Consider the following 115343-nt stretch of genomic DNA (forward strand, 5'->3'; position numbering starts at 1 on the left):
GGAGGCTTCTTCGTTTTCGAAAGAAAAGTCAAAAACGAACGGAAAGCCTCCCAAACGGGAGGCTTTTTTATAAGGACTATTTGATGACCGACACCAACTATTCACTAGATGACATTCGCCTGAGACTGAATGAACTTGATGACCAGCTACTGCAACTTCTATCTGAGCGCCGTAAGCTCAGCATTGAAGTAGCAAAAAGCAAAGTAGAGACATCTAAACCCGTTCGTGATGCTGCTCGTGAACAGCAACTGCTTGTTAAGTTAATCAATAACGGTAAAGACAAGTACGAACTCGATGCCCCGTACATCACTAAGATCTTTCATACCATCATTGAAGACTCAGTGTTGCTGCAGCAGGTTTACTTGCAGAATCTAGCGAATCCAGATCAAAGCCGAAAGCCCGTCGCTCGAGTAGCGTTTCTTGGCGCAAAGGGCTCTTATTCCCACCTAGCAAGCCGAGACTACTTCTCTCGCAAGAACACAGAACTGGTAGAACTTAACTGCGACCAATTCAAAGAAGTCATCAAAACGGTTGAATCTGGCCATGCAGATTATGGTGTGCTGCCAATCGAGAACACCAGTTCAGGTTCTATCAATGAAGTATTTGATCTGCTTCAGCACACGACTTTGCATATCGTCGGCGAGATCACTCAGCCTATCGAACACTGCCTAGTGGCGACGAAAGAGATCCGTCTTGAGAACATCAAGACACTATACTCACACCCTCAGCCGCACCAGCAATGCAGTGAGTTCTTGAGCCGTCTGAAAGGCGTGACTCTTGAGTCCTGTGCAAGCACGGCTGATGCGATGCAAAAAGTACAAGAGCTAAATCGCGATGACGTTGCGGCTATCGGTCACGCAGCAAGCGGTAAGCTCTATGGTTTACAGTCGATTCAAGGCAACATTGCCAATCAAACAGAGAACCACACTCGCTTTATTATCGTGGCGAGAAAGCCAGTGGAAGTGTCGGCTCAGATCCCAGCGAAGACAACTTTCATCATGGCAACCTCACAAGAGGCTGGCTCACTGGTTGAAACCTTGCTGGTCCTTCAGCGCTATGGCATCAATATGACCAAGCTTGAATCTCGTCCAATCATGGGCAACCCTTGGGAAGAGATGTTTTATGTCGATGTCGAAGGACATAGAGATTCTGAGGCGATGAAGAACGCAGTCGATGAGTTAGTGAAGATAACGAAGCACTTAAAAGTATTGGGCTGTTACCCTATCGACAACGTCAAACCTGTTATTCCAGATCTCGCTGACAACAAAGAATAAAACCAAAAATCCCTAGGTATGACCTAGGGATTTTTTTATCTATGTTCGATACACGGCTTACGTCAGCGGTAGAATCTTAATCTCTACACGTCGGTTGCATTGACGCCCTTCTGTCGTTGAGTTGCTACAGATAGGGAAACGCTCACCCATTCCTCGAGCGACAGCACGACCTGGGGCAACATTTTGGCTTACCAAGAATGCGCGTACCTGCTCAGCACGCTTTTCAGATAACTGCTGATTGTAATCGGCGCTACCCGTACTGTCGGTATAACCATCGATGACAAGGCTTGTATCTGGGTATTCAACTAAGATGCGCGCTACACCTTTAAGCGTGTTGTGAATGTTACTATCTAAAGCGTGCGAGTTACTCGCAAAACCAATGCCATTTTCTAGACGAAGAACCAATTGATTGTCGCCTGTGCGCTCCACTTGCACCCCAGAGTTTAGTAGCTCTTGGCGTAGCGCTTTTTCTTGCTGATCAAAGTAGTAACCAGCACCGCCACCGATTGCCGCACCACTCGCTGCGCCCAAAAGAATACCCTTGCTATCGCCACCAGAGGCAATACCCACAGCGGTTCCCGCAATCGCACCGATCACGGCACCTTTGGTCGCTGAGTTCGTCTCATACTCACCCGTTGTGGCATTTTGACGCTGCGTCGCTTGGCATCCTGCCAGCGTCATAATTCCTAAAGCCACCACTACTTGTTTTAATTTCATATCCATTGTCTCTTGTTGAAGTTTCTGACTATAAAAAACAGAACATCATACTATAAAAATTATATTGATTCCTAGTTGGACCCTGAATCGGTCACAACCAAGGTTAGGGATATTGAAGATTTAAATGACATGAATAGGGAAGATTTACGTTAGAATTAGGTTCTTACGTTTTATACATGGATAAGTCAGTCATGAAAAAGGTCGTTATTGCCTCATTAAACCCAGCCAAAATCAATGCTGTTAAAAGCGCGTTTGAATCGGCTTTCCCAAACCAAACATTTGAATTTGAGGGTGTTAGCGTACCAAGTGGTGTGGCCGACCAGCCTATGGATAACGAAGAAACCCATCGCGGTGCTGTGAACCGGGTTAACAATGCCAAACAGGCTAAGCAAGGTGGTGACTTTTATGTGGGGATTGAAGCTGGTTTGGACGGTGGCTGTACCTTTGCGTGGATGGTGATTGAATCACAAGGACTGGTTGGTGAGTCCAGAAGCGCGAGCTTGATGCTGCCACCGGCTGTTGTTGAGCAGCTATCGCCTACGGTAGAACTTGGCGATGTTATGGATAAAACGTTTGGCACCGACAACATCAAACAAAAAGGCGGCGCCATTGCGCTATTAACTCAACACCAGCTCACTCGCAGTTCGGTATACCATCAAGCCTTGATATTGGCACTGATCCCTTTCGTGAATCCAGACCATTTCTAGCCGCACGTTACGCTAGTGCCAGTGAGCGAGACCTAATAGGTCTCGCTATTTTAACAGCAAGTCACTCAATGCGTTCTTTTCTGCATCTTCAAGGCGCTTCACCTCTGCACTGCCTCGAGTAATGGTCGCAACACCCACCCCTAACATCTGGCTAATTTGACGCTGAGATAAGTCCCCTTTTAGTAGCTCACATAAGATGTTAACGCGAGCAGTGACCGCTTCACGCTCATCTGGCGTTAACAGCATCGTCATGAGCTGCGCTTGTTGCTCTGTGCTTTGCGAACGTTGAATCAGGTCGAGAACTTGTTGCCAATCTTGATATTGAGGTTCCATGAATCATTCCATTAGAGACTTCCAATACTCCATTCTAACCCCAAGCCCACGCCAATTCCTAGTGGTCGGTAACTAGTACCGCTTATTCGCCTCTGCATCGGTGAGGAAACTTCCTTGAACACCCATCAAATCACGATAATAGACCTGAAACATCAGAATGTTCTGGACGTAGCCACGGGTCTCTCGGAATGGTATAGCCTCAATAAATGCGATGGCATCTAGGTTGCCATCAGAAGCTGCTCGCCAACGCTTCACGCGGTTGGGTCCGGCATTATAAGCAGCGAGCGCAAAGATACGGTTATTGTCATAGTTACCCAACAGCTCGTTGAGGTAATGTGAACCTATCTCAATGTTTTTATTTACTTGATACAGTTCACTGGTTCGCTTATAAGCAATTTTATGCTTTTTCGCGGTGTATTTCGCAGTGGCGGGCATGATTTGCATCACTCCACGAGCGCCTACAGGAGAGCGGGCTTCCACATCCATCGCACTTTCTTGTCTTGCCAAAGACATCAGAAGATCAGTATCTAAGTCCAACTTCTCCCCATAGAAGTTAAACCACCATTGGTGCGCAGTCGGGAAGCGAAGACCCATGTTATCCCACATCTTGGCAGATATGGTTGCCACCACGGTAAGGTGATGCCAACGCATCTGTCCAGCATAGGCCGCGAGCATCTCTTTCTCTGGCTTAGAAACATTAGAAAGTAGATAGCGCCACTCAGATTTCGCCGCGGCAATCTTATCGCGCTTAATAAGCTCTTCGATGCGAATCAAGCTACTCTGATAAGGCGCAACCACTTTGCTATCAAATGTGGTCGTCGAAATCGGATAAACAATCGAATGTTTTAAATGCGTGGCTGCGGCTGCACTGTAAAAGTTGCGCTGCCCAACGATAGACTCTAGTCTCTTCTCGCCTTGTGCTTTATCGCCATTGCTTATCTCAGCGCGCGCTAGCCAATACTGCCAACGGCTGGTTTGTTTTGTTTTGTCACTCAGTTTATCTATCCACTGAGTCAGCCCTTTCCAATCGGCTTGCTGCACAGCTAAACGAGCGCGACGCTCTAGGTAACCATCATTGCTCGATGTCGCTAAAACCCCATCTCGCCATTTAGCTTCGCTGTCTGAGTCTGTGGTAATAAAGCGCATCGCCACGTAATCATTCATCGACTGTTTCAGCTCAGGCGTCAATTTACTGTTTTTATTGAGCTTCGAGAGTGCACTGCGCGCTTGCTCTTTATCGCTTCTCGCGAGTTTTTGCAGTGCCGACTCCGTCAGTAAACTGCGATTTGGTTCAGGGAAGTTACTTGCGGCAAACGTTGCTACGCTTTTAGGTGACTTGAACAGGGCTTGGATCTGCTTACCTTGCTGTTTTCCTTTTGAGGTTTTCAACTGCTTGTTGAGATAGTTAATTAAGGAGCCATTGCGGTTTTTAAACGCCAGCGTCATTCGCTCGAGAATCAAATCATCTGTGCGCAGCCCTGCCTTACTCCATGAATCGAACAAGGGATCGCAAGCGCTATCGACGCTATCGCCACTTTTCCATAAGTTTGCCGCACCTTCATACGCTGCTTTGCTGTCGCCTGTTTTTAGCTGCGCATAATGGTAATGACACTGATAGCGCTCCCCATTGGGGTAAGTGGTTTGAAACGCTAGAAGGTCATCCCAACGTTTCTGCCTCGCCAACTGGTCGATAAACGGCGCACGGATACGCGAAGAGAAAGGGAACGCCTGATGCGTTTCTATAAACTGATTCACCTCGGAGACCGATTTGTCTTTCAACTGCAGAGAAAAAACTCGGTAATCGACATAAGGCGTTAACGGGTAGTCCGCAATTTGAGCGCGGATCTTGTTGTAGCCACTGATGTCTTTTTTATCGATGAGATCTTGGGCTTTGTCATACGTATCGCGCTGACGTTCAAGTTTTGTTTCAGAGGCTTGGGCGGTGCCCATAAAAACTGGCATAGCCAGTGATACGATAGCTCCGTATGCTGTTGCTAGTAACGGCTTTGAGTATCGTCGTTTGAAATCCATGTAACCATTCCTTCGATGCTGTGAACGTTGACCATAAGAGATATTGTTATTGTTTTCCTGACGACCGTGTCAGCTGTCATTTAATGCATGGTCAAACTTCAATTTAAGACCAAATGAGTCAACTTTCCAATGGCTTTGTTATTAAGAATTTGTTTCTGGCTATTTGATACGCACTATCCCTTCGAAGCGTTTCAATCGATGCATGCTTTCTTAGAAGTAAAATTGAAAGGATTCCGCTCGGTGGTGTAAAATAGGAACTTTATTGACTTCAAAATTAGGAACGATCGGCAATGGCTGAATACGTCTATACTATGTCGCGTGTGAGCAAAGTGGTGCCACCAAAGCGACAAATCCTTAAGGACATTTCTCTAAGCTTCTTCCCTGGCGCGAAAATCGGTGTACTTGGTCTTAACGGCGCAGGTAAATCAACGCTTCTACGCATCATGGCAGGTATTGATACTGACATCGATGGCGAAGCACGCCCACAACCAGGTCTAAACGTAGGTTACCTACCTCAGGAGCCAGTACTAGACGAATCAAAAACGGTTCGCGAAATCGTTGAAGAAGCCGTTGCTGACGTTGCAGGTGCAATGAAGCGTCTTGACGAAGTTTACGCAGCTTACGCAGAACCAGATGCAGACTTTGATGCGCTAGCAAAAGAGCAAGGTGAACTGGAAGCTCTGATTCAAGCGAAAGAAGGTCATAACCTAGAAAACGCTCTAGAGCGCGCTGCAGATGCACTTCGTCTTCCTGAGTGGGATGCGAAGATCCAACACCTTTCTGGTGGTGAACGTCGCCGTGTTGCTATCTGTCGCCTACTGCTTGAGAAGCCAGACATGCTGCTTCTTGACGAACCAACCAACCACTTGGATGCTGAATCTGTAGCTTGGCTAGAGCGCTTCCTTGTTGATTACACTGGCACCGTTGTGGCGATTACCCACGACCGTTACTTCCTAGATAACGCAGCAGGTTGGATCCTAGAACTTGACCGTGGTGAAGGTATTCCATGGGAAGGTAACTATACCTCTTGGCTTGAGCAAAAAGATGCGCGTCTACAACAAGAAGCGTCTCAAGAGAAAGCTCGTCAAAAGACCATCGAGAAAGAACTTGAGTGGGTTCGTCAAAACCCTAAAGGTCGCCAAGCGAAGTCTAAAGCACGTATGGCGCGCTTTGAAGAGCTGCAAAGCGGCGATCACCAGAAGCGTAACGAGACCAACGAGCTGTTCATCCCGCCAGGTGAGCGTCTAGGTGACAAAGTTCTAGAAGTGAACAACCTAACTAAGTCTTTCGACGGCCGCGTGCTTATCGATGACCTATCATTCAGCATTCCTAAGGGTGCTATCGTAGGTATTATCGGTGCCAACGGTGCAGGTAAATCAACGCTATTCAAGATGCTAAGCGGCACTGAGCAGCCAGATTCAGGTACGATCGACCTAGGTGATACCGTTAAGCTGGCGTCTGTTGAGCAGTTCCGTGACTCAATGAACGACACCAATACAGTATTCCAAGAGATCTCTGAAGGCGCTGACATCATCAAGATCAACAACTTTGAGATCCCAGCTCGTGCATACTGCTCGCGCTTTAACTTCAAAGGCAGCGACCAACAGAAGATCATCGGTGAGCTATCTGGTGGTGAGCGCAACCGTGTACACCTTGCTAAGCTTCTTAAAGCTGGCGGTAACATGCTACTACTTGATGAGCCAACCAACGACCTTGACGTTGAAACGCTGCGTGCACTAGAAGAAGCACTTCTAGAGTTCCCTGGCTGTGCCATGGTTATCTCGCACGACCGTTGGTTCCTTGACCGTATCGCGACTCACATCATCGACTACCGTGATGAAGGTCAGGTTAACTTCTACGAAGGTAACTATACCGAGTATATGGAATGGTTGAAGAAGACGCTTGGTCCTGAAGCCGCTGAACCACACCGCATCAAGTACAAGCGTATCTCAAAATAAGCAACTGATTTACAGATAAACTTGTTTTTTTCCCTTAGGGCGCTAATAATAGCGCCCTATTTTTTTGTGATTTTGTGCCACAAATTAGCGGAATTAACTGAAAATTCACGTTGTTTTATAGACAGACTGTTATCTACGAACCGTTACTATGCCCAATAAGATTCGCGTTGTTATACCAACACAACAAGGAAAGAAGAAAACGCTGCGCCTAGGAAAAAAGCGCACCTACACAGCTATCTTACTAGCTGCGGCTTTCCCTGTTGGCTTGGGGTTAGTTGGGTATTCGTATCAGCAGTCACAGCTAGAACTGACTTCAACAGAGGGATCGTTAGCAAGTCTGCACCAAGAAAAAGCTATGCTCGAGGCAAAGTTAGAAGAGCAAGTGAATGAAATGCACGACCTCTCTCAAGAGCTTGAAGAAAAGCGTGATTCATTACAGCTTCTCGGTAAGCGTGTAAACGATGTTGAAGCGGTACTTGGTCTTGTCGATGAAGAGCAGTATGACAGTGAGATGCCATTAGAAGAGCGCATCGACGCTGCAGCTATTGACTCAGCTGTGCGCGCTACCATGCTAAGACTCATCCCCAACGACAGTCCAATGACTTACCAGCGCATCTCTTCCTCTTATGGCAGACGCACGCACCCTATTACCGGTAAACGTCACGTTCATAGTGGTATCGACCTAACCTGTAAAACTGGCGAGCAAATCTTAGCGCCTGCCGACGGTGTGGTTGAAACCGTGAGGCCAAGTCGCCAAGGCTATGGTAACTACCTCACCGTCCGTCATGCTTTCGGTTTTATGAGTTCTTACGCTCACCTGCACAAATTTAAAGCTAAAAGTGGTCAGTTTGTTAGCAAGGGCGATGTGCTTGCGACCTGTGGCAACAGCGGCACTTCAACAGGCCCGCACCTTCACTACGAGATCCGCTTCTTGGGCCGCACGCTAAACCCTCAGTACTTTATCGATTGGAGTCCAGAAAACTTCGATTATGTCTTTGAAAAAGAGAAGAAAGTGCAATGGGCACCGCTGATTGAGTTGGTAAGCAGTGTAGTTAAACTGCAGATCAACCTGACGAATGCGCCTTATGTTGATTCGTCGATTAAGACGGCGGTGAATGAAGAGACGAGTTCGGAAGAGGTTGAATCAACGAACTAGTGTAAGCGTTGTTGCTTCCATTATTTGTTGTGAAGCGACTGCACTACATGGTTATTTTTCCACGTCATTACAGTCCACCTCTAAGTGGTGTTGGTCGGAAAAATATAGGTTAATCTCTTTTATTGCCATTTTGACACCGAGCTTTTCAGCCTGAGAGAAACAAAACACGCCCTGCCCGCTTACAGCCATCATCTGCTCTGAGCTCAGATCGTTTTGAATATCTAGATACACCCTAAGCCTCTCTGGCGCGAAAACGCTCATTACAAAGCCAGAGTTCCACAAAACTTCACCTTGCTCATCAAAATCAAAGTCTCTCACGGCAAAGTTCGCCTTATTTACTTTAGCAAGTTCCTGACTACTTAAACCGACATATAGCTCGGTTCCAACTCTCCATTGACTTCCATCGGCAGTCAATTTCACGCTTCGCGGCTCCGTCCTTTGGTCATCGAACCAAAAAATGCGTAGTGTCTTACCCTCAACATTTGGGTAAAGTATGGTCGCGGGGAGTTCCTCACCGTCTCTAGTAAACTCGTAGGTTGAGAATACATTTTCACGACCAAAACAACTATTCAGATTGGCTTCCCCTTTGATCTGCTTACACTTTCCGATCCTAAAACTGGGGGTAATATCCAAAGATTCAGCAACTACTGGAAGAGTAAACGTTAGAAGCGTTATCAAACTAGAAATGCGAATCTTTACTTCCCATTGATTCTTTAGCATATACATTTATCCCGTAGTAGAGAGCTCAACAAACATATAGTTAAGTTTGTGCTCACCTGACTTATCGCTACTAGACAGTCTCAAGGTGAAGCTACTATGTTCATTTTCATAAAACCACCCTCCATGAAGACTGCCAAAAGAATAAAAACTAACAAGCATCAATAGTTGAGATATCACGATAGTCTTAAACATACTTCATCTTACTGGTTCTTCAAGCTACATTCCCAAGAAAAATATAAATCATTACAAATCAACTTCTCTATAATAGTAATTAATCCTTTCTAAGCACTGTTCAATTTTTTCATTGTGGAGTTTTGAGTTGATACTACAAGATTTAGAAACATAGTCTTTCCAAGAGTCCGTATAATAATTCAATTCTGAGTTGAATTTATTTGGGCGAAGAATATAGGCAAGTTCAGTTTTTCTAGACTCAATATAGTTAAACTCTAGCAATCTAGCATATGTGACCCATGACATACAATCTGCAATAAGGTACTGCGTCATAATATCACTACTCACATCTGTATTTTCAAAAAACTCCTTACCACTACATGACTCAACTTTGTATTTCAACCAACTCCGCTGCGCTTCCTTAAACTCAGCATCCAGATCATATTTATTTAAATACTCCAAGATCTTTGTATATTTTTCATTTAATAACATATCTCCGTTTTTATAATCTAACTTCCTCTGTTCAAGCTTAATATCAAAATCATCCGAGAACTCTATATTTACGTATGACTTTACTGAAAAAGAAAGAGCATAAAAAATTAACATAGCCATTAACTTATATAACATGTACATTATCCAAAGTATTTAAATGCTTTCGCATATAATTATCTACGACCACCTGTAAATAATGAAGAAGCATTAACTATCTATATCATACCGACTACTTTTAATAGCCCCCTAAAAAGCCATAACCTTCTTATTCTATCTCTAATGAAACTCAGGTTCACTTGGATCTTGGAATTGTTCCGGAAACCGTTCTATTAACTCATCACTAAGAATTACCGACCCAGAACGACTACCACCAAAAGAATTCAGCCATAACTGTTCATCACACCAAGATTCAAATACAACATTCTTTCCTTTAGAGACTCGTAAACTACAATTACCTGCGACGTTGCTTATATTATATCGATAGTCTCCTATATAAAAGAATATCTTTCTCCCCTGAGCATTTGGGCCTAACCTAACGTGGTAGGTTAAAAATCTATCTTTTGGTGTTCCCAAGTCATTTGGGTACTCTAACTCTATATTACCTGGTAAACCATATCTATATTTTACATAACCTGTGCTCGGGCTTTTATGCTTGTATCCACATAACGAGGCAAACTTGCCATTCTGTAACTTTGCATTAAAGTAAATATCTTCCTCATCGCTACATAAAGTTATAGTAATATCACTATATTTTACGTTTATTTGCGGGTGAATTGCATTAGCAGAACTGACTCCAAACAAACCCATCACAAACGATACAAGAACAAAATACCTACTCATAAATCAAAAACCACGTAATTCATTATAATTTAGCTTTCCAATCGGAAACATACACATCACTAAGCATTTCTCTGCAATCGCTTTCAAACACGACTTTACCATCATATTTTACTCTAAGTTCATAGTAGCCGTTATTAAAATTATTAATATTGCCTGAAGAGATATTAAAATTAAGCGAATAGTTATAATCTTGCCTTTCGAAGGCATACTCTTTAATTAAGTCGCTATCCATATATTCATTAGCTAATATTTCACTCTCTTTATCAGATGGATATGTTATTTCGATATCATATGGCATGCCATATTTATATGTTAATGCATTACCTTCCTTACACAAGGAAACCACTTTCTTATTATCAAGCCTGCAAGAAAGAGCAACCACTTCATTATCACTACATATATTAATTTTATATCCATTTGGGTAAGCAGAATTTATATAATCAACAACATCAAAGGTGGATTCATAACGATATTTAGAAACAGAACCATCCGACTGATACCCACTGAAGCCTTGTAAGTTTCTATCCTTGCTAATAACCTTATTTAAAGTTAGCCTCTCGTTCTTCAACTGGTATACATAGCCAACGTAGTCGCTACCTTTAATATCATAATGACTTATATCCCAGCGCACTTGAACTAAAACATAGAGATCACTGCCCAACTGAAACTTGGACATTCCATTTATAAAGGGATCACTACCTTCAAATGGGTACTGATCGACCTTAAATGTCTGTCTTCCTATTTCAGAGTACAAAGCTATAGGGTGATTGACATCGTCCTGAGTTACAGCATAAACCCTTAATTCACTATTTAAGCTAAGTTCAATTCCATTCGCTACACCTAGTGAAGGGAGAACTAGAAAAAATAGGGGATAGCATCTAGCCAACATTATCAACCATCTTCTTTCGGTACCTATGCCTAAGCCCAATCATGGCATATTAATAACTGACTCTAATAAATAATTATTCATCTCGTTATACTCATTAACTTTACAAGATAGGAGCGTTGCTAACTCTGCATCTGTTCCCTTCGATTCATTGCTCTCAAAAGCACACTTCTTTTCTACAAAAACAACCCACGCAGATACCATTTCACTGAATTCAATCTTCCCTTCAATAGATGATGAACGTATCTCTTGTAGCCTTTCTTCAAAGGTATGTTTAGCCTCATCAAACCTTTCAATGTATTTGCTATTTATCTGCACTAGTTGATTTTGCTCAATATTATTTTCAACGCCATATACCAATGCATTGAATGACAAAAAAATCAGTAGTATCAATTTCCTTGTGAAAATAATTCATCTCCCTTTACTATACAAAATTTAATAAACTTAGACATTATAGGCTCCTATGAAGTGAAAACTATAAAAATATACTACTAACGAAACACCGTTCATTAGATTATTTAATCTATACTCAATGGCATTACAATCAGCAGTGCCCACGCTCTTAACCTACCATGCGTAAGGTTCGATTTTCACGTTACACTTGATTTCTCACCAAGGAGAGTTTATTGACATCTACTACGTTAAATTTCATATATTTCATTAGGGAGCAATACTTTAGTTTCCATACTCAAACTCTGCGGTTGATATTATATCTTCAATCAATCTATTCTCACTCTCCATAGAACTTAGTATACACTCCTTTTCTAGTAGTAGTGCTCCCTGCCCACCCGGATATATTTTATTGTAAGTATCACACTTATTTGATATAAGCTCTCGTTGTAGTGTGTAATAACCTTCCAGGTCCTTAACTATATCAACGACTTGATCTACATACTTTTCTTTTGTGAGTAAACTCTTAATTCTTGATTCCACTTTTCTGGTTTCAATGTCTATACAGGACAAAATTGAATATGTCTCACCCTGAGCATTTTTCAGACAGGACTTATAATCTACACTATCATTGGCATTCAAGTTTAATGAAGATAGCATGCAAGCCATGAAAACTATTAATCTTTCCATTGTTATTCCTTAATAACCGCATTAGATTCTAGTAAAGATAAAAGCATTTTCTTTTCAGATCTAGCCCTCGCTCTAAGTCCCTCCCATAAAGAAGGAGAACTTCTAAATAATCGTTCTACATTATCATATTTATAGTCTTGAACTAATACTATTATCTCTCTATGAGAAAGCCCCTTTTTGTTCTTTACTGCATTTAATATCAACCTTGTCTCTGGACCATGCTGTACACTTGTTGACCAAACAAGATCGTTTATTGCTGCTGACTTAGTAGGCTTAATGATATTTTTGGAAACTAAAGTCTCAAACTGTTTATCGAAGTGCGTTTTTTTTGTATATGCATGCTGTTCGAGCCTAAACTCCGCTTCATTATTACTGGCAACTTTTTTCCAGATTTTGTCAAATTGATCGCTTGCTACATCAACTCCACTGAAGTCGTCATAAAATTTGGATTGTTTTATAAATTTGTGAACGACTTTCTTATTAGAGGAAAATTGATATATTCCGTAAGACTTTCCTCCATGGTCTCCTATTCCAGTTGATATAACTCCACCCCCTCGCCCCCCAGACTCAAACCTCTCTGAAGTTTTACCTAGTTCTACTCTGATAAATCTTGGTAAGAACGACAATGGATAATAGTGCCAGAGTACCTTGTTTTCTAAAAAAGTTTCTAGCCAAGAAAATTGCTTTCCCCTACACCTTTCATGCTCCGAAAAAACATCATACTCAGCGAGAACCTTCTCTCTCCATGGCGAATTCTCAAAATCTTCTAAACTTACAAAAGCTCTCGAGAGAAGTTGTTCGTATATTTCTCTGGCAACTGCGTGTACTCGTTCATAGATTGAGTCAGATTTTTCTACATGCCAATCAGATGGGTGTTTTACGATGACACGCTCGAAGTGTTTTCGTTTATTGTTCAAATAGTTTTTCAGCTCTTTGGGTGTGGCTGAAGAGAAATCTACTTCTTCACTATCTGCTGCTTCATCACTACTTTTTCTGCTTTTTGATACTTCTTTGGCTAGCGATACGAAGAATGTATTTTCACTACTCAGCGCCCCATCACTCTCACTCCCATCAATCACTATCAATGGTGTTTCTTCAGCATTAGGTGGGGATATTAACTTCTTAAAGTACTCCGGCGGCTCATCGATAGAGAACAGCTCGATGTGAACTCTGTTATCTTCTTTTTTGGTCGCGTTGATGTCGTTGCTGTATTCATGAAGACCCATATAGCCAATTTCATCCCCCGCATTGATAGATATACCGAGATCTGGGGTTCCTTCGACATTCAAAGTGAGTGGCACCACACTGCCATTACGTAACTTCGCAGCGTCTTCTTTCATCCAAGGGAGCTCTGATACTGGTACAGGCTGCATCACACTGGTGTTTTCTAGAATGTCGAACTCACTGTCTTTCCCTGCAGCAAACCAAACCATTTTCCCTTCCATGCCTTTTTCTCGAGTGGAATTTTGATCGCCCGCTTCAACCACTCGGCATTTAATCATGTGATAATCGATGCCATTGATGTTGTACTTATGAGTTTCCTTTTCCTCAGCATAGAGATATTCAAGAATCGTCCCTTTCGACATTCCAACTTTATCTAGTTTGCTTTCTTGTTTAGGTTCACTGTCTAACTTGAAGGTACGTACATTCCTTTTGCCTTGCTCCATTACCATTTTATAGCGAGTACTTGGGGAGCTATTGGCACCGATATCTGCCGGTGGCGCAAGGTGCATGTAAAGAGAGTAGAACTTAAAAACATCGTTACTATCGTCGGGGTTTTGGCATTCATGTTCAATCAACACAAAGTTATTGCTGAACTTGAGCTCCTGACCTTTGTATAAGGTTTTTTGGTAATCCTCATGGATTCGATAGGCGATGATCTTGCCATCTAACATGGATTGAATCGGTCTTAGTCCTTTACCCCAGGGCACCATTTTTGATGTGAGGTGCACGCCACTGTGCCAACCATAACCTTGTCCTAGAAGATAACGACCACTCTTAGCTTGGTCGAACATTTTGGTGAAATCGCTCAACGTATGATAAGGCTCACCATTTCTTTGTGTGATTGGGAAAACTGCTTCCATAGTGAGAGACCTTAATCAGAGAAGACATCATCGAAGGTGATGAAAGGAGGACGATTTAAGTTGTGAGTTCGTGTGTAGACCACAGCGTTAAACTCACTATTCGTGGTTGAAAAGCCTGAAGAACCATTGCTATTCACAATCGTCCCTATTGCCATTCCTGATATCGTCAGCAGTTTATCGTTGGTACTTTCTAGTATTTGACTAAACACATCAGGTAACACTCGTGAGAGTGTCAGCAAGGCACTCTGATAGCCTTTAACACCTTGTTGTACAGCGGTGTATGACTGGGCTTCTGCTTGTGAGTAGATATAAGCTAATCGCTCGTCCAACGCAGCAACCAGTTCATCAATAAAGCCACATACTTGTTGATTGATGAAGGTCCACATCATCATCTGCATGTACCTAACTGTGTTGCCCGTACCAAGTAGGCGAAGCTTGGCAAGCATATCGGCCGGAGGTTCGAACAAATCAGCTTGGAAGAGAATCCTCAGAATGTCGCCATTTTCATTCACTTGTTCAAACAGCAGTTCTAATAATGGCCGGTACTTTTCTAAAGATTCTGTGTCGTGTTGAGCATGATAAAGGGCTGACACAAACGCCGCAGCAAAACTATGCGAATGGTTTCGGTCTACAGCATAAGGAGACAGGATTCGACTTTGCTCAAACACCATAGATTGGAAATCATCATCGGTGTAAGACGGAGAAAGTAAGATTCCCCAATCATTTGCCACGCCAACTCTACTATCCCAAAATGGTGCTCTTGAGCTCGCAACAAACGTGCAAAAGTCGTGACTGTCTTGATAGGTTTCTGTGGGTGTATTCTCGGCTAGTGAACCGTTGGGCTCATAGCTATCCTGTGTCTCTTTTAAAATAAGTTTGCATTCCATCCTTGGTAATCCGCTGACAGTACTCATGCCTTGTTGGTCGAGTGTCCCTACAGCCACTATCGCACCACTCGGTTCCACCAGCTGAAAATCGGCATTCGCGTAGGGTTTCCCATTCGGGTATTTGCAGGTTAGATCGACGGTGTAGGTGCCTTCTTGGTCTTCGGTAACGGACACTGCCGGGTTCTGCACTCCGCCCAAACACATCGTATTCGCTTTGTTCATCGTCATTTGATCACTCAAACGACAGACGCCCTTACCTTCGATGATCACGGTTGGAGACGAAGAAATAAATTCGGCTTCGGCTTCAATTGTCCCTGACGATACGCCCTTCTTGTCACCACCAGCATCACCAGTACTCGCACTAAATTTACTGCCTTCAATGGCAATGCTGTTGCCACCATCCATACTCACGGTCGTTGTACCATCCGCCAAATCTGCCGATTTTGCGTTGTTACCATAAGGGATAGGAACCACAGAGTTTCCCATCGTGGTTAGGCACACATCTGGCAGTGTTGCGTTTGCTTCGCCACCCGATCCTTTGTGAACTACGCTGAGTCCATTCGCACAAACTGTTACACCCATAGTCAATCCAACTCATATTTACTGAGTGAATAATAAAGTAATTTCCCTATTACTATCTCACTAAACCATTAGTTTAATTGACTAAATTACCTTTCATAACAACTTGATGCTTATAATTTTGCCACAGGTCTCATTTTATAAAGTAGAAACGAGCTTCAGGTGTTTTTCTAGATACCGCAAACATAAAAAAACGCAGCGAGAATGCTGCGTTGTTCATTATTTATTGAGTACAAACTTAACCACGATGAATAGCATCATTCGCTTGTTTCAGAAGATTTTGACTCTCAGACATAAACTGCTGTGAGTAATCACCAAACCAATCGCTCACCTCATTAAACTCAGTGACAAACTTCGCTTTATCTTTGCTATCGAGTAGCGCTAACGCTTCACCAAACTGCTTGTGGAAACACTTGATCATCTCAATGTTTTCTTCTGATGACATAATGATGTCACCGTAGAGCGTTGGGTCTTGAGCAAACAGTCTGCCAACCATCGCTAGCTCGAGACGGTAGATCGGTGAGCTCAATTTCACTAGCGTATCAAGGTCTGGGTTTTGCTGACTCAGATGGCGACCGTAAGCGAACGATGTGAAGTGGCGTAGCGCCTGGATCAATGTCATGCCTTTGTCGTGTTGCTCAGCTGAGATCTGGCACAGACTCGCGCCCCAAATCTTAAACTGTTCGAGTAGCCATTGGTATTCGGTTTCTTGTCTGCCATCGCAGTACACAATGACCTGCTTAGCAAGACTTGGTACGTCAGGACCAAACATTGGGTGCAGACCAACAACCGGACCTTGGTGCACGTTCATCATGGCGTTAAGTGGCTTGGACTTGATGGACGTTAGGTCACACAGAATGCAGTCTTCCGGTAGGTTTCCAAGCTTCTCAATCACCCCTTCTGTCAAGTGAATTGGCACCGTTACCACCACAAGACCAGCGTTGTCTAGGATCTCATCAGCGCGATCCCAATCTTGGCTACCGAGCACTTTGACTTGATAGCCAGACAAGGTAAACATGCGACCAAACAAGCCACCCAATTGCCCTTTACCACCAACAATAACGACTGAGCGCAGTTCTGGGTTAAGGCACTTAAAGCCAGAGTCTTTCTCACTAGCATAAGACTCACGCATGGTGCGGCGCAGGATGTCCTCGATTAACTGAGGTGGCACACCCTTTTTTGCTGCTTCTTCACGGCGAGAGGCCAGCATGGCTGCTTCTCTGTCAGGGGCATAAATAGGTAAGCCGTGTCGGCTCTTTACTTCACCAACTTGCTCCACAAGAGATAGACGCTTTGCCAAAAGCTCAAGCATCTGCTTATCAACGTCATCGATTTGGTCACGCAATGCGTTCAGTTCAGCAGCCATGGATGTCATTATTCCTTAATACGATTTTCCAAGAATGGGACGAGCTCAGTATGAGCATGACGTAATAGTGCCTCAGTTGAATCCCAATTGATACACGCATCGGTGATAGACACGCCGTATTGCATTTCATTAAGCGGAATATCTGAGCTTTGGTTGCCTTCGTTAAGGTGACTTTCAATCATCAAGCCGATAATCGACTTGTTGCCTTCGCGGATCTGATGAATCACATCCTCAGCAACTAGAGGCTGACGACGGTAGTCTTTACGAGAGTTAGCGTGGCTACAATCGACCATCAATGATGCATCTAGGTTCGATTTGGCAAGCTCTTGCTCACACTCAGTCACAGACACTGAATCGTAGTTGGTTTGTTTGCCGCCACGAAGAATCACGTGACCGTCAGCGTTACCTTGCGTCGTCAATAGTGCTACCTGACCCTCACGGTTAATACCCATGAAGCGATGGCTTGAAGACGCCGCTTGCATCGCATTGATTGCTGTCGCTAGGCTGCCGTCGGTGCCATTCTTAAAGCCGATAGGCATCGATAGACCACTCGCCATTTCACGGTGAGTTTGAGATTCTGTGGTACGTGCACCGATCGCTGCCCATGAGAAAGTATCCGCAAGGTACTGCGGGCTGATTGGGTCTAGCGCTTCAGTTGCCAGTGGGATTTCCATCTCTGCTAGCTCTACCAGCAGTTGACGACCTACGTGCAGACCGTGCTCAATGTCGAACGTTCCATCGAGTTGTGGGTCATTGATAAGACCTTTCCAGCCCACTGTGGTACGCGGCTTTTCAAAGTACACTCGCATAACAATGTATAGCTGATCACTCAGTTGCTCCGAGAGTGCTTTAAGGCGTTTAGCGTATTCCTTTGCTGCATCAACGTCATGGATAGAACAAGGACCACATACAACCAACAGGCGATGGTCTTTTTTATGGATGATGTTAGCGATGGTCTCACGAGAGTCTTGAATAAACTTACGCGCTTTTTCGCTCAGTGGTAGCTTTTGTTTTAGTTGCTCTGGAGTAATCAGCACCTGTTCGTCGCTGATATTAATATTACTGAGTTCGCTCTTTTTCATCTCATCACCTGTAAATTTATTTTTACACCGAACTTTTATCAATTCCATGTCCGGCTAAGCTTTAACTGGTAATATACATAGATAAAAATCACATGCAAGCGTAAACTTAAAAAAACACTTAATGTAAAAATAAGTTTACACTAAATTACTTACTTATCATCGCCCCCCAATAAACAGACTTCGACACCGCCCTCTCCTCTTTGTTACGACATGAGTTACAATAGTAAGCATCAAGGTTGAGGTGGTACCCATGGACTTAATTATCTCTTTGCTGCAACAGATGTGTGTGTATCTGATGCTGGCTTATATGCTCAGCAAGACACCTCTGTTCCTCCCGCTATTTAGCGTTACAAACCGCTTGAGCCACAAGTTCAGTATTTATGTGCTGTTCTCCTCATTCTGCATTCTCGGCACATACTTTGGTCTTCAGATCGATGATGCGATAGCGAATACACGTGCGATTGGTGCCGTGATGGGCGGTTTGTTTGGTGGACCCGTTGTCGGCTTTGCAGTCGGATTTACCGGTGGCATGCACCGTTATACATTAGGCGGTTTTACCGATGTCGCCTGTGCGATCTCCACCACAGCAGAAGGGGTGATTGGCGGTATTATGCACCTCTACTTCCTCCAAAAAGGCAGAAAAGAACAGCTGTTTAATCCTATGGTGGTGTTCTACGTGACCTTTGTAGCGGAAGTTGTCCAGATGTTGATCATCTTGATTGTAGCCAAACCTTTTGATCAAGCCTACACGCTGGTTTCTAACATCGCGGCACCTATGATCATTGCCAACTCAGTTGGTGCAGCGCTGTTTATGAGCATACTTCAAGACCGCAAAACCATCTTTGAAGAATACTCAGCAACCTTTTCTCGTCGAGCGTTAAACATCGCAGAACGCTCGGTGGGTATTTTGGTCCATGGGTTTAACTCCAACAATGCGAGTAAGATTGCCCGTATCATTTACGAAGAGACCAATGTCGGTGCTGTTGCCATCACTGACCGCGAGAAAATCTTGGCCTTCGTTGGTATAGGTGCGGATCATCATAAGCTTAACCGCCCTATTTCATCGCAAAGCACGCTAGACTCGATGAACAATAACGACATCATCTACCTCGATGGCAAAGAAAACCCGTATCAATGCTCGATCTCGAAAGATTGCAAACTCGGCTCAGCGCTTATCATCCCGCTGCGTACAGGAGATGAGGTCATTGGCACCATTAAGCTGTACGAACCGAAGCGGAAGCTGTTTTCAACCATCAACATGTCTATGGCAGAAGGCATAGCTCAGCTACTCTCTAGCCAGATCCTGCATGGCGATTACATCCATAAGCAGACCTTGCTAAACCAAGCTGAGATTAAGCTGCTGCACGCGCAAGTGAATCCGCACTTTTTGTTTAACGCGCTCAATACCATTAGCGCGATTACCAGACGTGACCCTGACAAGGCACGCAGTTTGATTCAGCATTTGTCGCAGTTCTTCCGTAGTAACCTCAAGCAGAATATTGAGACAGTGACGCTTAAAGAAGAGCTGGCTCACGTCAATGCTTACCTCACAATAGAGAAAGCGAGATTTACCGACCGATTGGAGGTAGATATCGATATTTCACCCGATTTACTCGAGCAAGCTGTACCGAGCTTTACCTTGCAACCTCTGGTCGAAAACGCCATCAAACATGGCATATCCAATCTTATTGAAGGGGGCACTATTCGAATCTTTAGTGAACCCTGTGAACAAGGCTATCGACTCACGGTTGAGGATAACGCGGGCACCTACTTACCTCCTGAACCAGGTCATCAAGGATTAGGGATGCAGATAGTGGATAAACGCCTTCGCAATCAATTTGGGCGTGACTCAGCGCTAAAAATTGAAGTTGAAACACAGCGTCACACGCGAATGAGCTTTATTATTCCAGCGCCCGCAAATTCAGACGATAAAAGGACGGCTATCGCCTCATGACACGACTAACCGCATTAGTGATTGATGATGAACTGTTTGCTCGTGAGGAGCTTATCGAGCTATTGGCTGAGTTTGAACAGATTGAGGTGATTGACCAAGCCAGCAACGCCATTGAAGGTTTAAAGAAAATCAACCTGCATAAACCCGACGTGGTTTTTCTCGATATCCAGATGCCACAAATCACAGGTATTGAGCTTTTGGGCATGCTTGACCCTGACACCATGCCAAATGTAGTCTTCGTGACGGCCTATGACCAATATGCTATTCAAGCGTTTGAAGACAATGCGTTTGATTACCTGCTTAAGCCTGTTGACCCTTGCCGCTTAGGTAAAACCATTAAGCGCCTCAATAAGCGCGACACCACTCAAACCGAGAACTTTGATACCCTAGCACCAGCCACACTAGACCAAATTCCTTGCGTTGGTCACAACCGCATCGTCATCATAGCCACTAAAGATGTGGAGTTTGCCTACAGTGACCTTTCTGGTGTACATGTACAAACCGCGACTCAAAAAGCGACGTCGCAGTTGACGCTCAAAGTGATTGAAGACAAGACGTCACTTATTCGCTGTCATCGTCAGTTTTTGGTGAATGTAAAAGCCATTAAAGAGATCAAACTGCTAGAGAATGGGTTGGCGGAAATCATTACCCAAAGTGACCATCCAATACCTGTGAGTCGCCGGTATTTGAAGTCGTTGAAAGAGACGTTGGGGTTTCACTGATATCCTGATTACATACAAAAACAGCGAGCTAAGCTCGCTGTTTTTGTACCTATCTCTAACCTTCCAGCGCCGACAGCACCTTACTATTCGCCGCTTTCCACTGAGCACTTTTCTTAAGCTCTTCTAGGTCAAAGTTTTTCTTTCTAAGCATGCGGCTCGCCTGCTTCACTTTGGTAATTGGCAGGTTATCCAGCACCTCAATCGTCGAGTTTCGGTTATTACACATCAAGAGCGTATCGCAGCCCGCATCGAGTGCCTGTTGGGCACGAGCTGCTGGGCCACCCATAATCGCAGCACCTTCCATTGATAGATCATCAGAGAACACTATGCCATTAAAGCCAAGTTGTTTGCGCAGCACGTCTTTTAGCCAATAGCTTGAGCCACTCGCTGGCTTGTCATCATAGTGAGGGAAAACCACGTGTGCCGGCATCATGGCATCGAGTACTCCAGCTTTGATATGAGCTTGGAAGATGCGCATATCGTCTTCAAAAATAGAGTCTCGATTATCTACTGGCGTCTCAAGGTGCGAGTCCGCGGTTACACCGCCGTGCCCCGGAAAGTGCTTACCGGTTGTCGCCATGCCCGCCGATTTCATGCCTGCCATAAAGGCGGTGGTGTACTGCACAATAGTCTGGAAGTTGTCACCAAAAGCGCGATTACCAATCGCTTTGCTTTGCTCACCTTGGTCAAGCACCGGCGCGAAGCTCAAATCGATATCATGGGCAATCAGCTCGGCAGCCATCAACCAACCTGCTTGATGAGCCAACGCCTCGTCTTTAAGCTTGGCGTAACGAGCGGCAGGAGGAAGCAAAGTAAAACCATCACGAAAGCGCTGTACGCGCCCGCCCTCTTGATCAACACCAATCACTATGGGTTTCTTTGCCGCTTGACGGATTTGTCGATTGAGTTCAATCAGTTGCTCGGAGTCGTGGTAGTTTCTAGCAAATAGAATTAAACCACCTACGGTTGGGTGCTCCAAAATTTCGCGATCTTCAGCAGTCAGCTCGTAGCCTGCCACATCAATCCATAGCGGTCCCATAATTGCTCCTCTGCAAAATTATTATCAAATGGGCATCCCCAGAGGTTATTCCTATTGTTTTTGATTTACAATAAAGCTGAGTAAAAACGGAGTAAGTTTATGATGTCAAAGGAAGCGCTGTATATTGGTATCATGTCGGGCACGAGTCTGGACGGTGTCGACACTGCGATTGTTGCCGTTAAGGATAAACAAATTCGCTTGCTAGATAGTGATTTTCTAAGTTATCCCGACCCACTCAAACGTGATGTTTTGGCTATATGCCAAGGGCAAGCCACCAGCCTAAAATCGATAGGTGAGCTCGACCATAAGCTGGGAAAACTCTACGCTAATGCCGTTGAGTCTTTGCTGGCAAAGTCGAGCTATAACGCTTCTGACATCACAGCGATTGGCAACCATGGTCAAACCGTCTTTCATCAGCCTGACGGCGACATCCCGTTTACGACTCAACTAGGCGACAATAACCTTCTTGCTGCGCTCACAGGCATTGATACCATCGGTGACTTCAGACGCAAAGACATGGCTCTAGGCGGTCAAGGTGCACCCTTAGTACCTGCATTTCATCGTTACCTGTTCGGCGACAGCGAATCGACGCAAGTTATTCTCAATATCGGCGGCATTGCCAACGTGTCTGTGCTTCAGCCTAATGGCGAGGTGATCGGGTTTGATACCGGTCCCGGCAATGTGCTTTTGGATCACTGGTGTACTCAAGCTTTTGGGCAAGCTTTTGATAAGGATGCTCAACTCGCTAATCAGGGTATGGTTCACCATGAACTATTAGCCCAGATGCTTACGGACCCTTACCTAACGCGAAGCGCACCCAAGAGCACTGGGCGCGAGTACTATCATGGGCAATGGCTCGATACTCAGCGCGCTGCCATCAATACGGACATGAGCGATCATGACCTACTGCGCACCCTAACTGAATTTACTGCCATGACTGTCGCGGATGCCATCAAGCCCTACGGCATTGGTGTCAGTCCCAAACTGCTGGTCTGCGGTGGGGGCGCTAACAACCCGATTATCATGAACCGCCTTAGCGAACTGCTGAAAAACTGGCACGTAGACTCCACCGATAGCGAAGCAATCAGCGGTGACTATATGGAATCGATGGCATTTGCTTGGCTGGCACACTGTTTCGTTAATAAAATTCCAAGTAACCTGCCTTCGGTCACTGGCGCAAGCAAAGCCGTACCGCTGGGCGTGTTCTACCCCGCTAACTAGGACCCATTATGACAAACGACGCTTTACTTAATGCGCTCTCCCAGCTTGTGTCTGAAGGACGCAACCCAGAAACCATGGACATCGATTTGCTATCGTCTGAGCAGATATTGGTACGCATGAATCAGCAAGACAGCCTCGTTCCTTTGGCGGTTGAAAAGGTCATCCCAGACATTGCCAAGGCGGTTGATGCCATTACTGATGCTTTCAAACAGGGTGGGCGCCTTCTCTATGTCGGAGCAGGTACCAGTGGTCGACTTGGCGTACTGGATGCTTCTGAGTGTCCACCTACCTTTGGCACTGATCCTGACATGGTGGTGGGAATTATTGCCGGTGGCAAAGATGCGATGTTTAAGGCGAAAGAAGGGGCGGAAGACGATCCTGTACTCGGCGCTCAAGATCTCAAAGATATCGCCCTCTCGGATAAAGATGTCGTTGTAGGTATCGCTGCAAGTGGTCGAACGCCTTATGTTATCGGAGCCTTGGAATACACCAACGAGGTGGGCGCGACGTCCGTCGCACTATCTTGTAATCCAGCCTCTGACATAGCCAACATTGCAAACATTGCGATTAGCCCAGTCGTGGGCCCTGAAGCACTCACAGGTTCCACTCGCCTAAAGTCAGGGACAGCACAAAAACTGGTACTGAACATGCTCACGACTGCGAGCATGATTCGATTAGGAAAAAGCTACCAAAACTTAATGGTGGACGTAAAAGCCACCAACGCAAAGTTAGTAGCCCGAGCGACACGAATCGTCATGCAAGCCACAGAATGCCATAAAGAGGCGGCCTCTAAAGCACTCAAAGAAACGAACTATGACGTGAAGTTAGCCATTTTGATGATTCTTACCGGCTTAGAGAAAGCAGCTGCCGAAAAGCAGCTTATGCAGCAAGAAGGCTTTCTGCGTCGAGCTGTGGATGGCGATAACAGCAGCCAATAACTCGCGCTTTAGTCCGATTGACCGATTAGTAAACGCAAAAGGGTTAGCATGTCGCTAACCCTTTTATTGTTCATTGCTCTAATGAAGCTGCGATATTAAAAACCGCTTTGCTGAGAATAGTCAGTCCAGCCGCGCTGCCACTCCATTCGAAAACGTTGAGCTTCCGGTAAACCTTCACACGCACCGGTATAATATTGCCCAGACAAACCAATCTGATACGCAAAATCTGCATCGCAGAACTCAATAAGGCCGCGCTGATAACCCGCGTCATACTCTGAATGCACAGCTTCACCAAGCTTATTTAAATCGGAATAGCTTCGCGATAGCTGACCTCTAACGCCATCTTGATAACCGATCTGATCCCAGCTTCCCTCTTTAGCAAGATCGTCCACACCCTTAGCACAACCAAATGCTAGTAAGCTGGTCGCAACGATGATTAGCGCTCTCATGATTTCCCTTTATGGTCGAAAAATGTCTTGCGACAACAATGCCAGTTCTGAAGCCGTTTTACCACTCTTGCTCAGTGAAAGTGACCCGCTTCACGCTTTTATTCTGCCACTCACCGCCTAAATCCGACCGCTTAGCCAACGACAAAACCACTTAACCTAGCTATTGACCACTTAATCATCTATTCCGCCACTAACCGAATAAGGCGATGTCGTGCTAATTCATCATTTTTATAATGGTTACCAGAAATTAATGTCATCACAAACTAGGGATAACAGTTATGTTGTGGTTTTTAACTTGTGTTGCAGCCTTGATCGGCGGCTACTTTATCTACGGGGCTTTCATTGAGAAGGTCTTTGGTATTAACGAAAAACGTCAAACACCAGCTCATACCAAAGCAGATGGCGTTGACTACGTTCCAATGTCGACCAAGAAAGTTTACTTGGTTCAGCTACTCAACATTGCGGGTGTAGGTCCTATCTTCGGTCCTATTATGGGTGCACTGTACGGTCCTGCAGCGATGCTTTGGATTGTTGTTGGTTGTATCTTCGCAGGTGCAGTTCACGATTACTTCTCTGGTATGTTATCAGTGCGTAATGGTGGTGCATCAGTACCAACGATCACCGGTCGTTACTTAGGCAATGGCGCCAAACACTTTATGAACATTTTTGCCATCGTCCTATTGCTACTGGTTGGTGTGGTATTCGTTTCAGCACCAGCTGGCATGATTACAAACCTTGTTAACGACCAAATGGACATGTCGATGAGCATGACCACTATGGTAGTTATCATCTTCGCTTACTACATCATCGCAACGATTGTTCCAGTTGATAAGATCATTGGTCGCTTCTACCCACTGTTCGGCGCGCTACTTATCTTTATGTCTGTTGGTCTAATCACCGCAGTTGCACTGTCAAGCGAGCACCAAATCATGGGTGGTTTTGAAATCAGCGACATGTTCACCAACATGAACCCGAATGACCTACCGCTATGGCCTGCACTATTTATCACCATCGCTTGTGGCGCTATCTCAGGCTTCCACGCAACTCAGTCTCCTCTGATGGCTCGTTGTATGGAAAATGAAAAGAATGGTCGCTTCGTATTCTACGGTGCGATGATTGGTGAAGGTGTTATCGCACTTATCTGGTGTGCACTAGCGCTCTCTTTCTTCGGCTCTATCGACTCTCTAGCAGAAGCAGTGAAGAACGGCGGTCCTGGTAACGTAGTTTACAGCGCTTCATTTGGTCTACTGGGTGTCTTTGGTGGTGTGCTTGCGTTCCTAGGTGTGGTTATCCTACCGATTACTTCTGGTGACACAGCGTTCCGTTCAAGCCGTCTTATCCTTGCTGAATACTTCAACATGGAGCAGAAGACACTACGCAACCGTCTAATGATGGCTATCCCACTGTTCGTTATCGGTGGCATCCTGACTCAGGTTGACTTCGGTGTTATCTGGCGTTACTTCGGCTTCGCTAACCAAACCACGGCAGTAATGATGCTTTGGACTGCGTCGGCTTACCTACTACGTCACAACAAGCTTCACTGGGTAACAACGGTACCTGCAGTGTTCATGACAACGGTAGTGATTACCTTCATCCTGAACAACGCTACGCTAGGCTTCGGTCTACCGATGCAGCTATCAACAATCCTTGGTATCGTATCTTCACTTTCTATCGCGGGTTACGTGATTAAGAAATCAAAAGGCAAAGGTGAGACTGACCTAGCCGATGAAGAGAAACCAACAGGTAAAACAGAGACAGCGTAAGTTATCCCTATTGCGCTAACGCTCTAACGAAAAGCCCCTTAACATCACGTTAAGGGGCTTTTTATTATCAGCGCCAGTTTGCCGCTCAGCTTAAATGGTCTTGTTGAACAGCCGCTTCAGAATCGCAGCCTGTTGAGGCGCCCCCACTTCGATGCCCAGTTCTCGCGCTATCACAGCAAAGTATTCATGCTCTTCGAGCTCAATTACCGACACCTCCTTTTCACCAACTCTGCATCTCAATACCCGATCGAGCAAAGTCACGCTGCCTTTTTGAGTCGCTAGAGCTGCGGTAAGAGATTGAGTAAAAACGGTATTCGCACTTGTGGATGTGTAGTGGTTGGCATACTCGATATCTCCCCGCCCAGTAAATGCCATATCGAGGCTATAAAGATCCATCCACCCATCTTCATTACGTCTTTGCAGCAGGTAGCCATAGTCTTCAACTTCTACGAATCGAAACAGCTGAAAATCGGCGTGCTGCTCTACATCAACAACAAGTTTTATTGGCGCTCTGGGGGTGTGGGAGCCAAAACCGACATCCACTATCCAGCGTTCTTCATCTATGGTGACCAGCGTCACTTGATGACTTCGGCCTGAAGGCGTATCACCAAGGTGTACTCGAGCAAGCTTAGGATCAGCTTGAAAGCCCAGATAAGTAAGAATATCGAGAAATAGCCCATTAACCTCAAAGCAATAGCCGCCTCGTGGATGGCTCACCAGTTTTTCAAAACGAGCTTCTTGCTTGAGGCTAATAGCACCGCCAGCAAACACATCGAAGTTTTCAAACGGAATAGCTTGATGCTGCGCCTTTTGCAGTAAAGCCAGACACACAGAATCTGCCACAAACTCGGTGGTCACCTTTCCATTATCAACACCAGGCAGCGCCAAGCTGATTTTATCTAAGTACTGTTTCAACTGAAGTGGTGACATGCTTGTTCCTGTAATTAGCTATCTAACTTTTTAAAATGTAAGCCAGCTTAATACCTTAGGTTAACTTGAGGTCAAGATAAAAAAATGCCCAAGCTGTCTACTAGCTTGGGCATTGGTATTTTCGCTATTCGAGTTACTGAACTCGGCGCAATACTGCTTTTAGTGCATCGAAGTCATTATCAAGGTCTTTTGATAACAGCTCCATTGCAGCGTGTTTTGCGAGTGGTCCTGGAAGCTCGATGTCTGACTCAAGAATATCGTCCACGACCTCTTTAAACTTCGCAGGGTGAGCAGTACACAAGAATAGACCCGTTTCGCCTTCTTGAAGTTGCTCGTTCAATAGTCGGTACGCGATAGCGCCGTGTGGCTCACATAGGTAGCCTTGCGCGTTGAGATCACGTACAGATTCCGCACTTTGCTCATCCGTCACCATGCCTTTGCCTAGCGTATCCAGCCCCCAGCCTTTGATTTGGCATAGCTCTTCGATACGTGGCCAGTTGTTTGGCTGGCTTACGTCCATCGCGTTTGAGGTTGTCGCAACCGTTGGTTTAGGATCCCACTCACCCGTTTCTAGGTAGCGAGGCACCGTATCGTTAGCGTTGGTTGCCGCAATGAAGCGTTTGATAGGAAGACCCAGTGCTTTCGCCAATAGACCTGCCGTTAGGTTACCAAAGTTACCACTTGGAACCGATACAACTAGGTTCTCACGCTCTTGTTTAGACATCTGAGATGCCGCTTCGAAGTAGTAACAGATCTGCGCCATCAGACGGCTGATGTTGATTGAGTTCGCTGAGTTAAGGCCGATCTCTTCACGCAGTGCTGCATCGTCAAAGGCTTGCTTAACCAGTGCCTGACAGGCATCGAAGTCGCCATTGATTGCTACTGTGTGGATGTTCTTGCCTAGTGTGCAGAATAGTTTTTCCTGCAGCGGGCTGATCTTACCTTTTGGATAAAGGATAACAACATTAATATCTTCCATGCCGTAAAACGCGTGAGCAACCGCCGCACCCGTATCACCTGAAGTCGCAGTAAGGATGGTGATCTTGCCACCATCAGAGACTGCCGCCAAAGACTGAGCCATAAAGCGACCACCGAAGTCTTTAAACGCCAGCGTCGGGCCATGGAAAAGCTCAAGCGCGTACACGCCATCTTTAACTTGATTGATAGGCGCTGGGAATTGGAATGCATTGTCGACCAACTCATTGACTTTCTCAGCTGGAAGCTCATCACCGATCAGCGCAGACAAAATCTTTGCGCTACGCGTGACAAAGTCTTCAGCCAATAGTGCGTCTACATCATCGAACTTTGACAGCTCAGATGGAAAAAATAGACCTTGGTTGCGACCTAAGCCTTGGCGAACGGCTTGGCCAAACGAGACTTGCTCGTCGTTCTCTTTGATGTTGTACAGCTTCATAGCTTACTTCCTGTTACCTTCGAGCCTTGCTTGTCGAGGCGACAAACATGGACGAATCCTTCGTTATTTTGTACGTAATTCTCTTCTAGCCAGCGAGCCACTCTGTCCGCGACATCTTTGTCTTTGCAGATGCTAAAGAGCGTCGGGCCGCTGCCTGAAATTCCTGTTGCTAGTGCCCCCGCTGTCGCAGCGTATTCACGAGCTTTGCTAAACCCTGGTAGTAGCTTAGCGCGATAAGGTTCGGCGATGACATCTTTGATCATCTTCGCTGCCAACTCAGGTTGATTAGAGTGGCAAGCGTGAATAAACCCAGCTAAGTGGCGACCATGAGCAATGATATCTTGTCTGCGATATTGAGATGGTAGGATCTCACGCGCTTCTGCAGTCGACACCTTAATGCCTGGGTAAGCCATAACCCAGTACCATTCGTCGAAACATGGTACTTCTTGGCTGATGATACCTAGCTCTTCGAGCATCAACTGCACGCCACCTAGGTAGCAAGGTGCCACATTGTCATAATGGATGCCACCAGAAATTTGTCCTTCCATCTCACCCATTAGCGCAAGAAGCTCAGTTTCATTCAGTGGATTACCGTGGAACTGGTTCAGTGCGTCGAGCGCAGCTACGATAGAACAGGCGCTAGAACCGAGTCCAGAACCAATCGGCATGTTCTTCTCAAGCGTCATGTAGACTGGCTTGAGTACCACACCTTTTTTGTCTAGCTCACGGGCATAAACCTTCCAGCAATCGTAAACGATGTTCTCTTTTGGATCGCTTGGCAGCTTATCAACAAAGCTGCCTTTGGTGGCAAGGTCGAATGGCTTATCGCCCAGTCTTACCTCAACACAATCGCCAAGCAGGGTACCATCAACAGGTGATACCGCCGCGCCCAACACATCAAAGCCAACGCTTACATTGCCAATCGAGGCAGGCGCATAAACGACAACGCTATCACTCATCTTATACTCCTAGTTTCCAGCCTAACGTACGCATCACGTCAGAGAAGACACCCGCAGCCGTCACTTCTGTACCTGCGCCGTAACCGCGAAGTACCAGTGGGATTGGCTGATAGTAACGGCTGTAGAAGGCCAGTGCGTTCTCGCCGTCTTTGATCTTAAACATCGGGTCGTTTTCATCGACAGCTGCAATACGAACGCGGCACTTGCCATCGGCGATCTCACCGACATAACGCAATACTTTGCCCTCTTTCGCAGCGTTTTCTACCAACTCGCTGAAATAAGCATCTGCTTCTGGCAGACGAGCCATAAACTCATCGATAGAACCAGAATCGTCAAAGCCAGGTGGTAGGGCTTGGTCAACCTCAACATCTTCAAGCTCCAGTGCCATGCCAGCTTCACGAGCGAGAATAAGTAGCTTACGCGCGACATCCATACCAGAGAGATCGTCACGTGGGTCCGGCTCAGTAAAGCCTTTATCTTTGGCTACATTGGTTGCTTGGCTCAGCGTTAGTCCTTCATCCAACTTACCGAAGATGAATGATAGAGAGCCAGACAGGATGCCGTTGAACTTCTCAAGTTCATCACCCGCAGCAATCAGGTTCTGCAAGTTTTCGATAACCGGTAGACCTGCACCTACTGTTGTTTCATACATCAGCTTACGGCGAGAGCTGCGAGCCACGTCGCGAAGCTGATGGTAGTATGACATGCTTGCTGTATTCGCTTTCTTGTTTGGCGTCACTACGTGGAAGCCAGCGGCTAGGAATTCAGCGTATTGATTCGCGATGTCTTCGCTAGACGTACAATCAACCAACACTGGGTTAATGATGTGATTGCGCTGTACCAGTGCAGCAAGACCGGCAACAGTGAATCGCTCACTCACATCACCCATACGGTCACGCCACTGCTCTAACGGAAGACCATTACCATCAAGCAGCACACCTTTACTGTTTGCTAGGCCACATACGCGGATAACGATGCCTTTTTCAGCCAGTTTCGCTTGCTGTCTTTGGATCTGATCCACCAGCTCACCACCGACGCCGCCAACACCAACCACAAACACATCTAGGAAGTGCTTAGAGTTAAATAGGTTCTCGTGACAGGCTTTGATGGCTTCAGAGATTTTATCTTCAGGGATAACCGCTGAAATAGCTCGCTCTGAAGAGCCCTGTGCAATCGCAACGATATTCACATTAACTTCTGCCAGTGATGAGAAGAACTGAGAGGCAACGCCGCGAGAAGTACGCATACCATCGCCGACCAGCGTTACGATAGCAACGTCGTCCATAAACTCTACAGGCTCTAGCAGACCATTTTTAAGCTCAAGCTCGAACGCTTCACTAAGAGCGCGCTCAGCTTCTAGCTTGTCTTCTTCTTCGATACAGAAACTGATGCTGTACTCTGATGAAGACTGGGTAATAAGAACAATAGAGACACCTGCCGATGACATCGCGCCAAATACGCGGCTTGCCATACCTACCATGCCCTTCATACCAGGACCTGATACGTTCACCATGATGAGGTTAGAAAGCGTAGTGATACCTTTGATTGGCAGATTGTCTTCGCCTGTGTCCTGACCGATTAGCGTACCTGCACCTTGTGGGTTAAAGGAGTTCTTAATCAGACATGGGATATGGAACTGGGCAATAGGAGCAATGGTTTTCGGGTGAAGAACCGAAGCACCAAAGTAAGAGAGCTCCATCGCTTCTTGATAGCTTAGCGATTTCAGAAGGCGCGCGTCATCAACCAATCGAGGGTCACAGTTATAAACACCATCAACGTCAGTCCAAATCTCACAACAATCTGCTCGCAAGCACGCAGCAAGTACAGCGGCAGAGTAGTCTGAACCATTACGACCTAATGTCACCAACTCCCCTTTCGCATTACCTGCTGTAAAACCAGGCATGATGTGTACAACACCTTCAGCAAGCGGGTTAGCTTGGAAGTTTTGAGTAGAGACCTCTACATCTACCATAGCTTCTAGATGATCGCCGTTGGCAAATAGGTACTTCACAGGATCAATAAGATCCGCCGCTTGGCCTTTCGCGACAAGCACAGCTTTCATGAGCTGAATTGAGATGCGCTCACCTTTAGAGATGATGCGAGCGTTCACGTGATCAGGGCATGTACCCAACAGGCGAATACCATGAACAAACTGATGTAATTGGAACAGCGATGTTTTGACTTGGTTATCAAAATCCGTGCTGTCGATATTCGGGAGGACTTTCTTAATATCCGAGAATAACTCATTGAATGAGGTTTCTAGCTCAGAGATTTGCAGTTCAACTTCATTGTTTTTCAGTGCAGTTTCAATAACTGCCACTAACTTGTTGGTGGTTTTACCCGGTGCTGATAGCACCACAGCTAGATCTTCTTGCTGGGCATTATTAGCGATGATGTCCGCCGCTCTTAAGAAACGGTCTGCATCTGCTAACGATGAGCCTCCAAATTTTAGTACTCGCATCCTTTCCTCCCGAAATACTCAAAACAGGTAAAAAAAAGGCCCGTATCTTGGGGATACAGGCCTTGTTTTTGAATTTCTTTCGTCTACCAGCCTGCCCCAACGATAATGTCGGTAATAATAATGGTGGTGGTCATTACTACGTGCTGGCGATTAAACATAATAGGTTGTGCTTCAATTTCTCTTATGTGCTTACCCATACGTGTACCGCATTTGTTGGCGATTAGTCAATCAAAATTTGTACTTTTGTTGCTTATCGTGCGATTTATTCTCAAAAGCATAGAAACGAATAATGTCGCATTTATATGCAGTTAGGATCTTTATACATAACTAAATGCTATATAGTTTTACAACTTTTTGCTTAGATTCTGTGCTTTAATTAGAAATCAATAAACTATAAAAACAACAACCAAGGAGTGGTGCTATGAAAGCAGTGTCTTTATACGCTTTGCCGTTTCTGTTGTTTTGTGGTTCTTCTCTTGCGGTAGAGCTTCCAGCGCTCCCATCTCAACACAACCAATCGCCTCATAATTTCTTTATGTCTTCGGGTAGCAAGTCTAGCAGTGCAGACTCATTTGACGTTTGGAATATTGACAGTGGTTACTCGTATTCGGTATTTGATTCGCTCGACGTTTATATCGGTGCGCGCCTTAACAACTCAGAATTGTCCAATGACAGCGGTTTTTTGAGTGGTGTGAATTATCAGGTTTCAGACCGTATCTCGGTGAAAAGTACGCTGCGTGGTTATCAATATGAAGAGAATAATGAGACTCAAGGCGGCATGGCGGCTGAGATTTCGAGCCGAATGAGATTAACCGAAAACCTAGACGTTCACGCGACCTTTGATTTTGAAAAGGTACAACAGGGCGTAGAGGTCGGTCTAGGTTTCCGTTTCTAATCCAGTGTTACTGCAACACTAAAATTCCAGCTTTTCTTTGCTTACCAGCACACCATTCCAGTCAGAATAAATATAGTGACCAGGTTGAACAATCTGATTGTTCATCGTCAGCGTGACATTCACCTGACCCGCGCCACGTTTTTCTGTCTTAAATGGGCAAGCTGCGAGCGCTTTTACGCCAAGATCCATTTCAGACATGGCCGCCACATCGCGAATAGCGCCATTCACGATTATGCCTTCCCAGCCATTTTCAATAGCCATGATCGCCAACTGATCTCCAAGCAGTGCTTTGGCGCAAGAACCATTGCCATCAACAAAGAGTACTTTCCCTTTTCCATCGTGTCCGAGCACTTCACGCACCATTGAGTTGTCGTGATAGCAACGAACCGTCACTATCTCCCCCCAAAAGGCAGCGCGTTGTCCAAAGTTTTGCAGTGGTAAGTTCAGCAGCATCACTTTGTCTTCGTGTTGGTCACAAATATCAGGTGTGATATCTCTCATGTTTCCTCCGTGATATAGCTCAGTAGCCACAAAAAAGTGCCTGTGTCTTTAAAGAGCATGTAAAGTAAAATCCGTTTCCACCTGCCCAGTCAGGGTGCTAGTCGCACACATACTGACTCAACAAGCCTAAATTCTGTTGTGTTCGGTTCTCATCACAGGAGACCAAAAACAGTACACCATTTTCTACCCAATAGATGGCATTTTGCTCATATTTTTGCGCTAACTCACAGGCTTGCAATAAGGTGATATCAACCGAAAAGCTCGCTTCAACCCAGCCAAAGCTTGGGTCACCGACGTTAACACGCCCATAGTGAAACCCTTGTAAGTCTTGCTCTAGCATTCGGTTTTTTATGCAGTTAGCTTCGTCTGAAAGCTTTTGGCTTCTGGGGTTGCAAGCCGTAATGATGGCGTAACTGCTGCATTCCCACCTACTGAGAAAACGCATCGCAATGTTTGAATAGGCACGCCAGAGTCGTGCATCAATACTCATACTATCCAAATTTTAGCCTCTGCCCAATACTATTAATATTTGTTACAAAGCGGCTATTGATTTAAATCAACAAACTGCAAGGAATTAACATTTGACCATTGTTAGCATGCTGTTAACATTATAGAATTCGCCTCAATGACATAGCAGAATAATAAGAGATTAAAGGGATTTCTCGTTTTTTGGCAACATCATGGATGGCGACGTAACACGTAACTGTTTCGATGATGGTGAGTAAAACCTCCAAGAAACATTACCTATATGTTAACTTTTTGCCTAGAATTTATTCTACTAGCGACAGAATTATCACAAGTTTAATTTAGGTACCGCCGATGCAAAGCCCGCAGATTCTTATTGTTGAAGATGAGCAAGTAACCCGTAACACCCTAAAAAGCATTTTTGAAGCAGAAGGATATGCTGTTTTCGAGGCCAGCGACGGTCAAGAAATGCACCAGGTGCTATCAGAAAACTCTGTAAACCTAGTTATCATGGATATCAACCTTCCTGGTAAGAATGGTCTACTTCTAGCGCGTGAACTACGTGAGCAAGCAAACGTTGCTCTAATGTTCCTAACAGGTCGTGACAACGAAGTAGATAAGATTCTTGGTCTAGAGATTGGTGCTGATGACTACATCACTAAACCATTCAACCCACGCGAACTGACTATCCGCGCTCGCAACCTGCTAACTCGCTCAATGAGCAACAATGCAGCGACTGAAGAAAAGCGTAGCGTAGAGAAGTACGAGTTCAACGGTTGGGTTCTAGACATCAACAGTCGTTCTCTAGTGAGCCCTAGCGGCGACAGCTACAAGCTGCCACGCTCTGAGTTCCGTGCTCTACTGCACTTCTGTGAGAACCCAGGCAAGATCCAAACTCGTGCGGATCTTCTTAAGAAGATGACGGGTCGTGAGCTTAAGCCACATGACCGTACCGTAGACGTAACTATCCGTCGTATTCGTAAGCACTTTGAATCAGTGTCTGGTACGCCAGAAATTATTGCAACGATTCACGGTGAAGGTTACCGCTTCTGTGGTGATCTAGAAGAGTAATTCACTCTTTCTTAGCCAAGTAAATAATCCACCTGCTGAGCAGGTGGCTTTGAATGGCCCCCTAGAAGGGGGCTAACTTTTAGTTACTCAACCCTAGATGCATCTGACGCTCTTCTTCTTCCTTTCCCACACGATCTTGGTGCCTGACATATCTTCTGATTATTTCCTCGTTCATTCCTACCGAATCAACAAAATAACCACGCTGCCAGAACTTATTGCCCCATAACTTCTGCTTTCTTAGATACGGAAATTTGTTGAACAACCTTATCGCTGTCCGTCCTTTAACAAATCCCATATACTTTGAAATACTCAAACTTGGTGGCATTCTCACAACCAAGTGGACGTGATCTACTTGAACGTTCAACTCTACAACCTTGCAGTTTTTCATGTTACTGTAAATATAGATACTTCGGTACAGCTCTTTGCCCAAGTTACCCTTGAGTATTTTGAGTCGGTACTTCGGCGTCCAAACTATGTGGTACTGGCACCTGTAATATACGTGTGAAGCGGATTCATATCTGCTCATGTTCTTTTTCTCCTTGATTTGCTGGTTACAAACTTGGATATCTTGAACATGAGCGCCCTTCGGGCAAAGCCCTAATGGACGATCACCACCTTCCTAGAAGGTGGTTTAGGGTTAGAAAATAAAAAGGGACGCATCACGCGTCCCTTTTTTCATCTGCTGTGAGGAAAATCAGTAAACCGTGTCGATATTCACCTGTTTGCTCACCAACCAAGTTTTGTTTTCACCATCGATCAGCTGCACGGCCACATCGACAGGTTTGGTGATGTTCACCTCTAGCTGCCAGTTAAAGGCGACTTCCCATTGACTCTCTGAATGGTTACGAAGCTCAAAGTCACTGCCTTCGAATTCCCATGTCATATCGCCTTGCTTAAGCACAACCATAGACACATCCATATCAGCCGGAAGTTGGTTATCCGTACTCAGGTTTAGGGCTCCATAAAGGTTTTGCTCTTTCACCAACGCCGATGTCTCACCAATTTTTGGCATCATATCAATCCATAGGTTCGAATTGAGGCTAACAGTTTGCTGCTCGACCATCGCTGTATTGCTCGACGCCCACATAGCTGAGTCGGTTGCAGGAGATGATGCACAGCCCGCTAACGCAATAGAGAGTGCAAGTGCGGTAACAACTTTTTTCATTATGATTCCTTACTTTCCAACCACGATTTTAGTATCTGAATATCATTTTGATATTCGTTTTTAATCTCTTCAACCCAATCTTCGATATTTTCCCACCATGCAGGCAGTTCTGGGGATTGAGCTTTTTGTGCAATAGACTGAATGCGCTTCAAACCGATAGACCCGGCTGCACCCTTGATCTTGTGCGCCTCAGAGGCAATACCTGGCTGGTCTTTGGCGGTCATGTTTGAGTCTAGGATCTCAATGTAGCCTGGCATCATATCTTCAAACATAGTGATGCTATCAAGCACGGGTTTACTACCAACAATATCGACATACGACTCCAGCATGTCTAAATCTAACAAACGAGTAAATACTTCATTATTGATGTTTGATTCCACTGCAACCTCCTGCGGTGTTTCCTCTGTTTGCTCATCCTCACCGTGAAACTTATTGATGACTTCCGTCAGTGCTTTCACACTAAGCGGCTTACTGATGGCATCGTCCATTCCCTTAGTAAGATATTCTTGTTTGTCCTTAAGAACATTCGCCGTTAACGCGACTAATGGCGGTAGGGTTTGATAGCGCTCTCTGAAACCTTGGGCAACATCAAATCCTGTCATATCCGGCAGTTGTATATCGAGTAGCGCGAGATCGTAATCACCCGGTTTGAAGTCAGCCAACGCCTCCTCGCCACTCATCGCCACTTCTACCGTATGCCCCAAACTCTCGAGTAGAGAGCGAGCAACGGTAATGTTGAGCTCGATATCCTCAAGCAAGAAAATACGTAGACTGCCTTGGCGCTTCACCTCAACAGGAGCTAATTGCACCTCGTCCGCGCAAGGCACGTTGATCGTAACAGTAAAGGTGCTCCCAAAGCCTTCTTCACTGTCGACGGTGATATCGCCATCCATCATTTTGATAAGCTGCTTGGATACGGCGAGACCGATACCGGTTCCCACCGCATGTAAGTTGTCTTTGCCCGATTTTACTTGGTAGTACATGGCAAAGATCTTATCGAGCTCTTTTTGCGGAATACCGATACCAGTATCTTCAATCTCAATGGTGATATGGGCGCGATTGTCTTCGACATCGGCGCTGATCGTCATTACTACGCCGCCCTGCTTGGTGAACTTCATCGCATTGCTCACCAAGTTCCAGATAACCTGACGCAGTCGCGTAGCATCGACGACGACTCCTTCAGGTAGATCCGTGAGTCGTTCCAGATCAAAGCGCAGCCCTTTTTGCTCGGCCATCAATCCAGAGATGCTCTCGAGCTCCGTAACGAAATCTTCAAAGTTTAATGGCTCAGGGAAGAGCTCAAGTTTGCGTCTATCAAACTTATCCATATCGATAATGTCGTTAAAGATATGACCAAGAGTAATCGCACTGACATTGATGGTCTGTAGCTGCTTGCGCTGCTCGTGGTTAAGCTGTCCATCCAGCAGCATACGACTCAAGCCAACAATGCCGTTAAGTGGCGTTCGCAGTTCGTGGCTGATGGTAGAGATAAAGGTTGTCTTATCTCGACTCGCTTTCTCCAGCGACTCTGCGTGACGCTTACGTTCAGTAATGTCACGACCAAAGCCAACCAAGCCTAAGTGACGGCCATCTTTACTGTAAAACGGCACCTTACGAAGCTCGTAGAAGCATTTTTTACCGTCTGGATACTCAAGCCACTGCTCATAGGTGAGGGCTTGGTTATCACCCATTACCTTATGATCGGTCTCCACGACTTGTTTGGCGATCTCTTCTGAATAGACATCCCAAGGCGTGAGGCCAACCAAGTCTTGCTCTTTGCGCCCCGTAAGCACTTCCATTGCTTTGTTACAGCCAGAAAACACCCCTTCGGCGTTACGATAGTAAATAAGGTCTGGAGAGGCATCGATGAACGAGCGCAGCAAAGCCGTACGCTCTGCCAGCTCTAGTTGAGTACGTTCACGTTGAAAGACTTCGTTTTCAAGATCTTTCATCGCCTCTTCACGGGCTTCCTCGGCTTTTTGCCTCTCTTCGATCTCTTGGTTGAGCTTGCGGATGTTTTGCTGAAGCTTGTGGTTAAGATCTTGGTCGCGTGAACGCATTTCTTTGAGTTTGGAAACCATCTTAGCAAGGCGCTGACGAGACTCTTCGAGTTGGTCGACCACTACTGAGAGAAAGTACACCGCCCAAGGGGTAATCAATAAACCAAAAAACACTGAGCGAACAATATCGATATCATCGACACGCCCATTTAGAACAAGGGTGATACCAACCTGAACGACAACGGCCAGTGCGACTAGCGCCAACGCCAATATAATAGAGAAGCGAACAATACCGAGTCTCACCAACAGGTCGACATAGTATTGCGCGAGATTTTTGATGGGTTTCATTCAGCACTCCGTGCGTTACAACTGGGCTAAGTCTATCACTAAGCCCAAGTTTGCACACGGAAGGCGAATTATTTGAGAACAGGTTTGTGATAAATAAACGGATTCTCAGTCAGCGCGCCCTGAGCACCTTGTGTCGTCAGAGTCCGACCCAGTTCTGTCATCGCCAGCCAGCGGTTTTCACACCACAATGGAGACAACAAAGTTGGACGTCGCGCAGATGACGAAACTCGGTGATACACAATCTCAGCAGGCGTTCTGCGAATCATTTCACTGGCTACATCGAGATAAAACTCCAATGTTGGTGCTTCCAAACGCCCCGCTCGCCACGCCTTCGCCATGGTGCTCCCTTCAACAATATGAAGACCATGCAGCTTGATACCATCGGTACCTGTCGCAAGTACCTTCTCTAGGGTCTCAAGGTTGTCTTGTTTGGTTTCATTCGGAAGGCCGACAATTAAGTGCGTACACACCTTAATGCCAAGCGCGCGAGCGCGTTTAGTTATCTCGTCGTAAACTGCAAAGTCGTGACCACGATTGATACGCTTAAGTGTTTGATCGTTAGCAGTTTGCAAGCCCAGCTCGAGCCAGATTTCATAGCCCTGCTTTACATAGCCCGCTAACAATTCAAGAACGGAATCTGGCACACAGTCCGGGCGCGTGCCGACACACAGACCGACGATGTCGGCGTACTTGAGCGCTTCTTCGTACATGTTCTTCAGTACTTGCACTTCGGCATAGGTGCTGGTGTAAGCCTGAAAATACGCCAGATATTTCTTGGCACGTTTGACCTCACCCGCTCGGTCAGTCAATTGCTCGTGGATAGACTGGATCTGGGTCTCTTCGCTTGCGAAAGAGGCCACATTGCAGAATGTGCATCCGCCACGGCCAATGGTTCCATCGCGGTTTGGGCAGCTAAAGCCGCCGTGCAGGGTTAGTTTGTGAACCTTTTCTCCATATCGACGCTGAAGATCTTGTCCAATGGTGTTCACCAACTCATGTAATTGCATTGCTCAAAAAACCTACTAATAAGAATGAATCTCACTCTAATTCGTGAAACTTAATTACATCCCTGCAAAAGAAAACCATGAATAGTAGCAACGAGCCTGTGAACAGCGCTTAACCAAAATCAATAAATATGCATAAAAACAAGCAAAAAACCGCAAATGTTGCGGTTATGTTATGGAATATATTCAAAACAAGATAAAAAAAATGTGTAACAGACGTAAGTTTCGTTGGAATTACACAGAACAAAATTGTAGGATACTTACACAATTCTGCTGTATTTGCCGTTTTTATTACAGCATGAATTAGTAGATAAAAGGTCGATATTCTACTCCCACCAACAGATTCCACTAGATTGTGGAACGTAGACATTGAATATCACCACGGAATGTTTTTCTCGCAACACATTTCCTGCGAGATGCAGAATGGACTCGAACACTGCCCCCTCTGGCAGTCAAGAATCAAAATTACAAAGGACAAGACGCAATCGCACACTCTAGTTGCGTCTAGATTTAACTGGAAGGAAGTATCTATGGTAGATAGAGAGCAGAATACACAGGGTCTGTATACTCCAGAATTGGAGCATGACGCTTGTGGTATCGGTTTTGTTGCTCACCTAAAAAACCGTAAATCTCACGAAGTAGTGACTCAAGCCCTGGATATGCTAGCGCGTATGGAACACCGTGGCGGTCAAGGTTGTGACCCATGCAGCGGTGATGGTGCAGGTATCCTACTTCAAAAGCCACACGAGTTTTTGTTAGAAGAGAGCGTAAAGCTTGGCATTAAACTGCCATCTTTCGAGAAGTACGGTGTTGGTGTGGTGCTATTCCCTAAAGACGAGCACAAACGCGCGCAATGTCGTGACATCCTAGAGCGCAATGCTAAGCGTCTAGACCTAGAAGTGATTGGCTACCGTGTACTGCCAACCGACAACTCAATGATCGGTGCAGACCCACTCAGCACTGAACCACAATTTGAGCACGTATTTGTTACTGGCGGCCCTGGTTGTACGCCAGAAGAGCTTGAGCGCAAGCTGTATGTTCTTCGTAACTACACAGTTCGTGTATGTCTAGAAAGCGTGTCAAATATTGGCGATGACTTCTACATCAACTCCATGTCTTACAAGACACTTGTCTACAAGGGTCAGCTAACGACAGAGCAAGTACCTCAGTACTTCTTAGATCTACAAAATCCAACGATGGTGACGGCTCTGGCTCTAGTTCACTCTCGTTTCTCTACCAATACTTTCCCGAAATGGCGCCTAGCGCAGCCTTTCCGTTACATTGCCCACAACGGTGAAATCAACACAGTTCGCGGTAACTTGAACTGGATGAAGGCACGTGAAGCGATCATCGAATCTGACTTGTTCACTCAAGCAGAAATCGACATGCTGCTCCCTATCTGTCAAGAAGGTAGCTCGGATTCATCAAACTTCGACATGGCACTTGAGCTCCTAGTTCTTTCTGGTCGCAGCCTGCCACATGCACTGATGATGATGATCCCTGAAGCATGGCAAGAAAACAAAAACATGGATCCAACACGTCGTGCGTTCTACCAGTACCACGCGAACGTTATGGAACCATGGGATGGCCCAGCATCGGTGTGTTTCACTGACGGTGTTCAGGTAGGTGCAACGCTTGACCGTAACGGTCTGCGTCCATCTCGTTATACCGTGACTAAAGATGACTTCCTAGTGATGGCATCAGAATCTGGTGTTGTCGACATTGAACCAGAGAACGTAGAGTTCCGTGGTCGTCTACAGCCGGGTCGTATCTTCGTTGCTGACCTAGAACAAGGTCGCATCATCTCTGATGAAGAGGTGAAAGATGGCATCGCAAGTGCTCAGCCATACCAGAAATGGGTGGAAGAGAACCTGCTTAGCCTGAAGAAACTTCCAGATGCGAGCAACGAATTCAGCCAACCTTCTCCAGAGAAGCTACTGCACAAACAGCAAGCGTTTGGTGTTAGCTCAGAAGAAGTGAACGAAATCATCGTACCTATGGCGAAAGATGGCAAAGAGCCACTCTCTGCAATGGGTGCTGACTGGCCACTCGCGATCCTTTCGCACCAGTCACAACATCTATCTAACTACTTTAAGCAGCTGTTTGCTCAGGTTACCAACCCGCCAATCGACCCGATTCGTGAGCGTATGGTAATGTCTCTGAACACTTACCTAGGTAAGGATCAGAACCTACTGACTGAGTCTCCAGAGCACTGTCAAAAAGTAGAGCTTGAGTCTCCAGTTCTGTCTAACTCTGAACTTGAGAAATTGCGTGCTATCGATAATGAGCACCTACAAGCGAAAACTCTGGATATCGTTTTCCAAGCCAGTGAAGACGAAGGCAAGCTAGAGCGCGCACTGAAACGTATCTGCCAATACGCAGAAGACGCGGTTATCGATGGTTACTCAATCATCTTGCTAACTGACCGTGCTATCAACTCTAACCACGCAGCTATCCCAGCAATGTTGGCGGTCGGTGCCGTTCACCACCACCTAATCCGTAAGGGCTTGCGTGCTAAGTGTGACATCGTGGTAGAAACAGGTGACGCACGTGAAACGCACCACTTTGCAACACTAGTGGGCTACGGCGCGAACGCAGTGAACCCATACCTAGTTATCGAAACTATGGTTGAGCTGCAGCGCACTAAGAAGCTAGACCCTGAAACCAGTATCTCTGAGCTATTTGAGAACTACCGTAAGTCTATCAACGGCGGTCTTCTGAAGATCTTCTCGAAGATGGGTATCTCAACGCTGCAGTCTTACCACGGTGCACAAATCTTTGAAGCGCTTGGTATCAGCAAATCTGTCGTAGAGAAATACTTCACGGGTACGGTTTCTCGTATCCAAGGTCTCACCATTGACGACATCGCTAAAGAAGTACTGATCCGTCACCGTGTTGGCTTCCCAACGCGTGAAATCCCAGTACAAGTTCTTGATGTTGGTGGTGTTTACCAATGGAAACAGCGTGGTGAGAAGCACCTGTTCAACCCAGAAACTATCTCGCTACTGCAACAGTCAACTCGCAACAAAGACTACGCTCAGTTTAAGCAATACGCGAAAGCGGTTGATGACCAAGGCGACAACGCAGCAACACTGCGCAGCCAGCTAGACTTTGTTAAGAACCCAGCAGGTTCGATTCCTCTAGAAGAAGTTGAGCCAATTGAAAGCATCCTTAAGCGTTTCGCAACAGGTGCAATGTCGTTCGGTTCTATCTCGTACGAAGCTCACTCTACTCTTGCTGTTGCGATGAACCGCATTGGCGCGAAGTCGAACTCAGGCGAAGGTGGTGAAGACCCAGCTCGTTTCGAGCGTAAAGAGAACGGTGACTGGGAACGCTCTGCGATCAAGCAGGTTGCATCCGGCCGCTTCGGTGTGACTTCTTACTACCTAACCAACTCTGAAGAAATTCAGATCAAGATGGCGCAGGGTGCGAAGCCAGGCGAAGGTGGTCAGCTACCAGGTGATAAAGTCGATGACTGGATCGGTGCGACTCGTCACTCAACTCCAGGGGTTGGTCTAATTTCTCCACCGCCACACCACGATATCTACTCAATCGAAGATTTGGCTCAGCTGATCTACGACTTGAAGAATGCGAACCGTGCTGGTCGCGTCAACGTGAAACTGGTATCGGAAGCAGGCGTTGGTACTATCGCCTCAGGTGTAGCGAAAGCGAAAGCAGACGTGGTCCTTATCGCCGGTTTCGACGGTGGTACAGGTGCATCACCAATGTCTTCAATTCGCCATACTGGTCTTCCTTGGGAGCTAGGTTTGGCAGAAACACACCAAACGCTTCTGAAAAACGGTCTGCGTAACCGTATCGTGGTTCAATCTGATGGTCAGATGAAAACGCCACGTGACCTTGCAGTAGCAACTCTGCTAGGTGCTGAGGAATGGGGTGTAGCAACAGCCGCTCTGGTTGTTGAAGGCTGTATCATGATGCGTAAGTGTCACAAGAACACCTGCCCAGTTGGTATCGCAACGCAAAACAAAACGCTACGTGAACGCTTTGATGGCCGCGTAGAAGACGTTGTTACCTTCTTCCAATACATGGCTGAAGGCTTGCGTGAAGTAATGGCAGAGCTTGGCTTCCGCACTATCGATGAGATGGTGGGTCAGTCTCAGAAACTGAAGATCCGCGACGACATCGCTCACTGGAAATACAAGAACCTCGACCTATCGCCAGTTCTACACATCGAGCAGGCGCGTGAAGAAGACGGTGTTTACAACCAGACAGAGCAAAACCATAACCTAGAAGAGGTTCTGGACCGTAAGTTGATTCAAGCGGCTATCCCTGCACTTGAGAAGGGTGAAGCGGTCAACGCTGAGTTCCCAATCATCAACACGGACCGCTCTGCAGGTACCATGCTGTCGAACGAAATCTCTAAAGTGTACAAAGACCAAGGTCTACCACAGCCAATGAACGTCAAGTTTAACGGCAGCGCTGGTCAGTCATTCGGGGCTTTCCTTGCTAAGGGCGTGAAGTTCGAAGTGGAAGGTGATGCGAACGATTACTGGGGTAAAGGTCTCTCTGGCGGTACGCTAGTACTGTACCCTGATGCGAAGTCAAGCATCGTTGCAGAAGACAACATCGTTGTTGGTAACGTTTGTTTCTATGGTGCAACGTCGGGTGAATCTTACATCCGCGGTATGGCCGGTGAGCGCTTCTGTGTTCGTAACTCTGGCGCGAAAGTTGTGGTTGAAGGCGTGGGTGACCACGGCTGTGAATACATGACTGGCGGTGTGGCGGTTATCCTTGGTTCAACAGGTCGTAACTTTGCTGCTGGTATGAGTGGTGGTGTGGCTTATGTTTGGGATAAAGCAGGTGACTTTGAAACCAAGCTCAACCCAGAATTGGTCGACCTAGACCCAATCGAACAAGAAGATCGCGAACTACTACTAGACATGCTAACTAAGCATGTGGAGTTCACAGGAAGTGAAGTCGCTCAGTCGTTCTTAGACAACTTTGAAGCAAGCATTGCATCGCTGGTTAAAGTCATGCCACGCGACTACAAAGCCGTGCTACTAAAGCGCAAAGCAGAAGCTGAGCAAGCTCAAACGGAAGAAGTGGAGGCAGTATAATGGGTAAGCCTACTGGATTTTTAGAACATGGTCGCGAGCTTCCAGGGAAGCTCGACCCAGCGGTTCGCATTGAAGACAACAAAGAGTTCGTTCTTAACGAAGAGTTTGGCGATAAGATCAACACTCAGGCTTCTCGTTGTATGGATTGTGGCGTACCTTTCTGCCACAACGGTTGCCCAATCGGCAACATCATCCCTGAGTTCAACGATGCTGTGTATCGTGATAGCTGGGAAGAAGCTTGGCGCATCCTAAGCACAACCAACAACTTCCCAGAGTTTACGGGTCGCGTATGTCCTGCTCCGTGTGAAAGTGCCTGTGTACTTGGTATTAACCAAGACCCAATCACCATCTGTAACATTGAGAAGACAATTGTTGAAACAGCTTACCGTGAAGGCTACGCGAAACCTAAAACGCCGCGCTCTCGCACGGGGAAAACTGTCGCTATCATCGGCTCAGGTCCTGCAGGTCTATCTGCAGCTGAGCAGCTAAACAGCGCCGGTCACTCAGTAACCGTATTCGAGCGTGACGAGAAAGTGGGTGGTCTACTACGCTTTGGTATCCCTGACTTTAAACTGGGCATGGATATCATTGACCGTAAAATCAATCTAATGGCAGAAGCGGGTATTGAGTTCAAAGTAAACCAGCACATTGGTGTTGATGTTAACGCTGCTCAGCTTCGTCAAGAGTTTGATGTTGTACTATTAACAGGTGGCTCTACCGTTCCTCGTGACCTACCCGTACCAGGGCGTGAGCTAAACGGCGTTCACTTTGCAATGGAATTCCTAGCGCAAAACAACCGTCGTGCTAACGACATGGATCTTAAAGGTGAAGAGATTCACGCTAAAGATAAGCATGTTGTGGTCATTGGTGGTGGTGATACAGGCTCTGACTGTGTGGGCACCTCGAACCGTCATAAAGCTGCAAGCGTTACTCAGGTAGAAATCATGCCGATTCCACCAGAAAAACGTCCTGCTAACATGCCATGGCCGCAATACCCGATGATCATGAAGACCACAACTTCTCACGAAGAAGGCTGTGACCGTCATTGGAACATCTTGACCAAAGAGTTTATCGGTAACGATGAGGGCCAAGTAACGGGTCTTCGTATTGCAGATATCGTTTGGAAAGATGCAGCTCCAGGTGAGCGCCCAAGCTTTGAAGAAGTTGCAGGCTCTGAGCGCGTAATCCCATGTGACATGGCGTTCCTAGCAATGGGCTTCCTACATCCAGAACCAACGGGTGTTCTAGCTCAGCTTGATATCAAACTGGATGAGCGTGGTAATGTTGCTGCGGAAAACTTCCAGACTAACCAACAAGGTGTATTTGCTGCAGGTGACATGCGCACAGGCCAATCTCTGGTCGTACGCTGTATCAACGAAGGTCGCGAGTGTGCGCGTGCCATCGATGAGTACCTAATGGGCAACACAAACCTTGAAGCGAAAGCAGATTCATTAATGCTTTCAGCTTAAAGGCAGACTGTCTAGTTACACGGATAAGTAACTAACAGCATTCCTTCCGAATTTGGCCAGCTTATGCTGGCCTTTTTTATCCCCCATAATCCCTTATCATGTAGCACAAAAGTCTAGTGCTACTGACGATGCGCCTCCTTAAATTTGTTAACCTTCTCACTTTTTGCGAGACAAGCCTTTGTTCTTCAAGCAGATAATTCGTTTGATTTTCCGCAACATACACAACAAATTCCTGAAAACTTGACCTTTATTGCCATAACCTATACGTTGTGAAGTTCGTGAAAATAAAATAGATGCAAATTGTTAACGATTAACGACTAAAAATTTGACTCAAATAACAACAAAAAGTCATTAAAAAGCATTAATTTACTGTCAGGATGACAGCAAGCTCAAAGGGAGAAAGGCAATGGCTCTTTACGATCCAAGTCTTGTAAAAGACAACTGTGGATTTGGCCTTATTGCGCATATGCAAGGTCAACCAAGCCACAAGCTGGTTCGCACCGCAATCTCAGCACTGGACCGCATGACTCACCGCGGCGGCATCAACTCAGATGGAAAAACAGGCGATGGTTGTGGTTTATTACTTCAAAAACCCGATTCTTATTTCCGACTTATTGCAGAAGAAAATGAGTGGAACCTAGGTAAACAATATGCCGTCGGCATGATGTTCCTATCCAAAGACCCGGTAAAAGCCCAATCTGCAAAAGACATCATCAACCAAGAATTGTCTCAAGAAACTCTGACGATAGCTGGCTGGCGCGATGTACCAACCAATGAAGACGTACTCGGTCCTATCGCACTCAGTTCATTACCAAATATCGTCCAAGTTTTCATCTCTGCACCAGCAGGTTGGCGCGAACAAGATGTAGAAAGACGCCTTTACATCGCCAAGCGCCGTATTGAAAAACGCATCACTGAAGACGAAGATTTCTACATCTGTAGTTTGTCGACTCAGGTGATCGTCTACAAAGGTCTGTGTATGCCGGCCGATCTGCCGCGATTTTACCTCGATCTTGCTGATCTTCGCATGGAATCATCGATCTGTTTGTTCCACCAGCGCTTTTCTACCAACACACAACCACGTTGGCCATTGGCACAGCCGTTCCGCTACTTAGCACACAATGGTGAAATCAATACCATTGAAGGCAATCGCCAATGGGCGAAAGCTCGCGCCTACAAATTTGCATCACCTCTGCTCCCTGACCTTCAAACGGCAGCTCCGTTTGTTAACGAGACTGGTTCAGACTCTTCGAGCCTAGATAATATGCTCGACCTATTCCTATCTGGCGGTATGGATATCTTCCGAGCGATGCGGATGCTAGTTCCACCAGCATGGCAAAACCACCCAGACATGGATCCAGACCTTCGTGCCTTCTACGACTTTAACTCCAAACACATGGAGCCTTGGGATGGCCCGGCTGGTATCGTACTCTCAGACGGTCGCTATGCCGCCTGTAACCTTGACCGCAATGGCCTGCGCCCAGCACGTTATGTGATTACCAAAGACAACCTTATTACGCTAGCATCTGAAGTTGGTATCTGGGATTACGCTCCAGATGAAGTGGCAGAGAAAGGACGCGTCGGTCCTGGTGAACTGCTCGTCGTCGATACTCAAGAAGGCGAGCTGTGGCACTCCGATGACATCGATAATGATCTCAAAAGCCGCCACCCATATCGTGAGTGGATGGAAAACAACGTACATAAGCTCACGCCATTTAGTGCGCTGACTGACGATCAGGTCGGTGAACGTAGCTTCGATGAGACTCTGCTAAAGACCTACCAAAAACAATTCGCCATGACCAACGAAGAAACCGACCAGGTGCTTCGTGTGCTCGGCGATATGGGCCAAGAAGCCGTTGGCTCGATGGGTGACGATACACCGATGGCAGTACTGTCCTCAAAAGAGCGTTTGGTGACGGACTACTTCCGACAGAAATTTGCTCAAGTAACGAACCCGCCTATCGACCCACTGCGTGAAAAACACGTGATGTCGCTTGCGACCAGTGTCGGGCAGGAAATGAACGTGTTCTGTGAGACCGACGGACACGCCTATCGTGTGACCTTCGATTCACCTGTACTGCTTTACTCTGACATGCAACAGTTACTCGAACTGAGCGACAAGCACTATCGCAATACGATCCTCGATATTAACTACGATCCAAATGAGAAAGATCTCAAGCAAGCCCTACTCGATCTCTGCGATCAAGCAGAATCCGTCGTTAAAGAAGGGACGGTTCTAGTGGTACTTTCGGATCGCGCGCTCGTGAAAGGCAAGCTGCCTATTCCTGCAGCGATGGCGGTTGGCGCGGTGCAAACACGATTGATTGACGCCAACCTTCGCTGTGATGCCAATATCATTGTCGAGACCGCAACCGCGCGTGACCCACATCAGTTTGCTGTGCTGTTAGGTTTTGGTGCGACGGCTGTCTACCCTTACCTAGCCTATGAAGCGCTAGGTAAACTGGTCGATGACGGGGCAATTGATAAAAGCTACCGCGACGTGATGCAAAACTATCAATACGGCATCAACAAGGGTCTTTATAAGATCATGTCGAAGATGGGCATCTCGACCATCGCGTCCTATCGATGTTCACAACTGTTTGAAGCCGTTGGTCTGCACACCGACGTGGTCGACTTATGCTTTAAAGGCGTCACCACGCGTATACAGGGCGCAAGCTTTGACGATTTCCAACAAGACTTGTATAACCTTTCTCGCAAGGCGTGGGCAAAACGTAAAGCCGTTGAACACGGCGGTCTACTCAAATACGTTCACGATGGTGAGTACCATGCGTACAACCCAGATGTGGTAGGGACACTGCAGCAAGCCGTAAAATCCGGTGATGCTGCCGACTATAAATCCTACGCCAAACAAGTGAACGACCGTCCTACTGCGATGCTGCGTGACTTGATGAAGCTGAAAAAAGCAGACCAAGCACTATCACTCGAACAGATTGAGCCTAATACAGAGCTATTTAAACGCTTTGACTCGGCGGCGATGTCCATTGGGGCATTGAGCCCAGAAGCGCATGAAGCACTCGCCACGGCGATGAACAAGCTTGGTGGCTACTCCAACTCTGGTGAAGGTGGTGAAGATCCACGTCGCTTTGGTACAAACCGCAACTCTCGCATTAAGCAGATAGCGTCAGGTCGTTTTGGGGTGACACCACATTACCTCACCAATGCCGACGTCCTGCAAATCAAGGTCGCTCAAGGCGCAAAACCAGGTGAAGGCGGACAGCTTCCTGGGCATAAGGTGACAGCCGAAATTGCTAAGCTGCGTCACTCGGTGCAAGGGGTTACACTCATCTCTCCTCCTCCGCATCACGATATCTACTCCATCGAAGATTTAGCGCAGCTTATCTTCGATTTGAAGCAGGTTAATCCAGATGCACTGGTATCGGTAAAACTGGTTTCCGAGCCAGGTGTTGGCACGATTGCTACCGGCGTTGCCAAAGCTTATGCCGACCTCATTACCATCTCTGGTTACGATGGCGGCACGGCGGCAAGCCCACTGACATCGGTCAAGTACGCGGGTTGTCCTTGGGAACTCGGTCTTGCCGAAACCCAGCAGGCACTGGTTGCGAATAACCTTCGCCATAAGATCCGACTCCAAGTCGATGGCGGTTTAAAAACCGGATTAGACGTTGTTAAAGCAGCCATTCTTGGCGCTGAAAGCTTCGGCTTCGGTACTGCGCCTATGGTCGCCATGGGCTGTAAGTTCCTGCGAATCTGTCACCTCAATAACTGCGCAACAGGCGTTGCAACGCAAGACGAAACGCTGCGTAAAGAGTACTTCAAGGGCTTACCTGAAATGGTGGTCAACTACTTCACTGGGCTTGCCGATGAAGTACGCGAACTGCTCGCTGAGTTAGGGGTAGAAAAACTCACCGACCTAATCGGTCGAACGGATTTATTGGAAGCCGTAGAAGGCATGACGGCGAAGCAATCCAAGCTTGATCTGTCGAGTATCCTCGAAACGCCAGTATCGCCGCTATCTCATCCTCTGTATTGGACTGAGCCCAATCAGCCGTTTGACAAAGCGGAGCTTAACCAAAAGATTATCGAAGAAACCGAAGCTGCAGTAGAAAGCAGAGCCGGTGGTAGCTTCTACTTCGATGTAAGAAACACCGACCGCTCTGTGGGTGCAAGACTCTCTGGTAGCGTTGCTAAGCGCTATGGCAACCAAGGTATGGCGACGAGTCCAATCAAGCTGTATCTCGATGGTACTGCAGGCCAATCACTCGGCGTTTGGAATGCTGGCGGCGTAGAAATATACCTAACGGGCGACGCTAATGACTATGTTGGCAAGGGCATGGCTGGCGGTAAGTTGGTTATCAAGCCTCACGTGGGTACCACCTTCGCTTGCAATGACGCCACCATCGTTGGTAACACCTGCCTCTACGGCGCGACAGGCGGAAAGCTCTTTGCTGCAGGTACCGCAGGGGAACGCTTTGGAGTGCGCAACTCCGGCACCATTGCTGTGATTGAAGGAGCTGGTGACAATGCCTGTGAATATATGACAGGAGGTATCGTCGCGATTCTTGGCGCGACTGGCGTTAACTTTGGTGCGGGTATGACAGGCGGTTTTGCCTACGTCATGGATAGCAACGATGACTTTGAAGGTCGCGTCAATACTGAATCGGTAGAAGCAATTTCGCTGTCTGATTTGTATATCCACCAAGAGCATCTGCGCGGGCTTATCGCTGAGCACCTAGAAGAGACAGGCTCAGTGCACGCCGAAAACATTCTGGCGAACTTCGATGAATGGATTCCGAAGTTCTATCTCGTCAAGCCAAAGGCTGCGGATCTTCGCACCTTACTTGGTCACCAAAGCCGAAGCGCCGCAGAGCTGCGCGTTCAAGCACAGTAGTTGGAAGGAGCCAGAATAATGAGCCAGAACGTATACCAGTTTATTGATGTGAACCGCGTTGATCCTGCCAAAAAGCCGATTAAGGTTCGCAAAATCGAGTTCGTGGAAATCTACGAACCCTTTACCAAGCAGCAAGCGACGGCTCAGGCCGATCGCTGCCTAGACTGCGGTAACCCTTATTGTGAGTGGAAGTGCCCTGTACACAACTACATTCCTCAATGGCTAAAGCTAGCCAATGAGGGACGCATCATAGAAGCCGCTGAACTCTCACATCAAACCAACAGCTTGCCAGAGGTCTGTGGTCGCGTATGTCCGCAAGATCGCCTGTGTGAAGGGTCATGTACGCTAAACGACGACTTCGGTGCGGTCACTATCGGCAATATCGAAAAGTACATCACTGACAAAGCGTTCGAGATGGGCTGGAAGCCAGACATGTCTCACGTGGAATGGACGGATAAGAAAGTGGCCATTATTGGCGCTGGTCCAGCAGGTCTTGCCGCTGCCGATATTTTGGCACGAAATGGGGTTAAGCCCGTCGTCTTTGATCGTTATCCTGAGATTGGAGGTCTACTCACCTTTGGTATTCCTTCTTTCAAACTAGAGAAAGACGTCATGATTAACCGTCGCCGCATCTTTACTGAGATGGGGGTTGAATTCCAGCTCAACACAGAGGTAGGCAAAGACGTTGAGATGGCGACGTTAATTGAAGAGTATGACGCCGTTTTCCTTGGTGTAGGAACCTACAAAAATATGCGAGCGGGCCTCGAGAACGAGAATGCACCCGGCGTCTTTGATGCCCTACCGTTTCTTATCTCAAACACCTACAAGGTCATGGAGCTTGATGGTGAGCAACCGTTCATTGATATGAAAGGTAAGAAGGTCGTAGTACTCGGTGGTGGCGATACGGCGATGGACTGTGTTCGCACCTCTATTCGTCAAAGTGCGAGTAGCGTGGTTTGTGCCTATCGCCGAGACGAAGCCAACATGCCAGGGTCCAGACGTGAGGTGAAAAATGCCCGTGAAGAAGGGGTTAACTTTATGTTTAACCTTCAGCCACTGGGCATTGAGGTTGATGCCAATGGTAATGCCTGCGGCGTTAAAGTTGTAAAAACCGCGCTGGGTGAACCCGATGAAGCCGGTCGCCGCCGTCCAGAACCCGTAGAAGGCAGCGAACATGTACTGGAAGCCGACGCGGTGATCATGGCATTCGGATTCCAGCCACATCAGATGTCTTGGCTAGAACCTTATGGCGTTGACCTTGACCAATGGGGTCGCATTAAAGCGCCTGTATCTCAAGAGTTTATGTATCAAACCACCAATGAGAAGATCTTCGCCGGAGGTGACGCGGTACGTGGCTCTGATTTGGTTGTTACCGCCATTGACGAGGGACGCAAAGCGGCAGAAGGCATACTAGACTTCTTAGATGTATAGAGTAAAAACAACAATACGTTAAGCCCAGCTCTGCTGGGCTTTTGTTTAAGGGAACATCATGACCAAAACCATCATGACCAAAGCCAAGCTATTAACGCTTTCCTCCATCGTTTTTCTTACGGCCTGCGGAGCTGGCTACAAAACCACAACGGACCGCACTGACGAGCCATGTGGAGACAGTCCTCGCTGCGTCTCTACCCAAGATAGCCGTGAAGAATTTAATCTCGCCCCTTTCAAACTCGCCCCCAATACCAACATCAACCAAATCGAAACCGTCGCTTTAAGCTTCGATAATGCAGAGGTTGCCGCCATTGATGACAACTACCTACGGGTTGAATACACCTCCAGCGTGTTCCGTTATGTTGATGATATGGAGGTAAAAATCCAAGATGGGGAACTGAGAGTTCGCTCTGAGGCACGCATCGGCTACTACGATTTTGATGTCAATCGGAAGCGGGTTGAAGCCTTTCGCGCTAAGCTCATCGAAACTGGATTGATCATCGCAAATCCCTAATTGCTCAATCTCGCAAAGGTTGGGAAGCGAGGCGACTGTTGCTATACTGCACGCCAAAATACGTTTTCCAACTTGAGAGAATCTCTATGAAAATCGGCGTAATCGGCGCAATGGAACAAGAAGTTTCCATCCTAAAAGCAGCACTTACTAACCTAGAAGAAACCAAAAAAGGCGGTTGTACCTTCTTTACGGGTCAACTTCACAATGTTGATATCGTGCTACTTCAATCAGGTATCGGTAAAGTAGCCGCTGCAGTGGGCACGACGATTCTTCTTAGCGATTACCAACCAGATGTTGTGATTAACACAGGCTCTGCAGGTGGCTTTGAGTCTTCTCTTAACCTAGGTGATGTGGTTATCTCGACTGAAGTTCGTCACCACGATGCTGACGTGACAGCATTTGGCTACGAGATTGGTCAGATGGCAGGTCAACCAGCGGCATTCACTGCTGACCAAAAGCTAATGGATGTGGCAGAGAAAGCACTCGCACAAATGGAAGACAAGCATGCGGTACGCGGTTTGATCTGTACTGGTGATGAGTTCGTTTGCCGCCCAGAGCGTCAAGCATTCATCCGTGAGAACTTCCCTGGTGTTATCGCTGTAGAAATGGAAGCGTCTGCTATTGCGCAAACATGTCACCAATTCAACACACCATTTGTTGTGGTTCGTGCCATTTCTGATGTTGCAGATAAAGAATCACCAATGAGCTTTGAAGAGTTCCTACCTTTAGCGGCGCAAAGCTCGTCTGAAATGGTAGTTAAAATGGTTGAACTGCTTAAATAAGCAGACGTTCTTGCCAAGAACTTAACGTACAAGGACGACGTCAATGAGCTCTTTTTTCGAGAGTTTATATGCCAATGGTGCACTCCTAACTCTATGGGGTGCACTTTTGTTTCATCTACTCATTCCTATCCCACCAGCGGCGCACCCAGTGCGATTTTGGCAACTATTGCTCACCAATATCGCCCAAAAGGTGAATCTACCCAACGCCTCACGTCAGCAGCAGAGGCTATCCGGTTCACTTGCTCTGCTTTTACTAACCCTGCCCACACTCGCTGTACTCATAGCACTGCAATCTTTGGTGTGGAAAGCGGAATTTTATCAACTGGCGCTTTTGCTGCTTGCCGTTGAGTGGCGTGGTAACGAGTTATTTGCTCGACGTTTTATCGACGCACTCGCCAAGGAAGACAAACACACTGCCCGGCATTTGCTTTCATCTCGAGTCAATCGAGACACCGCCTCTCTGTCATTGCTAGGACTTGGCAAAGCGGGGGCTGAAAGCGTCATCATGGGGTACGCGAGAAACGTCATTGGCGTCTTGTTTTGGTACGGCGTCGCAGGGGGTATTGGCGCACTGATGTATCGACTGTGCGCGGAGATTGCACGCAATTGGAGTCCGCATAAACCTGACTATGCCACCTTTGGCAAGCCCGCAGCTTGGTTGTTTATGGTGGTCGATTATGTGCCGCAAAAACTGTTCTCTGTCACCGTACTGCTTGGTATGCCAACAAAAGCAGTCCAACAAACACTTAGCCAAGCCAAAGCATGGGCCAATTCAGCGACGAGCTGGCTTATCTGTGGCTATGCCAACCGTTTTGAGCTAGCGCTGGGTGGTCCCGCTATTTATGGTGACGAGAAATTACAACGAGCACGCATTGGTGGAAAAATCGCACCTGCGGCTATTCATATCGCTCAAATTCAAAAACACATAGCATGGCGAATCTATATTTGGCTGATGCTGCAAAGCGCAGCAATGTTCATCATCTATCAAGGGTTGTAACTCATGAATAACACGTATGTTGGGCTACTCGCTCTGCTTGCCAGCGGTTCATCGCTCGCCTCGCCAATGGCGAACACCGACATCAAGCGCATTGTCAGCCTTGCACCACATACCACAGAGCTTGCCTACGCCGCAGGACTTGGTGATAAGTTGGTGGCAGTAAGCGAATACAGCGACTACCCAGAAGCCGCTCAAAAGCTGGAGCGTGTCGCAAACTATCAAGGCATTAAGCTAGAGCGAATCGTAGCCTTGGAGCCCGATCTTATCTTAGCGTGGCCAACAGGGAACCCAGCTAGAGAGTTAGAGAAACTGGAGCAGCTTGGCTTCAACCTTTATTACTCTAAAGCAAAATCACTCGATGGCATTACCAATAGTCTCGAGGCGCTTAGCCAATATGCGGATAATTCCAACGTAGGTCTAGTTGCCGCAAAGCAGTTTCGTGAAGAGCTTGCCAAACTCAAACAGAAATACGACACCAAGCAGAAAGTTCGCTATTTCTACCAGCTCAGTGAGAAGCCTATTATTACGCTTTCTGATGGTAACTGGCCAAGTGAGGTATTTGAGTTTTGTGGTGGAGAAAACATCTTTGCCAGCAGCAAGGCACCCTACCCTCAAGTCAGTCCCGAACAGGTGATCGTGCGCCAACCTGAAGCTATCTTCACCTCAGAGCACGCCATGGCAAACGGCAATATGTGGCAAAAATGGCAACAAGAACTACCTGCAGTACAAAACAAACATGTATGGGCTTTAACCTCAGATTGGCTGAATCGCCCCACTCCAAGAACTCTACTGGCGGTCACTCAAGTGTGTGAACATCTTGATTGGGTACGAACCCAAAAATAATGAGAGATAGATCACATTCAGGTAAGATTCGCTATCCGCAAACGTTAAATCCCGTAAAATTAGCGCACTTTCCTATTACTTTTCTTCAGTGAGAATATAGCTGTGGATTCCATGCTCTATTTGGTCGACCTATTTGGTACGGCAGTGTTTGCAATATCGGGAGTGATACTTGCAGGAAGACTTAGGATGGATCCTTTTGGTGTCATGGTACTTGGCAGTGTTACCGCCATCGGTGGTGGAACCATTCGCGATATGGCGCTAGGTGCAACACCTGTTTTTTGGATAACAGATACCACCTATATCTGGGTGATTATCGTGACCTGTATTGCCACTATGATGCTAGTCAGGCATCCAAGGCGACTGCCTTGGTATGTATTGCCAGTATGTGATGCGATAGGTCTCGCGGTATTTGTCGGCATTGGTGTTGAAAAAGCACTGATGTTCCAGGATTCGTATTTGATCGCCGTTATCATGGGCGTATTAACGGGTTGTGGCGGTGGCATTATTCGTGACGTTCTTGCCCGAGAAGTTCCGATGGTATTAAGACGTGAAGTGTACGCAACCGCTTGTATTATTGGCGGTACCTTTCATGTTGGGGCTCTAATGATGGGCGCATCAACGGGCAGCGCCTTCCTGTGCTGTGTCGTCGCTACGTTGGTGATTCGACTGGGTGCAATTCGCTGGCATCTTTCGCTACCTACTTTCGCTCTCGATAAATAGATTCAAGATTTGATGACTGGAGAATGTCATTTCTCCCGTCATCCTCTTCATTTTTCCCTGTTGCTTTAGTATGTTGGTTAAAACCTACTCGCTTATGCATTCGGACAGGGAAACGTCTATGGATATTACATTTGATCATGTCTCGCTAAATCACCCACTTTCATTGTCGATTCCAGATTGGACAATCCGCTCTGGTGAGCATTGGGCTGTCTTCGAAACCCATGGCAATGTCGGCAGTTTGCTTGGCGATCTACTGTGTAATGAACTCACTCCTGACTCTGGCACCGTTTGCCAACCGCACACTCGAATCGCACAGGTTTCTCTTGCCGAGCAACAAAGGCTGCTGGAGCTCGAAAACGCTAATGACGACACCGACTTCCTTGACCGTATCGATTATGGTCGCACCGTCTACCAACTAGTCTCTGAGTTTTCAGATAACCCTGAGGTAATTGAACAGCTTATTCAAGAGCTCGACCTACTTCACTTAAAAGATAGAGGCTTCAAACAACTCTCCACTGGCGAGACGCGGCGCGTAATGCTTGCCAGAGCACTTGCTTGTGCACCAAAGGTACTTATCCTTGATGAACCATTTGTCGGTCTTGATAAGTTGCATCGTAAAATGCTCGCCGATTATCTGCGTGATCTGTCACTTCACGTTCAATTGGTGGTCATCACCTCACGTGAAGATGAAGTGCCAACGTGGATGTCTCACGTGGCCATGTTCGAGAATGGCGAACTCAAAGAACAGCTAAGTTACAACCAATGGCGTGAGCACCCAATCATTTCGCAGTTACTTGCACAGTCTTCACAGCAAAGCGAGCAGTGGTTAGCCTTAATTCGCAAGCATCAACACAGTGCAAAATTTACTGATCCTCTAGTGAAGATCACAGACGGTAACGTTGAGTACGTCGACCAAAAAATCTTCTCTGGTGTCAACTGGCAAATCAACAATGGCGAGCACTGGCAGGTTCGTGGTCCAAATGGCTGCGGCAAAAGCACCTTGCTTGGGATGATTTTTGGTGATCACCCTCAGTGCTACAGCAATGACATCGAGATTTATGGAATCAAACGAGGCAGCGGAGAAACTATCTGGGATATCAAGCAGCACACAGGCATGGTCTCTTCGTCGCTACATTTACAGTATCGAGTCAACTGCAGTGCTCGTGATGTCTTATTGTCTGGATTCTTTGACTCTATCGGTCTCTATGACAAGCCCAGTCAGAAACAAATTGAGGCAGCAAATGAATGGCTGACGCTACTGCATATGTCCGAGCTGCGAGACACCTCCTTTAAGTCTCTAGAGTATAGCCAGCAGAGGCTGTTGCTTATCGCGCGCGCCATCATCAAGCAGCCAACGATACTTATCTTAGATGAGCCATACCAGGGTTTAGATTTCCTTGGTCGTAAACTGGTGATGAACGCTCTTGAGCTGATCGCCAAAGAAAACCTGAGCCAGCTTCTTTACGTCTCACACTACGTCGAAGATGAGCTAAGCAGCATTCAACATTTTGTCGACTTCGTCCCTGTAGAGGAGCAAGAAGAGGGTTACAAGGTGGTTATCAGTACGCCTATTCAGCAAACGGCAAGCGATAACAAAATGAATGACAAAGCGGGTGCCGAAGGCAATGTGAAAACGAAGTCTCTATGCCGAGAAGAATAGCGCAATGCCTGTCGGCATTTCGTTTGGAGCATGCTAATCTTTAGCTATTGATTCCATTCTTTCATCAAACGAAACATGCTTCTAGAGGGTATTGAAACACTGCTTGTGCTCGCGCAAGAAAAGACAATGGGTAGAGCTGGAAGCCGGCTTTATATCAGCCAGTCAGCGGTGAGCAAGCGTATCGCTAACCTAGAAAAGCGGCTAGGAAAAACCCTGATTGAACCTGAAGGTCGGCAGATTAAACTCACCGCAGAAGCTGAGGCACTGATTGAACGCGTCGGTCCGAGTTTAAATGAGCTAAGAGGACTGATCGCCGAAGAGCAACACGTTGAGAAGCAATCTATTTTGCGACTCGATTGCTCTGAGACGCTGGTCGCAGGCTACTTGAGTGAAGTGATGCCGCAACTGTTGGCGCAAGATAGCTTCCTGATCGTCACGACCAATCATACCCCGCGAATAGTCGAGCACGTCAAATCCGGAGAAGCGGCTGTCGGTTTATGTGCCGGACACCTGAACTCACGGCTTGGACTTATCGCCACGCACCTTTTTGACGAGCCCTTTAAGGTCGTCAGCAAGCAGCCGTTAATCCACCCTCCTACTAGTGTGATTACCAATGACTTGAATAATCCCGCCAACACTTATCAAGCAGGGTTATTACAGCAGGCCGGAATTTCACCTAGCATGCAGATGGACTCGTATACCGCCGCCGCTCAACTGGCGATTCGAGGAGTTTCACCAGCACTCGTGCCACTGTCTATTATCAAAACACTGCACATCAGCGAGGCTTTATGTTTCGACTTTGAGTTTTTGACTGCACTGACGCGTCCAGTTCACGTTATTTATAGACCGAGTGCGCTTAAACAAGCTCGCCTTAAAACAGTGATTGAAACCATTGAGGATGCTGTTCCCAAAGTAGCTTTAATGCCATCACCATCGACATAATCACCACCAATGGGCGGATAAACTTCTTACCTTTAGAGACCACGACCTTAGCGCCCATCCTTGCCCCTAAAAAGCCACCAGCAGCCATCACCAATCCAATCTCCCATACTGGCAGACCAGCGATAATAAAGAAGATCAAGGCAGCTAGGTTCGAGGTAAAGTTAAGCACCTTGGTACGCGCGGTCGCGTGCACAATCGATAACTGAGCAATAGCCACAAAGCAGATTGTAAAGATAGAGCCCGTACCTGGACCGAAGAAACCATCGTAAAAGCCGACACCGGTGCCGACAGAAAACGCAAACAAGGTTTCTGACATCTTCGGCTTGCCTCCGCCTTCTCCGGCTTGCGGCGCCAGTAAGAAATAGAGCGAGATGCCTAGTAGCAGAACAGGAATCAAGCTCGTCAGCACCCCAGCATCAATATACTGAACCAATTCGGCTCCGATAGCCGAGCCGACAAAGGTACAGGCTATCGCGAGACGCATGTCTTTAAGATCGACAATACCATTACGAACGAAATACCAGGTCGCAGAGAAACTGCCGAACGAGCTCTGCAGCTTATTCGTCGCGAGAGCCTGTGTCGGTGGCACACCAGCGGAGAGTAGCGCGGGTAGCGTCAACAGCCCTCCTCCACCAGCCATAGCATCAATAAAACCAGCCAAGCCAGCGACAAAAAACAGTAAAACAAGAATGTCGTAAGTTACGTCCATGTGGGAAGCTCAAAAGAAATTTTGTGAAATTGTATCCACCAGCGCCACTAAAACTAGCGAAACCACCGATACAAACCTATTCCAAATTGGAATCATTTATTGAACAGGTAAAAAAAGCCCGCTCAAATGAGCGGGCAACGAGGTTGTCTAGGAGGTGATAACTCACCTCTCTATTCTTATTGTGTTACGCGATTAAGCGTTTTTGATCTGCTCGTGCAGCTCTTGTACTGACGTTACTGATACTTTCGCATCCGCAGTGTGAGCCATACACGTTGCAAACGCTGCGTTTAGCGTTGTTGTGTAGTTCACTTTCTCAGCCAGAGCGCCGCGACGTAGAACTTTTGAGTCTTCAATCGATTGACGACCTGCAGTCGTGTTCACGATGTAGGTGTACTCGTTGTTCTTGATGCGGTCTAGGATATGTGGACGGCCTTCGTGTACCTTGTTCACAAGACGAGGGTTGATGCCCGCTTCACCTAGGATTACCGCTGTACCGTGTGTTGCATCTAGCTGGTAACCAAGCTTAGTTAGCTTAGAGGCTAGGTCAACAACACGTTGCTTATCGCCTTCGCGAACAGACAGTAGTGCGCGGCCGCCTTCTGGGTAAACATTGCCACAACCTAGTTCTGCTTTCGAGTAAGCTTCTGCGAACGTTGCACCAACACCCATAACTTCACCAGTAGAACGCATTTCTGGGCCTAGTAGTGGGTCAACACCAGGGAACTTGTTGAACGGCAATACCACTTCTTTCACAGAGTAGTATGGCGGGATGATCTCTTTGGTAAAGCCTTGAGACTCTAGAGATTGACCTGCCATTACGCGTGCTGCGATTTTCGCAAGCGGTGCACCTGTTGCTTTAGAAACAAACGGTACAGTACGAGCTGCACGTGGGTTTACTTCGATTAGGTAAACCTTGTTGTTCTTAACCGCAAACTGAGTGTTCATTAGACCACGTACACCCAACTCGAACGCAAGCTTCTCAACTTGCTCACGCATCACATCTTGGATTTCTGCGCTTAGAGTGTAAGCCGGTAGTGAACATGCTGAGTCACCTGAGTGAACACCTGCTTGCTCGATGTGCTCCATGATGCCGCCGATAACCACACGCTCACCGTCACAGATAGCGTCGATATCCACTTCTACTGCATCGTCAAGGAAGCTATCTAGAAGTACTGGTGATTCGTTAGACACGCTTACGGCTTCGTTGAAGTAGCGACGTAGGTCTTGCTCGTCGTATACGATTTCCATCGCACGACCACCTAGTACGTATGAAGGACGTACAACCAGTGGGAATCCGATTTCACGAGACTTATCAACCGCCTGCTCAAGCGTGGTTACTGTTGCGTTTTCTGGTTGTAGTAGTCCTAGACGTTCTACAGCAACTTGGAAGCGCTCACGGTCTTCTGCACGGTCTATAGCGTCTGGGCTAGTACCAATGATTGGCACGCCAGCTGCTTCAAGAGCACGAGCTAGTTTCAGAGGTGTTTGACCACCGTACTGAACGATAACACCTTTTGGCTTCTCAACGCGTACGATTGAAAGTACATCTTCAAGCGTTACTGGTTCGAAGTACAGACGGTCTGACGTGTCGTAGTCCGTTGATACTGTCTCTGGGTTACAGTTAACCATGATGGTTTCGTAACCGTCTTCACGCAGTGCAAGAGACGCGTGTACACAACAGTAGTCAAATTCGATACCTTGACCGATACGGTTAGGACCACCGCCAAGAACCATGATCTTGTCTTTGTCTGTTGGCTGCGCTTCACACTCTTCATCGTAAGATGAGTACATGTAAGCTGTGTCAGATGAGAATTCTGCTGCACAGGTATCAACACGCTTGTAAACAGGGTGAATCTCGTACTGGTCACGTAGACGACGGATTTCGCTTTCAGACACACCTAGTAGAGTCGATAGGCGAGCATCCGCGAAGCCTTTGCGCTTCATCTTGCGAAGGACGTCTTCAGTAAGACCTGCAAAACCACCAGCTTTAACTTCGTTCTCTAGTTTCACAAGCTCTTCGATTTGAACTAGGAACCAACGGTCAATTTGCGTTAGGTTGAATACGCCGTCCACAGACAGACCTGCACGGAATGCGTCTGCGATGTACCAGATACGCTCCGCGCCCGCTTCTTTCAGCTCGTGACGGATTTTAGACAGTGCGTCTGGAGAGTCTAGGTCAACCATCTCGTCAAAGCCGTTCGCGCCAACTTCTAGGCCACGAAGTGCTTTTTGTAGAGATTCTTGTTGGTTACGACCAATCGCCATTACCTCACCAACTGACTTCATCTGAGTCGTTAGACGGTCATTAGCGCCCGCGAACTTCTCAAAGTTGAAGCGAGGGATCTTAGTCACAACGTAGTCGATTGTTGGTTCGAACGATGCTGGTGTTGCGCCGCCCGTGATGTCGTTCATTAGCTCGTCTAGAGTAAAGCCAACCGCTAGCTTCGCAGCAATCTTCGCGATTGGGAAACCTGTTGCTTTAGATGCTAGAGCAGAAGAGCGAGATACACGTGGGTTCATCTCGATGATAACCATACGGCCATCTTTCGGGTTGATACCAAACTGAACGTTTGAACCACCAGTTTCTACACCGATTTCACGCAGTACCGCTAGAGAAGCGTTACGCATCAATTGGTATTCTTTGTCCGTCAGCGTTTGCGCTGGCGCCACTGTGATTGAGTCACCAGTGTGGATACCCATAGGGTCGAAGTTTTCAATCGCACAAACGATGATACAGTTGTCCGCTTTGTCACGAACCACTTCCATCTCGTACTCTTTCCAACCGATTAGCGACTCATCGATAAGAAGCTCGTTAGTTGGAGAAAGGTCTAGACCGCGGCGACAGATTTCTTCGAACTCTTCTTTGTTGTACGCGATACCGCCACCGGTACCACCCATAGTGAAAGAAGGGCGAATGATACAAGGGAAGCCAACCATATCAAGAACCGCGTACGCTTCTTCCATAGACTTCGCCGTGTCAGCACGTGGACACTCTAAGCCGATTGACTTCATCGCTTTATCGAAGCGAGAACGGTCTTCTGCTTTATCGATAGCGTCAGCCGTTGCACCGATCATCTCTACACCGAACTCAGCAAGTACGCCGTGTTTTTCTAGGTCTAGAGCACAGTTAAGTGCAGTCTGACCACCCATAGTAGGCAGTACTGCATCTGGGCGCTCTTTCTCGATAATGTTGCGAACTACTTCCCACTGGATAGGCTCGATGTAAGTTGCATCTGCCATGTCTGGGTCAGTCATGATAGTTGCTGGGTTCGAGTTCACAAGGATAACTCGGTAACCTTCTTCGCGCAGTGCTTTACACGCTTGAGCACCTGAGTAGTCAAACTCACAAGCCTGACCGATAACGATTGGGCCAGCACCAAGAATTAGAATACTTTTTAAGTCAGTACGTTTTGGCATTCTCAACTACTCCGAATTACGCTTTGTGTTCTTTGATTAGGTCGATGAAGTGGTCAAACAATGGCGCTGCATCGTGTGGACCTGGGCTCGCTTCAGGGTGACCCTGGAAGCTGAACGCTGGCTTATCTGTACGGTGGATACCTTGAAGTGTGCCGTCGAACAGAGATTTGTGCGTTGCACGTAGGTTCTCTGGCAGCGTCTCTTCATCCGCAGCAAAGCCGTGGTTCTGTGAAGTAATCATTACTACATCACGGTCTAGGTCTTTCACTGGGTGGTTTGCACCGTGGTGGCCAAACTTCATCTTCACTGTTTGCGCACCAGACGCTAGAGCCAAGATTTGGTGACCAAGGCAGATACCGAAGATTGGTAGGCCTTTGTCTAGGAATACTTTTGTTGCTTCGATAGCGTAAGTACATGGCGCTGGGTCACCAGGGCCGTTTGATAGGAATACGCCATCTGGGTTAAGTGCAAGCACCTCTTCAGCAGAAGTTTGCGCTGGAACCACTGTTAGGCGGCAGCCGCGGTCAACAAGCATACGTAGGATGTTGCGTTTTGCACCGAAGTCGTAGGCAACAACGTGATATGGCAGCTCGCTGTCGTCTTTCGCTTCAGGAAGGCCCCCCTCAAGTGTCCACGAACCCTGTTTCCATTGATACGTTTCTTGCGTTGTTACTTCTTTCGCAAGGTCCATACCTTTCAAGCCAGGGAACTCTTTCGCTTTCGCCAGTGCTAGCGCTTCGTCTAGGTTATCACCTGCAACGATACAGCCGTTTTGTGCACCTTTTTCACGTAGAAGACGAGTCAGCTTACGCGTATCGATGTCTGCGATACCTACGATGTTTTGAGACTTAAGGTAGTCTGAAAGTGACTGTTCATTACGGAAGTTAGAAGCGATAAGGGGAAGATCGCGGATCACAAGGCCTTGTGCGTGGATTGCTGAAGACTCTTCGTCTTCTTTATTAGTACCAGTATTGCCAATATGAGGATAAGTGAGAGTGACAATCTGTTGAGAATAGGAAGGATCAGTGAGGATTTCTTGGTACCCCGTCATCGAGGTATTAAAAACAACTTCACCAACGGATAAACCATCTGCTCCAATGGAAACACCGCGGAACACTGTCCCATCTTCTAGGACTAACAGTGCTGATTTACTCAAGACAACCTCCAGAATAAAAATGCATAAATTTTAAATTAAATTGCAAATCTGCCTTCCTCTTCACCATAAATAAGCGGTTTCAGGTAGTTCAGACAAATTGGCGGTATTCTAATGATGCCGACGTTTTGTGTCAACAAGCATGGAAAAATAAATTCACTTTTTATAGTCACTAACGAATTTTTTGCTTAAAAGCGCCAAAAATGCACTTTTGCCATGCCATTTTCAACGAGTTATCGACTAGCATAGTTTTTCTTCATTGAAACAACCCGTGACCACATCAAAAACTCAACAAGTATTTGCGCAAACGATGGCCATATTCAGATAACAATAAAAAATAGCCACTTAAAGAAAAAAAACACCTTAAACCCACAAAAATACATATAAAAAAGCACTAATTCGTTTACTTTGCACCCATTCACACTCTTTCACCAACTCTTCTCACGTAATGACATTGGTTATAAGTTCAAGAATATTTATGTAGTTCATCGCATCAAGTAGCTGACGATTTTTAGGTATAAAAAAAGCGCCTTGAAGGCGCTCTCTATTAAATGCTATCCAATCCGAGTACTTCGGTCATGGTGTAGAAACCAGCAGGCTTATCATTGAGCCATACCGCAGCTTTAACCGCACCATTGGCAAAGGTCATTCTATCGGTGGCCTTGTGTGTGATCTCAACACGCTCACCAATATCGGCAAACATTGCAGTGTGCTCACCAATGATGTCACCAGCGCGAATCGTCGCAAAGCCAATTTCATCACGAGTTCGCTCACCCGTAATGCCTTCACGAGCGTAAACTGCCACATCATTAAGCTCATTACCCATCGCGCCCGCGATCGCCTCACCCATACCAATTGCTGTGCCAGAAGGCGCATCAACTTTATGGCGGTGGTGTGCTTCTACGATTTCGATATCACAGTAGTCACCCATGACCTTTGCTGCTTTCTCTAGCAGTTTAAATACTAGGTTTACACCAACGCTGTAGTTTGGTGCCATGACAACCGGAACCACCTTAGCCGCTTCATCGATGAGCTCTTTCTCTTCTTCGCTGAAGCCTGTGGTACCAATGACCATTTTTTTACCATGCTGTTTGCACAGCTCTAGATTCGCAAGGGTACTTTTCGGTGCAGTAAAGTCGATAATCACATCAAAGTCTGCAATCGACTTGGTTAAATCATCGACCAGCGCGACATCAAAGCGCCCTTCACCACATAGTTCACCAACATCAACGCCAACGAGTGAAGACTCAGGGCGCTCTGAGCCTGCTCCCACGGTCGCTTGTTTGTTGTGAAATGTTGCTTTTACTAGGTTGCGACCCATACGGCCCGCTGCTCCTGCAATCGCAATTCTTACCATTGCGCTATTCTCCGTTGTTTTGTGTTGCTACCAATGTAACGTAAAGCAATTAGGGCTGCTAGCACAGTTACCAATTTTAACGGTATTTTTCGATGACTTTGTTCAAGATAGGCACGTTGGCTTCAGGGAAGCGATAGTCTGCCAATTCGGTGATACTGACCCAGCGTCCTTCCTGCCCTTCTTTACCAAAAGGCACACCTTCAAAACCTGTTACTGAGATGAAATCGAACTCTAACGACTTCTCAGGGTAATCATGCAGAAGATGTTCGAAAAGCACCTGCTCGGTCACTTCGATATCAATCTCTTCATCCAGTTCACGAGCAATAGCCTCTTGAATCGTTTCACCTGCTTCAACCTTGCCACCAGGGAACTCCCAGAAGCCGCCTTTATGTAGGTTATCGGGTCTCTTGGTAATGTAGATTTGAGACTTATCTTGGTTAAAGATAATGGCGGCGACAATATGAACTCGCTTCACTTCCTTTCCTCACTGTTATTGTTGTTTTCACTATTCTAATCAGGCTCACGCTATCTGCGCGGACTTATAACGTTAGCATAAAAAAAGAGCCGCTTAATGCGACTCTTTTCTTCAATACCTTGGTTTAGTTGATTTTACCGTGGCATTGCTTGTACTTCTTACCGCTACCACATGGGCAAGGCTCGTTACGACCAACCTTACGCTCTTCGCGTACCATAGGTTGTGCTGAACCTTCTTGCTCTTGTTCAGAGTTATCCGCCAACTGGTTCTCTGCGTTCGCGTGTTGAGCCTGCGCTTTTGCTGCCGCAGCTTCAGCTTGAGCTTGACGCTGAGCTTCCATACGCTCCACTTCTTCTTGCTGCTGTACGCGTACTTTAGAAAGAATGGTGATGACATCAATCTTCAAAGAATCTAGCAATTGCTCGAACAGCTCAAACGACTCACGCTTGTACTCTTGTTTCGGGTTCTTCTGTGCGTAGCCACGAAGGTGGATACCTTGACGTAGGTGATCCATCGCCGCTAGGTGCTCTTTCCAAAGCGTATCTAGCGTTTGTAGCATCACTGATTTTTCGAAGTTACGCAGTACTTGAGCACCAACGGTCTCTTCTTTCTCTTTGTAGATAGTGACAGCAGTATCAAGGATCTTCTCGCGAAGTGCTTCTTCATAAAGCTTGTCGTCTTCTTCCAACCAAGATTTGATCGCCAGATCAAGGTCAAAGTCATTCTTAAGACGCTCTTGAAGACCTTCGATATCCCACATATCTTCAAGCGACTGTGGCGGGATGTATTCATCGATAACAGAAGTAAAGACGTCAGCGCGGTTTTGCTCTAGCATCTCGCTAATGTCATCAGCCGTCATTAGTTCATCACGCAGCTCGTAGACCACCTTACGCTGATCGTTCGCCACGTCATCAAACTCAAGAAGCTGTTTACGGATGTCGAAGTTGCGACCTTCCACTTTACGCTGTGCTTTCTCGATTGAGCGAGACAGCATCTTACTTTCAATCGCTTCGCCTTCTTCCATACCGCTCTGGATAAGACTCGCCATACGATCAGAAGTAAAGATACGAAGTAGTTGGTCTTCCATTGATAGGTAGAAGCGAGAAGAACCCGCGTCACCCTGACGACCAGAACGACCACGAAGCTGGTTATCGATACGACGAGATTCATGACGCTCAGTACCGATGATGTGCAGACCACCAGCTTCTAGCACTTGATCATGAATCACTTTCCACTCAGCTTTAATAGCGTCGATCTGCTCTTGGGATGGGTTATCTAGCTGCTCAACCTTCGACTGCCAGCTACCACCCAACACGATATCGGTACCACGACCTGCCATGTTAGTTGCGATGGTCACCGCGCCTGGCGTACCCGCTTCAGCAACGATTTCCGCTTCACGCTCGTGGAATTTCGCGTTAAGTACGTTGTGCTTGATCTTCGCTTGCTTCAGAGCGTTTGATAGCAACTCTGATTTTTCAATCGATACAGTACCAACCAGAATAGGCTGACCATTTGCCGCTCGCTCTTTGATATCTTCGATGATGGCGTTGAATTTCTCCATCTCTGTACGATAAACCACATCCGGCATATCGTTACGTACCATAGGCTTGTTGGTTGGGATAACCACAGTCTCTAGACCGTAGATAGATTGGAATTCGAATGCTTCAGTATCAGCGGTACCAGTCATGCCCGACAGTTTGTCGTATAGACGGAAGTAGTTCTGGAAGGTAATCGATGCCAATGTTTGGTTTTCATTCTGGATCTTAACGCCTTCTTTAGCTTCAACCGCTTGGTGAAGACCTTCAGACCAACGACGACCAGGCATAGTACGACCCGTGTGCTCATCAACGATAACCACTTCGCCTTGCTCGTTGACGATATAGTCAACGTTCTTCTCAAACAGCACGTGAGCACGCAATGCAGCATTAACGTGGTGCAATAGGCTAATGTTAGTTGGTGAATACAGTGTATCGCCTTCTTCCATCAGACCGTTTTTGATTAGCAATTCTTCAACGTACTCTTGACCGGTCTCTGTTAGGTGAACCTGCTTAGACTTCTCATCAACCGTATAGTGACCGTCACCTCGGTACTCTTCAGAATCTTCTTGCTCTTGCTGTTCAAGATTCGGGATCAGGGTGTTGATGCGAGTGTAAAGATCAGAGCTGTCTTCTGCTGGACCAGAGATAATGAGTGGGGTACGAGCTTCATCAATAAGGATGGAGTCAACTTCATCGACAACAGCGAAGAAGCGTTCACGCTGAACTCGGTCTTCAACACGGAAGGCCATGTTGTCACGAAGATAGTCGAAGCCGAACTCGTTGTTCGTACCGTATAGAATATCCGCTTGATAAGCTTCTTTTTTCTCTTGAGGGTGCATGTTTGGTACGTTGATACCCACCGTCATGCCTAGGAATTCGAATAGCGCGCGGTTAGTTTCCGCATCACGCTTAGCAAGATAGTCGTTCACCGTTACGATGTGAACACCTTTGCCTGGTAGAGCGTTCAAGTAGGCTGGAAGTGTTGCAGTCAGCGTTTTACCTTCACCGGTACGCATCTCTGCAATTTGGCCTGAGTTAAGAACCATACCACCGATAAGCTGAACATCGAAGTGACGCATGCCGAACACACGCTTAGATGCTTCACGAACAGTTGCAAACGCTTCTGGTAGGATTTGGTCTAGATTTTCACCTTTGTCCAAACGCTCACGAAACTCAACCGTCTTTGCTTTTAGTTCTTCATCAGACAACGCTTCGAACTGCGGCTCGTAGTTATTGATCTGTTTTACGATTTTTCTTAGTCGACGCAGTGTTCTGTCGTTGCGACTACCAATGACCTTTGTCAGTAGGTTAGTAATCATTGTGTTTTTGTTCTCTCTACCATTAGATCATTTCGACCTATTAAAATTGCCTTCCGTCTCTACTAAGGCCAAGCGACCTAACTGAGATAAAATCTATACCAACTGATATTGAGTTCAAGCGGCTAGAATTCAAGGCAGACATGCTAATTAATGGCACATAGTTTAAGGAATTTTTGACCCAACAACCAAGCATCTATCGAAACTAACCGCAATTAGTTTGATGTGTTTGGAAGTTTTGGGGTATTGAAGGGATGAAAGTACACCATTCTTGCTAAAAAGTATGACAGCAATACGAGATAAGCAGAGCTAAAAGTGAAAACTTATACTCCACGAAACAAGGGCTGTGGTGGTATTAGCGAAAACAGAAAGTAAAAAGGATCGAAGAGATCGGCAGATGATCGTCCACTCAAGAGATACGATCTTTTTTGAGATGGCAACTTTTTGCCACCGTGCTAATGATGCTAAAAACGACAGATACAAAAAAGTCAGGCATGAAGCCTGACTTTTTCTAAATTCTGTATTGACGTTATTACGCCATTACCATGCTAGGGTCTGCAAACGCGACTGGAGAACCTGCTTGCTCTTCAAACGTTGCCCACTCCCACGCTTCTTGGTCTGCCAGTACCGCGCGAAGCAGTTGGTTGTTTAGACCGTGACCTGACTTATAAGCTGCAAACTCACCAATAATGGCATGACCAGCCATATACAAGTCACCGATTGCATCCAATACTTTGTGTGTTACGAATTCATTTTCGAATCGTAGACCTTCTTCGTTAAGGATACGGTAATCATCCAAAACGATAGCATTGTCGAAGCTACCACCCAAAACTAGGTTTTGTGATTGTAGGTATTCGATATCACGCATGAAGCCGAAAGTACGTGCTCGAGAGATTTCTTTTACAAAACCTTGTGATGAGAAATCAAACAGTAGACGCTGTTCGTCAGCATCGATTGCTGGGTGATTAAACTCAATCTCGAAGTCCATTCTGAAACCATTGTAAGGGCGAAGTTCAGCCCACTTATCGCCATCTTCGAAGCGAACAGGTTTCTTGATACGAATGAATCGTTTTGGTGCATTCTGAGTTTCAATGCCCGCTTGTTGTAGCAGGTATACGAATGGGCTTGCGCTACCATCCATGATTGGAATCTCAGGTGCATCAACCTCTACGATGATGTTATCGATGCCCATGCCAGCTAGTGCAGCATTGAGGTGCTCAACCGTAGAAATACGGATGCCTTCATCGTTTACAAGCGCAGTACAAAGCATAGTGTCACGTACAGAAAGAGGATCCGCAGGAAAATCCACAGGCGGATTCACGTCAGTACGACGGTATACAACACCAGTATTCGCAGCCGCAGGACGCAAAGTTAGTGTTACTTTACGACCAGAGTGAAGGCCCACTCCTACAGTAGTCACTATTTCTTTAAGCGTACGTTGTCTGATCATCTACAAACCTCTTAATCTACGCTACATATCACGGTTGATTATGTAACCAACCGCGAATCCTACCAGAAATTTGAGCTATGTCAAATTCACGCAGATTATCAATCTGCTTGACGACGCAAAAATGCTGGAATGTCTAAGTAGCCACTTTCCTTCTCAGGCTTAGGTGCAGCGCTGGTATTGCCGCTCGACACAGGTGCTGAGCTAGCAGTATTCGGCGTGTTTACCTCAACCTTTTCCTGATTATTTACAGGCAAAGATTGTGCCACTTTGTCCTCTACTTTCGCAGCTGGCGCTTGAGTTGGCTGTTGAGGCTGACTTGCAGTCACTGGCGTTTTGCCACCTGCGACTAGCGTAATATCTGGCTTACGCTCATTACCGATACCCGTTGCAACCACAGTCACGCGAATTTCGTCGCTCATGTCTGGGTCTAGAGAGGTACCAATAACAACCGTTGCATTGTCAGAAGCAAAAGCTTTTACTGTGTTACCCACTGTCTCAAATTCGTCTAGACGCATATCAAGACCCGCGGTGATGTTAACAAGCACACCACGCGCACCGGCAAGATCAATATCTTCTAGAAGTGGACTAGAGATTGCCATCTCTGCCGCTTCTTCTGCACGATCTTCACCTTTAGCAACACCGCTACCCATCATTGCATGACCCATTTCCGACATCACGGTACGAACGTCCGCAAAGTCGACGTTAATCATGCCAGGGCGAGTAATTAGCTCTGCGATACCTTGAACCGCATTCTTAAGTACGTCATTTGCGCTTGCAAACGCTTCTAGAAGCGTTACACCACGACCTAGTACTTTAAGAAGCTTCTCGTTTGGAATCGTGATCAAAGAGTCAACATGCTTTGAAAGCTCTTCGATACCTTGCTCAGCGAATAACAGTCGCTTCTTACCTTCAAAGCTAAATGGCTTAGTCACCACCGCTACAGTAAGAATGCCTAGCTCTTTCGCTACTTCAGCAATTACTGGAGCTGCACCGGTTCCGGTACCGCCGCCCATACCAGCTGCGATAAACACCATATCGGCACCAGTGATGCTTTCTTTAATTCTTTCTTTGTCTTCAAGAGCTGCATCACGTCCAACTTGAGGATTTGCACCTGCACCCAAGCCTTTTGTGATATCGCCGCCAATTTGAATAACGTGGTTGATGCTCGTTTTGCGCAATGCTTGAGCATCGGTGTTAACACTAATGAAATCAACCCCTTCGATTGATTCACGAACCATGTGTTCTACAGCGTTACCACCGCCACCGCCTACGCCTACTACTTTAATGACAGCTTCGTCAGACATTTCCATCATCGGTTCAAACATTTGTTATCTCCGTTTTCCTGCAACTCAGGTTAAAACTCTTTTTGTATCCAATTACGCAACTTTCCAAAGATTGTCGACACCGATTGACGCTTTGGTTCGTTATAATCATTGTCGTCATTAATCTGACTGTCTCTTGCGTAATGAAGTAATCCAACGGCCGTAGAATGATACGGCTCTTTTACATAGTCCGTTAGGCCACTCACCTCTAAAGGCTTACCTACCCGAACCTGATTGCGGAATACGCGCTCTGCACACTCCACAACCCCTTCAATTTGTGCTGCACCGCCGGTTAAGACAACGCCTGCTGCGAGATGGTGTTTTACACCGCTCTCTCTTAGTTTAGCTTGAACATTATCAATGGTTTGATTTACAAGTCCCATTAATTCTGTATAGCGTGGTTCTATTACTTCTGCCAGTGTTTGACGCTGAAGACTGCGCGATGGACGACCACCAACGCTCGGCACATTGACCGTATCGTCTTTACTTACTAGTTCGCTTAACGCACAACCATACTTTACTTTTATCTCTTCTGCATCACTTAGTGGTGTACCAAATGCAAATGCGATATCGCTCGTCACGGCATTACCTGCATAAGAGAAAACTTCAGTATGTCTCAATGCGCCACCAGTCCAAATGGAGATATCCATCGTGCCTGCACCAATATCGACCACACAGACACCAAGCTCACGCTCATCTTCTGTAATAACCGCATTGCTTGAGGCAAGACCAGAGAACACTAGCTGCTCCACTTTCAAGCCGCAGCGCTCTACCGCTTTAATGATGTTTCTTGCCATATCATTGTGACAAGAGATCAAGTGGACACTGACTTCCATACGAACCCCAGACAGACCAAGCGGGTTTTTTATCCCTTCTTGATAGTCTATGGTAAATTCCTGAGGAATCACATGCAGTATGCGCTGTTCATCACCAATTTTTATGGATTTCGCGGTATGAATCGCCCGATCCATATCATCCTGTGACACTTCCTCTTCAGAAATGGTTCCCATGCCTTTTTCAATTCGGCTTGCAATATGCTTACCAGAAAGAGAGATAAAGACGTTGCTGATTTGGCATTCCGCCATGAGCTCAGCTTGATCGACAGCACGTTGCACGGACTTGACCACTGACTCAAGGTCGTTAACGCCACCTTTGTCCATTCCGCGAGAAGGACTAGAACCTGCACCAATGATATTTACCTGCCCGTCTGGTAATACTTCACCGACTAAAGCAGATACGGTCGCAGTGCCAATATCAAGACCGACAATAATATTGTCATCCGTGGTCTTCGTCATCTGTACTCTCTTATGTTTCGCTATCTCAATTCCCAGAGAACAACTCGCTTGGGTTGTCCAATTCCTAACTGAACTTAAGTATCGATACGCAAGGCTTATCGATACATAAAACCAGTCACCCTGTTGTATTCGCTTTTGAAGCTTCGCTGCTAGGTGCTTCTTCGACTGGGAACCAGCCAACCGCTGCCCCGGTGTCATAGCGCAAATCAATGTAGCTAATCTGCGATACTTTCTCGCCTAGTTCGCGATACAGAGACATAAATCGCTGTAAACGTTCGTCTAAGGCGTCTTTACCCAGCTCCAAGCGGATTCCATTATCAAGAATCACTTGCCAAGCACGGCGCTCGTTCAATACCAGAGAAGAGATCGCCAATCCTAGCTCAGCCAATTTCGCGTTACTATCGCGGTAGGTATCAAGAACGTAACGCTCGGTCCCTTCTGGACCATAGAGTTTTACTTTCTGTTCTTCGATAACCGACACATCGCCACTAAACACAACGCCATGAATATCCAGCATATCAATGCCATTCCAGATAGCACTTGCCTGATACTCAGTGAGAAATACCTTCACGGTATCCGGCCACTGTTTACGAACCGATGCTTGCGATACCCATGGAATTTGCTCAACACTTTGTTGGAGCACATCAATGTCCTGCGACATGAATGTGCCAATATGCTCAAGACCCGCAAACGCGTGCTGAACATCTTTGGCTGTCACATGGGTTAGATCACCCTGAAGCACTATTTTCGATAAGGGAAGGCGCTGGTCGTCCCACATCCAGCTAATGGTGGAATAAAGTGTTGAACCGATGACTGCGATCACTGCAAATAAAAAAATCGCCCCGATCCCGTGTTTTGAAAACAAGGAAGCTCGACGCGTTAGCTCTACACTGCTGTCTGAAGTTTCAGTCAAACTCTTTGGTCCCTTATTAACTTCTCTTCGCCTTTCCTTAAGATAGTGGAATAAGAGTCTAATCTAATGGTGTTAACCTTAGGATTATACTAATCAATATCAAACTATCAAACACTCAACCCAAGAAAACTGGGCTTTTGCGCACTGAAACAACAAAAAAGTTCGAATGGGCGATCAATTCTCTCTATCGCTCAATCGAACTCATAAATTATCAGTCAATCTCGAAAATCGACGTATCAGCTATTTTTCATCACTTGGATGTTCAGTTTCATCTGCTCCAGCTGCTTGGCTACTTTACCAATATCACCCGCCCCTTGCGTCAAGACAAGGTCGCCGTCTTGCAAGAGATTGGATAAAACTGATGGTAAACCACTCATTTCTGGAACAAAAACTGGATCTAGCTTACCACGAGTACGAATAGTACGACACAGTGAGCGTCCATCTGCACCCGCGATTGGAGCTTCGCCTGCGGAGTAAACATCCAGCATCACTAACACATCAACCTGTTCAAGCACATTCGCAAAGTCATCATACAGGTCACGGGTGCGGCTATAACGGTGCGGTTGGAATACCATCACTAAGCGCTTATCTGACCAACCATTGCGTGCTGCTTTGATTGTGACATCGACTTCGGTTGGGTGATGACCATAATCATCGACCAACATGACGTTACCATTACCAGTTTCAAACTCACCGAGGTGCTCGAAGCGACGTCCAGTGCCCTCAGTACCGAGCATGGCTTTCACTATCGCTTCATCACTGATGTTGTCTTCTGTCGCCACCGCTATCGCAGCGGATGCATTCAGCGCATTGTGTTTACCCGGAATATTCAGGGTAATCTCAAGGTTTTCTCGGCCTTTTCTGACAACGGTAAACTTACCTTGCTGTCCTTCTTGGCGATAATTCTCGATACGAACATCCGCATCATCGGAGAAACCGTAGGTGATGACTTGACGGCTCACACTTGGAATCAGCTCACGTACCACAGGGTCATCAACACACATTACCGCCTGACCATAGAATGGTAGGTTATGTAAGAAGTCGATAAAGGTCTGCTTAAGCGTATCGAAATCACCGCCATAGGTATCCATATGATCGGCTTCGATATTAGTAACAATGCTGACCATTGGCTGAAGGTGCAAGAATGATGCATCACTTTCATCAGCCTCGGCGATGAGAATACGGCTTGAACCTAGACGCGCATTGGTACCTGCGCTTTTCACTAGACCACCATTCACGAACGTCGGATCCATGCCCGCTTCTGAGTAAATTTGTGTCACTAGAGCTGTGGTTGTGGTTTTACCATGTGTACCTGCAACCGCAATACCATGTCTAAAACGCATCAGCTCAGCAAGCATCTCAGCACGACGAACCACTGGAATGCGTGATTCTTTTGCAGCTACTAACTCTGGGTTTTCAGGGTCAATTGCCGTAGAGACAACAACAACGCTCGCCAGATCAATGTTACTTGCAGCGTGGCCAATGAAAATCGTTGCGCCTTTTTGCTGCAGGCGTGCAGTCACAGCGTTTTCAGCCAGATCGGAACCTGTGATCTGGTAGCCTTCATTAAGAAGTACTTCAGCAATACCGCTCATGCCGGCGCCACCGATACCAACAAAGTGAATGCACTTGACTCGTCTCATCTCTGGTATCAAGGCACGGATCTGCGCTAAATCTGGAGTTTGTTGCTGTGTCATGGGTTCGTCTCGTTAATCTATTTCGTTAATTCAATAATTTCATTTGCGACGCGCGTATCGGCGTCTAACTTGGCTGCACCTCGTGCATTGATTGCCAAGTCTTTTAGCTGAGCTCTGTCTAATGTGCGTATCTGCTCGGTCAGTTTTTCTACCGTGAGCTCTGGCTGTTCAATCATGTAGGCGGCCTTGCAATCGACAAGGTGGTCACCATTGAGCGCTTGCTGACGATCTTTATGCATAAATGGAATAAAAATCGCGCCCACTCCCACCGCAGCTAATTCAGAAACGGTAAGCGCTCCTGAGCGACAGACTACAAGGTCTGCCCACTGGTATGCCTCAGACACGTCATCGATAAACTCCGTTACCTCAGCGCTATCGACCTGATGTTGCTGATAGAGCGCTGAGACCTCTTGCTGATTCCCTTTACCCGCTTGATGACGAATGGTGTAGCCACTTCCTAGCGCTGCCATCACAGGTGGTAATGTGTGATTAAGGATGCGAGCCCCTTGGCTGCCCCCCATGACAAGGATTCGAATATCGCCTTCGCGACCATCGAGTCTTGTATCTGGCAACTCAATATCCACCAAGTCTTGGCGTACTGGGTTTCCGACCACCTCTGCATTAGGAAAAGCGCCTGGGAAGGCTTGGAATACCTTTTTGGCAATCTTAGATAGCCACTGATTGGTCAGCCCCGCTACCCCGTTTTGCTCATGAAGTACAACAGGAATACCCATTGTCCAAGCTGCCACGCCACCTGGGCCACTGACATACCCTCCCATGCCCAATACCGCATCGGGTTTCCAGCGTTTTAGGTGCTGACGAGCCTGCAAGATAGCACTGAAGATCTGAAATGGTGCCTTAATAAGCTTAGCAATTCCTTGGCCTCTAAGGCCCTTCACCTTGATGAAATCAATCTCTATGCCGTGTTTAGGCACTAGATCGGCTTCCATTCGGTCTGCCGTGCCAAGCCAGCGGATTTCCCACCCTTGCTCTTGTAAGCGTTTTGCTACGGCAAGACCTGGAAAAACGTGACCGCCAGTACCACCAGCCATCACCATTAAACGTTTATTCTTTGTCATTTTGAGTCTGTTTTTTATCTGTTTCGGGCTTACTTTTCTGAGGCGGCTCTGGAGCAACGTCAGGCAGCAAACGGCATTCATGATCAACACGCAGCAATATAGAAACGGCGACCGACATAATAATCAAACTGGAGCCACCGTAACTGATCAATGGCAGGGTCAAACCCTTGGTTGGCACCATACCCGCTGCAGCACCAACGTTAACTAAGGTTTGAAACGCAAACCAGATACCGATAGCGAAGCATAAATAGCCACCAAAGAACTGCTGCTTTTCAAACGCTCGCTTACCGATGTAGAGTGCCTTTATCACCAGAGCAAATACCAGCATTAGCACCAAGACCACGCCAATAAACCCGAGCTCTTCCGCCAATACCGCGAATACAAAGTCAGTATGCGCCTCAGGGAGGTACTCAAGTTTTTGAACTGAGTTACCAAGCCCTTGCCCCATCCAGTTACCACGCCCGAACGCCATCAAGGATTGAGTCAACTGATAGCCACTGCCGAACGGGTCTTCCCAAGGGTCGAGAAACGAGGTTACACGCCTAACACGATAGGGCTCAACCAGAATCAAAGCAATCACCGCGCTGACACCAGCGACAAAGAGAGCGATGAACTGGGATAGCTTAGCTCCTGCGATGAACAGCAGTCCAAACAGGGTGACCAGCATAACCACAACCGTACCTAGATCGGGTTGTCCAAGCAGCAAAATTGCAAACGTGGTAAACACCATAATAGGTTTAATAAAGCCGCCAAAAAACGACTGACGCACCTCATCTTGCTTTCTGACCAAATAGCCGGACATAAAGATAAACAGCGATAGCTTCGCGACTTCGGCAGGCTGCAGGTTAAACAACCCTAGAGGGATCCAGCGAGAGGCACCATTCACCGATTTACCGACGACTAGCACGACAATCAATAGGAAAATGGATAGTGCGAGCAGATAGCTGCTGTATTTAAACCATTTGGCGATCGGAACTTGCAGTACCACTGAAGAAGTTCCAAGCGCGAGAACTAAAAAGATCGCATGACGGAACATAAAATGGAATGGTTGGTCGGTGAGTCTCGAACTGATCGGAAACGATGCCGATGTCACCATCACAAGCCCTGTCACCATCAACGCGAACGCCAGCCAAACCAATTGACGGTCATAGAGCGCTTCAGGTGCGCTGTGGGTCATCCAACCCACGGTGCGTTGTCGAAGTTGATGAAACATAGTGACAGGTCCGTGTTAACTAACTTGTGTCGAGTATTGCTGAGCTAATTGAGTGAAATGATCGCCACGAGCCATAAAATTGGCAAACTGATCGAAGCTAGCACAAGCCGGCGATAGCATGACCATATCACCCTGCTGTAACTGTGGCGTGATCTCAGCCAAGATATCGTCTATCGAGGCATATTGCACCGCGCTATCGTGAAGTGGCACAAACTCATGCCCATCGCGACCAAAACAGCACAGCTTCACGTTGAGTGCTGCTAACGGTGCCGCTAATTCGGAAAAATCGGCCCCTTTACCCACGCCACCGACCAACAGGTATAGAGTGCCGTCCAGTGAGAGCCCTGACAACGCAGCGAGCGTGCTTGCTACATTGGTCGCTTTTGAATCATTCACCCATTTCACGCCACTATTGTCGGCAACAACCTGACAGCGATGGCTCAAGCCACGGTACGCTTTTAAGCACTCTAACGCTTGTTGATAGTCTACGCCCGCGAGCTTAAGTAATCCGCACGCCACCAATGCATTAGACCAGTTATGCTTGCCCACAATGCTAAGCTCGTCAGTAGCAATGATGAGCTCACCGTTATCAACAAGCCATGTGCGCCCGTCAACCTCTTGCATGCCAAATTGCGTCGAGTCAAAGCCGAATGTCGTTACAGTCGTATTAGACTCTAGAGGGTAAGTGTCCGGTTCATCTCGGTTGACTAATGCATTGTCAGCATGCATGAAGATCCTGCGCTTAGCCTCCGCGTAATCGTCCATCCCCTCGTATCTATCCATATGATCTTCAGACAGATTCAAGAAGGTTGACACTGTGGTATTAAGCGACGAGGTCGTTTCCAGCTGAAAGCTCGAAAGCTCAAGGACATAAAGATCCGCATCTAGCTCTAACAAATCGAGAGCAGGAACACCAATGTTGCCGCCGACACCGACGCTTAAGCCAGCCGCCTTAGCCATCTCACCCGTGAGGTCAGTAACCGTACTTTTGCCGTTAGACCCTGTTATGGCGATAACGGGTTTGGAATTCGCCCACGCAAACAGCTCGATATCCCCAACGACACGTACACCACTTTGCAGTGCTTGATCAATTTCTGGCGTCGCCAATGCAATGCCTGGATTACATACCACTAAATCAGCGCTTAATAGCCACTCAGATTCAAAGCTTCCCGTATGCAAAGCTACGTCAGTCGGCAGCTGCTCCGCTCCAGGTGGATTGTCGCGACTATCCATAACCTTGATAGCGATGTTGGAGTGATGTTTTCGAATGTGATTAACGACTGAGAGCCCGGTAATACCGAGCCCTACTACGACGACATTGTTAATATCTTGCCAGCGTTCCATCAACGGGGTCCCTATCTGAGATTAACGTACTTTCAGTGTGGCTAGACCAATTAGAACCAGCACAATAGAGATAATCCAGAAGCGAACGATAACACGCGGCTCTGGCCAACCTTTGAGTTCATAGTGATGATGGATCGGCGCCATACGGAAGATGCGCTGACCACGAAGTTTGTATGAACCAACCTGAAGGATTACCGACAGTGTTTCCATCACGAACACGCCGCCCATGATGACCAACACAAACTCTTGACGCACAAGAACCGCGATCACACCCAGTGCACCACCAAGCGCCAACGAGCCCACATCACCCATAAACACCTGTGCTGGATAGGTGTTGAACCATAGGAAACCTAGGCCTGCACCAACCATTGCCGTACAAACCACAACTAGTTCAGAGGTATACGGGATATACGGGATATGCAAATAATTGGCGAAGTTCACGTTACCGGTTGCCCAGGCAATAACCGCGAAACCTGCCGCAACCAATACGGTTGGCATGATCGCTAGGCCATCGAGACCATCGGTGAGGTTTACCGCATTACTGGTACCAACAATAACGAAGTAGGTAAAGACAATGTAGAACAGTCCCATTTGTGGCATGACGTCTTTAAAGAATGGCACCACAAGTTGTGTCGCTGCTGTATCTTGGCCGTGAGCGTAAAGTGCAAAGGCAACAACCAAAGCAATCAAAGACTGCCAGAAGTACTTCCAACGAGCGATCAGACCATCGGTGTTCTTGCGCACTACTTTGCGATAATCATCAACAAAGCCGACGGCACCATAACCTAGCAGTACCGCTAGAACGGCCCAAACATATGGGTTACTCAGATCAGACCAAAGCAGAACGGTGACAGAAATCGCAAATAGGATCATCACACCACCCATGGTTGGCGTGCCACGTTTACTAAAGTGCGACTCTGGACCTTCGTTACGAACAACTTGTCCAATTTGCAGCATTTGCAGACGGGCAATCATTTTGGGTCCCATCCACAAAGAAATTCCAAGAGCAGTTAATACACTGACAATGGCTCTGAATGACAAATATTCAAACAGACGAAAAAAAGAAAAGTATGGCTGTAGTAACTCTGCAAGCCAAATGATCATGTGTATTTCTCCTTCAGTGCATTGGCGATATTGAACATGCCTGCACTTAGCGCCCCTTTAACTAACAAAGTATGAGGGGTCTGGTTTAACTGTACTAATGTTCGCTCGATATATTCGAGCATGCTGTCGTGACTTTCAAAATGCTGTCCACTGCATAAGTCACTAATCACTTTTGCATCCTCACCATAGGTCAAAACGTGCTCAAAAGCGAAAGGAGCAGCATGTTCACCGACTTCTTTGTGAAGTGCAAGGCTTTCATGCCCTAATTCGGCCATGTTACCCAAAATCAACCAACGCTGCGTTTGGGTAAACTGCCCGAGAAGATCGACGGCGGCTTTCATCGCAGGCACGCTGGCATTGTAGCTGTCGTCAATCAAGGTAATGGAGTCGTTAAGTTTTTCAACGTCAACGCGACGTTTCACTTTACTCAGTGATTGCAAACCGCTCTGGATCTGCTCATGCGTAGCGCCAACTTGCGTTGCTAACGCGGCTGCGGCAACCGCATTAGCCACGTTATGCTCACCAATCATGGTTAACTCTACTGAAACCGAACCCGTTGGTGTATGAAGTGTAAACAGCGGACTTCCGAGCGATGACATGGTGATGTCAGAGGCATAATAGTCTGCGTTAACATTCTGTTTGGAAAAAGTAACCACACGTTTGTCAGCAAGCACCTCATTCCAATAGTCACCACCATTACTGTCAAGGTTGACCAAGGCGATACCACCCTTAGAAAGTCCTTGATAGATTTCACCTTTGGCTTGCTTTACGCCATCAATAGAACCAAAGCCTTCAAGGTGTGCCTCGGCAACATTATTGACAATAGCGACATCCGGTTGAGTCAGCGCCGTCGTGTAAGCAATTTCACCGATGTGGTTTGCACCCAGCTCGATAACCGAGAACTCATCTTGAGGCGTATTGCGAAGTAAGGTGAGTGGCACTCCGATGTCGTTGTTAAAGTTGCCTGCCGTGTAGAGCACCTGCCCTTTACTCGACAAGATGCTGGCAATCATTTCTTTAACTGTGGTTTTGCCACAACTTCCCGTGATAGCAAGGGTCTTGGTTTGGCAACGCTTATGAACTTCTGCGCCAAGCTGCCCTAATGCGCGCTTACTGTCGGCGACCACGACTTGCGCTACGGAGACATCGAGTTCTCTTTCAACTATCAGTGCCGCCGCACCTTTATCCACCGCTTGCTCCGCAAAATCATGAGCATCAAAGCGTTCACCAACCAGCGCAATGAATAGCGCGCCGGCTTCGATCGCTCGCGTGTCTGTGGTGACATCCGTGATATGGACAGATTCACCGACTAGCTGACCATCGACGATGGCTGCGATATCCGTTAACGAAAGTTCAATCATAATGTGAGTCCTAGTAACTGCGCTGCGGTTTCTCTGTCTGAGTAGTGAACGGAATCAGTGCCAATCACCTGATAGTCTTCGTGACCTTTACCAGCAAGCAGAATAATGTCTGAGGCGGTCGCATTTCGCACCGCCAACTGCGCGGCCTCAAAACGAGAATGTTCAACGTAAGCGCGGCTCGGCTCACGCATTCCCGCCAGCATGTCCTCAACAATCGCTTTAGGATCTTCGCTGCGGGGATTGTCATCACTTAAAATCACTTTATCCGCTAATTGCTCTGCGATAGACGCCATCATTGGGCGTTTACCTTTATCTCGGTCACCGCCACATCCAGCGATCACCCAAAGCTGTCCTTCACAATGCACTCTTAGCGCCTGCAATGCCTTTTCGAGTGCATCTGGTGTATGCGCATAATCCACTACAATTTTGGGCTTATCTAACGCTTGGAAAAGCTCCATGCGACCCAAAACAGGCTGAAGTTTACAGGCAGTTTCGGTAAGCGCTTGTTTATCAAAGCCAAGGACCAGGAGCGCTGCGAACGCCAGTAACACATTACTAGCATTAAACTGACCAATAAGCGGCGCATCAAGTTTACCGCTGCCAAAGTAGCCATCAAATTCTATCGAGATGCCGCCATCACTGTAATGCACCGATGTCGCCCATAACCCTTTTTCGCTGAGCTGATGACCTTCGACAGAAACGGCAATCGCATCACTGCGATCAGAAAGCCAGCGACGGCCAACCTCATCATCGACGTTCAGCACGGCGTGCTCGCAATGATGCCCCGTAAACAGTAGCTTTTTCGCCTCTTCATAGCCTTGCATCGTGCCATGGTAATCCAGATGGTCGCGACTAAGGTTAGTAAAAATACCCAGAGAGAAAGGAACCGCCGCTACGCGCCCTTGAACCAAACCATGGGACGAGACCTCCATTGCCGTGTATTGCGCACCTTGGCTATCCAACTGGGATAGAGTGCGCTGAACGTCAATCGCGCTGCCAGTGGTATTTTTCGCTTCTTGCAGATCGCTTAAGAAACCATTGCCCGTGGTGCCCATGATGGCGGCTTTCTCGCCAAGCAGTTCAATCCACTGCGCAGTAAGCTGAGTGATCGTCGTCTTACCATTGGTGCCCGTAACACCAATCACTTGTTGCTGGTACTGATAAAGACGCGCTGCGATCACCGATAGCAAGCTGTCGAGCTGATAGATATGAACAACAGGTACATCGTGAACGTAACTGATTTCGCCATGTTTGTGCTCAGCATCTGCCTGCGCAATAACAGACTTGGCGCCAGATTGAACTGCACGCTCGATAAACAAGCGACCATCGACAGTGTGGCCGATAATCGCCACAAAGGTATCACCTTGTTCAATCGCACGACTATCAAGTTCCAAGTTAGACACCTTGATTGTGCCCAGAGAACTATCTGTCATCAGCTTATTGCTGTCATCAAGCCATGGTTTTAATAACTTTGCCAATGTCAAAGAGGTCAACATTGCTTCTCACCTATTGCTGAAATTGGTTTTCGTCGGGAGCGACATTCAGTATCTGTAACGCTCCTTTCATGATTTCGGAAAATACCGGACCCGCTACGGCACCGCCATAATATTGGTCACCTTGTGGTTCATTGATGACCACAACCAAGGCAATGCGTGGGTCGCTCACTGGGGCAACACCTGAGGTGATCGCTACATACTCATCGCTATAGCCACCCGCTGCCGCCTTTCTTGATGTACCGGTTTTTGCAGCAACTCGATAGCCAGGCACGGCTGCTCTCGTAGCCGTACCTCCCGGCTGCGTGACCGCTTCTAGCATATGCAAAACCGACATCGCGTCGTCGTGATCAATGACCTGCTTTGACAGGTCTTGCTGGTTATTTTCAATAATATGCACAGGCTGGTATAAGCCACCATTGCCCAGCGTCGCATAAGCATGAGCAAGCTGAAGAGGCGTGATGGAGATGCCGTAGCCAAACGCTAGAGTCGCGATTTCAAACTGCGACCAGCGGCGTCGATTCGGGAAGATACCAGTGGTTTCACCGACGAGGTTCAGGCCAGAGAGTTGACCGTAGCCGATTGAGCTATACATGCCGAGTAACGCCTCTAATGGCATGTCTAGCGCCAGTTTGGCAACACCGATGTTACTCGACTTTTGCAGAATCTTAGCGAGGTTCGCTTTGCCGACCTTTGAGGTATCACGTACGCGACTGCCACCAATTTGCATGATGCCATTGCCGGTGTCGATAATGGTATTTTCATCGGCAATCCCAGCTTCTAAAGCCGCAAGTACCACAAACGGCTTAACAGTAGAGCCTGGCTCCATGGCGTCGGTGATCACTCGGTTACGCATGGTAAATGATTGGCGTGAAGAGCGGTTATTCGGGTTGTACGATGGGGCATTGACCATGGCTAGCACGCCACCCGTTTTCACGTCTATGATGACGGCGCTGCCAGACGTCGCACGATAATCTGCTACCGCTTGCTTAACAGCACGATAAGCGATCGCCTGAAGTCTTTGATCGACTGTCAGCTCGAGCGGTTTGCCTTCCTCTCTATCTTCCAGAGATATATTTTCTACCACACGCCCGTAACGGTCTTTGCGAATAATGCGCTTGCCCGCCTCACCCGTCAGCCACTTGTCATAACTGCGCTCCACCCCTTCAAGGCCGTGCCCATCAATACCTGTTACGCCGACCAAGTGAGCACTAACCTCGCCCGCTGGGTAGTAACGTCTTGACTCGGCTTTCAGCCCAACACCGGAGAGTTTCAGCTCTTTAATGTACTTTGCCATTGCAGGGCTTACTTGGCGTTGCAGGTAGATAAATCGGCGGGATTTGTTTTTATTGATTTTAGCGATCAAGTCATCTCGGTCGAGGCCGAGAACATCAGCAAGGGCATGCCAGCGGTCAAGCTGTTTTAGACCATCGTCTTTGAAAATGGTAGCGGGATCGGCCCACACCGCCTGCACAGGTACACTCACCGCCAGTGGCTCACCGTTTCTATCTGAGATGATACCGCGCGCAGACGGCAGCGCTTTAACACGCACAGAGCGTAAATCGCCCTGCTTAATCAGGTTGTCAGGCTCAATAACTTGGATGTAGCCGATACGCGCGACAAGCGCAGCAAAGATAAGAAGCACGCCCCCCATGATAAGGCGAAAACGCCAAGCTATAAGCTCTGGCTGAGTAGCGGCTTGCTGAGACTGTTTCTTGTTGGAAGACTTAACGACTTTTTTGCCTTTCATTTCAGGGAAACCACTACTTCCTTGTCTGCGTCTGGGCGCGTCATATCTAACTCTTGCTTCGCCATAGCCTGCACTCGGCTATGCTCTGAAAGCGCATTTTCTTCAAGTAAAAGGTTGCGCCACTCGTTATCAAGCCGCTCACGCTCCTGAAGCGCAAGATCTTTTTCATTAATGGCTTCACGCGTGTGATGGGTTGCAAATACCACCCCCATTGCTGTTGCGAATATCATCAAGAAGACCATGAGCGGTATACGCCCTACCGTGATGATATCTAAGGCAATCAGTTTCGCGAGATTGTGAGTCGGCTGGTTAGACATCCCGTCATCCGTTACAGTTTTTCCGCCACACGAAGTACAGAGCTGCGTGAGCGAGTGTTCATTTCCACTTCTTGATCAGAAGGCTTGAGCGCCTTACCGATTGTTTTAAGGTTAGCGCTGCCAAGTGCACGAATTTGGTCTTCCGTCATTGGAATACCATGTGGCACCTGTGGACCCTTACTCTCTTTGCGCATAAAGTGCTTAACCATGCGATCTTCTAGCGAGTGAAAGCTGATCACTGACAGTCGCCCCTGTGGAGCAAGAATGCTTGCCGCCCCTTTAAGCGCAGTGTCGATCTCTTCAAGTTCGCTATTGATATAAATGCGAAATGCTTGGAATGCACGCGTTGCCGGATGCTTCTTCTCTTTGAAGCTCTTTGGCGCAGCTTCTGAAATCAACTTCGCTAGCTGACTCGTGCGCGTCAGCGGCTCTTTCTCTTCGTCTTCACGATGAGCAACAATCGCTTTTGCAATGCGACGAGCGTGCTTGTCTTCACCAAACTCACGAATCACCCAAGTAATGTCATCAAGATCAGCTTGCGCCAACCATTCAGAAACGGGCATACCGGACGTTGGATCCATACGCATATCCAATGGACCATCTTTCATAAAGCTAAAGCCGCGCTCTGCATCATCAAGCTGAGGAGAAGAGACACCAAGGTCGAGCAACACACCATCGACTTTCCCTACTAGGTCATAGCGCTCTGCGTATTCAGCCATGCCTGAGAACGGACCGTGGATAATGGTAAAGCGAGGATCGTCGATCTTTTTTGCTTCTTCGATAGCCGTCGGATCGCGGTCAATACTGAATAGGCGACCGTTGTCACCCAATTGTGAAAGAATCTGACGACTGTGACCACCGCGACCAAACGTTCCATCAATGTAAGTTCCATCCGGTTTGATCGCTAGACCATCAATGGATTCGTGAAGTAGTACCGAAATGTGTTGAAAGGATTCGCTCATGGGTGATCTCGAGAGTTGCTTGGGCAAAGATGACAAGTTTACTGATTTACTGCAGTAACGTCATCTGGTTAAGTTCAGCCTATCGTAAAGATAGGTGATAAAAAAGCAAAAAACCCATCACAAAATCAATTTGTAATGGGTTTTTCTATAATAGGTGAAGTTGACCTGTAAGCCGGGTTCTGTATCCGCCGAAGCGGTGATAGCCATTCGTCTAGGCCAGCAATCGCTCACTGGCTCGAGCAACCTACCCGCCCCCTTACGCGAGCCACGCAATGTGGGGGCCTATTTGGTCTTGCTCCGGGTGGAGTTTACCTTGCAACGAACTATTGCTAGTCGCCCGGTGCGCTCTTACCGCACCCTTTCACCCTTACCTGTGCTCCTTCCGAAGAAATGGAGCCATCGGCGGTCTTCTCTCTGCTGCACTTGTCGTAGGCTTTCGCCCCCCAGGCGTTACCTGGCACCCTGCTCTGTGGAGCCCGGACTTTCCTCCCCTCCGTCAGTCTCCCCCAAGACAAGCTCAAGGGGACGTCAACGAAGCAGCGACTATCCGGTCAACTTCAGGGCGCGGATTGTAGCGAAGCGAGCAAGATTACTCAATGTTTTTCTAGGATAAGTTTTCCAAACCCCATTTATAGAGGGCGTTCTTCTTGAGGTTATAAATCTCAGCCGTCGCAGCAGCGGCTTTCTTTAGCGGCAGTTCTTTGACCAAAATCGCCAAGGTACGCGTCGCTTCATCAGGCAGTTCTTCGTTCACGGGTTCTCTGTGTCCATGAATCAGCAGCACCATCTCGCCGCGCTTACGGTTTTCATCTTCTTCAATCCATTCAATCAGCTCACCTAATGGCAAACCTTGAATCGTTTCGTAAGTTTTGGTGAGTTCTCTAGCCAGTACTACCTCGCGCTCAGGACCGAGCACGTCCAACATATCAGCAAGGGACTCGGTGATTCGGTGCGGTGATTCATAGAAGATGCAAGTACGCTCTACCTTGGCGATCTCCATAAATTTATCTTTGCGCCCTTTGCTCTTCGCTGGCAAAAAGCCTTCAAAACTAAAGCGATCAGATGGCAGACCAGAGGCACTCAGCGCCGTGATCACCGCACATGCACCAGGTAATGGCACAACTTTAACGCCTGCTTGACGACATTGAGAGACCAAATGATACCCTGGGTCACTAATTAGCGGAGTCCCTGCATCAGAAACCAATGCAATAGATTCCCCCGCTAGAAGTTTATCGACTAAAACTTGCGCTTTTTGCTGCTCATTGTGATCATGCAGCGCAAATGTTCTAGTTTGAATATTGAAGTGAGACAGAAGCTTGCCTGTGTGGCGCGTATCTTCAGCAGCAATAATGTCGACGCTATTAAGCACATCTAGCGCTCTTTGTGTGATATCACCGAGATTTCCGATCGGTGTCGGTACAATAAAGAGCGTTGGTTGCTCAATATAAGTAGTTTTGTTGCTTGTCATTTGTTTACCAGCACTTCAACGATTAATATAATGATTTTACACGAATAGTGATTAAAGAGCTCATGGCAATGATGAACCCAAAGAGAAATAGTGTAACACGCCTACTGACTCCAATTGCATTGGCTTTGACCATTGCCGCTTGTTCTTCCCAGCCAAGCGCCCCTGCGAGCGTAGACATCACCCTTGCACCGACAGCCTCATCAGAGACTTATCTGATGCGCGCGGACGCCGATCAAGGTGGATTTGCCAATGAGTGGTTAATTTTAGCGCTTAAGGCTTCTATCCAAGAAGGTAACTACGAGCAAGCTCAAAGGCTCTCTAATCGCTTAGCGAAACAAAATCTAACAACTATTCAGCAAGCTGAATGGCAACTTGCTCGAGCTGAGCTAAACCTTGCTCAAGGTAAAGCGCAAGATGCTTACCTACAGCTTAACTTCCCTGTTGAGAGGCCACTGGCCCAGCAACAGTGGCAGCGCTACTACCAACTTCGCGCGCAAAGCCTAGCGGCGATGGGCGACTACTTCGAGGCAAGCCGTGAGCTGATCGCGATGTCAGGCTTCGCTCCACGTGACCAGCAAGAAGCCATTAATGCCGATATCTGGAACAATCTAAACCAGTACTCTGCTCAAGAGCTTTCAACATTGGTTGCTGAGCCGAAAGAAGAAGTGCTTGATGGATGGTTACAATTAGCGACGTACATGAAAGCAATGGGCGGTTCTCTGCCTCAGCTTCAAAACACCTTACAGAACTGGCTGACGGAAAACCCAACCCACCCAGCGGCTGTCTACACACCGCAAAGCATCTACGACATACTAAACCTCGAGATTTCTTCACCGCACAGTACTGCGCTTCTGTTGCCACTATCTGGCAAGTACGCAAAACAAGCTGCGCTGGTTCGTGATGGATTTGTGATGGCGATGATGGATGACGAAGTACGCGATCCCGAAGCCATCTTCACTGTCATCGATACTAACGAAGCAACAACGAGTGATATCAAAGCGAAACTTGTCGCCAATGGCGTCGATTTCATCGTTGGCCCACTTGTAAAAGAGAATGTTGAAAAGCTTCAGCAGGCTCAACAGAACTCAGAAACACCGATTCCGGCACTTGCGCTCAATATCCCAAACGATATCGAACCATCGCAAATGATGTGTTACCTAACACTGTCACCCGAGCAAGAAGTTGCACAGGCAGCACAACATTTAGCAAAGAATGACTATTCATTCCCGCTAATCATTGCGCCTCAAGGCAATCTAGGTAACCGCGTCGCGAAAGCATTTGAGGAAGAATGGTCCAAAGTGAGTGACAACAAGGTTGCGGTCGCACAATATGCGAACCGTGCTCAGCTCCAGAAAACCATTAACAATGTGTTTGGTCTTCAAGAAAGTCAGCAGCGTATCGCACAGATGGAAGCGCTAACAGGGATGAAGCTTGAGAATCAACCGCGTAGCCGCCGTGATGTCGATTCAGTCTACATTGTCGCGAATAACGCCGATCTTACTTTGATCAAACCGTTTATCGAAGTGGCGATTAACCCAGATGCACCACAGCCTAAGCTGTTTGCAGACTCTCACAGCCACAGCGAGAAGCGCCAATACGAAGATCTGACTGGTGTGGTATACAGTGATATTCCGCTGCTCGTTAATGAAGATTCTGAGCTTGATGCTCAAATGAACAAGTTCTGGCCTAAGAGCTCAAATGCAGAGAAGCGCCTCCAAGCGCTTGGCATGGACGCGTACACGCTAACGAAAGAGCTACCGCAACTAAAAGCGGTTGAGGGCTACTCAGTAGATGGTCAAACTGGCGTGCTTACGCTTGACCAAAGCTGTATCGTACAGCGCCAAATTTCATGGGGCGTATACGGCGAAACCAAACCAGCTGCTGAGCAAGAAGCGACAGCAGAACCCGCTCAGGATGAGAGTACCGATGACATTGCTGCCCTGGAACAAACCGTCAGCGAGTAAGCGTGCCGTCGGCAAAAACTATGAGGAACTCGCCAAAGACTACCTTGGTCGACAAGGTTTAGTTCCTCTTACTGACAACTTCACGGTAAAATGTGGCGAAGTCGACCTCATCATGCGCGACAAGTCGAGCGTTGTCTTCATTGAAGTTAAGTATCGACGCAATCAAAACTATGGCACGGCCCAAGAGATGGTGACACGTGCCAAAGCCAAAAAGATTGAGAAAGCAGCGACGCTGTGGCTACTCAAAAATGGCTTATCACCCTATGACACCGAATTTCGATTTGATGTGGTTGCCATCCACGAACAAGGCAATGATATCAACTGGATAAAAAACGCGATCACTCAAGGATAACCATGCGCGATAGCATCAAAGAAAGTTTTACTGAAAGCATTCAAATTCAAATAGCAGCGGCAGAAGCCCTGCCAGACGTCATCACTCACGCAGCCCAGGCCATGGTTGCAACGCTGCTGAATGGCAACAAGATCCTATGCTGCGGCAATGGCGGGTCAGCATCCAACGCGCAGCAGTTCGTATCATGCCTCCTTAACCGCTTCGAAACAGAGCGTCCTAGCCTTCCAGCAATGACACTGACGGCAGACAACACCACCATGACAGCGGTTGCAAACGACTATAACTTTGAGGATATCTTTGCCAAGCAAGTGCGCGCATTTGGACAGACTGACGATATCCTGCTTGCTATCTCTACCAGTGGAAACAGCAAGAATGTCATCAAAGCGATGGAAGCAGCGGTTACGCGCGGGATGACCATCATCGCCTTCACAGGTAAAGATGGCGGCGAAATGGCAGGTCTGCTCGGCGAGAACGATGTGGAAATTCGAATTCCTTCACACCGCACGGCGCGTATTCATGAGGTTCACATGGTGACTTTACACTGCTTGTGTGACCTTATTGACCAAGTTCTATTCCCGTCTCACGAAGAGTAATAGCATGAAGATGTATAAAGCGATCACGCTCCTGATGATGAGTGTCATGATGTCAGGCTGTGCTGGATTATTTGTCGCTGGCGCAGCAACAACGGTTAACCTAGTCACCGACACACGCAGCGCAAAAGAGATCTGGAATGACAGCGCCCTTGAGTCCGAAGTGGCTGGCATGGGCAATAAAGCCCCTTACGTGGGTAATGTTCGAGTCGTTGCAAGCTCACAGCGCGGCACAGTTGTGCTAATGGGTCAGGCGAACACCGAGGCTCTGAGCAGTCAACTTGAGAGCCAAGTGAAGGGATTGAGCGGTGTCAAACGTGTCTACAACCAGATTCGCATCAAACAACCACTGAGCTTCACCCAAATCAGCAATGACAGTTGGCTAACGACCAAGGTCAAGTCGGCACTGCTTACTGATCAAAGACTTAACGGCGTAAAAGTCAAAGTCATTACCGAAGACAGTGAAGTTTTCTTGCTAGGCTATGTATCTAAAGAGCACGCCGATATTGCTACAGAGCTTGCTCGCAACGTATCGGGTGTAAAGCAGGTTATTCGAGCATTCCAATTCAGTGAGCAACAAGAGAAGCTCAATACAGAAGCGGAGGCTGAGCCGGCACAAGTTGAAGAAGCACCTCAACCTCAAGAAGAGGAAGAAGAGATGCGGCCTATCATCGAAGAGCCAGCGCCATTTGTTGAGATTGAAGGCTAATCGATAACCCTCCACAGATTACAAAAAAGCCAGTCCTGAGACTGGCTTTTTTCATGCTACTAGAAGCGTTATGGCTTTAGCGCTCGTTCACCACGAGCAATACCGACAATACCGCTTCGAGCCACCTCAACGACGTCAGTGACCTCAGACAAAGCCGAGACAAACGCATCGAGTTTTTCCGCCGTACCAGCAAGCTGCACCGTATACTGAGATGCCGTTACATCAACGATCTGACCACGGAAGATGTCTGCTGTGCGTTTCACTTCTGCACGAGCAAAACCACTTGCTTTGACCTTCACCATCATCAGCTCACGCTCGATGTGGTCAAACTCCGTCACTTCTTGCACTTTCAAAACATCAATAAGCTTATGAAGCTGCTTCTGGATCTGCTCAAGCTCCATTTCATCCGACTCAGTGGTGATATTGAGTCGCGATAGTGTCTCGTCATCGGTCGGTGACACGTTCAAAGATTCGATGTTGTAACCACGCTGAGAGAATAAGCCAACAACGCGAGACAGTGCACCAGGTTGGTTTTCCATTAGTAGCGAAATGATATGTCTCATATTAGGTTCTCTCCGTCTTGCTTAGCCACATCTTGTGCATGCCTTCCCCTTTGATTTGCATGGGGTAAACGTGCTCGGTCTCGTCAACATTGATATCAACGAAGACTAGGCGGTCTTTCATTTCTAATGCTTTTTTCAGACCTGATTCCAGCTCACTTGGATTCGAGATTCGAATACCAACGTGTCCATACGCTTCTGCAATCGCAGCGAAATCAGGAACAGAGTCCATATATGAGTTAGAGTGACGTCCTTGATAAATAATATCTTGCCACTGTTTCACCATCCCTAAAAAGCGGTTGTTTAGGTTGATGATCTTAACTGGAACGTCGTATTGCATTGCCGTAGACAGCTCTTGAATATTCATCTGAATACTGCCATCACCTGTCACACACACGACCTCTTCATCTGGGTAGGCAAATTTAACCCCCATGGCAGCAGGGAAGCCAAAGCCCATCGTGCCCAGACCACCAGAATTAATCCAGCGACGCGGCTTGTTAAACGGATAGTAGAGTGCTGCGAACATTTGGTGCTGACCGACATCAGAAGCAACATACGCGTCTCCACCCGTCAGCTTGTGAAGCACTTCAATAACCTGTTGTGGCTTGATGCGCTCTTCTGAGGTTTCATAACCAAGACAGTTACGCTCTTTCCATCCCGCAATATCATCCCACCACGAATTGAGTGCCGCTTCATCGTTCGTGCCACCCTGCTCGACAAGCAGTTTGAGCATGGTCTCGAGTACCACATCTGCTGAGCCTACGATAGGTAAGTCTGCGCGCACGTTTTTCGAGATAGACGATGGGTCGATATCAATATGAACAACCTTAGCGTCAGGGCAGTACTTATCTAGATTGTTGGTGGTTCGGTCATCAAAGCGAACCCCCACGCCGAAAATTAGGTCGGCATTATGCATAGCCAGGTTTGCTTCGTATGTACCGTGCATACCTAGCATGCCTAAAGAATTCTTATGTGTACCAGGGAAGGCACCCAGCCCCATCAAGGTACTCACTACTGGCAGGTTCAAGGTTTCTGCCAACTTGACGATGTGTTGGTCCGCTTCAGACATGATGGCGCCGCCACCCACGTAAAGAACCGGCTTTTTCGCCTCTAAGATCGCCTTAAGTGCTTTTTTGATCTGCCCTTTATGCCCAGATAGTGTCGGGTTATAAGAGCGCATCTTGATCGCTTCTGGGTACTCGTAAGGGAACTTAATCTGCGGATTCATTACATCCTTTGGAATATCCACAACAACCGGTCCAGGACGACCCGTTGAGGCGATATAAAAGGCTTTTTTCAGTGTCTCTGGAATATCTTCCGCACGCTGCAATAGGAAGCTGTGCTTAACGACAGGGCGTGATACACCGACCATGTCACACTCTTGGAACGCATCGTTACCAATAAGGTTGTTTGGTACGTTACCAGACAGCACAACCATAGGGATCGAGTCCATATAGGCGGTTGCGATACCAGTGATCGTATTGGTCGCACCTGGGCCTGAACACACAAGTACTACACCTGGTTTACCTGTAGCGCGCGCATAGCCATCGGCCATATGTGTTGCGGCTTGTTCATGACGAACGAGAACGTGTTGGATGTTTTCGCGCTTTTCGTGTAGCGCATCGTAGATATCGAGAACGGAACCACCTGGGTAGCCAAAGATCTGTTGTACACCCTCGTCAATCAAAGATTGCACGATCATCTCTGCGCCAGATAGCATTTCTGGGGTTGAATCTGCCATATTGTCTCCTTACCAGTTACCTCAACAATTAGGTCCTTGCTGAGCTGGCATTACATAGTTAGGTCTTATTCGTAGCCTAAATCGAAATTACTCACTTTCGGCTATGTCACATAGCTTGTCATAACAAGCGGTATGTTTACGCAACAACTTTAACGCTTTATTTGCATCAGGTCTAACCCGACAAACATCGCAAAAAACACACTTCCCTCTGAAATAGCCTAATCGCCAACATTTGTTACAGAGCGAAGCCAAGACACAACCAAACCATCGACACAACCTCTTAAATTCAGAGTAAAATTCTAGATAACAAATCAAAATCTGGCACAAACCTATCAGCTGTCCTGATTATTTACTCGAAACGACTCTTGTTAGCCAATAAAAAAGCCCCATCTCAATAATCGAAAATGGAGCTTTAGAAGCTTAGGCAGCCTTAACGGGCTTTTTTTCAGGTTTTGACCTCAATTTTCGCAGTGTTCGTCTGAGTATTGAGGGCTTCTTTTCTTGCTGCTCAGTTCGACCTAGCATCAGCAGGCAGGGCGTAAGAACCAGTGTCAGTACCGTCGCAAATGCCAATCCACCAGCAACCGCCGTTGCAAGCTGAGACCACCACTGGGTACTCGGTGCACCAAACTCTATCTTTTGATTGATCAAATCAACGTTCATCTCTAAAACCATAGGCATCAAACCGAGTATGGTGGTCACAGTGGTCAAAAGCACCGGACGCAAACGCTGCACCCCAGTACGTAGAATCGCATCGCGCTTCTCTAGGCCACGCTTAATAAGCTGGTTATAGGTATCAATCAAAACAATGTTGTTGTTGACCACAATCCCCGCCAGAGCGATCACACCAATACCAGACATGATGATGCCGAATGGACGCTGGAACACCAACAGGCCTGCAAACACCCCGACCGTTGAGAAGATAACCGCACTCAAAATAAGCAAGGCTTGGTAGAAGCTGTTGAACTGAGTTATCAAGATAAGCGCCATCACAGCTAACGCGACCATAAAGGCACTTTGCAAAAACTCAGAAGAATTCTTCTGCTCTTCATTTTGCCCTTTGATCTTGAACTCAACACCGCTCGGTAACGCAATACCATTAAGCTGTTCAATAAACCCTGGCAGCTCAACCGCAAGGTTATAGCCTTCTGCCATATCCGCTTGAACACTAATGATACGAATACCATCGAGACGATTAATCGTATCTTGTTTCGGCTCTGGCGTGATCTGGGCGAAGTTGGTAATAGGTACCAATCCAGCTGGCGTTTTCACTCTCAGCTCATCAAACCGCCCTATGTCACGATGCTCTTCTGGGAAGCGCACCAAGATATCCACTTCTTCTGTGGAGTCATCAGGAAGGTAATCGCCAATCTTTAGACCATTAGTCACAAACTGAACCGTGTTACCCACCAAGGTAGCATCGGCTGCAAAGCGCGCAGCATCATCGCGGCTTATGTCTATCTGCCAATCAATACCCGGTTTATTAGAGGTATCGCTGATATTGGTCAGCTTGCTATTGCCATCGGCCCAGCGGCGGACGGTTTTAGCCGCTTCATCTAGACCTTCTGGGAATCGAGCGGACAGCTCAATCACCAGATCATGTTCAACCGGAGGACCCGCGTCAGGGAACTTGTATTCAATCTCGACCCCAGCGAATTGATCGGTGGTCTGTTTAAGCTCCTCAATAATGGCATTCACTTTACGGCGATATTGCCAATCCACTGGCGTTATCTGAATGACACCAATCTCATCCTTGCCACCTGTTTTGGTATAGACGCTTTCAAACTCATCATGCCCAAGCATCACCTTCTCAACCACACGCATCACTTCGTCTTTCTCATTGATAGACAAATCACCATGTGAGCGCACTTTAACGTTAAAGTACGGAGGGTCTACTTCTGGGAAGAACTCTGCCCCTAGACCTGCCTTGTTGTAGGCAAAGCCCACGCCAATCGCCATAGCAATTGCCAACAATAGGATTTTTAATGGATGACCCAAAGCGATATTCAGTGTGTGGTAATAAAGCTTGGTGATCCCGGTGGCCTTATCAAACTGTCCCTCATGCAGTGCCACCATCTTGGATTGCTGAGCTTTAGAGACATATTGAGGCTTACCAATAAGACCGCCCAGCACTGGCACAAACAGCAGCGCCATAACAAGGGATGCCGTTAGCGTGGCAATCAAGGTCATTGGTAGGTACTTCATGAACTCGCCGGTAATATCAGGCCAGAATAGCAATGGGGCAAACGCTGCCAATGTCGTCGCTGTCGAGGCGGTGATCGGCCACGCCATTCGCTTAGCCGCATCTCGATACGCCTCTTTTCGTGGTGTGCCCTCTTGCATTCGCCTATCCGCAAACTCGGTAACCACGATCGCGCCGTCCACCAACATACCAACAGCCATAATAAGAGAGAACAGCACTATGATGTTGACGGTGAGCCCAAATACCGACAGCACTAAGAGGCCCGTTAAGAAGGAACCCGGAATCGAGATCCCAACCAATAGAGCAGTTCGAACTCCAAGGATCGCGATAATCACGATAACAACGAGAATAATGGCGGAAAGGATATTGTTTTGCAGATCATTGAGCATGATCTTTACATCTTTCGACTCATCTTTGGTGAACTTCACCTGCAGGTTATTCGGCCACTCGTCTCGTAGCTGAGCCTGTCTCAACACCTCTTTGACCAAAGTCACCGTTTCGATGATGTTCTCGCCCGCTCGCTTTTTCACATCCAGAACAACAGCTGAGCGGCCATCGAGACGGGCGAAACTGTCTGGGTCACGAAACGCTCTACGTACAGTCGCCACGTCACCAAAGGTAATGACCTGCTTACCATCAACCTTAACAGGCAGCTCCAACACATCTTTTAAGCTATTGAAAACGGAAGGCACTTTCACCGAGAAGCGGCCGTAACCTGTATCAACAAAACCCGCTGCTACAACACGGTTGTTTAGCGCAATCAGGTTATAAATATCACCTTGATCGAGCCCATAGCTCTCCATCAACAGCGGATCGACCACGATCTCAACGATGTCTTCGCGATCACCGGCAATATCCACCTCGAGAACCTGTCGGTAGCTCTCCAATTTATCACGAAGCTGTCTCGCTAATTGCACTATGGTCCTCTCGGGAACAGTACCGTATAGCACGACAGACAGCACAGGCTGTTGAGAGGCAAAGGTCACTTCGTTAACTGTCGGTTCGTCGCTGTCTTCTGGTAGCTTAGGTTTGGCCAGATCAACCGCATCTCTGACGTCAGCCATAGCCTTGGTAAGATCAACGCCAACGTTGAATTCTAAGGTGACAGAGCCATGCCCCTCAGATGCCACCGCCGTCATCTCCTTTACGCCTTCAATAGAACGAAGCTCTTTTTCTAGCGGCCTGACAAGAAGTCGCTCGGCATCATCAGGCGATATTCCTTGGTGCCCCACAGAGACATAGATAATTGGGATGGTAATATCCGGACTCGATTCTTTAGGAATCGTGTTATAGGTCACCACACCGGCAATCAGGATCATGACCAACAGAGTGAGCATGGTTCGGGCGCGAGACAGCGCCGCATCAATCAATGAAAACATGCTGCCCCCTACTGCTGCTCAGCGATTTGATTCGCCTCGTCCACACTAATGGCATCCACTTCATCACCGTGCCTAACAAATCCCTGCCCGAGAACGATGATGTCACTGGTATCGCCAAGACCGGTGAGCCAAACACCATCTTGCTCAGCTTTAACAAGCTGAATTGGCACAAAATCAACGCGATTGTTCTTGAGGGTTTTCACGCCCAAATTGCCCGTCTCATCAAGCGCAAGCATGGCTGGAGTAATCTTGATTGCCATTTGCTGGTCAAGTGCTAGTTCCACCTCAGCACTCACCCCAGCAGGGATACGTTGATTTGGATTCGGCACAGCGATTTCGATAGGGAAGGTATTGGTCGAGACGGAAGAAACACGCGATATGTAGCGCAAAGTACCCGTCACCTCTTCACCGCCGATAAATCGGATCTTAGAGCTTTGATTAGTACTTAATTTTTGAATGTGACGCTCGCTCACATCCGCTTCAATGACCAAGGTTTCTAAATCAATGAGAGTCGCAACCGGATCCCCGATGCCGACGAAATCACCGAGCTCAATCGATAAGTGATCAACGATACCGGTAAACGGCGCGGTCACCGTGGTGTTTCTTAATGCCAATCGAGCAGCACTCACCATTGCTTTCGCTTCGGTCAGATTTGCTGCTGCGGTTGAGTAGGCAACCTCCCCTTGAAGGCCTCGGCTCTTTAGCGATTTAGACGCGTTAAACTCTTGTTGTCTAACGTTTAGCATCGCTTGAGCACGCTCAAGCTGAATGTTCAAATCACCCTTGTCTATTTGAGCAATGGCTTGTCCCGCTTTTACACTGTCGCCTTTCTTCACATTAAGCTTGATGATTTTTCCCGCAATTTCAGCGCCCAGTTTAGCGGTGCGATCGGGGGCCGTTCGACCATACAAATCGATCTTCTTTTCTATGTTCTCAGCAGTAAATTCTTGATAGACCACACGGGCTAGCGGAATGGTTTGTTCTTTTTTCTGAGGAGGTGCTTCTTCCGCCTTCAGTACACCGAGGCCAAGCCAAATAGACAAAGCGATCACGCAAACCAAAGAGATTAGCCAAGGACGTCTTGATAGAAAGCTGCCACTTTGAGTGGTTGCCATAGTAATTTCCTTATTATTGTATTCCGACACTAACGTTGTTTAGTGAAATCAGTGACTTTGTACGTATAAAGGTCACTGTTGGTTCTAAAAAACAATTAGCAATCAATCGTTAAACGATATCCTACTGTTTAACGCGCTAAGCTGACTACTGTCGCAATTTTAACAAAACGAGAAGCGGTAATTGCAGACGGTTTTGCTACGAGTCTCGCATTTTTTATCCAATTGACGGTTTGTAGAGAAAAAAAAAGGCGAACCTAATGTTCGCCTTTCTAACCACACTGATTAGACACTGAAGGATGCACCGCATCCACACGTCGTTGTGGCATTTGGGTTATTCACGAAGAAACGTGAACCCTCAAGACCTTCTGTATAGTCCACTGTGCCACCTACAAGGTATTGTAGACTCATTGGATCAACGACGAGCGTTACACCACATTTTTCGATGGTCGTATCACCATCGTTAACGCTTTCATCAAACGTGAAACCGTATTGAAAACCACTACAGCCACCACCGGTGATGTAAACACGAAGCTTAAGCTCTGGGTTTTCTTCTTCTGCGATCAGCGCTTGTACGCGCGTTGCCGCGGCATCAGAAAAATTTAATGGAATAGCTACATCACTCACGGGAACCTCTCTTGCTACTCAATCGCAACAGCCCTTCACTTATAGTGTTCTAAAACGAACACTTCTGGCAAACCAGCCTTGCGACGACTCAACAGCACTCGATACTTAGTCGAGCATCATTGTCTTTTGTAAAGTTATTGGTTTCGATTATCTAATACCTGAGTGCTTCGTTCAAGTATTAGACAAACTCAAATTAATAGAGATGTACCCAAAACTCGTATCAATATAAGAAAATGTGCTCAAAACACTTCTCGATTCCGCTTGGAGATGTACAATGCTGCACACTTGGTCCGAACAAGCAAAGAGGAACTTTCCATGACCAAATCAGCTGAGCTGTATGAAAAAGCGCAACAGACCATCCCTGGTGGTGTTAACTCTCCGGTTCGTGCCTTTAACGGCGTAGGTGGTTCACCTATCTTCGTTGAACGTGCCGATGGTCCATTGATTTTTGATGCTGATGGTAAAGCGTATATCGACTACGTAGGTTCATGGGGTCCAATGATCCTTGGTCACAACCACGCTGTGATTCGCGATGCGGTTATCGATGCAGCTCAACGTGGCCTTAGCTTCGGTGCCCCAACTGAAATGGAAATCAACATGGCGGAGCTCGTTCGCAAGCTAGTACCTTCAATGGAACAGCTTCGTATGGTGAGCTCGGGTACAGAAGCAACAATGAGTGCTATCCGCCTAGCTCGTGGCTACACAGGTCGCGACAAAATCATGAAGTTTGAAGGTTGTTATCATGGCCACGCAGATAGCCTGTTGGTAAAAGCGGGCTCTGGTGCGTTAACACTTGGTCAACCTAGCTCTCCTGGTGTGCCTGCTGATTTTGCAAAATACACCCTGACAGCTCGCTTCAACGATCTTGAATCCGTAAAAGCGCTGTTTGAAGCAAACAAGGGCGAGATTGCCTGCATCATCGTTGAACCCGTTGCAGGCAACATGAACTGCATCCCACCAGTTGAAGGCTTCCACGAAGGCCTGCGTCAGATCTGTGACGAGGAAGGCGCACTGCTTATCTTTGATGAGGTAATGACAGGCTTCCGCGTTGCTCAAGGCGGCGCTCAAGCTTACTACAACATCAAGCCGGATCTAACGACGCTTGGCAAAGTAATCGGTGGTGGTATGCCGGTAGGTGCGTTTGGTGGTCGTAAAGAAGTAATGCAACACATTGCGCCAACGGGCCCTGTTTACCAAGCGGGTACGTTATCTGGCAACCCAATCGCTATGGCGGCGGGTTACGCTTGTTTGACACTATTGTCTGAAGAAGGCAATGAAAAGCGTCTGGCTCAAAAGACCAAACAACTTGCTGACGGTTTCAAATCACTGGCAGACAAACACGGTATCCCGTTGGTCGTAAACCAGGTGGGCGGCATGTTTGGCTTCTTCTTCACTGAGCAAGAGACTATTACTTGCTACGAAGATGTCGCGAAATGCGATATCGAACGCTTCAAGCGCTTCTTCCACCTAATGTTGGACCATGGTGTCTATCTAGCACCTTCGGCGTTTGAAGCCAGCTTCACCTCATTAGCTCATGGTTCAAAAGAGATCGATGCAACGCTGGAAGCCGCTGACCGCTGCTTCGCTATGCTGGCGCAAGAAGCATAATCTCAAGCTGGATGCTAATTGATTAATGGAAAGGGCTGAACAATTCAGCCCTTTTTTATCCCTGCCAGTTGAGAACCGCCAATAATACCAACAGCCCAATTGTGATTGTAAACCATGGTAAAGGGCGTCTTTTTTTCTTACTCTGTTCACAGTTTTTTTCACCGCTACAACAGCCCATAACCCACTCCTTTCTCGTCAATTCTGACACTATTTTAAATTGATCACTCAAAGATTTACGTCCATTATATGACCAACACTGCGTATGTCTGTCGGCTTTTGTCGAACGCACAACGACATAACGCTAAACACGTCCAGTGAAAAGGAAACTCTGTGAACAACAAAATGAACGTGACGGCCAGCCACTGGGTGCTCGTCGTAGCCCTGCTATTTGCCGCGTTTGCCTGCTATCTCTTGGTGGAGCCTTACATCAACTCCATTGTCATGGCCTTTATCTTGTCACTGTTGATGTTTCCAATCCATGAGTGGATCGAGCGTAAGCTGCCGAAACACAAAAACATCGTCGCCTTGCTCTCCTGTATCGTATTGACCTTTATTATCGTCATGCCGCTCATGCTGGTATTTAGCGCCATCGTTCAACAAGGCTCCGTGTTCTCCCAGAACATGTATCAATGGGTGACTGGCGGGGGTATTCAGGAGGTCATCGCCCACCCTTGGGTTGTGACTGGTCTTGATTTTGTTAACGAGTACCTGCCTTTTGATGCTATCAATCCGCAAGATATTGCTCAGAAAGCCGCTGAGTTTGCCACTTCACTAGGCTCAAATTTAGTCGCGATGAGCGCCAAGATCTTAGGGGACGCAACCAACTTCCTGATGAACTTCTTCTTGATGTTGTTTGTTTTGTTCTTTCTTCTGCGCGATCACGACAAGATCATCGCCGCGATTCGTCATATTTTGCCATTTTCTCGCAGCCAAGAAGATCGTCTACTCAACGAGATCGAAAAAGTGTCAAAGTCTGCGGTTATGGGCTCATTCCTAACCGCAATTGCTCAAGGTGCAGCTGGCGGATTTGGTATGTGGATGGCCGGTTTCCCAGGTCTGTTTTGGGGCACTATGATGGGCTTTGCATCATTCATTCCGGTCGTAGGTACCGCGCTTATCTGGATCCCGGCGACGGCGTATTTGCTGATTACCGGTGAAACTGGTTGGGGGCTATTCTTAGCTATCTGGAGTATCGCCGTTGTTGGCTCTATCGATAATGTGCTGCGCCCACTGCTCATGCAAGGCAGTGCTGGCATGAACACCCTAATGATTTTCTTCTCACTGCTGGGTGGTATCCATTTATTTGGTCTTATCGGTCTGATATACGGACCGCTTATCTTTGCGATTACCATGGTACTGTTCAACATGTACGAAGAGGAGTTTAAAGAATTCCTCGACGGGCAAGATAGAAGCTAGAGTCTTTTTTCAGGGAGGGGTTTGTGAGAGAATCGCCTCCCTTTTTATTTCGAGAGAAACATCGCCATGGCAAGCTACATCGCACCCAGTCAAATCGCAGAACGACAACTAGAGTATTTTGCAGACAAACGTGTATTGGTCATTGGCGAAATTGAGGACAGCTTTCCAATTGAACTGAGTCGCCACTGCGACAAGGTGACGGTTTTTACCAGCAACTACATTACCTATCGCTCCCTACAATCATCATCGAAGATTCGCACTCTATTCGGTGCATCACTTCCTGATGATATTGATGCAGATATGATCTTGCTGTACTGGCCAAAAGCGAAAGCTGAGGCACAAATGCTGCTGCACATGTCGCTGGCTGCGCTCGGCAAAGAGACAGAGATCGTCGTCGTTGGTGAAAATCGCTCAGGGGTAAAAAGCATTGAAAAAATGTTTGCCTCTTATGGCCCTATCAACAAGTACGACTCTGCAAGACGCTGCTCCTTCTATTGGGGTGTATGCCACGAAACGCCTGCAGCGTTTGACCTGCATAGCCAATTTAAGACTTATGATGTCGAACTCAACGGTGTTGAGATAAAGGTTAAAAGCCTGCCAGGTGTATTTAGCCATGGTGAATTTGATCACGGCACCCAATTGCTGCTCAATAACCTACCAGAGCTAAAAGGCAAAGTCCTCGACTTTGGTTGCGGTGCCGGCATTATCGGCGCTTACATGGGAATTAAAAACCCAGACATCAAGCTAAACCTGTGTGATATCAATGCCTTTGCTATTGAGTCAAGCAAACAAACCCTAGAGGCGAATGGCTTGTCTGGCGAGGTGTTCGCCTCTGACGTCTACTCCGACACAGGCAAGGGCTATGACTTCATCGTCAGTAACCCACCTTTTCATGCGGGCCTAGACACCAGCTACTCAGCAACCGAAACCCTCTTGGCTGACGCACCTAACCAGCTAAATAATCAAGGCCAGCTTTGGATTGTTGCCAACAGTTTCCTAAGGTATCCACCTATCATTGAGCAGCATTTTGGCAACTGTGAGACTGTCGACAAAAATCGCAAGTTCGCCATTTATCACGCAGCAAAATAAGCACTTTACAGCATATTGTCTTCTACCACTTGGTGACATCTTTTGGATCCAAGTGGTGCATTAAATACGCGTTTCATCACCACAAACCTCCATTTTTCCTACAACCTTAACCACCCATACACATTTTTGTGTGCCTCAACACGCTTTGCCCGTCACTTACTTGCCAACAAAAATTAAGTCGATAAATTGGTTAGGTTAAGAGTATCTTATTGATAATGTGAGAGTGCATAACCCCTATGTTGAAGTTGCGTCGCAAACAGAAGTTCAAACGGTTGCAAAATACCTTGATGATGGCGTTTTTGGTGTTAAGTATTACGCCGCTGACGATCATCGCTTTGTTCTTTCTAAACGCACACAGCCAAGATCTCCGCGATCAAAGCACCTCTCATCTTGTGTCACTGCGCGACACCAAACAACAACAGCTACTCAACTATTTCCAAGCGCAAGAATCTGAAGCCATGGGGTTTGTTCGCTCTGAGCTTGCCTATGCAAGTGGTGGACGCTTCTATGGCCTGGTCAATGCATTTCAACGTCTTGGTGACGATGTAGAGCAAGCAAGAAAGCATGCCCAGGAGCGCTATATTCAAGGCTCTGGTGATAAAATCAAAACCGCGATTCTCCCAGATTCCAGCAGTTTTGTTGGTAGTGAGCGCTACCGACTGTTGCACAAACGTTATCATCGAGCTTTTATGGAGCACCTAAAGCGCTCCGATTTTGACGACATCATTTTAGTGGATCTGTCGGGTAACGTGACCTACTCGGTATACAAATACGACTACTTCGGTACCAATCTAGAAACCGGTGATTTTTCAACGCAGGTATTAGGTGAAACCTTTAAGCGTCTCAAGTCAGAGGTCAGCAGCAAACGCAAAGAAAATGAAGAATACACGCCTGTCATTGTCTCGGATTTTGCTCGCTACAATGACAAACAGTACGCTTGGATCGGCGCGCCCATCATACAGCAAGGCTATCTTCACAGTTATGCCATGTTCCGCTTGCCGATAAGTGGCATCACCAAACTCATCACTGACGGCACACCAGCAGACATTGATATTCTTTTAGTTGGTAGCGATCACTCAGCGAAATTACTCGGACTCACGCCAGAAACTATCGCCAACAGTGACAAAGTCATCGCCATGGCGCTATCAGGCATCTCGGATGTCAGCAGCTATCAAAGTGCCCTAGGTGAAGATTACTTTGCCGCATTCACTCCTATTGCGCTGGGCACAACACATTGGGCGTTAGTTGTCGAAACGCCAGAAGCCATCGCGTTTGCCAGCGTAAAACAGCTTGAAACCTTATTTGTGATCGCCATGCTCACCGCCATCGTTGTGGTGGTTGCTGCCTCGCATTACCTGTCTAACTTCATTACCTCACCACTTCTCAAGTTAACATGGGCAGCGGAGCGTGCCTCTGGTGGCGATCTAGAACCTTCCATTATTAGCCTAGAGCGCGGTGACGAAATTGGTCGCCTGGCATTGAGCTTTGAGCGAATGAGACGCTCGATTAAAGACAAGATTGAGCTGATTAAGAGTCAAAACCAAGAGCTCGAACAGAGCCTTGCCATCATCAAGAAACAAAATGAGGAGTTGCAGGTTGCAGACAAACTAAAAGATGAGTTCCTAGCCACTACCTCTCATGAACTTCGAACCCCACTGCACGGCATGATAGGCATCGCTGAGGCAATGATCTCTGGCGCGAATGGACCTATCGGGGCGAATCACAAGTACCAGCTAGACATTATCGTCAACAGCGGACAGCGCCTCGCAAGCTTAGTCGACGATCTACTCGATTATCACAAAATGCGTTATGGCAGCCTGGATATAGAGCGCTCTGCGCTTAGCCTAACCAGCACCACGCAGCTGGTCATCGAACTTTCTAACCACCTACTCGGTGATAAAAAAATCCGCATAATCAACCAGGTACTAGAGCCCCTTCCTTATGTATCGGCGGATCCACAACGTTTGGAACAGGTACTGTATAACCTACTCGGCAATGCCATTAAATACACCAACGAGGGTAAGATCGTTCTCTCTGCCACGGCTATGAATGACCACATTCGTGTTCAGGTCGTCGATACAGGTCAAGGCATTCCTGCCCAGCAACTTGAACACATTTTTGAGCCACTCGTTCAAGCTGGGCACGATTCAGGTCACTATCGTCAAGGCGCAGGCCTAGGGCTCTCTATCAGCCGTCAATTAATTGAACTGATGGGTGGCTCACTCTACGTGAGTAGTCAACCGCATGTTGGCACGACGTTTAGCTTCACGCTTCCTCTTGCGACCCAAGAAGAAATTGAAAAACAATCTCAAACAAACAGCGTCAGTCACTTTCAGATCGCCGAATCCACTGAGTTGCAGCTCGAAGAGGAAGAAGTACTGCCAGAGAACTCTGATGGTCCTGTGCTGCTGATCGCCGATGATGAGCCGGTTAACCTTCGAATCCTTGAGAGCTTCTTAAGGCTTGAGGGCTATCAAGTCAGGCTTGCAAAAGACGGCATAGAGGCCTTAGAGCAGATTGAAAAAGAGAAACCAGAGCTACTGCTTCTCGATATCATGATGCCAGGAATGAGTGGTTTTGAAGTGTGTGAAGCCGTGCGAGAGAAATATGACCACGCCGCCCTGCCCGTGATTATGCTGACCGCACTTAACCAACCAGAAGATAGAGTGCGCGGTTTCGAGCTCGGCGCCAATGACTATTTAGCGAAGCCGTTTAGCAAGCCTGAACTCGCAGCCCGTATCGCGGCGCATCTGCAAGCCAGTAAAGCCGAGGAACGTCGCGCCGAAAACCAAACCCTTAAGTACGAGCTCAAACAGCGAGCATTAGTGGAGGCAAGTCTACTCGAGACACAAGGTCGATTAATAGAGCAGCTTGATAATGCGCCTGAAGCCATCTTGTGTATTCGCGAAGATTTAAAGGTACAGTTTGCTAACCAAAGTGCGGCTCGATTATTCAAGCGCACCATTGAGCAACTGAAACGAGCTAGCATCGAAGAGTTGATTGCACCTAAGTTTATCCACCTCAATCAAGAGCATTACTTTGGCGAAATAGACGCCTTCGTCGACGATGTACGTCAACATATCAATGCCGATGTTCTTACTCTACCGCAAGGTTCAGGTCTGAAGAGTATCTATATCTTCGAGCAGGGACAATCCCTTGATGCAAGCAGGGTTAAGAACTTAGAGACCGCTATAGATGCTCTTTCTACTTACGCTATTGAGGGCGATAAAGCCAAACTCAGAGAGCTCAAAGAGCTTGGTGGCGAGTTTACTCGCTTGGCAGATAAAGCTGAGGGCGAAGAAAAATCTCGCCCAGAAATCATGCGTGAAGTCCTTGTTGAGACCATGACAAGTTCACTAAGTTACTGGGAAGAGGTGACGGGACAGTCCAAGTTTGCTTTTGCAGAGCAAAGTGGTCTTTGGCGCGTCTATCTTGATAGAAGCACACTGCAAACCAGAACACTCGACAAGTATTTGAGGCTAGAAACCTTACCGAAGACACCGAGGTGGCGCACGGTACTCAGCTCGGTAGAGTACATTCTAGAGCACTGCCACAAGCAAGGACCTGAGCGAGATTACATCATTAGCCTACGAGATAAGCTGCAGCGATTACTCACCAGCTAGTGAAGCTCTCCATCGGCCTCCTCAGCAGCTATAGGATAGAGCATAGAGAAGACAATAAAAAACCACGGCTAGTACCGCGGTTTTTTGTGCTTATATAGGGCTCCATAAAGAGCCTTATTGGCCGTTACGCAGGCTCTTGGAAAATCACAGTATCTGCTTTTTCCGTGTACTCAGCCATACGGTGGAAGTTTAGGTAACGGTAGGTATCCGCTGCCGTCGGGTCAATCTGCTTCATGTACTCTAGGTATTCTTCCTTAGTTGGGATCTTACCAAGAATCGCACCCACTGAAGAAAGCTCAGCCGACGCTAGATAGACATTCGCACCAGTACCCAAACGGTTCGGGAAGTTACGTGTCGAAGTCGACATTACCGTCGCTTCATCCGCTACGCGAGCCTGGTTACCCATACACAGTGAACAGCCCGGAGTTTCAATACGAACACCCGCACGGCCAAAGATACCGTAGTAACCTTCTGCAGTAAGCTGGTCACGGTCCATCTTCGTTGGTGGCGCAACCCATAGGCGCGTATCAAGCTGACCGTTGTACTTCTCTAGAAGCTTACCGGCGGCACGGAAGTGACCAATGTTCGTCATACATGAACCAATGAATACTTCACTAATTTCAGTACCTTGAACTTCAGATAGCAGACGAGCATCATCTGGGTCGTTTGGCGCACACAAAATTGGTTCTGTTACGTCAGCCAAGTCGATTTCAATCACGTGAGCGTATTCTGCGTCACCGTCAGCTGTCATTAGCTCAGGGTTTGCTAGCCACTCTTCCATGCCAGTGATACGACGCTCAATTGTACGGCGGTCGCCGTAGCCTTCAGCAATCATCCACTTAAGCATAGTAATGTTCGAGCTCAGGTACTCAGAAATAGAGTCTTGAGATAGCTTAACGGTACAACCCGCGGCACTTCGTTCAGCAGATGCGTCAGAAAGCTCAAATGCTTGCTCAACCGTTAGGTGCTCAACACCTTCAATCTCTAGAATACGGCCAGAGAACTCGTTGATCTTACCTGCTTTTTCAACCGTCAACAGGCCTTGCTTGATGCCGTAGTAAGGGATGGCATGAACAAGGTCACGTAGCGTGATACCCGGCTGCATCTCACCTTTAAAGCGAACCAAGATAGACTCAGGCATATCCAGTGGCATAACGCCTGTCGCTGCGGCAAACGCAACTAGGCCAGAGCCTGCAGGGAAAGAGATACCTAGAGGGAAACGCGTATGAGAGTCACCACCTGTACCTACTGTATCTGGCAGTAGCATGCGGTTTAGCCATGAGTGGATAACACCATCACCTGGACGAAGTGATACACCAGCACGGTTCATAATGAAATCAGGCAACGTATGGTGCGTGTTCACATCAACCGGTTTTGGATACGCAGACGTGTGACAGAATGACTGCATCACAAGGTCAGCTGAGAAGCCAAGACACGCTAGGTCTTTTAGCTCGTCTCGCGTCATTGGGCCGGTTGTATCTTGAGAGCCAACCGTTGTCATCTTAGGCTCACAGTATGTGCCCGGACGAATGCCTTCAACGCCACATGCTTTACCCACCATCTTCTGAGCAAGCGTATAGCCTTTACCTGTATCTTCAGCAGCCACAGGAAGACGGAACACCTCAGAAGGAGCAAGGCCTAGAGATTGACGCGCTTTGTCTGTTAGACCGCGGCCGATGATAAGCGGAATACGACCACCAGCACGGACTTCATCAATCAATACGTCTGTTTTTAGACCAAATTCAGCCAGCGTTTCACCCGTAGCGTGGTCGCAAACTTTGCCTTCGTATGGGTAAACATCAATCACATCACCCATATTAAGTTTAGTCACGTCAACTTCGATAGGTAGCGCCCCTGCGTCTTCCATTGTGTTGAAGAAGATAGGTGCAATCTTACCGCCAAGTACGTAACCGCCAGCGCGTTTGTTTGGTACGTTAGGGATATCATCACCCATAAACCAAAGCACAGAGTTGGTCGCTGATTTACGAGATGAGCCGGTACCCACAACGTCACCGACATAAACTAGCTGGTGACCTTTCTCTTTCAGCGCTTCGATCTGTTTGATTGGACCAATTGAGCCTGGTTGATCCGGGTCAATGCCATCGCGAGCGTTCTTAAGCATCGCTAGCGCGTGCACAGGGATATCTGGGCGCGACCATGCATCTGGTGCTGGGGATAGGTCATCGGTGTTTGTCTCACCCGTTACCTTGAAGACAGTGAGCGTGATCTTTTCTTGAAGCTCAGGTTTCGATAGGAACCATTCCGCTTCAGCCCAAGACGTAAGCACCTGCTTCGCATAAGCATTGCCAGCTTTTGCTTTCTCTTCGACATCGTAGAAGGCATCGAACATCAGTAGCGTGTGTGATAGGGCTTTAACCGCGATAGGGGCGAGCTCTGCATCATCAAGCAATGACACGAGAGATTCGATATTGTAACCGCCTTGCATTGTACCCAGCAGTTCAGCTGCTTTTTCACGGCTCACGAGAGGTGATTCCACTTCACCTTTGGTAATGGCCGTCAGAAAGCCGGCTTTAACGTAAGCAGCTTCATCAACACCTGGTGGGATACGATTCTCTAGGAGGTCGAGGATAAACTCTTCTTCACCTTGAGGCGGGTTCTTTAGTAATTCAACAAGTCCTGCAACTTGTTCAGCGTCTAAGGGTCTAGGAACAACTCCTTCGGCAGCACGCTCTTCGACGTGTTTACGGTAGGCTTCAAGCACGACTTTTTTCCTCTCATTGCGGTCCCTCCTTATAATTAGAATTCGGAGTGGACATCCTTGGAAACTTGGCTCTCCCTTGCCATTGGTCGTCTTCAACTAATTGAATCAACAGCGCCAGAGAGGCCAAACTGTGGGGCGAAGGATATCAAATTTAACCTTAAATTAAAATCTTCCCATTTTGACCAACATTGCAAGTTTGAGTAAAAATCAACGATTTCTGACTAAACTAGCAGCGAGTTAGCGTCAAGATGACCCTTCATTTTTAGCATTTATATTCAACATAATCCTGAGTGATGACGAACTCTAGAATCATAAAAATTAGTAAGCAGCACCAATAATCAAGTAGAAAGAGCGCAGTCCTGTCTCAACCTGTCCATAAGAGAGCATGATTGGACCAACAGGTGAGTCAATCCCTGCAAACAGTGAACCAGCCAAGTACAATGGCGCGTTAGATAGGTTTCTATCGCCATCCCACACCCCGCCATATTCCGCTGATGCACCTAAATATACCGGTGATTGGAACATACCAAAGTCGTTATCGAACCAACGATATCGATAGACGACACTGCCGAACACTTTGTTTTGACCAATCAAGCTGTTTCGAGGAATACCCGACATGTTCAAGAAGCCGCCTAACTCTCGGGGACTCACCGGTAACGAGTCATTCTCCGTTTCAATCATACCCGCGTCAAACGAGCCAACAAAGGTATTACGCCCTGTGGTATGAGCATATTTCGTTTGGATGCTAATTTCTTGAGCGTGGTCTGAAAACTCTGATATTCCAGCATTTATGTTTTGTTCGCCACTATCGCGAGAGTGCAGATACTCAAGATCTACATACCAACCTTTTGTCGGCAAACTAAAGTCATCAAGCGTATCAAGGCGGTAGTTTACAAATAAGCCACGACGGTCAAAATCAAACTTGCCAGCCGATGGCAATGGAGAAACAAAAGACTCCCCTTTAGTGAACCGCGCACCAACCTTAAACTCTTGCCACAAAGTAGGTTGATAGCCGGCGGCTACCTCTCCTTGCCACTCTCGATAAGTAACAGGAATGAAATCTGCACTGCCTTCTAGCGCCGGGGTCACGCACTCCTCTTCCGTTTCATTCACCTGACAAAGCACGCTTCGCTTATCACTGTTGTACTTAACGCCTGCTAACCAAAAGAAATCTTGATTGAGCATAAACGGCGAATAGAGCTCTGCTTCAACGCGTTTATCGGTGCCGAAGTCGGCATTGACGCGCAACTCTGCGCCACGATCATTCAGGTCGGTAAAGTTGGTAGAGACACCGATAGAGTAAAAGCTGTTGGCGTTAAAGTCCTCTTCTAGGTAGAAACGGAAGTCCATGTAGTTTGGTCCCCAAGACTTCTCTTTGACGTTGACGATTAGGTTGGTTTCCCCTTCCACCTCTTTGTACTGATATGTAATGAGTTCAAAACGATCCAGCGCATAGAGTTCTTCGATTCGTTGTTCAATTTCGTCGGTTTCCAACTGCTCGCCAGCGGCAAGCCCTAAACGAGTAGTAATGAGCTCGTCGCTATAATGGCTTTGGTTATTTATCACTATCTTGTCAACGACGTTCTCGTCACCATAAACCAGCTCTCTTCGTGCCGCCTGCTTGTCATCAATATAACGTTGATAGTTAGCACCATTGACAGACAAAGCTCTGAGTTGCTGTTCGTTTTGATAAGCTGCCTGATAACCCAGCTCATAAGCGTCTGGCATTGAAGAGAAGTCCGTTGTGGCAATCTGACCCACCGTTGGGTGTAAATAGATATCTCCCTCTTCCAGAGCCTGCATCTGCTCTTCAGTACTTCGACGCACTAAATAGTTCGATAGCTGCTCACCTACGGTAAAGAAGCTGCTGAAGTCTTCTCGCGTTTTGTAGTCACTGCTGATATCGACGGCAATGATAATATCGGCGCCCATCTCTTTAGCGAGTTCGACCGGCATGTTATTGGTCACGCCGCCATCGACCAAGAGATAATCACCAAGTTCATAGGGTGGTAACGCGCCAGGGACGGACATACTCGCCATCATTGCATCGACAAGGTAACCGTCGCCCAACACAACAGGCTCTAGTTTTAGAATATCCGTCGCGACGGAGCGGTAAGGAATAGCCAGCTCATCAAAGGATTCAAATGCAGGAAGGTTGCCGGTGGTCTTACGCAAGATACGCAGCATATTTTGGCCTTGCACCACGCCTTTCGGTGCTTCGATAGAGCCAAAGTGTAACCCTAAATCGGTGCGGATTTGGTATCGGTCTTCCGCTTCTTTATCGCGAACCCGACGCTGGCTTCGACTCACTCGATCTCGATAGCCATTGTTCCAATCGACAGTGTAAATAAAGCTCTCGATCTCTTCAGCACTCATCCCTGTGGCGTAGAGTCCGCCTACATAAGCACCCATGCTGGTACCCGTGAGGATATCGACGGGGATTTGCATCTCTTCAAGCGCTTTTAAGACGCCAATATGCGCCGCGCCTTTGGCACCACCGCCAGCGAGCACGACACCTATCTTAGGTCTATCCTGAGAGTTCAATGCAGACTCTGTTGAGTCTTGAGCTGCGACCATTCCACTGCAAGAAAAGGCCACGACGGCTACCAGCCAATGAGTTAGGCGTTTCACATTCATCCCTAAAAGCGCTTTGTTATTATGGTTAATATATCAATATATTAGCCGTTCTCAGAATAATTAACACTAGTCCAATTTACCAATCAAATAGATTTTTGATCCACTGTTTGGGCTGATTATCACAAGAGGCTTTGAGCTGTCCGCCTTCATCCCATACAGGCAATTGGTATTCATTGTGACAATCGAGCTGCAAAGCCCCATCACTCTGCTTAGCGAAGCCGATCATGCTGATATCCTTGGGCCAAGGCAGCACCAGCTTTTCTGGAATACGCGCAGCAAGATAATCGGAGTACACCCGTAGTGCGCCACTCGAACCGGTAAGCTTGGTCGACTTATTATCATCGCGCCCAACCCAGATCGTCGTCACTTCACGTCCATCGACACCCACAAACCAGCTATCACGAGTGTCATTACTGGTGCCCGTTTTACCCGCAAGGGCAGCCCATGCAAACTGGCTATTAAGGTAGCGGCCAGTCCCTTCTGCAACCCCTTTTTTCATGGCAAAAGTAGTCAGCCAAGCCGCTTGCTGGGGCACCTTCTGTTGCGCTTTTGGTAGCGATCGATAAATGACATCACCGTCAACCGAAACGACAGAACGTAAGGTGGATAGCTCAGCCTGTCGACCCGAGTTAGACAGCGTTTGGAACATCTGCGCTACTTGGTAAGGCGTCAGCGATAGGGACCCTAAGAACATTGAAGGAACAGGGCGAATTTCATTCGCATCGACACCCAAGCGAACAAGGGTGTCCGATACATTTTTGATGCCTAGAGCCATACCTAAGCGCACCGTCGGCACGTTGAGTGATTTTGCTAACGCTTCGTAAAGCGGTACATCGCCTCGGAACTTACGGTCGTAGTTTCTTGGCTGCCAAACGTTGCCTTTACTTCCTTTTAGGGTGATTGGCGTGTCCTGAAGGGTACTCGCGAGATCATAGGCCTCCGGCTGCTCTAGAGCTGTGAGATAAACAGCGGGTTTGACTAGGGAACCAATCGGCCTGCTGGCATTAAGCGCTCGGTTAAATCCGCTGTAACCCGTACGTTTACCACCCACCATAGCGCGGATTTCACCGGTGTTACGGTCAACCGCAACCGCCGCCGCTTCGAGCCCTTTGCCCGATGTCTTTTCAAGCTGCGGGATACGTTTAGCGATGGCTTTTTCAAGTTTGTCTTGCGATACGGGATCAAGTGACGTGTAAATACGAACGCCTTTCGACGACGTCATCTTGTCACCCACTTTACTGCGCAGTTCACGCTTTAGCTGTTGGAAGTACGCAGGCTGACGACTGGCAATTTGTGGGTTCTTTTGCAAATCAAGATCGCGCGAGGCAGCCATTTCAAACTCACGCCCCGTAAGCATGCCTTGGTCCATCATCAGTCGTAGCACGAGGTCACGACGCTGTTTGGCACGCTCTGGGTGACGAATTGGGTTGTAATAAGATGGCCCTTTTACCATACCCACCAGCATAGCAAGCTGGTCAATACGTAAGTCTTGCAATGGCTGACCAAAATAGAGACGCGAGGCGAGACCAAAGCCATGAATCGCTTCACCGCGGCTTTGACCAAGGTACACCTCATTGAGATAGGCTTCTAAGATCCGGTCTTTGCTGTAGCGGTAGTCCAAAATCAGCGCAATCAGCACCTCACGGACCTTACGCCACAATGTACGCTCACTGGTCAAAAATAAGTTCTTGGCTAACTGCTGGGTTAGCGTACTGCCACCTTGAACGGTTCTGCCTGCACGAATATTGGCGAAGAAAGCACGGGCGATTGCCGTCGGTGAAACACCATCGTGCTGATAAAAGTCTCTATCTTCGGTGGCAATTAATGCATCGATCATGACCTCAGGAAACTGATCTCGTCTCAAGAAAAGTCGCTGCTCATCCGCTTGTTTCTCGAGCATACCCAGCATCTTAGGTTCGATACGCAGAAAGCCAAGATCACCCTTTTTCTCTAGTGATTGGATGCGCGTCAGCGTGCCATCATTGAAGTAAAGCATGACATGGCGATCAGGCTCAGGGCCATCAGCAAACTCAAAGGGGCGACGAATGAGTTCGACTTTACTGGAAGACGACGAATACTCTCCGGGATGACGCGGCTGAGACACTTTTCGATAACTGAGGACGTCCAACTCATTACGCAGTTGTTGGACTGTGATCTCATCACCCACCGATAGATTGAGCACTCGGGCATAGACTACCGTTGGCAGCTCGAACAGCTCACCCTCGAAGCGCTCCTTCACCACTTGGTCCAGATAGTAAAGCACCGCCCCCATAGCGACGACACCGACTAACGCGAGCTTCCAGCCGATAGAGAACAGGCGCTTACCCCAGCCGACCTTACGTTTGCCACGCGTCGATTTGCGCTTGGGACGTCGTGTGCTCGTTTTGCGTTTGGTCGCTGGCTTAGCCACGCTCTTTTTAGGCGCTGGTTTCTTTCCCGCTGCTGCTAACTTATTTCTTGTTATCATGAATCTAATTGTCTTTTGGTTTTACTGGTGGCTTGATGATTCATTGGGTCATCTGGCCATGGGTGCTTGGGATAGCGCCCCTTCATTTCTTTCTGTACTTGCTTATAAGCACCTTGCCAAAACGCGGCAAGATCTCGAGTAATTTGCAGTGGTCTTTGTGCTGGAGAAAGCAGCTCCAATACAATGGGTTGCGTCCCTTTTGCTATCGTTGGTGACACTTTTTCACCAAACATCTCTTGAAGCTTCACGGACAACGTTGGCGCCTCACCAACCTGATAGCGGATCTTCTTACGATTTCCGGACGCCACGGTTAGATGTGTCGGTAACCATTCATCGAGTTGCTTCGCTTTCTCCCAGCCGAGTAAGGCTTCTAAGGCGGCGACAACATCCACTTTTTTTAGCTGCTTGGCATTGGTTACGCCATGCATAAATGGCAGCAACCATTCATCCAGATTCGCCAACAAATCTTTTGAAGACATGGCTGGCCATTTGTCATTCTCTAGCCATAGTGCGGCACATTGCACACGTTGAGTTAGCTCCTCGGCTTTGTCAGTCCAACTCAACACACTTAATCCTCTACGCCGAACGTAACTGAGCAATGCCTGTGAAATATCCGCATCTTCAGGAACTGTGGTTTCTCTACTTTCCACCACGAGAGACCCAATGCGTCGCTGCTCACTGGCGACAACGCGTCCTTTGTTATCGTCCCACTCCACTAGGGTTGCCTCATCGACCATCTCAGGCAACAGAGTATTGATCTGCTCAAAAGTGATCGGAGCCGCTTTGAAGATGGCGCTACTGCCCTGCCCTGTTCTCATCAAGTCCACTACCACTAGCATGGCC

85 protein-coding genes, 1 other RNA gene and 1 other annotated feature (2 of these 87 cut by a window edge) are annotated in these 115343 nt (G+C 47.3%); of the genes, 30 read left to right on the plus strand and 56 right to left on the minus strand.

Annotation, left to right across the window (positions count from 1 at the left end; genetic code table 11):
* Nucleotides 1–72, plus strand: a sequence feature (Phe leader region); it begins 50 nt to the left of the window's first position.
* Between the two features lie 11 nt (nt 73–83).
* Nucleotides 84–1274, plus strand: coding sequence for a prephenate dehydratase (pheA, locus tag LY387_RS13435; protein ID WP_234494467.1), 1191 nt, complete (start codon nt 84–86; stop codon nt 1272–1274).
* A 57-nt stretch (nt 1275–1331) separates the two neighbouring features.
* Here pheA and LY387_RS13440 read toward each other — a convergent pair whose 3' ends face one another.
* A complete protein-coding gene (locus LY387_RS13440) occupies nt 1332–1991 on the minus strand; it encodes an OmpA family protein (RefSeq protein WP_042476135.1) in 660 nt (219 codons plus the stop codon).
* A gap of 191 nt (nt 1992–2182) precedes the next feature.
* On the opposite strand from LY387_RS13440, the gene yjjX reads away from it, so the two are divergent.
* Nucleotides 2183–2698, plus strand: a complete 516-nt coding sequence (yjjX, locus tag LY387_RS13445; RefSeq protein WP_042476096.1) for an inosine/xanthosine triphosphatase — start codon at nt 2183–2185, stop codon at nt 2696–2698.
* A 45-nt stretch (nt 2699–2743) separates the two neighbouring features.
* Here the strand turns inward: yjjX and trpR are convergent, their stop codons facing one another.
* Both trpR and sltY read right to left on the minus strand, forming a co-directional pair.
* Complete coding sequence (trpR, locus tag LY387_RS13450) at nt 2744–3031, minus strand: trp operon repressor (RefSeq protein ID WP_042476094.1); 288 nt, start codon at nt 3029–3031, stop codon at nt 2744–2746.
* Between the two features lie 72 nt (nt 3032–3103).
* Nucleotides 3104–5062, minus strand: coding sequence for a murein transglycosylase (sltY, locus tag LY387_RS13455; RefSeq protein ID WP_234494468.1), 1959 nt, complete (start codon nt 5060–5062; stop codon nt 3104–3106).
* A gap of 290 nt (nt 5063–5352) precedes the next feature.
* Here sltY and ettA point away from each other — a divergent pair, with 290 nt between their 5' ends.
* On the plus strand, nt 5353–7020 hold the full coding sequence (gene ettA, locus LY387_RS13460) for an energy-dependent translational throttle protein EttA (RefSeq protein ID WP_234494469.1): 1668 nt from the start codon (nt 5353–5355) through the stop codon (nt 7018–7020).
* 148 nt (nt 7021–7168) lie between these two features.
* Complete coding sequence (locus LY387_RS13465) at nt 7169–8176, plus strand: M23 family metallopeptidase (protein ID WP_234494470.1); 1008 nt, start codon at nt 7169–7171, stop codon at nt 8174–8176.
* Nucleotides 8177–8227: 51 nt separating this feature from the next.
* Here LY387_RS13465 and LY387_RS13470 read toward each other — a convergent pair whose 3' ends face one another.
* The 10 genes from LY387_RS13470 to LY387_RS13515 form a co-directional block, all read right to left on the minus strand.
* Complete coding sequence (locus LY387_RS13470; protein WP_234494471.1) at nt 8228–8896, minus strand: hypothetical protein; 669 nt, start codon at nt 8894–8896, stop codon at nt 8228–8230.
* A 243-nt stretch (nt 8897–9139) separates the two neighbouring features.
* Nucleotides 9140–9694 carry a lysozyme inhibitor LprI family protein gene (locus LY387_RS13475; protein WP_234494472.1) on the minus strand — a complete coding sequence of 185 codons (555 nt, stop codon included), beginning with the start codon at nt 9692–9694 and terminating at the stop codon, nt 9140–9142.
* A 141-nt stretch (nt 9695–9835) separates the two neighbouring features.
* On the minus strand, nt 9836–10399 hold the full coding sequence (locus tag LY387_RS13480) for a hypothetical protein (RefSeq protein ID WP_234494473.1): 564 nt from the start codon (nt 10397–10399) through the stop codon (nt 9836–9838).
* Nucleotides 10400–10421: 22 nt separating this feature from the next.
* Nucleotides 10422–11288, minus strand: coding sequence for a hypothetical protein (locus LY387_RS13485; RefSeq protein WP_234494474.1), 867 nt, complete (start codon nt 11286–11288; stop codon nt 10422–10424).
* A gap of 39 nt (nt 11289–11327) precedes the next feature.
* On the minus strand, nt 11328–11660 hold the full coding sequence (locus LY387_RS13490; RefSeq protein ID WP_234494475.1) for a hypothetical protein: 333 nt from the start codon (nt 11658–11660) through the stop codon (nt 11328–11330).
* Between the two features lie 300 nt (nt 11661–11960).
* On the minus strand, nt 11961–12365 hold the full coding sequence (locus LY387_RS13495) for a hypothetical protein (protein WP_042476073.1): 405 nt from the start codon (nt 12363–12365) through the stop codon (nt 11961–11963).
* 2 nt (nt 12366–12367) lie between these two features.
* Nucleotides 12368–14449, minus strand: coding sequence for a vgrG protein (locus LY387_RS13500; RefSeq protein ID WP_234494476.1), 2082 nt, complete (start codon nt 14447–14449; stop codon nt 12368–12370).
* Between the two features lie 11 nt (nt 14450–14460).
* Complete coding sequence (locus LY387_RS13505; RefSeq protein ID WP_234494477.1) at nt 14461–15918, minus strand: DUF4150 domain-containing protein; 1458 nt, start codon at nt 15916–15918, stop codon at nt 14461–14463.
* Between the two features lie 235 nt (nt 15919–16153).
* Complete coding sequence (gene tyrA / locus LY387_RS13510) at nt 16154–17281, minus strand: bifunctional chorismate mutase/prephenate dehydrogenase (protein WP_234494478.1); 1128 nt, start codon at nt 17279–17281, stop codon at nt 16154–16156.
* An 8-nt stretch (nt 17282–17289) separates the two neighbouring features.
* A complete protein-coding gene (locus tag LY387_RS13515) occupies nt 17290–18363 on the minus strand; it encodes a 3-deoxy-7-phosphoheptulonate synthase (RefSeq protein ID WP_234494479.1) in 1074 nt (357 codons plus the stop codon).
* A 250-nt stretch (nt 18364–18613) separates the two neighbouring features.
* On the opposite strand from LY387_RS13515, the gene LY387_RS13520 reads away from it, so the two are divergent.
* Together LY387_RS13520 and btsR are read left to right on the plus strand one after the other, a co-directional pair.
* Nucleotides 18614–20317, plus strand: a complete 1704-nt coding sequence (locus LY387_RS13520) for a sensor histidine kinase (RefSeq protein ID WP_234494480.1) — start codon at nt 18614–18616, stop codon at nt 20315–20317.
* A complete protein-coding gene (gene btsR, locus LY387_RS13525) occupies nt 20314–21039 on the plus strand; it encodes a two-component system response regulator BtsR (RefSeq protein ID WP_042476068.1) in 726 nt (241 codons plus the stop codon). Before LY387_RS13520 ends, btsR begins: the two co-directional genes overlap by 4 nt.
* Before the next feature lie 55 nt (nt 21040–21094).
* Here btsR and nagZ read toward each other — a convergent pair whose 3' ends face one another.
* Nucleotides 21095–22078, minus strand: coding sequence for a beta-N-acetylhexosaminidase (gene nagZ / locus LY387_RS13530; RefSeq protein ID WP_128647991.1), 984 nt, complete (start codon nt 22076–22078; stop codon nt 21095–21097).
* Nucleotides 22079–22180: 102 nt separating this feature from the next.
* On the opposite strand from nagZ, the gene LY387_RS13535 reads away from it, so the two are divergent.
* Nucleotides 22181–23299, plus strand: a complete 1119-nt coding sequence (locus tag LY387_RS13535) for an anhydro-N-acetylmuramic acid kinase (RefSeq protein WP_234496119.1) — start codon at nt 22181–22183, stop codon at nt 23297–23299.
* Between the two features lie 8 nt (nt 23300–23307).
* Nucleotides 23308–24237 carry an N-acetylmuramic acid 6-phosphate etherase gene (murQ, locus tag LY387_RS13540; protein ID WP_234494481.1) on the plus strand — a complete coding sequence of 310 codons (930 nt, stop codon included), beginning with the start codon at nt 23308–23310 and terminating at the stop codon, nt 24235–24237.
* 95 nt (nt 24238–24332) lie between these two features.
* Here murQ and LY387_RS13545 read toward each other — a convergent pair whose 3' ends face one another.
* Complete coding sequence (locus tag LY387_RS13545) at nt 24333–24689, minus strand: DUF2799 domain-containing protein (RefSeq protein WP_234496120.1); 357 nt, start codon at nt 24687–24689, stop codon at nt 24333–24335.
* Between the two features lie 275 nt (nt 24690–24964).
* Here LY387_RS13545 and LY387_RS13550 point away from each other — a divergent pair, with 275 nt between their 5' ends.
* Nucleotides 24965–26449 carry a carbon starvation protein A gene (locus tag LY387_RS13550; RefSeq protein ID WP_234494482.1) on the plus strand — a complete coding sequence of 495 codons (1485 nt, stop codon included), beginning with the start codon at nt 24965–24967 and terminating at the stop codon, nt 26447–26449.
* Between the two features lie 90 nt (nt 26450–26539).
* Here the strand turns inward: LY387_RS13550 and LY387_RS13555 are convergent, their stop codons facing one another.
* From LY387_RS13555 to thrA, 4 genes are all read right to left on the minus strand, one after another.
* Nucleotides 26540–27379, minus strand: a complete 840-nt coding sequence (locus tag LY387_RS13555) for an arylamine N-acetyltransferase family protein (protein WP_234494483.1) — start codon at nt 27377–27379, stop codon at nt 26540–26542.
* A 133-nt stretch (nt 27380–27512) separates the two neighbouring features.
* Nucleotides 27513–28793: a threonine synthase gene (gene thrC / locus LY387_RS13560; protein ID WP_234494484.1), complete on the minus strand. Its 1281-nt coding sequence runs from the start codon at nt 28791–28793 to the stop codon at nt 27513–27515.
* Nucleotides 28790–29752, minus strand: coding sequence for a homoserine kinase (gene thrB, locus LY387_RS13565; protein ID WP_234494485.1), 963 nt, complete (start codon nt 29750–29752; stop codon nt 28790–28792). Before thrB ends, thrC begins: the two co-directional genes overlap by 4 nt.
* A gap of 1 nt (nt 29753) precedes the next feature.
* Complete coding sequence (thrA, locus tag LY387_RS13570) at nt 29754–32213, minus strand: bifunctional aspartate kinase/homoserine dehydrogenase I (RefSeq protein WP_234494486.1); 2460 nt, start codon at nt 32211–32213, stop codon at nt 29754–29756.
* Nucleotides 32214–32634: 421 nt separating this feature from the next.
* Here thrA and LY387_RS13575 point away from each other — a divergent pair, with 421 nt between their 5' ends.
* The gene (locus LY387_RS13575) at nt 32635–33108 is read left to right on the plus strand and encodes a ribonuclease regulator (protein WP_234494487.1); all 474 of its coding nucleotides are present in this window, start codon (nt 32635–32637) and stop codon (nt 33106–33108) included.
* Between the two features lie 18 nt (nt 33109–33126).
* On the opposite strand, the gene LY387_RS13580 is transcribed toward LY387_RS13575, so the two are convergent.
* Nucleotides 33127–33609, minus strand: coding sequence for a putative 4-hydroxy-4-methyl-2-oxoglutarate aldolase (locus LY387_RS13580; protein ID WP_234494488.1), 483 nt, complete (start codon nt 33607–33609; stop codon nt 33127–33129).
* A gap of 97 nt (nt 33610–33706) precedes the next feature.
* The gene (locus LY387_RS13585; RefSeq protein WP_234494489.1) at nt 33707–34099 is read right to left on the minus strand and encodes a DUF3293 domain-containing protein; all 393 of its coding nucleotides are present in this window, start codon (nt 34097–34099) and stop codon (nt 33707–33709) included.
* A gap of 329 nt (nt 34100–34428) precedes the next feature.
* On the opposite strand from LY387_RS13585, the gene arcA reads away from it, so the two are divergent.
* Complete coding sequence (gene arcA / locus LY387_RS13590) at nt 34429–35145, plus strand: two-component system response regulator ArcA (RefSeq protein ID WP_234494490.1); 717 nt, start codon at nt 34429–34431, stop codon at nt 35143–35145.
* A gap of 79 nt (nt 35146–35224) precedes the next feature.
* Here arcA and tnpA read toward each other — a convergent pair whose 3' ends face one another.
* From tnpA to LY387_RS13610, 4 genes are all read right to left on the minus strand, one after another.
* Nucleotides 35225–35671 carry an IS200/IS605 family transposase gene (tnpA, locus tag LY387_RS13595; protein ID WP_042473647.1) on the minus strand — a complete coding sequence of 149 codons (447 nt, stop codon included), beginning with the start codon at nt 35669–35671 and terminating at the stop codon, nt 35225–35227.
* Between the two features lie 168 nt (nt 35672–35839).
* A complete protein-coding gene (locus tag LY387_RS13600) occupies nt 35840–36310 on the minus strand; it encodes a hypothetical protein (protein ID WP_234494491.1) in 471 nt (156 codons plus the stop codon).
* A complete protein-coding gene (gene arcB, locus LY387_RS13605) occupies nt 36310–38658 on the minus strand; it encodes an aerobic respiration two-component sensor histidine kinase ArcB (protein WP_234494492.1) in 2349 nt (782 codons plus the stop codon). The genes LY387_RS13600 and arcB overlap by 1 nt, the downstream gene beginning before the upstream one ends.
* A gap of 68 nt (nt 38659–38726) precedes the next feature.
* Nucleotides 38727–39665: a TIGR01212 family radical SAM protein gene (locus LY387_RS13610; RefSeq protein ID WP_234494493.1), complete on the minus strand. Its 939-nt coding sequence runs from the start codon at nt 39663–39665 to the stop codon at nt 38727–38729.
* Nucleotides 39666–40192: 527 nt separating this feature from the next.
* Here LY387_RS13610 and gltB (LY387_RS13615) point away from each other — a divergent pair.
* From gltB (LY387_RS13615) to LY387_RS13665, 11 genes are all read left to right on the plus strand, one after another.
* Nucleotides 40193–44740 (plus strand): glutamate synthase large subunit, encoded by a 4548-nt coding sequence (gene gltB / locus LY387_RS13615; protein WP_234494494.1) that lies wholly within the window; start codon nt 40193–40195, stop codon nt 44738–44740.
* Nucleotides 44740–46209 (plus strand): glutamate synthase subunit beta, encoded by a 1470-nt coding sequence (locus LY387_RS13620; protein WP_042476040.1) that lies wholly within the window; start codon nt 44740–44742, stop codon nt 46207–46209. Before gltB (LY387_RS13615) ends, LY387_RS13620 begins: the two co-directional genes overlap by 1 nt.
* A 406-nt stretch (nt 46210–46615) precedes the next feature.
* The gene (gene gltB, locus LY387_RS13625; RefSeq protein ID WP_234494495.1) at nt 46616–51079 is read left to right on the plus strand and encodes a glutamate synthase large subunit; all 4464 of its coding nucleotides are present in this window, start codon (nt 46616–46618) and stop codon (nt 51077–51079) included.
* Between the two features lie 18 nt (nt 51080–51097).
* The gene (locus tag LY387_RS13630) at nt 51098–52510 is read left to right on the plus strand and encodes an FAD-dependent oxidoreductase (protein ID WP_234494496.1); all 1413 of its coding nucleotides are present in this window, start codon (nt 51098–51100) and stop codon (nt 52508–52510) included.
* A gap of 73 nt (nt 52511–52583) precedes the next feature.
* Nucleotides 52584–53024, plus strand: coding sequence for a DUF1499 domain-containing protein (locus LY387_RS13635; RefSeq protein WP_234496121.1), 441 nt, complete (start codon nt 52584–52586; stop codon nt 53022–53024).
* A gap of 86 nt (nt 53025–53110) precedes the next feature.
* Entirely contained in the window at nt 53111–53806 is a 696-nt protein-coding gene (gene mtnN, locus LY387_RS13640) for a 5'-methylthioadenosine/S-adenosylhomocysteine nucleosidase (protein ID WP_128647980.1), read from the plus strand.
* A gap of 43 nt (nt 53807–53849) precedes the next feature.
* Entirely contained in the window at nt 53850–54803 is a 954-nt protein-coding gene (locus tag LY387_RS13645; RefSeq protein ID WP_234494497.1) for a cobalamin biosynthesis family protein, read from the plus strand.
* Nucleotides 54804–54869: 66 nt separating this feature from the next.
* Complete coding sequence (gene btuF, locus LY387_RS13650; RefSeq protein WP_234496122.1) at nt 54870–55646, plus strand: vitamin B12 ABC transporter substrate-binding protein BtuF; 777 nt, start codon at nt 54870–54872, stop codon at nt 55644–55646.
* Between the two features lie 102 nt (nt 55647–55748).
* Nucleotides 55749–56366 (plus strand): TRIC cation channel family protein, encoded by a 618-nt coding sequence (locus LY387_RS13655; protein WP_234494498.1) that lies wholly within the window; start codon nt 55749–55751, stop codon nt 56364–56366.
* Between the two features lie 118 nt (nt 56367–56484).
* On the plus strand, nt 56485–58026 hold the full coding sequence (gene modF, locus LY387_RS13660) for a molybdate ABC transporter ATP-binding protein ModF (protein ID WP_234494499.1): 1542 nt from the start codon (nt 56485–56487) through the stop codon (nt 58024–58026).
* 75 nt (nt 58027–58101) lie between these two features.
* Complete coding sequence (locus LY387_RS13665; protein ID WP_234494500.1) at nt 58102–58968, plus strand: LysR family transcriptional regulator; 867 nt, start codon at nt 58102–58104, stop codon at nt 58966–58968.
* Here the strand turns inward: LY387_RS13665 and LY387_RS13670 are convergent.
* The 22 genes from LY387_RS13670 to rsmI all read right to left on the minus strand — a co-directional run bounded on the left by LY387_RS13670 (nt 58898) and on the right by rsmI (nt 87701).
* The gene (locus LY387_RS13670) at nt 58898–59677 is read right to left on the minus strand and encodes a TSUP family transporter (protein WP_234494501.1); all 780 of its coding nucleotides are present in this window, start codon (nt 59675–59677) and stop codon (nt 58898–58900) included. The genes LY387_RS13665 and LY387_RS13670 overlap by 71 nt on opposite strands.
* A 192-nt stretch (nt 59678–59869) precedes the next feature.
* On the minus strand, nt 59870–63094 hold the full coding sequence (gene carB / locus LY387_RS13675; RefSeq protein WP_234494502.1) for a carbamoyl-phosphate synthase large subunit: 3225 nt from the start codon (nt 63092–63094) through the stop codon (nt 59870–59872).
* A 16-nt stretch (nt 63095–63110) separates the two neighbouring features.
* A complete protein-coding gene (gene carA, locus LY387_RS13680) occupies nt 63111–64250 on the minus strand; it encodes a glutamine-hydrolyzing carbamoyl-phosphate synthase small subunit (protein ID WP_128647978.1) in 1140 nt (379 codons plus the stop codon).
* Nucleotides 64251–64794: 544 nt separating this feature from the next.
* Nucleotides 64795–65604 (minus strand): 4-hydroxy-tetrahydrodipicolinate reductase, encoded by an 810-nt coding sequence (gene dapB / locus LY387_RS13685; RefSeq protein ID WP_042476031.1) that lies wholly within the window; start codon nt 65602–65604, stop codon nt 64795–64797.
* 76 nt (nt 65605–65680) lie between these two features.
* Nucleotides 65681–66079, minus strand: a complete 399-nt coding sequence (gene mutT, locus LY387_RS13690; RefSeq protein ID WP_234494503.1) for an 8-oxo-dGTP diphosphatase MutT — start codon at nt 66077–66079, stop codon at nt 65681–65683.
* A gap of 124 nt (nt 66080–66203) precedes the next feature.
* Entirely contained in the window at nt 66204–68936 is a 2733-nt protein-coding gene (gene secA / locus LY387_RS13695) for a preprotein translocase subunit SecA (protein ID WP_234494504.1), read from the minus strand.
* Between the two features lie 529 nt (nt 68937–69465).
* A complete protein-coding gene (gene lpxC / locus LY387_RS13700) occupies nt 69466–70383 on the minus strand; it encodes a UDP-3-O-acyl-N-acetylglucosamine deacetylase (protein WP_042476021.1) in 918 nt (305 codons plus the stop codon).
* A gap of 98 nt (nt 70384–70481) precedes the next feature.
* A complete protein-coding gene (gene ftsZ, locus LY387_RS13705; RefSeq protein WP_042476019.1) occupies nt 70482–71708 on the minus strand; it encodes a cell division protein FtsZ in 1227 nt (408 codons plus the stop codon).
* 29 nt (nt 71709–71737) lie between these two features.
* The gene (ftsA, locus tag LY387_RS13710; RefSeq protein ID WP_042476016.1) at nt 71738–73000 is read right to left on the minus strand and encodes a cell division protein FtsA; all 1263 of its coding nucleotides are present in this window, start codon (nt 72998–73000) and stop codon (nt 71738–71740) included.
* A 115-nt stretch (nt 73001–73115) separates the two neighbouring features.
* Nucleotides 73116–73865 carry a cell division protein FtsQ/DivIB gene (locus LY387_RS13715; RefSeq protein WP_234496123.1) on the minus strand — a complete coding sequence of 250 codons (750 nt, stop codon included), beginning with the start codon at nt 73863–73865 and terminating at the stop codon, nt 73116–73118.
* A 284-nt stretch (nt 73866–74149) separates the two neighbouring features.
* Nucleotides 74150–75610, minus strand: a complete 1461-nt coding sequence (gene murC / locus LY387_RS13720; RefSeq protein ID WP_234494505.1) for a UDP-N-acetylmuramate--L-alanine ligase — start codon at nt 75608–75610, stop codon at nt 74150–74152.
* A 17-nt stretch (nt 75611–75627) separates the two neighbouring features.
* The gene (gene murG / locus LY387_RS13725) at nt 75628–76689 is read right to left on the minus strand and encodes an undecaprenyldiphospho-muramoylpentapeptide beta-N-acetylglucosaminyltransferase (protein WP_234494506.1); all 1062 of its coding nucleotides are present in this window, start codon (nt 76687–76689) and stop codon (nt 75628–75630) included.
* Nucleotides 76676–77902, minus strand: a complete 1227-nt coding sequence (gene ftsW / locus LY387_RS13730; protein ID WP_286036896.1) for a cell division protein FtsW — start codon at nt 77900–77902, stop codon at nt 76676–76678. The genes murG and ftsW overlap by 14 nt, the downstream gene beginning before the upstream one ends.
* 15 nt (nt 77903–77917) lie before the next feature.
* On the minus strand, nt 77918–79246 hold the full coding sequence (gene murD / locus LY387_RS13735) for a UDP-N-acetylmuramoyl-L-alanine--D-glutamate ligase (protein ID WP_234494507.1): 1329 nt from the start codon (nt 79244–79246) through the stop codon (nt 77918–77920).
* A gap of 21 nt (nt 79247–79267) precedes the next feature.
* Nucleotides 79268–80350, minus strand: coding sequence for a phospho-N-acetylmuramoyl-pentapeptide-transferase (gene mraY / locus LY387_RS13740; protein ID WP_128647974.1), 1083 nt, complete (start codon nt 80348–80350; stop codon nt 79268–79270).
* Complete coding sequence (locus LY387_RS13745) at nt 80347–81711, minus strand: UDP-N-acetylmuramoyl-tripeptide--D-alanyl-D-alanine ligase (RefSeq protein WP_234494508.1); 1365 nt, start codon at nt 81709–81711, stop codon at nt 80347–80349. Before LY387_RS13745 ends, mraY begins: the two co-directional genes overlap by 4 nt.
* Nucleotides 81708–83207 carry a UDP-N-acetylmuramoyl-L-alanyl-D-glutamate--2,6-diaminopimelate ligase gene (murE, locus tag LY387_RS13750; protein ID WP_234494509.1) on the minus strand — a complete coding sequence of 500 codons (1500 nt, stop codon included), beginning with the start codon at nt 83205–83207 and terminating at the stop codon, nt 81708–81710. The genes LY387_RS13745 and murE overlap by 4 nt, the downstream gene beginning before the upstream one ends.
* Nucleotides 83208–83217: 10 nt before the next feature.
* On the minus strand, nt 83218–84954 hold the full coding sequence (locus LY387_RS13755; RefSeq protein WP_234494510.1) for a penicillin-binding transpeptidase domain-containing protein: 1737 nt from the start codon (nt 84952–84954) through the stop codon (nt 83218–83220).
* Nucleotides 84951–85271 (minus strand): cell division protein FtsL, encoded by a 321-nt coding sequence (gene ftsL / locus LY387_RS13760; protein ID WP_042475995.1) that lies wholly within the window; start codon nt 85269–85271, stop codon nt 84951–84953. The genes LY387_RS13755 and ftsL overlap by 4 nt, the downstream gene beginning before the upstream one ends.
* Before the next feature lie 11 nt (nt 85272–85282).
* Nucleotides 85283–86233, minus strand: coding sequence for a 16S rRNA (cytosine(1402)-N(4))-methyltransferase RsmH (gene rsmH / locus LY387_RS13765; RefSeq protein ID WP_234494511.1), 951 nt, complete (start codon nt 86231–86233; stop codon nt 85283–85285).
* A 152-nt stretch (nt 86234–86385) separates the two neighbouring features.
* Nucleotides 86386–86792, minus strand: an RNA gene (gene rnpB / locus LY387_RS13770) — RNase P RNA component class A.
* 45 nt (nt 86793–86837) lie between these two features.
* Nucleotides 86838–87701 carry a 16S rRNA (cytidine(1402)-2'-O)-methyltransferase gene (gene rsmI, locus LY387_RS13775; protein WP_042475988.1) on the minus strand — a complete coding sequence of 288 codons (864 nt, stop codon included), beginning with the start codon at nt 87699–87701 and terminating at the stop codon, nt 86838–86840.
* A 62-nt stretch (nt 87702–87763) separates the two neighbouring features.
* Here rsmI and LY387_RS13780 point away from each other — a divergent pair, with 62 nt between their 5' ends.
* From LY387_RS13780 to LY387_RS13795, 4 genes are read left to right on the plus strand one after another with little or no spacing between them, the layout of a single operon-like run.
* The gene (locus LY387_RS13780; RefSeq protein WP_234494512.1) at nt 87764–89665 is read left to right on the plus strand and encodes a penicillin-binding protein activator; all 1902 of its coding nucleotides are present in this window, start codon (nt 87764–87766) and stop codon (nt 89663–89665) included.
* Nucleotides 89628–90017 (plus strand): YraN family protein, encoded by a 390-nt coding sequence (locus LY387_RS13785; protein WP_234494513.1) that lies wholly within the window; start codon nt 89628–89630, stop codon nt 90015–90017. The genes LY387_RS13780 and LY387_RS13785 overlap by 38 nt, the downstream gene beginning before the upstream one ends.
* 2 nt (nt 90018–90019) lie before the next feature.
* A complete protein-coding gene (locus LY387_RS13790; RefSeq protein ID WP_234494514.1) occupies nt 90020–90610 on the plus strand; it encodes a phosphoheptose isomerase in 591 nt (196 codons plus the stop codon).
* 10 nt (nt 90611–90620) lie between these two features.
* Nucleotides 90621–91316 carry a BON domain-containing protein gene (locus LY387_RS13795; RefSeq protein WP_234496125.1) on the plus strand — a complete coding sequence of 232 codons (696 nt, stop codon included), beginning with the start codon at nt 90621–90623 and terminating at the stop codon, nt 91314–91316.
* A 68-nt stretch (nt 91317–91384) separates the two neighbouring features.
* Here LY387_RS13795 and ilvN read toward each other — a convergent pair whose 3' ends face one another.
* The 5 genes from ilvN to erpA all read right to left on the minus strand — a co-directional run bounded on the left by ilvN (nt 91385) and on the right by erpA (nt 98938).
* Nucleotides 91385–91879, minus strand: coding sequence for an acetolactate synthase small subunit (ilvN, locus tag LY387_RS13800; protein ID WP_006072691.1), 495 nt, complete (start codon nt 91877–91879; stop codon nt 91385–91387).
* A 1-nt stretch (nt 91880) separates the two neighbouring features.
* Complete coding sequence (locus tag LY387_RS13805; RefSeq protein ID WP_234494515.1) at nt 91881–93617, minus strand: acetolactate synthase 3 large subunit; 1737 nt, start codon at nt 93615–93617, stop codon at nt 91881–91883.
* Nucleotides 93618–94037: 420 nt separating this feature from the next.
* Nucleotides 94038–97199, minus strand: a complete 3162-nt coding sequence (locus LY387_RS13810) for an efflux RND transporter permease subunit (RefSeq protein WP_234494516.1) — start codon at nt 97197–97199, stop codon at nt 94038–94040.
* A gap of 8 nt (nt 97200–97207) precedes the next feature.
* On the minus strand, nt 97208–98314 hold the full coding sequence (locus tag LY387_RS13815) for an efflux RND transporter periplasmic adaptor subunit (protein ID WP_234494517.1): 1107 nt from the start codon (nt 98312–98314) through the stop codon (nt 97208–97210).
* Between the two features lie 282 nt (nt 98315–98596).
* On the minus strand, nt 98597–98938 hold the full coding sequence (gene erpA, locus LY387_RS13820) for an iron-sulfur cluster insertion protein ErpA (RefSeq protein WP_042475971.1): 342 nt from the start codon (nt 98936–98938) through the stop codon (nt 98597–98599).
* Between the two features lie 315 nt (nt 98939–99253).
* Between erpA and hemL the strand changes: the two genes are divergently transcribed.
* The 4 genes from hemL to LY387_RS13840 all read left to right on the plus strand — a co-directional run bounded on the left by hemL (nt 99254) and on the right by LY387_RS13840 (nt 106674).
* Nucleotides 99254–100546: a glutamate-1-semialdehyde 2,1-aminomutase gene (hemL, locus tag LY387_RS13825; protein WP_128648001.1), complete on the plus strand. Its 1293-nt coding sequence runs from the start codon at nt 99254–99256 to the stop codon at nt 100544–100546.
* A gap of 342 nt (nt 100547–100888) precedes the next feature.
* A complete protein-coding gene (locus tag LY387_RS13830; RefSeq protein WP_419153449.1) occupies nt 100889–101962 on the plus strand; it encodes an AI-2E family transporter in 1074 nt (357 codons plus the stop codon).
* Between the two features lie 66 nt (nt 101963–102028).
* The gene (rsmC, locus tag LY387_RS13835; RefSeq protein WP_234494519.1) at nt 102029–103051 is read left to right on the plus strand and encodes a 16S rRNA (guanine(1207)-N(2))-methyltransferase RsmC; all 1023 of its coding nucleotides are present in this window, start codon (nt 102029–102031) and stop codon (nt 103049–103051) included.
* Nucleotides 103052–103287: 236 nt separating this feature from the next.
* The gene (locus LY387_RS13840) at nt 103288–106674 is read left to right on the plus strand and encodes a response regulator (RefSeq protein WP_234494520.1); all 3387 of its coding nucleotides are present in this window, start codon (nt 103288–103290) and stop codon (nt 106672–106674) included.
* A gap of 124 nt (nt 106675–106798) precedes the next feature.
* Here LY387_RS13840 and acnB read toward each other — a convergent pair whose 3' ends face one another.
* The 4 genes from acnB to hrpB form a co-directional block, all read right to left on the minus strand.
* Nucleotides 106799–109396, minus strand: a complete 2598-nt coding sequence (gene acnB, locus LY387_RS13845; protein ID WP_234494521.1) for a bifunctional aconitate hydratase 2/2-methylisocitrate dehydratase — start codon at nt 109394–109396, stop codon at nt 106799–106801.
* 318 nt (nt 109397–109714) lie between these two features.
* Complete coding sequence (locus tag LY387_RS13850; protein WP_419153410.1) at nt 109715–112033, minus strand: patatin-like phospholipase family protein; 2319 nt, start codon at nt 112031–112033, stop codon at nt 109715–109717.
* Nucleotides 112034–112109: 76 nt separating this feature from the next.
* Entirely contained in the window at nt 112110–114500 is a 2391-nt protein-coding gene (mrcB, locus tag LY387_RS13855) for a penicillin-binding protein 1B (RefSeq protein WP_234494522.1), read from the minus strand.
* Nucleotides 114497–115343, minus strand: the 3' end of a protein-coding gene (hrpB, locus tag LY387_RS13860) for an ATP-dependent helicase HrpB (protein ID WP_234494523.1). The gene runs 1616 nt beyond the window's last position; the window shows 847 of its 2463 coding nt (coding positions 1617–2463); the start codon falls outside the window, past its right edge; it ends in the stop codon at nt 114497–114499. The genes mrcB and hrpB overlap by 4 nt, the downstream gene beginning before the upstream one ends.

It is taken from the genome of Vibrio maritimus (assembly GCF_021441885.1).
GTDB classification, from domain to species: Bacteria; Pseudomonadota; Gammaproteobacteria; order Enterobacterales; family Vibrionaceae; genus Vibrio; species Vibrio maritimus_B.

Excerpts from the sequence above, each read along its gene's own strand:
- pheA (WP_234494467.1), top strand. The coding sequence starts at position 84 with ATGACCGACACCAACTATTCACTAGATGACATTCGCCTGAGACTGAAT.
- LY387_RS13440 (WP_042476135.1), bottom strand. The coding sequence starts at position 1,991 with ATGAAATTAAAACAAGTAGTGGTGGCTTTAGGAATTATGACGCTGGCA.
- yjjX (WP_042476096.1), top strand. The coding sequence starts at position 2,183 with ATGAAAAAGGTCGTTATTGCCTCATTAAACCCAGCCAAAATCAATGCT.
- trpR (WP_042476094.1), bottom strand. The coding sequence starts at position 3,031 with ATGGAACCTCAATATCAAGATTGGCAACAAGTTCTCGACCTGATTCAA.
- sltY (WP_234494468.1), bottom strand. The coding sequence starts at position 5,062 with ATGGATTTCAAACGACGATACTCAAAGCCGTTACTAGCAACAGCATAC.
- ettA (WP_234494469.1), top strand. The coding sequence starts at position 5,353 with ATGGCTGAATACGTCTATACTATGTCGCGTGTGAGCAAAGTGGTGCCA.
- LY387_RS13465 (WP_234494470.1), top strand. The coding sequence starts at position 7,169 with ATGCCCAATAAGATTCGCGTTGTTATACCAACACAACAAGGAAAGAAG.
- LY387_RS13470 (WP_234494471.1), bottom strand. The coding sequence starts at position 8,896 with ATGCTAAAGAATCAATGGGAAGTAAAGATTCGCATTTCTAGTTTGATA.
- LY387_RS13475 (WP_234494472.1), bottom strand. The coding sequence starts at position 9,694 with ATGTTATATAAGTTAATGGCTATGTTAATTTTTTATGCTCTTTCTTTT.
- LY387_RS13480 (WP_234494473.1), bottom strand. The coding sequence starts at position 10,399 with ATGAGTAGGTATTTTGTTCTTGTATCGTTTGTGATGGGTTTGTTTGGA.
- LY387_RS13485 (WP_234494474.1), bottom strand. The coding sequence starts at position 11,288 with ATGTTGGCTAGATGCTATCCCCTATTTTTTCTAGTTCTCCCTTCACTA.
- LY387_RS13495 (WP_042476073.1), bottom strand. The coding sequence starts at position 12,365 with ATGGAAAGATTAATAGTTTTCATGGCTTGCATGCTATCTTCATTAAAC.
- LY387_RS13500 (WP_234494476.1), bottom strand. The coding sequence starts at position 14,449 with ATGGAAGCAGTTTTCCCAATCACACAAAGAAATGGTGAGCCTTATCAT.
- LY387_RS13505 (WP_234494477.1), bottom strand. The coding sequence starts at position 15,918 with ATGGGTGTAACAGTTTGTGCGAATGGACTCAGCGTAGTTCACAAAGGA.
- tyrA (WP_234494478.1), bottom strand. The coding sequence starts at position 17,281 with ATGGCTGCTGAACTGAACGCATTGCGTGACCAAATCGATGACGTTGAT.
- LY387_RS13515 (WP_234494479.1), bottom strand. The coding sequence starts at position 18,363 with ATGAAAAAGAGCGAACTCAGTAATATTAATATCAGCGACGAACAGGTG.
- LY387_RS13520 (WP_234494480.1), top strand. The coding sequence starts at position 18,614 with ATGGACTTAATTATCTCTTTGCTGCAACAGATGTGTGTGTATCTGATG.
- btsR (WP_042476068.1), top strand. The coding sequence starts at position 20,314 with ATGACACGACTAACCGCATTAGTGATTGATGATGAACTGTTTGCTCGT.
- nagZ (WP_128647991.1), bottom strand. The coding sequence starts at position 22,078 with ATGGGACCGCTATGGATTGATGTGGCAGGCTACGAGCTGACTGCTGAA.
- LY387_RS13535 (WP_234496119.1), top strand. The coding sequence starts at position 22,181 with ATGTCAAAGGAAGCGCTGTATATTGGTATCATGTCGGGCACGAGTCTG.
- murQ (WP_234494481.1), top strand. The coding sequence starts at position 23,308 with ATGACAAACGACGCTTTACTTAATGCGCTCTCCCAGCTTGTGTCTGAA.
- LY387_RS13550 (WP_234494482.1), top strand. The coding sequence starts at position 24,965 with ATGTTGTGGTTTTTAACTTGTGTTGCAGCCTTGATCGGCGGCTACTTT.
- LY387_RS13555 (WP_234494483.1), bottom strand. The coding sequence starts at position 27,379 with ATGTCACCACTTCAGTTGAAACAGTACTTAGATAAAATCAGCTTGGCG.
- thrC (WP_234494484.1), bottom strand. The coding sequence starts at position 28,793 with ATGAAGCTGTACAACATCAAAGAGAACGACGAGCAAGTCTCGTTTGGC.
- thrB (WP_234494485.1), bottom strand. The coding sequence starts at position 29,752 with ATGAGTGATAGCGTTGTCGTTTATGCGCCTGCCTCGATTGGCAATGTA.
- thrA (WP_234494486.1), bottom strand. The coding sequence starts at position 32,213 with ATGCGAGTACTAAAATTTGGAGGCTCATCGTTAGCAGATGCAGACCGT.
- LY387_RS13575 (WP_234494487.1), top strand. The coding sequence starts at position 32,635 with ATGAAAGCAGTGTCTTTATACGCTTTGCCGTTTCTGTTGTTTTGTGGT.
- LY387_RS13580 (WP_234494488.1), bottom strand. The coding sequence starts at position 33,609 with ATGAGAGATATCACACCTGATATTTGTGACCAACACGAAGACAAAGTG.
- LY387_RS13585 (WP_234494489.1), bottom strand. The coding sequence starts at position 34,099 with ATGAGTATTGATGCACGACTCTGGCGTGCCTATTCAAACATTGCGATG.
- arcA (WP_234494490.1), top strand. The coding sequence starts at position 34,429 with ATGCAAAGCCCGCAGATTCTTATTGTTGAAGATGAGCAAGTAACCCGT.
- tnpA (WP_042473647.1), bottom strand. The coding sequence starts at position 35,671 with ATGAGCAGATATGAATCCGCTTCACACGTATATTACAGGTGCCAGTAC.
- LY387_RS13600 (WP_234494491.1), bottom strand. The coding sequence starts at position 36,310 with ATGAAAAAAGTTGTTACCGCACTTGCACTCTCTATTGCGTTAGCGGGC.
- arcB (WP_234494492.1), bottom strand. The coding sequence starts at position 38,658 with ATGAAACCCATCAAAAATCTCGCGCAATACTATGTCGACCTGTTGGTG.
- LY387_RS13610 (WP_234494493.1), bottom strand. The coding sequence starts at position 39,665 with ATGCAATTACATGAGTTGGTGAACACCATTGGACAAGATCTTCAGCGT.
- gltB (WP_234494494.1), top strand. The coding sequence starts at position 40,193 with ATGGTAGATAGAGAGCAGAATACACAGGGTCTGTATACTCCAGAATTG.
- LY387_RS13620 (WP_042476040.1), top strand. The coding sequence starts at position 44,740 with ATGGGTAAGCCTACTGGATTTTTAGAACATGGTCGCGAGCTTCCAGGG.
- gltB (WP_234494495.1), top strand. The coding sequence starts at position 46,616 with ATGGCTCTTTACGATCCAAGTCTTGTAAAAGACAACTGTGGATTTGGC.
- LY387_RS13630 (WP_234494496.1), top strand. The coding sequence starts at position 51,098 with ATGAGCCAGAACGTATACCAGTTTATTGATGTGAACCGCGTTGATCCT.
- LY387_RS13635 (WP_234496121.1), top strand. The coding sequence starts at position 52,584 with ATGACCAAAGCCAAGCTATTAACGCTTTCCTCCATCGTTTTTCTTACG.
- mtnN (WP_128647980.1), top strand. The coding sequence starts at position 53,111 with ATGAAAATCGGCGTAATCGGCGCAATGGAACAAGAAGTTTCCATCCTA.
- LY387_RS13645 (WP_234494497.1), top strand. The coding sequence starts at position 53,850 with ATGAGCTCTTTTTTCGAGAGTTTATATGCCAATGGTGCACTCCTAACT.
- btuF (WP_234496122.1), top strand. The coding sequence starts at position 54,870 with ATGGCGAACACCGACATCAAGCGCATTGTCAGCCTTGCACCACATACC.
- modF (WP_234494499.1), top strand. The coding sequence starts at position 56,485 with ATGGATATTACATTTGATCATGTCTCGCTAAATCACCCACTTTCATTG.
- LY387_RS13665 (WP_234494500.1), top strand. The coding sequence starts at position 58,102 with ATGCTTCTAGAGGGTATTGAAACACTGCTTGTGCTCGCGCAAGAAAAG.
- LY387_RS13670 (WP_234494501.1), bottom strand. The coding sequence starts at position 59,677 with ATGGACGTAACTTACGACATTCTTGTTTTACTGTTTTTTGTCGCTGGC.
- carB (WP_234494502.1), bottom strand. The coding sequence starts at position 63,094 with ATGCCAAAACGTACTGACTTAAAAAGTATTCTAATTCTTGGTGCTGGC.
- dapB (WP_042476031.1), bottom strand. The coding sequence starts at position 65,604 with ATGGTAAGAATTGCGATTGCAGGAGCAGCGGGCCGTATGGGTCGCAAC.
- secA (WP_234494504.1), bottom strand. The coding sequence starts at position 68,936 with ATGATTACTAACCTACTGACAAAGGTCATTGGTAGTCGCAACGACAGA.
- lpxC (WP_042476021.1), bottom strand. The coding sequence starts at position 70,383 with ATGATCAGACAACGTACGCTTAAAGAAATAGTGACTACTGTAGGAGTG.
- ftsZ (WP_042476019.1), bottom strand. The coding sequence starts at position 71,708 with ATGTTTGAACCGATGATGGAAATGTCTGACGAAGCTGTCATTAAAGTA.
- ftsA (WP_042476016.1), bottom strand. The coding sequence starts at position 73,000 with ATGACGAAGACCACGGATGACAATATTATTGTCGGTCTTGATATTGGC.
- murC (WP_234494505.1), bottom strand. The coding sequence starts at position 75,610 with ATGACACAGCAACAAACTCCAGATTTAGCGCAGATCCGTGCCTTGATA.
- murG (WP_234494506.1), bottom strand. The coding sequence starts at position 76,689 with ATGACAAAGAATAAACGTTTAATGGTGATGGCTGGTGGTACTGGCGGT.
- ftsW (WP_286036896.1), bottom strand. The coding sequence starts at position 77,902 with ATGTTTCATCAACTTCGACAACGCACCGTGGGTTGGATGACCCACAGC.
- murD (WP_234494507.1), bottom strand. The coding sequence starts at position 79,246 with ATGGAACGCTGGCAAGATATTAACAATGTCGTCGTAGTAGGGCTCGGT.
- mraY (WP_128647974.1), bottom strand. The coding sequence starts at position 80,350 with ATGATCATTTGGCTTGCAGAGTTACTACAGCCATACTTTTCTTTTTTT.
- LY387_RS13745 (WP_234494508.1), bottom strand. The coding sequence starts at position 81,711 with ATGATTGAACTTTCGTTAACGGATATCGCAGCCATCGTCGATGGTCAG.
- murE (WP_234494509.1), bottom strand. The coding sequence starts at position 83,207 with ATGTTGACCTCTTTGACATTGGCAAAGTTATTAAAACCATGGCTTGAT.
- LY387_RS13755 (WP_234494510.1), bottom strand. The coding sequence starts at position 84,954 with ATGAAAGGCAAAAAAGTCGTTAAGTCTTCCAACAAGAAACAGTCTCAG.
- ftsL (WP_042475995.1), bottom strand. The coding sequence starts at position 85,271 with ATGTCTAACCAGCCGACTCACAATCTCGCGAAACTGATTGCCTTAGAT.
- rsmH (WP_234494511.1), bottom strand. The coding sequence starts at position 86,233 with ATGAGCGAATCCTTTCAACACATTTCGGTACTACTTCACGAATCCATT.
- rsmI (WP_042475988.1), bottom strand. The coding sequence starts at position 87,701 with ATGACAAGCAACAAAACTACTTATATTGAGCAACCAACGCTCTTTATT.
- LY387_RS13780 (WP_234494512.1), top strand. The coding sequence starts at position 87,764 with ATGGCAATGATGAACCCAAAGAGAAATAGTGTAACACGCCTACTGACT.
- LY387_RS13785 (WP_234494513.1), top strand. The coding sequence starts at position 89,628 with ATGACATTGCTGCCCTGGAACAAACCGTCAGCGAGTAAGCGTGCCGTC.
- LY387_RS13790 (WP_234494514.1), top strand. The coding sequence starts at position 90,020 with ATGCGCGATAGCATCAAAGAAAGTTTTACTGAAAGCATTCAAATTCAA.
- LY387_RS13795 (WP_234496125.1), top strand. The coding sequence starts at position 90,621 with ATGTATAAAGCGATCACGCTCCTGATGATGAGTGTCATGATGTCAGGC.
- ilvN (WP_006072691.1), bottom strand. The coding sequence starts at position 91,879 with ATGAGACATATCATTTCGCTACTAATGGAAAACCAACCTGGTGCACTG.
- LY387_RS13805 (WP_234494515.1), bottom strand. The coding sequence starts at position 93,617 with ATGGCAGATTCAACCCCAGAAATGCTATCTGGCGCAGAGATGATCGTG.
- LY387_RS13810 (WP_234494516.1), bottom strand. The coding sequence starts at position 97,199 with ATGTTTTCATTGATTGATGCGGCGCTGTCTCGCGCCCGAACCATGCTC.
- LY387_RS13815 (WP_234494517.1), bottom strand. The coding sequence starts at position 98,314 with ATGGCAACCACTCAAAGTGGCAGCTTTCTATCAAGACGTCCTTGGCTA.
- hemL (WP_128648001.1), top strand. The coding sequence starts at position 99,254 with ATGACCAAATCAGCTGAGCTGTATGAAAAAGCGCAACAGACCATCCCT.
- LY387_RS13830 (WP_419153449.1), top strand. The coding sequence starts at position 100,889 with ATGAACGTGACGGCCAGCCACTGGGTGCTCGTCGTAGCCCTGCTATTT.
- rsmC (WP_234494519.1), top strand. The coding sequence starts at position 102,029 with ATGGCAAGCTACATCGCACCCAGTCAAATCGCAGAACGACAACTAGAG.
- LY387_RS13840 (WP_234494520.1), top strand. The coding sequence starts at position 103,288 with ATGTTGAAGTTGCGTCGCAAACAGAAGTTCAAACGGTTGCAAAATACC.
- LY387_RS13850 (WP_419153410.1), bottom strand. The coding sequence starts at position 112,033 with ATGAATGTGAAACGCCTAACTCATTGGCTGGTAGCCGTCGTGGCCTTT.
- mrcB (WP_234494522.1), bottom strand. The coding sequence starts at position 114,500 with ATGATAACAAGAAATAAGTTAGCAGCAGCGGGAAAGAAACCAGCGCCT.